Source organism: Paralcaligenes ureilyticus (genome assembly GCF_004346225.1).
GTDB lineage: Bacteria > Pseudomonadota > Gammaproteobacteria > Burkholderiales > Burkholderiaceae_B > Paralcaligenes > Paralcaligenes ureilyticus.
Window position 1 is genome coordinate 55,524 of sequence record NZ_SMAJ01000008.1, and the last position, 97,745, is coordinate 153,268.

100 protein-coding genes (1 of these 100 only partly in view) are annotated in these 97,745 nt (G+C 57.3%); 66 read left to right on the top strand and 34 right to left on the bottom strand.

Features of this window, described 5'->3' with window-relative positions; translation table 11 throughout:
- The 4 genes from EDC26_RS11875 to EDC26_RS11890 form a co-directional block, all read left to right on the top strand.
- Positions 1-355: the 3' end of an ABC transporter ATP-binding protein gene (locus EDC26_RS11875; RefSeq protein WP_243700895.1), read on the top strand. It extends 470 nt beyond the left edge of the window; only the last 355 of its 825 coding nucleotides appear in the window; the start codon falls outside the window, past its left edge; the stop codon is at positions 353-355.
- Complete coding sequence (locus tag EDC26_RS11880; RefSeq protein WP_132582840.1) at positions 352-1,242, top strand: ABC transporter permease; 891 nt, start codon at positions 352-354, stop codon at positions 1,240-1,242. The genes EDC26_RS11875 and EDC26_RS11880 overlap by 4 nt, the downstream gene beginning before the upstream one ends.
- Positions 1,239-2,279 carry an ABC transporter substrate-binding protein gene (locus EDC26_RS11885; protein ID WP_132582842.1) on the top strand — a complete coding sequence of 347 codons (1,041 nt, stop codon included), beginning with the start codon at positions 1,239-1,241 and terminating at the stop codon, positions 2,277-2,279. The genes EDC26_RS11880 and EDC26_RS11885 overlap by 4 nt, the downstream gene beginning before the upstream one ends.
- 138 nt (positions 2,280-2,417) lie before the next feature.
- Complete coding sequence (locus EDC26_RS11890; RefSeq protein ID WP_243700896.1) at positions 2,418-3,656, top strand: MFS transporter; 1,239 nt, start codon at positions 2,418-2,420, stop codon at positions 3,654-3,656.
- A gap of 107 nt (positions 3,657-3,763) precedes the next feature.
- Here the strand turns inward: EDC26_RS11890 and EDC26_RS11895 are convergent, their stop codons facing one another.
- Positions 3,764-4,732, bottom strand: coding sequence for a LysR family transcriptional regulator (locus EDC26_RS11895; RefSeq protein ID WP_165931014.1), 969 nt, complete (start codon positions 4,730-4,732; stop codon positions 3,764-3,766).
- A 100-nt stretch (positions 4,733-4,832) separates the two neighbouring features.
- Between EDC26_RS11895 and EDC26_RS11900 the strand changes: the two genes are divergently transcribed.
- From EDC26_RS11900 to EDC26_RS11925, 6 genes are all read left to right on the top strand, one after another.
- Positions 4,833-6,092: a CaiB/BaiF CoA transferase family protein gene (locus EDC26_RS11900; protein WP_132582848.1), complete on the top strand. Its 1,260-nt coding sequence runs from the start codon at positions 4,833-4,835 to the stop codon at positions 6,090-6,092.
- 40 nt (positions 6,093-6,132) lie between these two features.
- Positions 6,133-7,188, top strand: a complete 1,056-nt coding sequence (locus EDC26_RS11905; protein WP_165931015.1) for an ABC transporter substrate-binding protein — start codon at positions 6,133-6,135, stop codon at positions 7,186-7,188.
- Positions 7,189-7,191: 3 nt separating this feature from the next.
- Positions 7,192-7,977: an ABC transporter ATP-binding protein gene (locus EDC26_RS11910; RefSeq protein ID WP_243700897.1), complete on the top strand. Its 786-nt coding sequence runs from the start codon at positions 7,192-7,194 to the stop codon at positions 7,975-7,977.
- 206 nt (positions 7,978-8,183) lie between these two features.
- Positions 8,184-8,834 (top strand): ABC transporter permease, encoded by a 651-nt coding sequence (locus EDC26_RS11915; protein ID WP_165931016.1) that lies wholly within the window; start codon positions 8,184-8,186, stop codon positions 8,832-8,834.
- Between the two features lie 3 nt (positions 8,835-8,837).
- Positions 8,838-9,836 (top strand): asparaginase, encoded by a 999-nt coding sequence (locus tag EDC26_RS11920; RefSeq protein ID WP_132582854.1) that lies wholly within the window; start codon positions 8,838-8,840, stop codon positions 9,834-9,836.
- A 90-nt stretch (positions 9,837-9,926) separates the two neighbouring features.
- A complete protein-coding gene (locus EDC26_RS11925; protein ID WP_132582856.1) occupies positions 9,927-10,976 on the top strand; it encodes a carbon-nitrogen hydrolase family protein in 1,050 nt (349 codons plus the stop codon).
- A 53-nt stretch (positions 10,977-11,029) separates the two neighbouring features.
- Here EDC26_RS11925 and EDC26_RS11930 read toward each other — a convergent pair whose 3' ends face one another.
- The 5 genes from EDC26_RS11930 to EDC26_RS11950 all read right to left on the bottom strand — a co-directional run bounded on the left by EDC26_RS11930 (position 11,030) and on the right by EDC26_RS11950 (position 15,686).
- The gene (locus EDC26_RS11930; RefSeq protein ID WP_165931018.1) at positions 11,030-12,172 is read right to left on the bottom strand and encodes a pyridoxal phosphate-dependent aminotransferase; all 1,143 of its coding nucleotides are present in this window, start codon (positions 12,170-12,172) and stop codon (positions 11,030-11,032) included.
- Positions 12,173-12,288: 116 nt separating this feature from the next.
- Positions 12,289-13,098 (bottom strand): amino acid ABC transporter ATP-binding protein, encoded by an 810-nt coding sequence (locus EDC26_RS11935; protein WP_207915114.1) that lies wholly within the window; start codon positions 13,096-13,098, stop codon positions 12,289-12,291.
- Positions 13,055-13,993: an amino acid ABC transporter permease gene (locus EDC26_RS11940; protein WP_243700898.1), complete on the bottom strand. Its 939-nt coding sequence runs from the start codon at positions 13,991-13,993 to the stop codon at positions 13,055-13,057. Before EDC26_RS11940 ends, EDC26_RS11935 begins: the two co-directional genes overlap by 44 nt.
- Positions 13,990-14,922 (bottom strand): ABC transporter substrate-binding protein, encoded by a 933-nt coding sequence (locus EDC26_RS11945; RefSeq protein ID WP_132582862.1) that lies wholly within the window; start codon positions 14,920-14,922, stop codon positions 13,990-13,992. The genes EDC26_RS11940 and EDC26_RS11945 overlap by 4 nt, the downstream gene beginning before the upstream one ends.
- An 86-nt stretch (positions 14,923-15,008) precedes the next feature.
- Positions 15,009-15,686 carry an RraA family protein gene (locus tag EDC26_RS11950; protein WP_132582864.1) on the bottom strand — a complete coding sequence of 226 codons (678 nt, stop codon included), beginning with the start codon at positions 15,684-15,686 and terminating at the stop codon, positions 15,009-15,011.
- A 209-nt stretch (positions 15,687-15,895) separates the two neighbouring features.
- On the opposite strand from EDC26_RS11950, the gene EDC26_RS11955 reads away from it, so the two are divergent.
- A complete protein-coding gene (locus EDC26_RS11955; protein WP_132582866.1) occupies positions 15,896-16,804 on the top strand; it encodes a LysR family transcriptional regulator in 909 nt (302 codons plus the stop codon).
- A gap of 82 nt (positions 16,805-16,886) precedes the next feature.
- Here EDC26_RS11955 and EDC26_RS11960 read toward each other — a convergent pair whose 3' ends face one another.
- Positions 16,887-17,261: a SpoIIAA family protein gene (locus EDC26_RS11960; protein WP_165931019.1), complete on the bottom strand. Its 375-nt coding sequence runs from the start codon at positions 17,259-17,261 to the stop codon at positions 16,887-16,889.
- Positions 17,262-17,920: 659 nt separating this feature from the next.
- Between EDC26_RS11960 and EDC26_RS11965 the strand changes: the two genes are divergently transcribed.
- The gene (locus EDC26_RS11965) at positions 17,921-18,259 is read left to right on the top strand and encodes a hypothetical protein (protein ID WP_207915116.1); all 339 of its coding nucleotides are present in this window, start codon (positions 17,921-17,923) and stop codon (positions 18,257-18,259) included.
- A gap of 5 nt (positions 18,260-18,264) precedes the next feature.
- The gene (locus EDC26_RS11970) at positions 18,265-18,672 is read left to right on the top strand and encodes a DUF2231 domain-containing protein (RefSeq protein ID WP_132582872.1); all 408 of its coding nucleotides are present in this window, start codon (positions 18,265-18,267) and stop codon (positions 18,670-18,672) included.
- Between the two features lie 47 nt (positions 18,673-18,719).
- Here EDC26_RS11970 and EDC26_RS11975 read toward each other — a convergent pair whose 3' ends face one another.
- The 3 genes from EDC26_RS11975 to EDC26_RS11985 form a co-directional block, all read right to left on the bottom strand.
- Positions 18,720-19,442, bottom strand: coding sequence for an RNA polymerase sigma factor (locus EDC26_RS11975; protein ID WP_132582874.1), 723 nt, complete (start codon positions 19,440-19,442; stop codon positions 18,720-18,722).
- A 262-nt stretch (positions 19,443-19,704) separates the two neighbouring features.
- The gene (locus tag EDC26_RS11980; RefSeq protein WP_132582876.1) at positions 19,705-19,959 is read right to left on the bottom strand and encodes a DUF4148 domain-containing protein; all 255 of its coding nucleotides are present in this window, start codon (positions 19,957-19,959) and stop codon (positions 19,705-19,707) included.
- Between the two features lie 145 nt (positions 19,960-20,104).
- Complete coding sequence (locus tag EDC26_RS11985; RefSeq protein ID WP_132582878.1) at positions 20,105-21,520, bottom strand: MFS transporter; 1,416 nt, start codon at positions 21,518-21,520, stop codon at positions 20,105-20,107.
- A gap of 98 nt (positions 21,521-21,618) precedes the next feature.
- Here EDC26_RS11985 and EDC26_RS11990 point away from each other — a divergent pair, with 98 nt between their 5' ends.
- Entirely contained in the window at positions 21,619-22,500 is an 882-nt protein-coding gene (locus tag EDC26_RS11990) for a LysR family transcriptional regulator (RefSeq protein ID WP_132583024.1), read from the top strand.
- Between the two features lie 44 nt (positions 22,501-22,544).
- On the opposite strand, the gene EDC26_RS11995 is transcribed toward EDC26_RS11990, so the two are convergent.
- Complete coding sequence (locus tag EDC26_RS11995) at positions 22,545-22,808, bottom strand: PhzF family phenazine biosynthesis protein (RefSeq protein WP_132582880.1); 264 nt, start codon at positions 22,806-22,808, stop codon at positions 22,545-22,547.
- Between EDC26_RS11995 and EDC26_RS12000 the strand changes: the two genes are divergently transcribed.
- From EDC26_RS12000 to EDC26_RS12010, 3 genes are all read left to right on the top strand, one after another.
- Positions 22,767-23,225 carry an Lrp/AsnC family transcriptional regulator gene (locus tag EDC26_RS12000; protein ID WP_132582882.1) on the top strand — a complete coding sequence of 153 codons (459 nt, stop codon included), beginning with the start codon at positions 22,767-22,769 and terminating at the stop codon, positions 23,223-23,225. The two genes, EDC26_RS11995 and EDC26_RS12000, sit on opposite strands and share 42 nt — an antisense overlap.
- Positions 23,226-23,445: 220 nt before the next feature.
- Complete coding sequence (locus EDC26_RS12005) at positions 23,446-23,694, top strand: type II toxin-antitoxin system Phd/YefM family antitoxin (protein WP_132582884.1); 249 nt, start codon at positions 23,446-23,448, stop codon at positions 23,692-23,694.
- Entirely contained in the window at positions 23,691-24,113 is a 423-nt protein-coding gene (locus EDC26_RS12010; protein ID WP_132582886.1) for a type II toxin-antitoxin system VapC family toxin, read from the top strand. The genes EDC26_RS12005 and EDC26_RS12010 overlap by 4 nt, the downstream gene beginning before the upstream one ends.
- Before the next feature lie 71 nt (positions 24,114-24,184).
- Here the strand turns inward: EDC26_RS12010 and EDC26_RS12015 are convergent, their stop codons facing one another.
- Positions 24,185-25,339, bottom strand: a complete 1,155-nt coding sequence (locus EDC26_RS12015) for a winged helix-turn-helix domain-containing protein (protein ID WP_132582888.1) — start codon at positions 25,337-25,339, stop codon at positions 24,185-24,187.
- Positions 25,340-25,535: 196 nt separating this feature from the next.
- Here EDC26_RS12015 and EDC26_RS12020 point away from each other — a divergent pair, with 196 nt between their 5' ends.
- From EDC26_RS12020 to EDC26_RS12040, 5 genes are all read left to right on the top strand, one after another.
- Positions 25,536-26,663, top strand: a complete 1,128-nt coding sequence (locus tag EDC26_RS12020; RefSeq protein WP_132582890.1) for an aminotransferase class V-fold PLP-dependent enzyme — start codon at positions 25,536-25,538, stop codon at positions 26,661-26,663.
- 107 nt (positions 26,664-26,770) lie between these two features.
- On the top strand, positions 26,771-28,120 hold the full coding sequence (locus tag EDC26_RS12025; protein WP_165931020.1) for an MFS transporter: 1,350 nt from the start codon (positions 26,771-26,773) through the stop codon (positions 28,118-28,120).
- A gap of 150 nt (positions 28,121-28,270) precedes the next feature.
- Positions 28,271-28,501: a type II toxin-antitoxin system VapB family antitoxin gene (gene vapB, locus EDC26_RS12030; RefSeq protein WP_132582894.1), complete on the top strand. Its 231-nt coding sequence runs from the start codon at positions 28,271-28,273 to the stop codon at positions 28,499-28,501.
- 11 nt (positions 28,502-28,512) lie between these two features.
- On the top strand, positions 28,513-28,899 hold the full coding sequence (gene vapC / locus EDC26_RS12035; protein WP_341802616.1) for a type II toxin-antitoxin system tRNA(fMet)-specific endonuclease VapC: 387 nt from the start codon (positions 28,513-28,515) through the stop codon (positions 28,897-28,899).
- A gap of 49 nt (positions 28,900-28,948) precedes the next feature.
- Positions 28,949-29,068, top strand: coding sequence for a DinB family protein (locus EDC26_RS12040; RefSeq protein ID WP_243700906.1), 120 nt, complete (start codon positions 28,949-28,951; stop codon positions 29,066-29,068).
- On the opposite strand, the gene EDC26_RS12045 is transcribed toward EDC26_RS12040, so the two are convergent.
- Positions 29,043-29,405 carry an IclR family transcriptional regulator gene (locus tag EDC26_RS12045; protein ID WP_132582898.1) on the bottom strand — a complete coding sequence of 121 codons (363 nt, stop codon included), beginning with the start codon at positions 29,403-29,405 and terminating at the stop codon, positions 29,043-29,045. The genes EDC26_RS12040 and EDC26_RS12045 overlap by 26 nt on opposite strands.
- 107 nt (positions 29,406-29,512) lie before the next feature.
- Positions 29,513-30,475, bottom strand: a complete 963-nt coding sequence (locus tag EDC26_RS12050; protein WP_132582900.1) for a LysR family transcriptional regulator — start codon at positions 30,473-30,475, stop codon at positions 29,513-29,515.
- On the opposite strand from EDC26_RS12050, the gene EDC26_RS12055 reads away from it, so the two are divergent.
- The 3 genes from EDC26_RS12055 (at position 30,475) to EDC26_RS12065 (ending at position 34,349) form a co-directional block, all read left to right on the top strand.
- Entirely contained in the window at positions 30,475-31,656 is a 1,182-nt protein-coding gene (locus EDC26_RS12055; protein ID WP_243700899.1) for a TauD/TfdA family dioxygenase, read from the top strand. The two genes, EDC26_RS12050 and EDC26_RS12055, sit on opposite strands and share 1 nt — an antisense overlap.
- 121 nt (positions 31,657-31,777) lie before the next feature.
- On the top strand, positions 31,778-32,812 hold the full coding sequence (locus EDC26_RS12060; RefSeq protein ID WP_132582902.1) for an ABC transporter substrate-binding protein: 1,035 nt from the start codon (positions 31,778-31,780) through the stop codon (positions 32,810-32,812).
- A 55-nt stretch (positions 32,813-32,867) separates the two neighbouring features.
- Positions 32,868-34,349, top strand: coding sequence for an aldehyde dehydrogenase (locus EDC26_RS12065; RefSeq protein ID WP_132583028.1), 1,482 nt, complete (start codon positions 32,868-32,870; stop codon positions 34,347-34,349).
- A gap of 69 nt (positions 34,350-34,418) precedes the next feature.
- Here the strand turns inward: EDC26_RS12065 and EDC26_RS12070 are convergent, their stop codons facing one another.
- Entirely contained in the window at positions 34,419-35,090 is a 672-nt protein-coding gene (locus EDC26_RS12070; protein WP_132582904.1) for a Vgb family protein, read from the bottom strand.
- Between the two features lie 9 nt (positions 35,091-35,099).
- Positions 35,100-36,320 carry a helix-turn-helix domain-containing protein gene (locus tag EDC26_RS12075; RefSeq protein WP_132582906.1) on the bottom strand — a complete coding sequence of 407 codons (1,221 nt, stop codon included), beginning with the start codon at positions 36,318-36,320 and terminating at the stop codon, positions 35,100-35,102.
- Positions 36,321-36,448: 128 nt separating this feature from the next.
- Here EDC26_RS12075 and EDC26_RS12080 point away from each other — a divergent pair, with 128 nt between their 5' ends.
- From EDC26_RS12080 to EDC26_RS12130, 9 genes are all read left to right on the top strand, one after another.
- Positions 36,449-37,216: a DUF899 domain-containing protein gene (locus tag EDC26_RS12080; protein ID WP_132583030.1), complete on the top strand. Its 768-nt coding sequence runs from the start codon at positions 36,449-36,451 to the stop codon at positions 37,214-37,216.
- Positions 37,217-37,237: 21 nt separating this feature from the next.
- Complete coding sequence (locus EDC26_RS12085) at positions 37,238-37,882, top strand: DUF2182 domain-containing protein (protein ID WP_243700900.1); 645 nt, start codon at positions 37,238-37,240, stop codon at positions 37,880-37,882.
- A 337-nt stretch (positions 37,883-38,219) separates the two neighbouring features.
- A complete protein-coding gene (locus tag EDC26_RS12090; RefSeq protein WP_132582910.1) occupies positions 38,220-39,425 on the top strand; it encodes an MFS transporter in 1,206 nt (401 codons plus the stop codon).
- A gap of 182 nt (positions 39,426-39,607) precedes the next feature.
- Positions 39,608-40,123: a peptide-methionine (S)-S-oxide reductase MsrA gene (msrA, locus tag EDC26_RS12100; protein WP_132582912.1), complete on the top strand. Its 516-nt coding sequence runs from the start codon at positions 39,608-39,610 to the stop codon at positions 40,121-40,123.
- Between the two features lie 44 nt (positions 40,124-40,167).
- A complete protein-coding gene (locus tag EDC26_RS12105; protein WP_132582914.1) occupies positions 40,168-40,995 on the top strand; it encodes an isocitrate lyase/PEP mutase family protein in 828 nt (275 codons plus the stop codon).
- A gap of 36 nt (positions 40,996-41,031) precedes the next feature.
- On the top strand, positions 41,032-41,889 hold the full coding sequence (locus EDC26_RS12110; RefSeq protein WP_132582916.1) for a PhzF family phenazine biosynthesis protein: 858 nt from the start codon (positions 41,032-41,034) through the stop codon (positions 41,887-41,889).
- Between the two features lie 534 nt (positions 41,890-42,423).
- The gene (locus EDC26_RS12120; protein ID WP_165931021.1) at positions 42,424-43,362 is read left to right on the top strand and encodes a trypsin-like peptidase domain-containing protein; all 939 of its coding nucleotides are present in this window, start codon (positions 42,424-42,426) and stop codon (positions 43,360-43,362) included.
- A 369-nt stretch (positions 43,363-43,731) separates the two neighbouring features.
- A complete protein-coding gene (locus EDC26_RS12125) occupies positions 43,732-44,397 on the top strand; it encodes a hypothetical protein (RefSeq protein WP_132582920.1) in 666 nt (221 codons plus the stop codon).
- A 102-nt stretch (positions 44,398-44,499) separates the two neighbouring features.
- Positions 44,500-45,006 carry a hypothetical protein gene (locus tag EDC26_RS12130; RefSeq protein ID WP_132582922.1) on the top strand — a complete coding sequence of 169 codons (507 nt, stop codon included), beginning with the start codon at positions 44,500-44,502 and terminating at the stop codon, positions 45,004-45,006.
- A 322-nt stretch (positions 45,007-45,328) separates the two neighbouring features.
- Here the strand turns inward: EDC26_RS12130 and gph are convergent, their stop codons facing one another.
- The 3 genes from gph to EDC26_RS12150 all read right to left on the bottom strand — a co-directional run bounded on the left by gph (position 45,329) and on the right by EDC26_RS12150 (position 47,902).
- Positions 45,329-46,054 (bottom strand): phosphoglycolate phosphatase, encoded by a 726-nt coding sequence (gene gph / locus EDC26_RS12135; RefSeq protein WP_132582924.1) that lies wholly within the window; start codon positions 46,052-46,054, stop codon positions 45,329-45,331.
- A 205-nt stretch (positions 46,055-46,259) separates the two neighbouring features.
- The gene (locus EDC26_RS12140; protein ID WP_132582926.1) at positions 46,260-47,054 is read right to left on the bottom strand and encodes an SDR family NAD(P)-dependent oxidoreductase; all 795 of its coding nucleotides are present in this window, start codon (positions 47,052-47,054) and stop codon (positions 46,260-46,262) included.
- Between the two features lie 245 nt (positions 47,055-47,299).
- On the bottom strand, positions 47,300-47,902 hold the full coding sequence (locus EDC26_RS12150; protein WP_132582928.1) for an NADPH-dependent F420 reductase: 603 nt from the start codon (positions 47,900-47,902) through the stop codon (positions 47,300-47,302).
- A gap of 161 nt (positions 47,903-48,063) precedes the next feature.
- Between EDC26_RS12150 and EDC26_RS12155 the strand changes: the two genes are divergently transcribed.
- Both EDC26_RS12155 and EDC26_RS12160 read left to right on the top strand, forming a co-directional pair.
- Entirely contained in the window at positions 48,064-48,984 is a 921-nt protein-coding gene (locus EDC26_RS12155; protein WP_132582930.1) for a LysR family transcriptional regulator, read from the top strand.
- Between the two features lie 32 nt (positions 48,985-49,016).
- The gene (locus EDC26_RS12160; protein ID WP_207915118.1) at positions 49,017-49,199 is read left to right on the top strand and encodes a hypothetical protein; all 183 of its coding nucleotides are present in this window, start codon (positions 49,017-49,019) and stop codon (positions 49,197-49,199) included.
- Here the strand turns inward: EDC26_RS12160 and EDC26_RS12165 are convergent.
- On the bottom strand, positions 49,194-50,036 hold the full coding sequence (locus EDC26_RS12165) for a metallophosphoesterase (protein WP_132582932.1): 843 nt from the start codon (positions 50,034-50,036) through the stop codon (positions 49,194-49,196). The two genes, EDC26_RS12160 and EDC26_RS12165, sit on opposite strands and share 6 nt — an antisense overlap.
- 188 nt (positions 50,037-50,224) lie before the next feature.
- Between EDC26_RS12165 and EDC26_RS12170 the strand changes: the two genes are divergently transcribed.
- The gene (locus EDC26_RS12170) at positions 50,225-50,686 is read left to right on the top strand and encodes an SRPBCC family protein (RefSeq protein ID WP_132582934.1); all 462 of its coding nucleotides are present in this window, start codon (positions 50,225-50,227) and stop codon (positions 50,684-50,686) included.
- On the top strand, positions 50,670-51,020 hold the full coding sequence (locus EDC26_RS12175) for an ArsR/SmtB family transcription factor (RefSeq protein WP_132582936.1): 351 nt from the start codon (positions 50,670-50,672) through the stop codon (positions 51,018-51,020). Before EDC26_RS12170 ends, EDC26_RS12175 begins: the two co-directional genes overlap by 17 nt.
- A 33-nt stretch (positions 51,021-51,053) precedes the next feature.
- Here the strand turns inward: EDC26_RS12175 and EDC26_RS12180 are convergent, their stop codons facing one another.
- Entirely contained in the window at positions 51,054-52,034 is a 981-nt protein-coding gene (locus EDC26_RS12180) for a lysozyme inhibitor LprI family protein (protein WP_132582938.1), read from the bottom strand.
- Between the two features lie 200 nt (positions 52,035-52,234).
- On the opposite strand from EDC26_RS12180, the gene EDC26_RS12185 reads away from it, so the two are divergent.
- Positions 52,235-52,516 (top strand): peptidylprolyl isomerase, encoded by a 282-nt coding sequence (locus EDC26_RS12185; protein ID WP_132582940.1) that lies wholly within the window; start codon positions 52,235-52,237, stop codon positions 52,514-52,516.
- Here the strand turns inward: EDC26_RS12185 and EDC26_RS12190 are convergent.
- Positions 52,497-53,195 (bottom strand): GntR family transcriptional regulator, encoded by a 699-nt coding sequence (locus tag EDC26_RS12190; protein WP_132582942.1) that lies wholly within the window; start codon positions 53,193-53,195, stop codon positions 52,497-52,499. The genes EDC26_RS12185 and EDC26_RS12190 overlap by 20 nt on opposite strands.
- Positions 53,196-53,309: 114 nt before the next feature.
- Here EDC26_RS12190 and EDC26_RS12195 point away from each other — a divergent pair, with 114 nt between their 5' ends.
- From EDC26_RS12195 to EDC26_RS12225, 7 genes are read left to right on the top strand one after another with little or no spacing between them, the layout of a single operon-like run.
- Positions 53,310-54,272, top strand: a complete 963-nt coding sequence (locus EDC26_RS12195; RefSeq protein ID WP_132583032.1) for an ABC transporter permease — start codon at positions 53,310-53,312, stop codon at positions 54,270-54,272.
- The gene (locus EDC26_RS12200; RefSeq protein WP_132582944.1) at positions 54,269-55,120 is read left to right on the top strand and encodes an ABC transporter permease; all 852 of its coding nucleotides are present in this window, start codon (positions 54,269-54,271) and stop codon (positions 55,118-55,120) included. Before EDC26_RS12195 ends, EDC26_RS12200 begins: the two co-directional genes overlap by 4 nt.
- 1 nt (position 55,121) lies before the next feature.
- Entirely contained in the window at positions 55,122-56,078 is a 957-nt protein-coding gene (locus tag EDC26_RS12205; protein ID WP_207915120.1) for an ABC transporter ATP-binding protein, read from the top strand.
- Between the two features lie 8 nt (positions 56,079-56,086).
- A complete protein-coding gene (locus EDC26_RS12210) occupies positions 56,087-57,061 on the top strand; it encodes an oligopeptide/dipeptide ABC transporter ATP-binding protein (RefSeq protein WP_165931022.1) in 975 nt (324 codons plus the stop codon).
- 31 nt (positions 57,062-57,092) lie between these two features.
- On the top strand, positions 57,093-58,928 hold the full coding sequence (locus EDC26_RS12215) for a CocE/NonD family hydrolase (protein ID WP_132582950.1): 1,836 nt from the start codon (positions 57,093-57,095) through the stop codon (positions 58,926-58,928).
- Positions 58,929-58,953: 25 nt separating this feature from the next.
- Positions 58,954-60,435 carry an ABC transporter substrate-binding protein gene (locus EDC26_RS12220; RefSeq protein ID WP_165931023.1) on the top strand — a complete coding sequence of 494 codons (1,482 nt, stop codon included), beginning with the start codon at positions 58,954-58,956 and terminating at the stop codon, positions 60,433-60,435.
- 24 nt (positions 60,436-60,459) lie between these two features.
- Positions 60,460-60,948 (top strand): GNAT family N-acetyltransferase, encoded by a 489-nt coding sequence (locus EDC26_RS12225; protein WP_132582954.1) that lies wholly within the window; start codon positions 60,460-60,462, stop codon positions 60,946-60,948.
- Positions 60,949-60,993: 45 nt separating this feature from the next.
- Here the strand turns inward: EDC26_RS12225 and EDC26_RS12230 are convergent, their stop codons facing one another.
- Together EDC26_RS12230 and EDC26_RS12235 are read right to left on the bottom strand one after the other, a co-directional pair.
- Positions 60,994-61,731 (bottom strand): enoyl-CoA hydratase/isomerase family protein, encoded by a 738-nt coding sequence (locus EDC26_RS12230; protein WP_132582956.1) that lies wholly within the window; start codon positions 61,729-61,731, stop codon positions 60,994-60,996.
- A 288-nt stretch (positions 61,732-62,019) separates the two neighbouring features.
- Positions 62,020-62,751, bottom strand: coding sequence for a nucleoside deaminase (locus EDC26_RS12235; RefSeq protein WP_207915122.1), 732 nt, complete (start codon positions 62,749-62,751; stop codon positions 62,020-62,022).
- A 252-nt stretch (positions 62,752-63,003) separates the two neighbouring features.
- Between EDC26_RS12235 and EDC26_RS12240 the strand changes: the two genes are divergently transcribed.
- Complete coding sequence (locus EDC26_RS12240; protein WP_243700902.1) at positions 63,004-63,969, top strand: hypothetical protein; 966 nt, start codon at positions 63,004-63,006, stop codon at positions 63,967-63,969.
- Between the two features lie 17 nt (positions 63,970-63,986).
- On the opposite strand, the gene EDC26_RS12245 is transcribed toward EDC26_RS12240, so the two are convergent.
- Positions 63,987-64,859 (bottom strand): phosphonopyruvate hydrolase, encoded by an 873-nt coding sequence (locus EDC26_RS12245; protein ID WP_132582958.1) that lies wholly within the window; start codon positions 64,857-64,859, stop codon positions 63,987-63,989.
- A gap of 247 nt (positions 64,860-65,106) precedes the next feature.
- Between EDC26_RS12245 and EDC26_RS12250 the strand changes: the two genes are divergently transcribed.
- Positions 65,107-66,156, top strand: a complete 1,050-nt coding sequence (locus EDC26_RS12250) for an aldo/keto reductase (RefSeq protein ID WP_132582960.1) — start codon at positions 65,107-65,109, stop codon at positions 66,154-66,156.
- A gap of 183 nt (positions 66,157-66,339) precedes the next feature.
- On the opposite strand, the gene EDC26_RS12255 is transcribed toward EDC26_RS12250, so the two are convergent.
- Positions 66,340-67,236 (bottom strand): LysR family transcriptional regulator, encoded by an 897-nt coding sequence (locus EDC26_RS12255; RefSeq protein ID WP_132582962.1) that lies wholly within the window; start codon positions 67,234-67,236, stop codon positions 66,340-66,342.
- A gap of 142 nt (positions 67,237-67,378) precedes the next feature.
- Here EDC26_RS12255 and EDC26_RS12260 point away from each other — a divergent pair, with 142 nt between their 5' ends.
- The 9 genes from EDC26_RS12260 to EDC26_RS12300 all read left to right on the top strand — a co-directional run bounded on the left by EDC26_RS12260 (position 67,379) and on the right by EDC26_RS12300 (position 74,997).
- Positions 67,379-68,641 carry a 3-isopropylmalate dehydratase large subunit gene (locus tag EDC26_RS12260; protein ID WP_132582964.1) on the top strand — a complete coding sequence of 421 codons (1,263 nt, stop codon included), beginning with the start codon at positions 67,379-67,381 and terminating at the stop codon, positions 68,639-68,641.
- Entirely contained in the window at positions 68,638-69,159 is a 522-nt protein-coding gene (locus EDC26_RS12265) for a LeuD/DmdB family oxidoreductase small subunit (protein ID WP_132582966.1), read from the top strand. The genes EDC26_RS12260 and EDC26_RS12265 overlap by 4 nt, the downstream gene beginning before the upstream one ends.
- 25 nt (positions 69,160-69,184) lie before the next feature.
- The gene (locus tag EDC26_RS12270; protein WP_132582968.1) at positions 69,185-70,093 is read left to right on the top strand and encodes a transporter substrate-binding domain-containing protein; all 909 of its coding nucleotides are present in this window, start codon (positions 69,185-69,187) and stop codon (positions 70,091-70,093) included.
- Positions 70,094-70,179: 86 nt separating this feature from the next.
- Complete coding sequence (locus EDC26_RS12275; protein ID WP_132582970.1) at positions 70,180-71,385, top strand: pyridoxal phosphate-dependent aminotransferase; 1,206 nt, start codon at positions 70,180-70,182, stop codon at positions 71,383-71,385.
- Between the two features lie 58 nt (positions 71,386-71,443).
- Positions 71,444-72,181, top strand: coding sequence for an amino acid ABC transporter permease (locus EDC26_RS12280; protein WP_132582972.1), 738 nt, complete (start codon positions 71,444-71,446; stop codon positions 72,179-72,181).
- A 2-nt stretch (positions 72,182-72,183) separates the two neighbouring features.
- Positions 72,184-72,900, top strand: coding sequence for an ABC transporter permease subunit (locus EDC26_RS12285; RefSeq protein WP_132582974.1), 717 nt, complete (start codon positions 72,184-72,186; stop codon positions 72,898-72,900).
- Positions 72,890-73,588 (top strand): RraA family protein, encoded by a 699-nt coding sequence (locus EDC26_RS12290; protein ID WP_132582976.1) that lies wholly within the window; start codon positions 72,890-72,892, stop codon positions 73,586-73,588. The genes EDC26_RS12285 and EDC26_RS12290 overlap by 11 nt, the downstream gene beginning before the upstream one ends.
- A gap of 198 nt (positions 73,589-73,786) precedes the next feature.
- Positions 73,787-74,491 carry a glutathione S-transferase N-terminal domain-containing protein gene (locus EDC26_RS12295; RefSeq protein WP_132582978.1) on the top strand — a complete coding sequence of 235 codons (705 nt, stop codon included), beginning with the start codon at positions 73,787-73,789 and terminating at the stop codon, positions 74,489-74,491.
- Positions 74,492-74,535: 44 nt separating this feature from the next.
- Positions 74,536-74,997 (top strand): GNAT family N-acetyltransferase, encoded by a 462-nt coding sequence (locus EDC26_RS12300; protein WP_132582980.1) that lies wholly within the window; start codon positions 74,536-74,538, stop codon positions 74,995-74,997.
- A 156-nt stretch (positions 74,998-75,153) separates the two neighbouring features.
- Here the strand turns inward: EDC26_RS12300 and EDC26_RS12305 are convergent, their stop codons facing one another.
- Positions 75,154-76,563, bottom strand: a complete 1,410-nt coding sequence (locus EDC26_RS12305) for an NAD(P)/FAD-dependent oxidoreductase (protein WP_132582982.1) — start codon at positions 76,561-76,563, stop codon at positions 75,154-75,156.
- Between the two features lie 377 nt (positions 76,564-76,940).
- Here EDC26_RS12305 and EDC26_RS12310 point away from each other — a divergent pair, with 377 nt between their 5' ends.
- From EDC26_RS12310 to EDC26_RS12325, 4 genes are all read left to right on the top strand, one after another.
- Positions 76,941-78,002 carry an ABC transporter substrate-binding protein gene (locus tag EDC26_RS12310; RefSeq protein WP_132582984.1) on the top strand — a complete coding sequence of 354 codons (1,062 nt, stop codon included), beginning with the start codon at positions 76,941-76,943 and terminating at the stop codon, positions 78,000-78,002.
- A gap of 97 nt (positions 78,003-78,099) precedes the next feature.
- Positions 78,100-79,176 carry an ABC transporter ATP-binding protein gene (locus EDC26_RS12315; protein WP_132583038.1) on the top strand — a complete coding sequence of 359 codons (1,077 nt, stop codon included), beginning with the start codon at positions 78,100-78,102 and terminating at the stop codon, positions 79,174-79,176.
- A gap of 5 nt (positions 79,177-79,181) precedes the next feature.
- Positions 79,182-80,114 (top strand): ABC transporter permease, encoded by a 933-nt coding sequence (locus tag EDC26_RS12320; RefSeq protein WP_243700904.1) that lies wholly within the window; start codon positions 79,182-79,184, stop codon positions 80,112-80,114.
- On the top strand, positions 80,111-80,932 hold the full coding sequence (locus EDC26_RS12325; protein WP_132582986.1) for an ABC transporter permease: 822 nt from the start codon (positions 80,111-80,113) through the stop codon (positions 80,930-80,932). The genes EDC26_RS12320 and EDC26_RS12325 overlap by 4 nt, the downstream gene beginning before the upstream one ends.
- 124 nt (positions 80,933-81,056) lie before the next feature.
- Here the strand turns inward: EDC26_RS12325 and pdxR are convergent, their stop codons facing one another.
- A complete protein-coding gene (pdxR, locus tag EDC26_RS12330; protein ID WP_207915124.1) occupies positions 81,057-82,481 on the bottom strand; it encodes a MocR-like pyridoxine biosynthesis transcription factor PdxR in 1,425 nt (474 codons plus the stop codon).
- A gap of 264 nt (positions 82,482-82,745) precedes the next feature.
- Here pdxR and EDC26_RS12335 point away from each other — a divergent pair, with 264 nt between their 5' ends.
- The 4 genes from EDC26_RS12335 to EDC26_RS12350 all read left to right on the top strand — a co-directional run bounded on the left by EDC26_RS12335 (position 82,746) and on the right by EDC26_RS12350 (position 88,651).
- Positions 82,746-83,855, top strand: a complete 1,110-nt coding sequence (locus EDC26_RS12335; protein WP_132582990.1) for a mandelate racemase/muconate lactonizing enzyme family protein — start codon at positions 82,746-82,748, stop codon at positions 83,853-83,855.
- A gap of 62 nt (positions 83,856-83,917) precedes the next feature.
- Entirely contained in the window at positions 83,918-85,411 is a 1,494-nt protein-coding gene (locus EDC26_RS12340) for an aldehyde dehydrogenase family protein (protein WP_132582992.1), read from the top strand.
- Positions 85,412-85,429: 18 nt separating this feature from the next.
- Entirely contained in the window at positions 85,430-87,055 is a 1,626-nt protein-coding gene (locus EDC26_RS12345; RefSeq protein ID WP_132582994.1) for a GMC family oxidoreductase, read from the top strand.
- A 153-nt stretch (positions 87,056-87,208) separates the two neighbouring features.
- Positions 87,209-88,651, top strand: coding sequence for a DHA2 family efflux MFS transporter permease subunit (locus tag EDC26_RS12350; protein ID WP_132582996.1), 1,443 nt, complete (start codon positions 87,209-87,211; stop codon positions 88,649-88,651).
- A 512-nt stretch (positions 88,652-89,163) separates the two neighbouring features.
- Here the strand turns inward: EDC26_RS12350 and EDC26_RS12355 are convergent.
- From EDC26_RS12355 to EDC26_RS12380, 6 genes are all read right to left on the bottom strand, one after another.
- Complete coding sequence (locus EDC26_RS12355) at positions 89,164-90,792, bottom strand: S10 family peptidase (protein WP_132582998.1); 1,629 nt, start codon at positions 90,790-90,792, stop codon at positions 89,164-89,166.
- 29 nt (positions 90,793-90,821) lie between these two features.
- Entirely contained in the window at positions 90,822-92,384 is a 1,563-nt protein-coding gene (locus EDC26_RS12360; protein ID WP_207915131.1) for a S53 family peptidase, read from the bottom strand.
- Positions 92,385-92,505: 121 nt separating this feature from the next.
- Complete coding sequence (locus EDC26_RS12365) at positions 92,506-93,546, bottom strand: trans-3-hydroxy-L-proline dehydratase (protein WP_132583002.1); 1,041 nt, start codon at positions 93,544-93,546, stop codon at positions 92,506-92,508.
- A 24-nt stretch (positions 93,547-93,570) separates the two neighbouring features.
- Complete coding sequence (locus EDC26_RS12370; RefSeq protein ID WP_132583004.1) at positions 93,571-94,575, bottom strand: 4-hydroxyproline epimerase; 1,005 nt, start codon at positions 94,573-94,575, stop codon at positions 93,571-93,573.
- Between the two features lie 10 nt (positions 94,576-94,585).
- Positions 94,586-95,833 carry an NAD(P)/FAD-dependent oxidoreductase gene (locus EDC26_RS12375; protein WP_132583006.1) on the bottom strand — a complete coding sequence of 416 codons (1,248 nt, stop codon included), beginning with the start codon at positions 95,831-95,833 and terminating at the stop codon, positions 94,586-94,588.
- Positions 95,834-95,874: 41 nt separating this feature from the next.
- Entirely contained in the window at positions 95,875-96,783 is a 909-nt protein-coding gene (locus EDC26_RS12380; RefSeq protein WP_132583008.1) for a dihydrodipicolinate synthase family protein, read from the bottom strand.
- 159 nt (positions 96,784-96,942) lie between these two features.
- Here EDC26_RS12380 and EDC26_RS12385 point away from each other — a divergent pair, with 159 nt between their 5' ends.
- Positions 96,943-97,620: a GntR family transcriptional regulator gene (locus EDC26_RS12385; protein ID WP_132583010.1), complete on the top strand. Its 678-nt coding sequence runs from the start codon at positions 96,943-96,945 to the stop codon at positions 97,618-97,620.
- Positions 97,621-97,745 lie beyond the last annotated feature (125 nt).

Here is a 97,745-nt window from a genome sequence, read left to right on the forward strand (position 1 = left end):
CCTGGAAGTGCCGTATCTGATTATGGACGAGCCCTTCGGTGCGCTCGACGCGCAGACGAAAGTGGCGCTTGGCGGTGTGCTGATGCAGGTCTGGGAGAAGCACGCCGACAGAACCGTTATGTTCGTCACTCACGACCTTTCCGAGGCGATTGCGCTTTCCGATAGGGTCATCGTACTATCGCGCCGGCCCGGCAGGATCATCGCCGACATCCGCATCGAACTGGACAGGCCGAGGCAGGCGGATTCCCTTCAGCAGTCCGCTGAATTCCACGCGATCTACTCCGAGCTCTGGGGGCTTCTCCGCAAGGAGGTCTCGGCCGCACCCGCAATGACCCGGACGGAGGTGTTGACATGAGCTTCGTTTCCAAAGCCAACCCCACCCTTGGCGGCGCCGTCGTCAGTGTTAAGTCGGGCGCCGGAAAGACGCGCCCCGCGCGTCGCCGACGCGGCCGATCGCCCGGCAGCATGATTCGGCTTTTGGTGCTGCAGATCTCTTTTGGCCTCGTCATCGTTGCGTTCTGGGAGTTGGCCGTACGGCTGCAATGGTTGAATCCATTGCTTTTCAGCAGTCCTCAGGAAGTTGCCGTTTCCGGAATGAAATTGATTGCATCACCGGCACAGTGGCTGCAGTTCGGGCACACGATCTCGGCATCGATTCTTGCCTTCCTGCTGTCGGGAATTGCCGGGGTCGCGGTGGGAATGGTCTTCGCGATCTGGCCGCTGTTCCGAGCCGTATCCGACCCGTATCTCACGATACTCAATGCGATCCCGCGTTTCGCTCTCGGGCCTGTGTTCATCGCGTGGCTGGGAATCGGCGCCTCGTCGAAGATCGCTCTCTCGGCGAGCCTGGTCTTCTTTGTGGTGCTCTCCAACGTTCTGGCCGGCGTCGATTCGGCCGATCGAGACTGGCACAGACTGATGGAATCGCTCGGCGCGACACGTTCGCAGATATTCAGGAAGATCACGCTGCCGGCCTCTGTGCCGGGAGTCTTCGCGGGACTTCGCCTGGGAATGATCTTCAGCGTGCTTGGCGTAATCGTCTCGGAAATGATCTCCTCCGAAAACGGTGTCGGCCAGCAGATCGTGCTCTACAGCAACACCTTCCAGATGGCGAAGGTCTACGCGCTCCTACTCATCCTCGCGGTCATCACGACCGCGCTGGCCCAGAGCATCACGCTCATCCAACGTCGTGTTTCGTCGTGGTCTTACAACTCATCAACAGGAACGGAGTTAGCAAAATGAAACGAATCTTCACAGGAAAGATGAAGTCCCGCCTTGCCGCGATATTGGCGTTGGGCGTGGCTGTTGCTGCCGGACTCGGCTACGGGACGGCCAACGCGGCGAGCCCCACGCTACAGACCATTCGTGTGCAATATTATCCAGGTGTGGCCTTTCAGCAGACGCTGCAAGTGGCAAAGGACAAGGACTTCTTCGCCAGAGCGAACGTCGATGTGAAGCTCATCAACACAAATAGTGGACCCGAGGGCCTGGCGGCCGTGATATCGGGGAGCCTTGATCTCGCCTCGACGAATATTGATACCTTTCTCGCTGCGGCCGCTCGTGGCGCGGGCGTTCAAGCCGTGGCCGCCACGACCGGACCCTATTTCTCGGTACTCCTGCAAAGCGATCTGAAGCGCAATCATCAGGGTGAGGACTGGATCGGGGTCATGAAGGACCTCGTCGGTAAGCGGCTCGGAGTGACGGCGCGCGGCGCCGGCACGGAGACCTTCTACCGGGCTCTGTTCTCGAGCGCGGGGCTGGATCCGGCATCGGCAACGTACGTTGCGATCGGCCAGGGGGCCACCGCGTTGAGCGCCTTCCAGGCAAAGCGGGTCGACAGTATCATGGCCTATCAACCGCTTACCGAGCGCCTGCTTGCCTCCGGGGCCGTCATGGGAATCGACATCACGAACGGCAAGGGGCCAAAGGAGATCGCCGGACTCGGAGCGACTGTCGTCTACTTTGGCATGAAGAAGAACCTGGACTCCAAGCGTGAGGCCATCAAGAGCTTCGTGAAGGGGCTAAACGATGCGGCGGACTGGAGCAAGAAGCCGGCCAATCTCGACGACCTCGCGGCTGTGATGAAGCCGCACATTCCGATGAACAAGGTGGACAACCCGGAAGCGATGCTCAAGAAGATGATCGAGCGCGGTCTTAACGCCACCACCCTCACCGCGGTCAGCACGCAGGACCTGACACGTTGGGTCTTGCTGCTCGACAAGCACGCCAACATGGATTTGCCGAAAGAGGCCGCGTTCGTTAAACCATTGGTCTGGTGATCGAAGTGCCGAAGGGCGCCTCCGCCAGTGTGCTTGGGCCGAGCCCATTGTGCCGCGGGAGTGGCGAATTACCGCCATTGATGCGGTCTGGCGCTCGCCCAGCCTGACGCGCCAGTCGAGCACCTAGGGGAGAAGAATTTGCGAGGCGTTTCTGTTCCCGCGGCGACGCCTGGTGATGTCAAGTGGCGGGCCATTGCGATCCTTGTCCTTTGCGAATGTTGCGTCATGGCGGTGTGGTTCTCTGCTTCCGCGGTGGTGCCGGTCATGCGGACAGAGTTCCCGATGTCTGGGCTGATGGTCTCGCTCCTTTCCAGCAGCGTGCAGATCGGTTTCGTGGTGGGAACGATTGTCAGCGCTACTCTGTCGCTGGCCGATCGGATCGAGCCCCGGCGCTTCTTTATGCTGGCGGCTCTCGCCGCGGCGATTGCCACTGGTCTCATTCCCTTACTCTGGCCGGGAACAGTCTGGACCATCTTGCTCCGATTCGTGACGGGCGCCTGCATGGCAGGCGTCTATCCCGTAGGAATGAAAATCGCCAGCACTTGGGCTCAGCGTGACATGGGCTTGCTCGTTGGTTTGATCGTGGGCGCGCTGACTCTGGGCACGGCGCTGCCGCATGCATTCAGTTTTTTGGGCGGCGTGGACTGGCGTCTGACATTGTGGATCGCCGCGGCATCGGCCGTTGTCGGCGGGCTACTCGTGACACGCGTTTCGCTGGGCCGGCCGCTGCCCCCCGCGCCGCCTCTCAGCCTCCGAAATGCGGGCATCAACTTTCAGTACGCTCCTCTGCGGCTGACCAACTTCGGATATCTCGGCCACATGTGGGAGTTGTATGCCATGTGGGCGTGGATCGGCGCATTCTTTCAAGCAAGTTTTTCAGCGCGCTTCAATGTGGGTTTCTTTGCGGGAGGAGCCGAACTGCTGGCATTTGCGACAATCGGAGCCGGTGCCGTCGGCAGCGTGTTGGCCGGGTTGCTTGCGGACCGCATCGGCAGGACACTAACGACGATTGCCGCGATGCTCGCCAGCGGTTCTTGCGCGCTATCGATCGGCTTTCTCTTCAATGGGCCGCTGCCGCTGCTCGCGGGGGTCGCGCTTCTATGGGGCATAACCATCGTCGCTGACTCAGCGCAATTTTCGGCGAGCGTGGCCGAGCTTTCACCGCCGGAGCTACTGGGTACCGCGTTGACAGTGCAAGTCTGCGCGGGCTTTTTACTGACGACTCTCTCCATACACCTCGTGCCGGTCTTCGTCCAATGGTGGGGCTGGAAGTACGCATTCGCGCCGCTGGCCGCGGGGCCAATTATCGGGATCGCCGCAATGGCCCTTTTGAGACGCCATCCCGACGCAACGAGATTGGCCGGCGGACGGCGATGATCGCTCAAGGGCGATTCTAGCCAAAGCGGGAGGGGCCGAACTCGACCCTGAGCGGAAGTTCCACATCTCTGTAAGTCAATAACAGCTTCGCAGCGAGAGCCGACCTGTCACTGCATACCGTTCACAACAAGGTGATTGATGCTGGCGAGAAATCCCCGAATCATCGAGATCGCGGGGTTCAGGTCGGATGCCCGATAAACCAATGCTACGGGGCTGTTGGGGAGAGCGGGTTCCACATGAAGCTCGGCCACCAGGCTTCGCATGACATCATTGATCGTTGAGCTGGGCACACAGCTGATACCCACGCCAGCCGCCACCATGCGCACGTGAGTCACTGGGTTATTGGATTCGACGATGGGTGTCGGCGGAGAGGCGCCTGCCCGTTGGAACGCGGCAGTCAATGCTGAACGCAGAAGGGAGGTTTCCGAAGGCATCGTCCAGCGATCATGGAGGAGCTGCTTCAGGCCGACTCTTTTTTTATTGGCCAGGGGGTGATCGAGTGGTGCGATGAACGAAAAACGGCACTCGAACAAGAGGTCGTACGAGAGTTCACACGCGGGAGATTCCGGCATGATGCCGGCATAAGTTGTGATAAGCCCGTCCACCCTGCCGTCAACGAGCGCCGAAAATAATTCATGTACGGGGCCTTCCATGATCTCAACGCGTACCGGCGCTTCTTCCTGGATGAGATTGCTCATCAGCAGCGGCATGTACCCATAGGCGACGAAGGGCGGCATTCCTAATCGGACTATTGGCCGGACAGACGCGTTGGCCTTGATCTCTACTTGTGTCAGCGCCAGCAAGTCCAGCATCTCGCGCGCGCGCCGGATCGCCAGCACTCCCTGTGAAGTGGGTGTGACTCCCCGCTGGCTGCGTGTGAAGAGTTGCGCCTTGAAGATTTCCTCGATTTCCCTAAGAGATTTGCTTAGCGCCGGCTGTGTGAGGTTCATCTCCAGAGCCGCTGACCGCAGGCTTGCCCCGCTTTCGAGCGCGAGTAGCAACTGAAGATCTCGCATCCGTAGCTTGCTAATCAGACGGTAAGCCGTTGCGGAGTCGTCTGGAGAGTGATAACTCATTGTGATCGCATACTGAAAAAATATCACTATTATATATCGTGCCTTTTTCCTAAGATAGTTATCACATTGGCACGTGCTTAACAAACCGCTAGGTGAAGTAATGATCAAAGCGCTCGAAGGCTTGCGTATTCTCGACATGTCTCATGTCATTGCAGGCCCAATGGCCTCGTATTTTTTAGCGCAACTTGGCGCCGAGGTGATCAAAATCGAGCGTCCCGGCGGCGGCGAGATTATGCGGGCCCGAAAATCCGATACCCCTGGCGAAATGCCGACGGATTTCGTTTCGTTGAATGCCGGGAAGCTCTCGCTTGCCATTGATATCAAGCACCCTGAAGGGGCCCGGCTCATACGATTGCTGGCAGAGACGTCCGACATTTTCATTGAGAATTTTCGCCCGGGCGCGATTGCAAAATATGGGCTGGATTACGAGTCTCTGAAGGCTGTCAAGCCGGGCCTCATTTATTGCTCCATATCCGGCTATGGCCAGAATGGCGAATGGTCTGGTCGCGGTGGATACGACAGCGTCATTCAGGCGCTCACGGGCATGGCGATGGTATCCGGTGATTCGGGCGAGACAAAGCCCATGAAAATCGGCTTTCCAGTCGTGGATATCGCGACGGGGATGCTGGGCGCGCTTTCGATACTGGCCGCATTCATTCAGAAATTGCTGACAGGCAAAGGCGCTCACATCGATGCTTCAATGGTTCAGGCTGCCCTGCTGCTTATGTACCCACATGTGACCAATTACCTCACCAGTGGAAAAATGGTGGAGCGTACCGGGAATCGCGGATACAGTAATAGCCCCACGTCGGACACATTCGCATGTGCGGATGGCTGGCTTGCCATTGCGGCAAATACACCCGACCAGTTCAAGACCACCGCCAGAATCCTGGGGCTTGATGAATTGTGCACGAATGACCAGTTGCTGGACCTCTCCATTCTCAATGCTCCGGAGGATGCCTTTGTGGTGGCAAGGGATCTGGATGCCGTGCAGCAGCAATTCCGGGACGCCTTTCAAATGAGGCCTGTTCTTGAGCTTGAGGTGGAACTGAACGCATTGGGCGTGCCTGCTTCTAGGGTATGCACGGTAGAGGAATTTCTTGATATTGCACTGAATAAGGAACAACTGGATATTCCGTTTATGACTCTGGCGCGGGGTGCTTCCGGGGTGAAAACCGCGGGCCTGGGCTTTTCATTCAACGAAAAGGCCGCATCGCATAAACAGAATACGTCAGAACTCGGCGGCGATGCGGAAGCGATTTTGAAAGATATTGGTGTCAGTGACGAAGCGTTAACGAGCCTGATAGGCCGGGGAATCGTCCGCATTCCAGAGAAAATAGCGGTCAATGTGGATGAATAAGAAAATGGTTTGCAAAAAATTTACTAATGGAGATAAGACAATGATCATCAATAATATGAGAGCTGCCATCCGCAGGGTTTCGATAGGAATGCTGGGGGCAATGGCATTGGCAGCCTCAAGCGCCCCGATCGCACAGGAGACGCAAAAAGCGGCGATTGGCTATTATCCGGGCGCAATGCTCTCCTTCCCGGCCTTCATAGCGAAGGACAAAGGGTTCTACCAGAGAAATGGCCTGGATGCGCGGTTGGTCCCTGTGCCCAGCGGCGCTGCCATGACCGCCGCGTTGGCCAGTGGAAGCATAGATTTTGCCAATAATTCCTACGACAACCTGACGACAGCTGTTTCTCGCAAATTGCCCATTAAAGCCATCATAGGCGCGGCGGTGCGTCCTCCCCTGGCGCTGATCGTCAGGAAGGGCGTTGATCTCCCCAACAAGGCGGCCGGATACCCTGCATCCATGCGCGATCTGAAAGGCACGAGGCTCGGTGTAATTGGCCTGGGCATTTCCGTTCACTTCATGACCGAGATTCTGGCGAAAGAAGCTGGGCTGAAACCGTCCGACTACACGATTCTCGCTGTCGGCCTTCCCAGTTCCGCCCGAGCCGCCTTGAAGAACAAGAGTATTGACGCATATTTGAGTCTGTGGCCACTGCCGGCAATCATGGAGGCAACCGGAGAGGGAACGGTACTGATTGATCTAATCAAGGATCAGGGGGCAAAGGAGCTGCGGGGCTTGGCCTATCAAGCATGGTGGGCGACAGAAAAAAACATCAAAACAAAACCAGAGTTGATAAAGCGGTTTATTCGTTCGTCGCAAGAGGCGTATTGCTGGTACAGCAACCCGGATAACTTTGATGAAGTCGTGGCTATTCTCAAGAAAAATGTGCCTGTTCCTGAACTGAACGAGAAACAGTACAACGATATGGTTCACGCCATGTTGCCGGCGTATGCGACCAATATTCCCGTGTCCTCGATAGAAACATGGCAAAAGATACTCATCGACCAGGGGATCATTACTTCCGCGCTGAGTGTCGACAAGCTGGTGACACCCGAAGCCCTGCGCAAGTTCGAGTGCCCGGCGGCATCAAAAGGATAAGACATGGGCCAACGTTCTATGGCTGCGGCTCGGGAATCGGGAATATCTGTCTCGAATCTCGCTATCGCTTTTGGAAAAATGCCGCCGATATTCGCCAATCTGGATTTGCGGATTGCGCCGGGCGAATTTGTCGCGCTGGTGGGGGCAAGTGGCTGCGGGAAGACGACGTTGATGAATGCCATTGCCGGCCTGGTGCGCGTGGAGGAAGGAAATATTCAGGTCAATAGTCTTCCTCCTGCCGCCGGGCGGCCTGATATTGCCTATGTATTGGCGCGAGATGCACTGTTGCCCTGGCGAACCGTGAGAGAGAATGTCGAGTATGCGCTCATGTTGTCAGGCGTCCCGAAAGCGGAATGGAAATCTATTGCGCTGGACTACATTGCGCGAGTCGACCTGACCGCGCATGCTGATTTTCTTCCCGCCCGGCTTTCGCATGGCCAGCGTCAGCGCGTTGCGCTGGCGCGCGCCTTTGCGGTCAATCGTTCAGTGTATATGCTTGACGAGCCGTTCAGCGCGCTCGATGCGCAAACCAAATTGGTGTTGCACGATCAGTTGCTTGCGCTGTGGGAGCAGAGTAGAAAAACCGTTATCTTTGTGACCCATGATATTGGGGAAGCTGTTACGCTCGCCGATCGGGTTGTGGTGATGGGCACAAAGGGAAGGGGCATCGTGGATGAAATCCGTGTGCCGTTGCCCAGGCCCAGATCAGCCGGAGATTTACAGGAAAACGAGGCGTTTCATGAAATTTTCCGCCAGGCCTGGCACGCACTCAGGAAGGGTATGTCATGAGCCACACTAGCACCCAGGCGTTATCCGCTACCGGACCAACGCACACGCCAGCCGAAAAGCAACCCACGGCGATGGACTATTGCCGAAAAAAGGGAGCACTTCTGGCAAAACGGATACTGCTCTTTGCGGTATTTATAGCCCTGTGGGATATGGCTGTGCGTACAGGAATGGCTGACGCTGCATTCATCAGCACGCCGCTCATGGTATTGAATGCATTCATGAAGTTGGTAACTGATGCTGCTTTTTGGCCTCATCTGTATACCTCTTTCATAGAAGTTGGCGCGGCCTTTGCATTGTCGGTTGTGTTTGGTGTGCTGGCGGCGATATTACTGGACAGGAATGAAGCGGTGAATGAGGTTGTGGCGCCGTATATTGCTGCCTTCAATAGCATGCCCAGAATCGCGCTGGGCCCGATCTTCATTCTATGGTTTGGTATCGGCATCAGCTCAAAAATCGTGCTTGCCACGTCGCTGGGGTTTTTTATCATTCTCATGAGCACATACGCCGGCTTGCGCAACGTCGATCGGGATATGCTCCTTATGTCCCGGCTTTACGGCGCATCGAACGCAAAGCTGTTCTGGTTTGTAAGATTGCCGTGGGCGTTGCCAAGCGTTTTTGCGGGGCTGAAGCTGACACTGATTTATTGCATGTCAGGTGCAGTCATCGGCGAGATGATCGCCGCCCAGAGCGGGTTGGGCCTGTTGCTGCAAACCTATAGTGGACAATTCGATATTGCAAGTGTCCTGGCCGTCATGCTTATTTTAATTATCGTCGTGGTTATTCTCACCGCAATCATTGATGCGGCTGAGCGCAGGCTTCTGAGTTGGTCCAAAGGCAGCACCAACATCCCGGGATAAGCCATGGAGCAGCTTGTGCGTACAAATAACATTGTGCTTCTCGCTACGGGAGGCACAATCTCTATGAAAACAGATGACTCTGGTGCAGCATATAAGGCATTGGGTGCCGCGAGCCTGGGCGAGAATTTGTCAGGGATACCGAATGTTTCCATCGAGGCAGTCGATTTTGCCTACGATATCGGCTATAGCGTTACGCATCAGATGATGTTGGCCTTGGCTCACCAGATTACGCAGCTTTGCGAACGCGGCGATATCGATGCGGTGGTTGTTTGTCATGGCACGGATGTCATGGAAGAGGTTGCCACATTCGTGGATCTGACCGTTGCAAGCAGAAAGCCGATCGTGTTTACGGGGGCTATGCGTAATGCATCCATGCCCGGGTACGACGGAGCGCACAATCTGCGGTCTGCCGTTCAGGTTGCGATGAGCGAACACGCGATGGGCCGCGGCGTGCTCGTATGCATGGATGACACGGTGCATATAGCGCGTGCGATCACCAAGACGCACACTTCCCGAACGTCGACTTTTGATAGCCCGAATTTTGGAGCCGTAGGGTTTCTCAATAATGACGTTGTGGACTTTAAGGGAACGCCACCGTCATTTAGAAAATATGCCTTGCCCACCCACTTTGTGGATGTGCCTCTGATCTGGGTATATGCCGGCCAGGACACCTCGTTTCTGTCCCTCGCCTGTTCGCAATCCAAGGGCATTGTGATTGCAGCAAAGGGTATTGGGCATGTTCCTGCCTGGTGGATGCCTGTGATTCGGCAGGCGATCGCTCAAGACGTGATCGTGGTTGTTGCATCGCAGTGCGGATCGGGCTCAACCAGCTTGCAGTATGGGGGCGTTGGCAGCGACCGTGACTTATTGGATGCCGGCGTTATTTTCGCTGGCTATCGTCGGCCGCTGCAGGCGCGCATCGAACTGATGTGTGCGATCTCATGCGGTCTGGCGCCGGCGGAGATCCGCCGTGCCTTCGCGTCGCCTTTTGGCCTGGAATAAGGTGCTCGCGCCCGGAAGGGGAGCAACAGGCGGTTCTGGTAAAAAATGGATTGTTGTCAATCAGATACTGAATAACATGGGAGAATTTGGATGGCAAAGTATGTCAGAGTCGCCGCGGCGCAATTGGCGCCGAAGTTTATGGATCTGGAAGGCAGCCTGGCAGTTGCCGAGTCTGCCATTGCCGAGGCGGGTCGCAACGGCGCCCAGCTTATCGCTTTTCCGGAAACCTGGCTGCCCGGCTTTCCCCTTTGGATTTTCCAGGAGACGGGTTGGAGAGATGAGCGTCACAAGCGCGCCTATGCGCATTTGCTGGCCAATTCCATAGAGCTCGGCGGTCCGGCGTTGAACCGGCTGTGTCGTGCGGCGCGAAATGCCGGAGTCACTGTGGTAATGGGCGCCAACGAACGCGACAGCCAGGCGTCCCGCGAGACGCTGTACAACTCGCTGATCTACATATCTTCCGACGGCGAAATTCTGGGCGTACGCCGCAAGCTGAAACCTACGCACGTTGAGCGGGTAATCTGGGGTCAAGGTGACGGTAGTGGCATCCGCGTCTATGAAACGAGCGCGGGGCGCGTTGGCGGTTCGATTTGCTGGGAGCACTGGATGCCGCTCAACCGGTTTGCAATGCACGCACTCGGAGAGCAGATTCACGTTGGCGTCTGGCCAGACGTTGCCGAACACAATGAGATCGCGGCACGGCACTACGCATTTGAAGGAAGATGTTTCGTTATTGCCATGGGAACAATTCTTCGTCGCACCGATGTTCAGGTCGATTTCGGTGTGCCGATCGAGACGCTTCGCAGTACGTCGGGCATGAGCCAGCGTGATGACTTCATACTTGCCGGCGGCACAGGCATCATCGGGCCCGACGGCAAGTGGGTCGTCGAGCCAGTGACGTACGAGGAAAAAATCATCTACGCCGATCTGGACCTGGACCGGGTGACCGAAGAGAAGCTATCTCTGGATACGGCAGGCCATTACAACCGCCCCGACATTTTCCAGCTCATCGTTGATGACCGTCCGAAAGAACAGATCTATTGGGCATCGAAAAGGGCGCCTGGCCCGTATGAGGATGGCGTGAAACAGGAGGGCATCAAGCCGGGCTTTGTTGACCCTCAGAATGCCAAGGGTGGCTAATAGCCACGGCTCCATGAAGTGGCGCGAATGCCTGGTTGCAGCTGAAAGTCCAATTAACAGCCCTTGAACGCTGACAGGAATCGACGGCACCCCTCGACGATACACTCGCGATCGGGGGCAAACGAGAGCCGAATCCGGTACTTCCCACCTGGCCCGAACTCACTGCCCGGACGCACATGCACCCCCTTGGACAGGCACTTGTCGGCCATTTCCTGGGAATCACCGAACTTCTCGGGATATCCTACCCATAGGTAGAACGCTCCAGAGGGGATGGCAAACTGCAGCGGCCCTTTGTCTTGCAGGCACGACACCATCAATGCCCGGCGTTCCTGAAACTCTACCCGCATGGCCTCGGCGTCTTGCGATGCTTGTTCAAGCGCCACGGCCGCGGCGCGCTGATTGGCGGTATTGACTGCGCCGTTGAAGGTTCGATGGACAGTAGACGCCGCAGCAATGAGCTCGGCCGTACCCACCAGGTATCCCACGCGCCAGCCCGTCATGGCGTACTTCTTGGAGAATGTGCGGCACACGATCAGGCGGTCGGCAAGTTCGGGAACGGACAAAGCCGATACGAACTCGCAGCCATCAAACACGATGCCGTCATAGGCTTCATCGCTCAGTACGATAAGGTCGGACTCGCGCGCGACCTGCGCCAATTTCCGCCACTCGGCGGCACTGAGAATTGTCCCGGCGGGGTTGGATGGCTGGCACACGATGATCATCTTCGCAGCAGGTGCAAGCGACCGAATTTCCTCGAAGTCCAGGCCGCCGTCAGAGTGTCTGCCGAAGCTTTTCACCACGCCACCGGCCAGTCGGATGGCGTCGGCATACAGCGAATACGTTGGATTCTCGATAAGTACCACATCGCCAGGGTTGACAAGCCCCAGGATGCTGCACGATAGCCCGGCAGTTCCGCCGTGAGTAATCAGTATATTGTTCGAGCCAGCTAGCGAGGACTGCTCGGGCACAACATGTTTCAGGATGGCTTTCACCAGCAGCGGGTCGCCGGTCTGCGCCGCGTAATGCGTCAGCCCTTGCGCCAGCGCGTATGCCTGTGCTTGCACGATGCAGCCGGGCGTGACGAACCCGGGCTCCCCGATGGCAAGCGATACCGCCGACTTGCCACTCCCTGCGAGCAATTTTCCCCGCAGGGAGTTCTTGCGAATCTCTACTACCCTGTTTGCGCTGACATTCATTTCTTGGGTATCCAAATTATCAGAAATTAACCAAATCGCCGAGTCATGAGCAAGCATCCTCGCCTCGGTGGGGGGATGCCTACTACCCTACGTTGCGCGATAGGGTGCTGGTAAAGTCATGCTCTTGCATTGAATCGCCCCAGGAAGAGGCGCGTACGTTCCGCCTGAGGATTATCCAGCACGTCGCGCGGTGTTCCCTCTTCTACGAGGCCTCCATCGGCCATGAAGACCACGCGGTCGCAGACGTCGTGCGCAAACTGAATCTCGTGGGTGACGACAATCATTGTCATTCCCGATTCTGCGATCTCGCGCATGACTGTCAGCACTTCACCTACCAGCTCGGGGTCAAGTGCCGACGTGGGTTCGTCGAACAACATCACATCGGGGTCGGTGGCCAGTGCGCGGGCAATGGCAACACGCTGCTGTTGTCCACCCGAGAGCTGAGCGGGATAGGCATCGGCGCGCTCGGCCAAGCCAACGCGCCCCAACAGTACGCGTGCGCGCGCCTTTGCCGTTTCGACGTCCACGCCTTTGACGTGAATCGGGCTTTCAATAATGTTTTCTAAAGCGGTTTTGTGCGCGTACAGATTGAAATGCTGGAAAACCATGCCTGTGTGAGCGCGCTGCCGGGCCAGATCCTTGCCGCCGATCCCGCGAAGGACATTACCCTTGCGGCGATAGCCGATATATTCGCCGCAGACTTTTATGGTGCCGCCCGTGGGTTTTTCCAGATGATTGATACAGCGCAAAAGCGTGGACTTTCCCGAGCCGGAAGGCCCGATGATCGCCAGCACCTCGCCTGATGGCACGTTTAGTGAAATATCATTCAATACAACGTTCTCGCCAAACGCCTTGACCAGGTTGCTGATCTCGACCGGGTACTTATAAGGCTTCGGGTTCGACTGGTTTTGCATGGCCGAATTCATCAGGTTGATTTCCTTTTTGCTTGCGTACGGTGGAGCTTCCATACCCTTTACCGACCGCTCGCTCCAGATAGGTCTGGCCAATCGTTGCAATCGTCACGATGGCCAAATACCATAGACTCGCCACCACCAGCAGAGGTATTACGGCAAAATTTACGGAGTAGATGTCAGTGACGTTACTGAGCAAATCGCCTCCCGATATGAAGGCTACCAGCGAGGTTGCCTTCAACAGGTTGATCCCCTGGTTACCCGTGGGAGGAATAATGACGCGCATGGCCTGTGGCAATATGATGCGCGACATGGCCTGTGCTTCGGTCATGCCGGTAGACAAAGCCGCCTCTTTCTGGCCCGAGCTGACCGAAAGAATGCCGGCGCGCACGATCTCTGCCATATAGGCGGATTCATGCAACGAAAAGCCAAGAATGGCTGCAGTAAACCCGGAAATCAGAGTATTGGTTGAAAGGACCTGATAGTAATCAGTAAACGGTATCCCCAATACAAGGTGGGGGAAGAGGGCGGCAATGTTGTACCAGAATATCAACTGCACCAGAAGCGGTGTTCCACGGAAGAACCACAAGTATCCCACCGCCATGGGAACCATCACGCGGCTGCCCGACAGCCTCATGACCGCAACGATTGTCCCGATGATGACGGCCAGAATCTGGCATAGAACGGTCAGCCCCAGCGTGACCACAACACCATGCAACACGTGCGGATTGAACAAGTATCCAATCACGACGTTCCACTGCATGTTCTTGTTGTTTAGCAGGCTGTTCCCGATGAAAATCAGGAAGGCCAGCACCACCAGCCCGATGACAAGCTGCACCGGGTGGCGGCGGGGCGCATACACCAAAGGGCTGGTGTCTGCGGATGTTGCGTTTTCTATGGAAGGTGTCACTTTTGCGCCGCCGTGGCATTGATTCCAGGGCCTGTCATTAGCATCTGAGAGACCCCCCATTTGGCCAGGATCTTCTCGGCGGCGCCCTGTTCATAGATGCTTTGGAAAGCTTTCAGCAGTGCATCACGCAGTTGCGGGTTGTCTTTCGGCAAAGCGGCTCCGTGAAAGCCTTTGGCAAAAAGTTCGCCTGCCAGTTCCAACTTACCGTTTGAAGCTTTGACCTGGTGCGCGGCAATCGCATAGTCGATCCCGGAGGTATCCACACGGCCGTTCCCGAGTGCCAGATACGTATCGGCGCCGCTCGGGTATTTCTTCACATCGACTGCCTTCTTGCCCTCGGTCAAGCATGTCGCAGACTGCTGCTCCGCGAGCTGCACCGAGAGGCTTCCGGTTGGTCCAGCCGCAATGTGGCCGCACAAATCCGCCAAAGAGTGAATCTTCAGCGGATTGCCCTTGGCCACGACGAGCATCTGGCCGGTTTTCGTGTAATCAACGAAGTCCACCTGTTCTTCGCGTGCAACGGTATCGGAGAAGTCGGACATGGCCACATCCACGCGCCCCGACAACAGCCCGATGATCATGGAGCTGAACCCGGTATTGATCACATTGATCTTGACATCCAGCACCTTTTCCAGCGCCTGCATGAAATCGGCTTCAATTCCGGTGATCTTTCCATCTTGCCGGAACAAGTAGGGTGCCAGCGTTGTCTCACCGCCTATTGTCAGAACCTTCTTGTTCCTGATCTTTTCGGGTAGCGCTTTGATGGCGCCTTGATCAGGCTTGAGGGTAGAGAGAAAATCCGTCGTCAGAAATTCTGTGGTTTGTGCGCCATTGGCCGGAGCATCAGCGGCATAAACGCTCTGGAAAGCGAGGCAACCGAGCGACAAAGATACGGTTGCGACAGAAGTGAATAATTTTTTGGTAAGCATTGTCTCTCTCTTTTAGTAGTGTGATAAAGCAGCTTGGAGCCATCAGCCTGGGAGCAGGAAAACTGGGCAGGGCCGCCCCTGGTACTTCAATCCACAAAAACGTAGCCCAACTCTTTAAATCGTTCGTCCACCCAAGAGCGGTCTGATTGTTGGTTCATATATTCTTGCAACTGCTTTTCTTCGCTTTCATGCTTTGCTTTGGAGGCGGCATACACGTCCTCTGCGATTGCCCTTGGCACACATACAAGGCCATCCTCGTCGCCCAATATCAGATCGCCCGGCTCTATAACCATGCCCTCTATGGCAATCGGCACATTAATTTCCCCTGGCCCGTCTTTATAGGGCCCACGATGTGTCACCCCGGCGGCAAATACCGGGAAGTCACCTTGATGTATGCTCGCGTAATCGCGAATTGCGCCGTTGATTACGACACCGGCGAGATGCCGTGCCTTGGCAAGCGCGGCCATCATTTCGCCGAAGAGCGAATTCGTTAAATCACCACCGGCGTCCATGACGACGACATCACCCGGCTCCGCCAGATCGAGGGCCTTGTGCAGGATGAGATTGTCGCCCGGGCGGCCCTTTACCGTAAAAGCGGGGCCAGCCAGTACACCCTTTGCATGGAATGGGCGGATTTTGCTGCCGGCTGCCGTGATGCGCAGCATGTTGTCGCTCACATTCGCCGTAGGTATCGCCTTGAAGCGATCCACTAAATCACGACTTACCCTTTCAAAATGGGTCAATACCCTGATGGCAACTGGCATCAATCATCCCTCCAAACTATGGATTACCGTAAGTGTGCGCTAGCACTGATATAGCGTATTACGCCTTACTCGGTATCATGCACACGAGTCGCGCTGTTACGAAAGCGAAAAGAATTCGAACCGATCCATCACTTTTCGGAATATATTTCTAATATTAGATAGGCCCTACCTTACTCAAGATACCCGACGTTAAGTAATGACTTGGAAAAATGGTTACGTTCAAACAGATCGAGGCGCTGTACTGGATTTCGAAACTTGGCAGTTTCAATGCGGCAGCCACGCAACTTCACACCACGCAATCGGCGGTTTCAAAGCGCATACAGGAGCTCGAGGGTCGTTTTGATGTAGAGATTTTCGACCGCAGCAGGCGTTCGGCATGCCTGACTCCGAAAGGCGAAGAAGTTCTGCGTTCGGCACAGCTGTTGCTGGATACGCGCAATACGTTGCTGGCACAGTTGGGTGCGCGGGAAGTCATGTTCCGCCGGCTGAGGCTCGGCGTGACTGAATTGACCGCACTGACGTGGCTGCCTATTTTGATATCCAGCCTAAGGAAGCAGTTTCCGCAATTGGAGATCGAACCAGAAGTGGGATTGAGCCAAGCGTTGTATGAGCGGCTTGTCGACAATACCATCGACCTCATCATCGTGCCGGATACGTTTGGCGATACGCGCTTCATGATGACACCCCTTGGCAAGATAGAGAATGCCTGGATGTTCGCTTCCGGCGTCATGCAGGCCGAGCGCAGCTATACGTTATCGGAAATTGCCGAACAGACCGTGATTGCACAGGGCAAAGATTCGGGTATGGGGATTGTATATAGTCAGTGGTTTCTCGCGAACGGTGTTGAAACGCCGAAGGTGATCGTGTGCAGCAATCTCGTGGCGCAGATTGGCTTGACGGTGTCCGGCCTTGGCGTGAGCTACCTTCCAAAAGAGTGCCTGTCGCATCTCGTCAAGAAGAAGATTTTACGAATTGCCAAAACGTCGCCCCGGCTTCCGATAATGAACTACGTCGCTATGTATCGGCCCGCCCAGCCCATTGACTTTCACGGCGAAGTCGCACGCATGTGCCAGGAATGCTGTGATTTCTCACGGTTGGTTCTGCAGGCCCCAAATTGATTGGGTTGTGGGAATACACGGCGATGCGGTCGAAACTTGTTCTTCGTGATCGAGGACTGTCCCGTTAAGCGATCGGATTCATCTATGTCTTGCCGGTTTGAGTGAGCCAGTCCAACGCGGCATCCTCGTGCACGAAATCGAAGTGCTGCACCTGTGCATGGACGAAATGGTTTGCAATGTACGGCATGATGTTCGCTAAAACGCCATCCGCGACGACAGCAACTTTCTCGATCCTCTGAATATGCTCCTTGAGGAACTTCAAATGAGCAAGCATCGCGGCGAAGTTTTTCCAGCCGGGAAATGATTTTGCATGTATCAAGACTCCATGCAGCTTCCCGTGTCCCGCCAGATAAGTATCGACTTGGCTTGCTATCGAAATGAAATCTGCCGCTTCAAGCGGCCCTTCAGGATGCAGCACGAGTATGCCTTTGTCGTGTTGCAATTCGTAGTTAATCATCAGATATCCTCCATTAGATTGTGGCGCTACTATTACTCGCGCGGCTAACATACATAATGCGCCTTTAGCCATATAAAAACGATGCCGGCTTCAGATGGGTATGTCTGTTCGTTACTGCTCATAGGGTGTATGGGTTTGACCGGACTTGTCCAGCCCCATGGCATTGATGGAACTGAGCAAACGAGAGCGCCCAACAGCGGGGGGTCGCGACCGGCAGGATTTGGCCAATCTCAGCCCACTCTAGATAATATTGGCGCATTACCGGTCGCCTAGTTGCCCGATCAGTATAGGGGGCTAGATAATTCTTATTATTACGTTCGTAGCACAAGAACAAAATTCCAAATTGAATGACGCGTCGGTACTAAATTGAAATACGTATTTTAGTTAACCCATTGGTTTATCAAGGGATGTTATTTCAATTCGAATCAACTTCGACAAGTATCCCAAGCTCCGGGAATTTCGGTCTTTTTAGCCATGTTTATAAACCCAGCCGATTGAAATCCATCCGTAGACCAGCGGCACCCATCAGCATCACCCCCTCAGGTGGAACTAAATTGTGTAACAGTTGAAACGGAAGAGGCCTTGCATGCATCTATTGCAGTAGTCCCGTGCGTGGCACAGGGCCTTAAACATACTAAATTTTGCCTGGAGAGGAAAACATGCTTACTTTTGCGTTATTGGTCTTTGCCGTGGGTGCGATCGGCGGGCTTGTGCTTGCTTCGCATGTCTTGCGTGGCAAATTTGCCCCTTGGGCCCTGTCTTTGATCCATGCATTGCTTGGCGCTGTCGGCCTGATTCTTTTGATCGTGGTTCTGGTGCACGGGGCGGCCACCCACCAAGTAACAATCAGCTTTATTCTTTTCCTTATCGCGGCGCTGGGAGGATTTGTCCTGGCATCGTTCCATTTGCGCAAACGCCTGCCACCCAAGGCGGCTGTTATCGGGCACGCGGGCCTGGCGATTGTTGGCTTTCTGGTCTTGCTTGCTGCGGTGATCTAACAGCCATGCGCCATCCCCTTCATCCTGCTTTGGTTCACTTTCCCATCGCCTGTTGGTCGTTGGCTGTCGTTTCTGACTTCGCCAGCCTGTGGGTGGGGGAGTCGGCCTGGCGCTGGTCAGGCGGCTTGCTGGCTGTAGGCTGCGTGGTGGCACTGGCAGCCATGCTGGCCGGGCTAATGGAGTTCTCACGCATACCCGAAGGGCCTGCCATGCGTGACGCCTATCTTCACATGACGGCGATGCTCGTCGCTTTTTCCTTCTTTGCCGCGCGCCTGTTGCTGCGGGTGGATCACCTTCAGCCTCAACCGCCGGATGCTTTGTCACTGCTGCTTGATGTGGGCGGTTTTCTTGCCTTGCTCATCGGAGGCTGGCTGGGCAGCCGGTTAGTGTACGGCCACGGCGTGGGGCGTTGAAGAAAGGATAGTCGATAGGGACGGATCTCAGTCGAATCGGTTCGCTGTCAGGGTTTGAGGGCCTGCGCTGCTTTCATGCGTGCGTGGACGTTTGCCAGAATACGGTCACAGCGTGCGCCGGCAAATGAGAAGGCGTCCTTGGCGCGCTGGTCGATATCGTGCCGCAGCGCCTCCTGAAGCAGTCGGCGGGCGCGCATGAAGCGCACGCGAACTGTGGCTTCCGGCAAATCCAGCACCACAGCCACTTCATTGGCGGACATTTCTTCCACCCCTCGCAGCATGAAGACTGAGCGATATATATCAGGCAGGGAGTCGATTCGTTTCTCAATCAAGCTGCGCAATTCTGAACGCCAGGCCTGCTGGTCCGGCTGCGATGTGGCGGGTAACGCCTGTGAGAGTTCGGCCTGTGAGAATTCGTCCATGGGCATGGTGTCCTGTGTTTGTTGGTCCTGATACATGGGTTGGATGACCGCTTCACGAGTTTTGTTTCGCCGTCGGTGCATCAGAGCCTCGTTAATAGCGATACGGGTTAGCCAGGTCGCAGGTTTAGCCTCGGAACGAAAGTCCTTCAAGTGATTGTAGGCCTTCCACCAGGCTTCTTGAACCGCTTCTTCCGCGTCCGCTTCATCGTGGAGAACACTACGGGCCACACGGTAGAGTCGTTGGTTGTGGCGGCGCATCAAAGTATCGAAAGCGGTTGTGTCGCCCGAAGCCGCCCGGTTGATTAATTCCGAGTCCTCGATAAAAACAGAGTCGGCCATCGTGCCCATGTGAACCTCCAAAAATCTTTTTGCTCTATGAGCCTTGTGATGCATTCTATTGCAGTAATTTGACTAGAGGGACTGTAGATTAAACAGCGGACATTTAGGTTTTTATTGCGCTATGGCCCCGCTCAAGCCTGATGGCATTGGCAAAGAAGAACGTGGGCTGGGCTGTGGCGTTCATTGCGTCCGCGACAGCGCGCCAGAGCGGGGGGCCGCTCTGGCGCGCATCTCAACGAGTGATGAGGCCTCATTTCGGCCAGATACGTTGTTAGTGCTCGACGGGCTGATGAGGATGCTGCCCTTTGTACTGCTCAAGCTGCGCGAGCACGGCGCTGCGCGAGACATTACTCGGCACATTGGTGCTAATCGGATAGGGCTGGTTTTCACCCGTGTAGAGTTGGCCGGCGGCACGGGCTTGTTGCAATTGTTCAACCACTTGAGCACGAGTCAACGAAGCGGCACTGGCAGAGCCAGCGAGAAGGGCCAAGGCAGCAACTGCTACCGTCAGGGAAGTCTTGATCATCACAATTCTCCAAATTGCGCGGCGCGAATCGTCACGTTTCAACAATTGGATGCGGCGACGATGCGGCGCGTTTCAGGAGTTGGTATTAAATTTGGAAGCAGCGTTTGAGCTTGACGAATAACGGCCCTTTGATCTGAGGTAAAGCTCAAGGCTGTTCGTCGACAGTGCGAATAAACCGTTGCACAAGAAAACCAGCGGCAAGGTAGCCGAAGGCCAGAATGCCGAACGCTACGGGCAGCACGCTGTGCCAATCGGCAATCTGATGCAGGACAACACCCATGATGGCCACGCCTATCAAGGCGCCGATCTGGCGGTTGGCATTGAGCGAGGCCGCAGCGATGTTTGCGTGGTTCTGTCCAGCTACCTGCATGACCGTTACCGTCATGGCGGGGATGGCGATGCCTACACCCAGATTAATCACAACGATGGCTGCGGCAAGCACAATGTAGGGCAGATCATGGCTCCAGAGCGCGATACTGCTCGACAATGCCGCAGCAACAATCAACCCTCCCAGCATAGGAAGGCGCGTACCCCATCGGGTGCTTAGTCGACCGGACACCAGGTTGCCTACTGTGAATGTGGACATCAAAGGCAACAAATTCATGCCGGTGTGCCAGGCATCCATGCCGCCCACTTGCTGTAGATACAGACTAATCAGGAACAATTGCCCAAAGGCAGCCAGATTGATGAAAAAACCAATGCCGTTTGCAGCGGCAAACTGTGCGTCATGGAATAGGTCGCGTGGCATGATGGGCGTTGTGCTGTAGCGTTCACGCGCGACAAAGGCGACGATGCCGGCGAAACCTAGTGCCATGGCGCCCAGAATGGGTGCCGATGTCCAGCCAAAGGTTGAATTCTCTATCATGGCGAACGCAATCCCTGCCAGCCCGATCATGGCGTACACATGACCAAGCGGGTTCAGCGCTTGCGCTTGACGCGGCGAGACGGCGATGTGGCGGAAAGTCAGCGTTATTCCAACGATGCCGATCGGAACATTCAGCCAGAATATCCCGCGCCAGCCAATGATTGCAATGACGGCGCCGCCGACCACCGGGCCTAGCACGACGGCTATCGAGATGATGGCCGACCAGATTGACAGCACCTTGATGCGCACATTTGCGTCGGCATAAGACTGCGTCATCAGGCTAAGAGACGCGGGCATGAATAATGCGGCTCCCACACCTTGCAGTAGTCGGGCCGCTATCAGCGTGGCGCCACTTGGGGCGAGGCCGCACAAGGCCGATGCAACAATAAAGACCACCAGGCCGCACAGATAAATGGCGCGGGCACCGTATCGGTTGGCCAGGGCGCCGCAGGCCAAAAGCAGGGCGGCGAACGATAGGGTGTACCCGTCGATCACCCAGACGAGACCCGACAGGCCGATAGCGAGGCCATTTTGTATATGAGTCGACGCCACATTGACGACGGTAACGTCGAGCATCGCCATGACGAATCCCAGCGCCACCGCGATCAGCGGCCAGGCGTTATAGCTGGGCGATGTCACGTTAGCGAGGCGTGGCGGATTTGTAGCGCATTCATTAGGGCAAGTTGTTGTGGTCATGTTCATCTCTTGAAAGGGCATGACCGAATGCTAACGATTTCTATTGATGCGGAAAAGACATATAATTTCAGCATCGCAATGCAAATATGCATCACTATATGGATTGGGACAACGCCCGATTTTTTTTGGCAATCTATCAGCAAGGCACACTACGTGCGGCAGCCAGCCAACTACAGGTTGATCAGGCCACGGTTGGCCGGCGTCTGGCTGCTCTGGAGCAATCGCTTGGTGCCCGCTTGTTTTTGCGGACGCCAACAGGCTATGTGCCAACGCCCGCAGGCGAGCTGGCGCGGCAGGCGGCAGACCGCATGGAGCAGGCGGCGCTTCAACTGCAACGGCAGATGCAAGGCGTCGACGAACGCTTTTCAGGCACGGTGAGTGTGGCCTGTACAGATACTACCGCTGTGCATGCCATGTTCATGGTGTTGCAAAAGCTGCACGATGCCCACCCCGACATACGCGTTATCCTCACCGTTGCCACGCAATTTACCAACCTTTCCCGGCGCGAGGCTGACATTGCCGTGCGCACGGTCAGGCCGGCTAACCCGGATCTGATTACCCGTCATCTGGCGCGCTGCCAAGTGGGTCTTTTTGCTGCCAAATCCTATCTTGCCGCCCGCGGTGCGCCCGAACCCAACACCGCGATGGCTGGACAGGACGTGGTCATTTATCAGCGGTCGGTTGTGCGCTACCAAAAGGATGCCTTATGTGACGAGCCCATTGCCAATGCGCGTGTCGTACTGGAGGTCAACTCGGGGCTGATGATGCTACAGGGCGTTCGCGCGGGCCTTGGCATAGCAGAGCTACCCGTACACTTGGCCGAAAACGATCCTCTCTTGCAACGTGTCTGGCCGCGCGTTTCCCGTCCCTACGATATGTGGCTGGTGTTGCACAGCGACCTGAACCGCACCGCGCGGGTCAGGTCGGTCGTCAATACGATTGTTCAGGTGTACGAAGAACTGTTTCCCACTGTTCTGTAAAAGGGCACTTAATTCGATTCAGTACTGAAATCATCCTTGCGCCGTCACATGGGCGCCGAGGCGCCTCCCACGCTCACCGCCGAGCCTGGGACGGCTGAAAAAGACACATCGATTTTTGAGGGACGGCCCATGTCCTCGCCTTGGTAGATGGTCAGGTCACCGTCGGTGAGCAGCCGGTGATCACGTAGCATGCCGGCCAGTGCGGCGGCCGCAGCGCCTGTGGCCGGGTCTTCCAGAACTCCGCCGGACGCAAAAGCGTTGCGAGCGTGGAATACGCGCGGCGCCTCGCGCCAGACGATGTCGCAGATCGCAAGATTCTACGAGCGCTGGCACTGGACTCACGCATCAGCCTGCGCGATCTTGGCGTGCAGGTGGGCCTTTCCGCTCCGGCGGTCCGAGAGCGAATTAACCGGATGGAGGACGAAGGGGTAATCGAAGGGTTTAGCATCCGGATCGACCCGGCCGCGCTGGGCTATACCCTGGAGGCATTTGTGCGGATTGAACCTCTGCCAGGCAAGCTGAAACAGATCGAGAAGGCGCTACAGAACATTCCTGAAGTTACTGAATGCTCCGTCGTGACCGGTGAGGATTGCTTTGTGGCCCGTGTTGTCTTGCGTGAGATCAATGATCTGAACCGTTTGCTGGATCCTTTGCATGACAAGGCGCGCACGAATACCAGTATCGTGAAAAGCATGCCCGTCCGGCGGCGCTTGCCTCCGCTATAAGGCATTGGCGGTCCTCAAGGTATTTGATCAACAGGGGTTGGCGATGATTTGCCCCATTTGCGAAGGGTATCTGCCGTTAGAGCGTCGGGAGTTTCGCTATCAGCAGTGTACAGACGCATTAGGTCACGAATAATTTGTGCGGTTGGGCTAGCTATTATTGGAATCTGAACTGAGCCCAGGCTACAATCAGACCATAATAGTCAGATTTATGGAGACGGTTATGCCCCGTTGGCAAATACAGGAAGCAAAGGCTCGGATGTCCGAGCTCATCAAGCGCGCGCAGGAGCGACCCCAAGACATTACCTCGCACGGTAAATCCGTTGCGGTGGTAATGTCGCGCGCAGCATTTGATCGCCTCTCCCAAAGGGATGGATCGCTCGTAGATCTCATGCGCCGCTCGCCGTTTTATGGAGCGGACGACCTCGATCTTGAGCGGGACAAGAGCCTTACACGCGAGATTTCGCTTTGAGTTATCTCTTGGACACCAATGTACTTTCGGAACTGCGCCGCAAGGCACCAAACCCGGCCGTGCTTCAGTGGTTCACACATAGACCGGCCTCAACGCTTTATCTGAGCGTTTTGACGCTTGGAGAAATTCGCAAAGGGGTCGAAGCTATCTCGAAGGTTGATCGCCGACAGTTACTGGTGGATTGGCTCGAGACTGAACTCTCGGCCTTCTTCATAGGGCGTATTCTGTCTGTGGATGTCGCCGTAGCCGATCGATGGGGCCGGTTGGTTGCTGCGGCAGGCCGGCCCTTGCCTGCAATAGATAGTCTGCTGGCGGCAACCGCGCTCGAGCACGATCTGGTGCTTGTCACGCGCAATACCAAAGACTTTGAGAGCCTGGGTGTCTCACTGATCAACCCTTGGGATACCAGCCCGGGTTGATCGGCTGGACAACACCGAGAGCCGCCGCTGGCCGTCGCCAGGCCCAACGTGTCTTTTCCACGCGTTTGCGCTTAGCGCGCAAACTGAAACTGCTCAAACTGATGGAGCTTTTCCTCGATCCGCCTTTTATGCCGGGAAGCCTTGCCCTGGCCCACCCAGCTCCATTGCTGCAGCAGCAGCTTGCGGCGTTCACGGTCGGCTTTCAGATCAACGACGGCAACGATTTCGCCGTCGACCAGCACGGGCAGACCCATATACCCGTAGATACGTTTTTCCTTGGGCACATAAGCCTCGAACACATGCTTGTAGCCGAAGAATAGTTCGAGCCTTTTGCGCTGGATGATCAGCGGGTCGAAGGGCGAAAGCACATGTACGCCTTCAGCGGTGTCTGGGACATCGGCCAGCAATTCAGGGCAAGCCCAGTGTTCCAGCTTGCCTGCGCCATCGATGGACACGGGAACCAGCAGCCCCCGGCGAGTACGGGTTTCGATGGCGCGGCGGACGAGCGGTTTTCGTTTCGCGTTCAAATGGCAGATCGAGTCCAGGCTGATAAGCCCTTGCGATCGAAGCGCCCTGTCGAGCAGATATTCGGTGGTTTGGCTCTCGGAAGCGCTTTTGGGCGGGGTGTCCCACTGAAAGTGCCGGTTCATGAGTTCGTACGTCTTCAACATGCCGGTACGCTCGCTGACGGCCAGCTTGCCCGCATAGAAAGCAAACTGCAAAGCACGTTTCGAAGGCTTGCGGCTTGCCCACGCGTGGTCTTTTTCCACCAACGTATCGTCACTGATATCGCGTATGGACAGCGCGCCGTCGTTCCGTATGCGAGTGAGAACTTTACGCAGGTCGCTCTGAGTCACCGAATCGAACCAGCTTTTGGGCGATTTTTGATGGCGCCTCATGTCGGCCATGAAGAACTTCAGGTCGCGTGTTGGGACATAGGACAAGGCGTGCGTCCAGTACTCGAAAACAGTCTTGTCTATAGTCTGCGCCTGGTGCAGGTGACTGCGCTGATATGACGGGATTCGTGTCCAGAGAATATGGTGATGGCTGCGCTCGATCACGTTGATGGTGTCGATCTGCACATAACCCAAATGCTCGATCGCCGCGAGCACGGCTTTCGCATCGTCGCCGAATGGCGCCACCGTATCCAGCCTCTGAGCGCGCAGCCAGATATGACGTGCCTGCAATGGAGTCAACGAAGCGGGGGAGGTGGGATGCTGTGCCATACGAACCTGACATTGCCGAATTTGTTTAGAGGAAAATTATACGGTCAGGCACTGGTCGCCTGTCATTCGACGATAAAGGTCTAAAATCAGGCCAGAAATACACTCGGGTCGACATTGCTTCGATAGAGCGAGATGCTCCCGGTCTTTCATCTTGAACTGACCGTGCCGATTCGATTCTTTCCTTCAGGAGAAGAACTTGCCTAGCCTACTGCCCAATGTCGATCCAGACGGACTTCTGGAATATTCCGTGGTCTATACCGACCGTGCAATAAATCACATGTCGAACGTTTTTCAAGGCGTAATGAAAGACATTTCCAAAACATTAAAACAAGTCTACAACGCGCGATCCGCTATTGTGGTGCCCGGCAGCGGCACCTTTGGCATGGAAGCGGTGGCGCGGCAATTTGCAACAAACAAGCGATGCCTGATCATTCGCACCGGGTGGTTCAGTTTCCGCTGGAGCCAGATTTTCGATATGGGTGGCATTCCTTCGGCCACGACTGTACTTAAGGCGCGCCCAGTCGAAAGCGGCAGCCAAGCGGGCTTCGCGCCGCCTCCTATCGAAGAAGTGCTTGCCGCGATAAAGGCAAACAAGCCCGATCTCGTGTTTGCCCCTCATGTAGAAACCGCCTCTGGAATATTGCTGCCCGACGCCTATATGCGTAAAGTCGCCGACGCCGTTCATGCCGAGGGAGGGCTCTTTGTACTGGACTGCATCGCGTCCGGTGCCCTCTGGGTCGACATGCGGGCGATCGGGGTGGATGTGCTGATCAGCGCGCCGCAAAAAGGCTGGAGCGCCTCGGCGTGTTGCGCCCTGGTCATGCTAAGCCCCTTGGCGCGAGAAAAAATCGACGCCACCGTCAGCACCAGCTTTGCCTGCGATTTACGCAAATGGATGCAGATCATGGAGGCCTACGAACAAGGCGGCTTTGCCTACCACGCCACCATGCCTACCGATGCTCTCACTGTCTTGCGCAACGTCATGGCCGAGACAGAAACGTATGGCTTCGATAAGGTTCGCGCGGAACAGCAGAAACTGGGTGACGCCGTGCGCGCGCTGCTAGCCGAAAGAGGTTTCAAGAGCGTCGCGGCAAAAGGCTTTGAAGCGCCTGGTGTCGTCGTCAGCTATACCGATGACGAAGGCATACACTCCGCCAAAAAATTCACGCAGGCGGGTTTGCAGGCCGCCGCTGGCGTGCCGCTGCAATGCGACGAACCGGCGGATTTCAAGACGTTTCGCATTGGCCTCTTCGGCCTGGACAAGCTGCACAATATCGAGCGCACCACAGGGCGCCTGGCAAAGGCACTGGACGAGATCGTTTAGGGCTTTTGTTGAAATTGCCAAACGCAAGTAGTACGGGCGTCCGGCGTGATGCCGGCACGGCCGGTGGGTTTTTGGGCCCAACTGGGGAAAGCCGGCCTGTCCGCCGTATGCTGGTGTTCACAACCATCGCGCTCGCGTTGTTGATGATGTCGATCGACTTGACGATTGTGGCGACGGCGTTGCGCTCTTTGCAACATGGGCTGCACACGTCAATCAACTGGGCCGGATGGACCATTACGGCGTACTCGTTCGGTTTCGTGTTGATGCTGCCGATCAGTGGCAAGCTCAGCGAGCGGTATGGTCGCCGCCGGGTGTTCCTCGGTTCGACCATCGCGTTCACTGTGGCCTCGCTGTGCTGCGGGCTGGCCGACAACATCTTCGTGCTCATCGCGTTACGCGCGGTGCAGGCGGCCGGCGGGGCGGGCTTCACGCCGTCGGCAACCGGGATCGTCGTCGACTATTTTGGCGACGAGCGTGATCGGGTAGTTAGCCTGTTTGGCAGCATCTTTCCGGTCGGTGCAATGATCGGACCCATATTCGGTGGGCTGTTTGTGTCTTATTGGACTTGGCGCGGCGTGTTCTTCGTCAATGTGCCGATCGGGATCGTGGTTATCGTGCTGGCGTTGCGCTACATCCCACGCGACCCGCCGCGGGCCAAGCAGCGCCGTCATGGGATGGACGCCACCGGGATGGTGTTGCTTGGTGGCGGCCTGCTCCTGGGCATGCTTGCTGTCAGTACCCTTGGCGAAAAGAACGCACATGTGTGGTCACTCGCATTTGCGGTACTGTTGGCCATCTCGATCATCTGCGTGTGTCTATTTGTGCGCCACATAAACCACGCTGCGCACCCATTTATCGCCCCTCGCCTGGTCTACGGGCCGGGCTTTGGCACGGTCAACCTCGTCAACATGATTTACGGCGGTGTCACCAACGGGGCGGTGGCGCTCATACCGCTGTATGCGGCCAACCGCTACGGTATGGATGCTCTCGACTCCGGCACATTGCTGATCGCGCAAGGGGTCGCTGCTATTTTGCTGTCTGTCATGGCTGCCCTGGCGCTACGGCGCACCGGTCACCGGCGGCCGCTGTACGCCGGTGGCATTACTATCGCGCTCGGGATGCTGCTGCTCGCTCTTAGCCCGGTCGCGGGTGTGTCACCGTACGTGTGGTTGGCCGGCTCCGCCTTTCTTGTCGGCGCCGGCGGTGGGGCGCTCAACCCAGCCAGTCGCAACGCCGGGCTGCAGCTGGCGCCTGAGCATTCGTCGACCCTCGCCGCATTACGCTCCGGATCCCTCCAGATCGGGTCGATCACCACCGTCTCGATAGCCACTGCGATCCTCACCAGTTCCGGTGACCCCGGCGGCGTCCAGGCCTGGGTCTATGTCGTGGTGGCTTTGCTGCTCATTGCTCTTTTACCCTTGATCACCCGCGTGCCGGAGCACCATGGTTCGTGGTAAGCCGACAATATCGGCAAAACATTGAGTTATCTCTTGGGCGCTACTGAACTTTCAGCCTTTGTTATAGCCTTATGTATATCCCATTGACATATCCCATTTTTCTTGACACAATGACCTTATCGCATGCAGCCATATTAAGGGGGAGTAGCCATGACCCAGAGCACACTTTTCATGAACAACCGAAGTCAATCCGTGCGCTTGCCAAAAGCGGTAGCGTTCCCTGCAACCGTCAAACAGGTCGAGGTCATTGTGGTGAATGGCGCGCGCATTATCACCCCTGCTGGCGGCGGTTGGGATAGTTGGTTCGATGGCCCGAGTGTTACATCCGACTTTATGAGCGAACGCGATCAGCCTAAAGATCAAACACGAGAGTCGCTTTGATGTTGAGGTACATGCTTGATACCAATATCTGCATTTTCATCATTAAGAATAGACCTGTTCAGGTACGCGAACGCTTCGCCAGACACCCTGCGCAGTTGTGCATCAGCACGATTACACTGATGGAATTGATCTATGGGGCTGAAAAATCGGTCAACGCAGCCGCCAACTTATCGGTAGTTGAGGGTTTTACAGCCCGGCTCGATGTGCTCGACTTCAGCTTTGACGCAGCGGCGCATGCGGGTCAGGTTCGAGCAGAGCTTGCCAAACTCGGCACACCCATCGGCCCATATGATTCGCAAATAGCCGGCCATGCTCGTGCGCTTGGCCTTGTTCTGGTGACCAATAACACGCGAGAATTTGAGCGGGTTCCTGGTTTGCGAGTTGAAGATTGGATTTAGCCGCTTCGACTTAATGGGAATCAATACTGGGACAATGACCCGCGGCGGCATGTTTCTCCATATCGTCAACCACAAGACCTATCATCGCGGCTGGGTTAGCCAGATGTTCTTTGATGTCGGTATGAAACCGCCGCAGACAGACCTTAGTGTCTACCTTTGTGAGGTATGAAATCCGGCGCCGCACGTATCCTCTCCGCCAACACCAGCAACGGTCCGCGAAGCCTGGCAACCGCTCCTTCAATCGGCTCGTCAGTCGTAACGCTCACGTTCAACGCGTACCCTCCATCGCCGCCAAGAACAACCGGGGTCGCCAGTGCGACAACATTGGGTAGCCATGAAGCAGCGCAGTAGCCAAGCGTGTGCACGCCGGCGATCGCCGAATCGATTTCTTCTTTTATTGCGTCCCAATGCCGAGGGTGCCTGAGTCGAAAAAGCTCAAACAACGATGCCCGCTGCTCAACCGACAGTGTGGACAGCCAGGCCCGGCCCAAAGAGGTTGAATCCATCGGTATTCTTTGCCCCGGCATCACCGTGCGGACCGACGTCCTGCTGCCAAGCCTGACCGACGCCAAATAAACCATCTCGTCCCTGTCCGCTAAGGCAATAAATACCGTTAAATACCGCAAAATGCCCGAACCTCATCGTGGGTAAAAACAACGTCGACCGTTGAATCCGGCGCCATATTTTCCATTGCGTCGATCATTGCGCGAAACAGGGTAACGGCCGCGGGGGATAGGCTCCTGCCTTTCTTTTTCACTACATGAAGCTGGCGCCGGATATTGGGACGCGTCAGTGGCTGGAAGCGCAGGCCATCCACCACCAAGGACTTGGCCGCCAAGGCCGGCAGGGCGCTATATCCGAACCCTTGGCTCAGCAATGCCTGAAGAGACGCGACGCCGCTCACTTCATAAGCCGTACTTTTGAATAGGCCTGCCACTTTCGGTTCCATATCAAGTAGTGTACGTATACCGTTTGCCTTGTTTAGCCGCACCATTGTGTGGCGTGACAGTTTGTTCCATGTCAATGGTGCCGTCTCTTCGGATAGGGGGTGCGTCTTGTTGCAAACCGCCCCATAGGCATCCGTGAGAAGAAGCGCCGTATCGAGCTCCGGGATCGGCTGGAACAGTGTGGTGACGCCGAAGTCGGCTTCGCCCGACAATATCATTTGGGCGACGCTTTGAGTGGTGCCTTCCGTCAACCGTGTGTGTATGCCCGGGTAATGCGAAGCCATTTGTATCAGCGCCGGTGTCAATACATAGGTAATGAATGATCCCGCTGCGCATACGGCGACGGAGCCGCGTTCGCGAGCGGCCACCATCTGCAGGTTCTCCAGAGCGTCTTCCAGGTCGCGCAGCAGTCGCTGCGCGGCAGGCAGAAACAGCGCTCCTTGCGTTGTCAGCACAACGGCTCTTGTGGATCGGTCGAACATTTGCATGCCGATTTCTTCTTCCAGTGCCTTGATCGATGAAGTAAGCGTGGACTGGGTGACATGGAGGCTATTGGCGGCCTGCGTAAAGCTACATTCAGCCGCTATGGCTACAAATGCCCGTATTTGCTTGAGAGTGACGTTATTCATTGAATAAACCAATTAATAGATCGAAATTATTCGTTTGTGCTGGCATAAATCGCAGTTTAGAGTCTTATGCAATGTTTGTGATCTTTATCAAGGAAAAAAATGCCATGGGCGCAGTGAAAAACGTACTTTCCGCCGATATTCCCGTCAAAATAGAAGGGCCGGCGGCATGGAAGGGTGCGGAAATGGTCGGTAATTCGGAATGGATCCATACGTTGGATGCGTCCGATATCGAAGAAATCGATCGGGCTCTGCGTGCCTTTCATGCCGGAGGGCTGTCGATGGGAGACATCAATCCCCAGACTTTTCCGTTGCCCAGCTTTTCAAATCGCCTCAAGCAGATCCTGAGTGAAATACTCGAGGGAAGAGGCTTCGTCCTGCTGCGTGGCCTGCCCGTTGAACGGTACGGCAAGGAAGATTCAGCCATTGCCTACCTCGGGATCGGTTCGCATCTTGGCGGCTTCCGCTCACAGAACGCGAAGGGGCATTTACTGGGCCATGTGCGGGATATGGGCGCCGATATTTCCCAGGCAAAGACTCGGTATTATCAAACCAACCGCGGGTTGGAGTATCACACCGATTCCTGCGATATCGTCGGCCTGCTGTGCCTGCGAACAGCCAAAGCCGGTGGGGAGAGCCGGATTGCCAGTTCGGTAACAATCTATAACGCAATGATGGCGCGAAGGCCGGATCTTGCCGCCCAGCTATTCCATGCTTTTCCCACCGACCGCAGGGGGGAAATCCCTGAAGGGATGAAACCTTGGTTCGAGGTGCCGGTTTTCAACTGGTATGCCGGTTATCTGACGACGATTTATTCCGGCCAGTACATTCGTAGCGCCCAGAAGAATTTTCCACAGGCCAGGCGACTGACCGAGCTGGAAACAGAGGCGCTGGAAATGTTGGATAACCTTACCAACGATCCCCGCCTGAACCTGCAGATGGAGTTCAGGGTGGGGGATATGCAATTTCTTCACAATCAGCAGATATTGCATTCCCGGGCCGACTTCGAAGATTGGCCGGAGCCGGAACGCCGCAGGCATTTACTCAGGTTGTGGCTGGCGCCCAAGAATGCGCGCCCGCTGCCCGAAAGCTTTGCGGCAAGATACGGTTCGCTGGAGCCAGGAAACCGCGGAGGCATTGTGGTGAAGGATACTCGCCTGACATTTTCGCTGGAGGACCTCTAGGTATCGATGATCAGGCGTGTCTTGGTACATGAACACGCAACACCATTATGTGCACGCACCGGGTGCTGACTTATAGAGGGCCGGAAAACTTCAAATCGAAAATATAACGGAGACAACTATCATGAAAGCAAAATGGTTTGCAGCGAGCGTGGTGATGGCCATATCGGCGGGTGCTTATATGCCGCAGGCTTATGCCGAGGCAAAGGAGATTCGCATAGCGAAGCAATATGGCATCGGGTACTTGCCGTTAGCCATCATGGAACATGATCATTTGGTGGAAAAACACGCCAAGGCGGCGGGTATTGAAAAGCTCGACGTTACATGGGCGTCTTTTGCCGGCGCCAATGTCATGAATGATGCCTTGTTGTCCAATTCACTGGACTTTGCCGCGGTGGGAACAACGTCGTTGCCCATTATGTGGAGCAAGACAGAAGGAAGCAGGCAAGAAGTAAAGGGGGCCTGTGCCATCGTATCGTCGCCCCTGTTTTTGAATACCCGCAATCCTAAGGTGAAATCAATACGCGACCTTACCGACCAGGACAAGATCGCCTTGCCGGCCGTAAAGGTATCCATCCAGGCCATGATCCTGCAAATGGCCGCCGCTCAGGCGTTTGGCGAGGCTCAGGTGAACAAGCTGGATCGCCTGACGATTAGCCGCTCACACCCCGACGCCATGGCTGCGCTATTGTCCGGCACAGGAGAGATTAATGGCCATTTCACCTGGGCGCCGTTCCAATATCGTGAGCTGAAAAATCCGGCTGTGCATACCATACTCAATTCGTTCGACGTGCTGGGTGGGTCCGCCACGACCGTGGTCATGCTTACGACGAAGCGATTTCATGATGAAAACCCCAAGCTTTACCAGGCGTTCCTGGGGGCTGTGGCCGAGGCAACCGAAATCATCAATAACGACAAGCGTCATGCCGCGCAGGTTTATCTCGATACAACGAAAGATAAAGACACCGTCGAAAATATCGTAAAGATGCTTGGAGATCCCCAGGTGAAATACACCACCATGCCAGAGAACATTTTCCGGTTTACGGATTTCATGCATCGTATGGGCACCATCAAGAAAGTGCCGGCGTCATGGCAGGACATGTTTTTTCCCGAGGTGTTCAGCATGAACAAGGCCTCCGCTGCGTCGACACCCAAGTGACAGGTTGTCCGGTGGTATAAAGACAAATTGAACCGGCATGGCGGAGACAAAGATAGTGGAAATCTTCAATCATTTCATTGACGGCCAATATGTGGAGCCGGTAAGCGGGTTGTGGGTGGACAGCATCGACCCCTATCTGGGCCAGCCGTGGGCGAAGATTCCTCGCGGCTGCGAAAAAGACGTGGATCGCGCCGTGCGGGCTGCCGCCCGCTCCATGCGGGAGGGGCCCTGGGCCACGATGACCGCGACCGAGCGCGGCCGACTGATGCTGCGCCTGGCCGACCTGGTGGAGTCCAATACGGAGCGGCTGGCGGAAATCGAGGTGCGCGACAACGGAAAGCTGTACGCCGAAATGTATGGGCAACTGAAGTATCACCCCAACTGGTGGCGTTATTTCGCGGGCTTGGCGGACAAGATTGAAGGCCGCGTCATGCCGATCGACAAGCCCGAGCACTTTGCCTTTACGCGCAAAGAGCCCATAGGCGTCGTCGGCGCCATCACTGCCTGGAACTCCCCATTGCTGTTCGTCGCCTGGAAATGCGCCGCGGCGATTGCGGCCGGTTGTTCCGTTGTGCTCAAACCGTCGGAATATGCGTCGGTATCGACGCTCGCGTTTGCCGATCTGACCCGTGAAGCCGGATTTCCGGACGGCGTATTCAACGTCGTGGCCGGCTACGGTCATGAAGTGGGGTCCGCGCTTGTGGACCACCCGCTGGTAGCGAAGATTACCTTTACGGGGTCGGATTCGACGGGTGCGAAAATCTACGCGCAAGCGGCAAAGAGCCTCAAGCGCGTCACTCTCGAGCTGGGTGGCAAATCGCCCAACATCGTCTTCGACGATTGCAACCAGAAGGCCGCGGCGTCGGGCGTCGTGTCGGGCATTTTCGCCGCGGCGGGACAAACCTGTATCGCAGGCTCGAGATTGCTCGTGCAGAACTCGATCAAAGAAGCATTTTGCGAGCGATTGGTGGAACTGGGCCGCACCGCAAAAAAAGGAAATCCGATGTCTCCCGACACGAACATCGGCCCAATCACTACACCGGCCCAATACCAAAAGGTGCTTGACTATATCGGCATCGCCAAGGGGGAGGGCGCGCGTTGCCTGCTGGGCGGCGGCCCGGCAACTTCCCCTGATTTGCCCGGCGGGCAGTTTGTGGAACCCACTATCTTCACGGACGTCAAGCCCGATATGCGAATCGCCCGGGAAGAGGTGTTTGGCCCCGTGCTATCGGTCATCGGTTTCGATGACGAGGCAGAGGCCATTCGCCTGGCCAATGACACCATCTACGGCCTGGCTGCGGGTTTATGGACCAAGGACATGGGCCGGGCCATGCGAGTGTCCGCCGCCATCCGGGCCGGAACCGTGTGGGTGAATACATACCGCGCGGTCAGCTACATGATGCCTTTTGGCGGCATGAAGCAGTCGGGCATCGGACGTGAAAGCGGCATCGAATCGATCGAGGGGTTTCTCGAGACAAAAAGCACCTGGATTTCCTATAGCGAGCAGGTTCCGGAAAATCCGTTTGTGCTTCGCTGAGATCCGCAGGTGCTTGCGTCAACCGGAGCCGTGCTTCTTCGGCGACGCTCACCTGTAAGGTTGTTTCGATTACTCGCTCATGGCGTCGGCAGGGACCTCGGCGCTTCGCTTGGGTCGGCGGACGGCTCTTACCTTTCCGCTGTTGCCGCCTCCGCAGAAGAACTGATCGCCGCCATCGGACTCGAGTCCCGACACGCCGACCCCTGGCGGCATTTCGAGCACCTCCAGGACCTCTCCCGATCGAGGATCGACCCGCCTTAATTCGCTCGCGTCATCCTCCCAGGTGCCGTGCCAGAGGTCCCCGTCAACCCAGGTGACCCCGGTGACGTGGCGGTTGGATTCGATGGTGCGAAGAATCGCCCCCGTTTGCGGGTCGATCTGGCGGATCTTCCGGTCCCGATGCTGGCCCACCCAGAGCGTCCCTTCGGCCCAGGCTAGCCCGGAGTCGCCGCCTGCACCCGCGGGTGCGGGGATCGAGGCGAGCACGCGGCCGGTCTTCAGGTCGATCTTCTGGATGCGATCGTCGGCGATCTGAAACAGGTGCTGGCCGTCGAAGGCTGTGCCTGCCTGTGCGGCGACATCGATCGAGCGCAGCGTTTTCCCGCTTGCCGGATCGAGGGCATTTAGTTTGTCGCCGACGGCGAGCCAGACGTGCTGGCCGTCGTACGTGACGCCGCCCACATTGTTGACGCCCGGAAAGGGTCCATACTCGCGGATGATTTTGGCTGCTGACTTATTCATGGTTCCATCCTAATCGTTTGGTAGTGGAACAGGGAGTAACAAAGTGGTCGTGAATCCCGGAACGGGCGGGGCCACCCAGCAGCGAGCTCGCCCGCGACCGAACGATTGCACCTTGCCGGTTGTTGCAAGCAAGTCGAGTGCCCGCTGTACGGTGCGCTGGCTGGCTCCAAGCGCAAGGGCCAGGGCCGAGCTGGACCACGACTCGCCGTCGGCGAGAAAGGCGAGCACCGCTGCATGTTTTTCCTCGACCGGCCGCGTCAGTATGACGACCTCGCGGGCGTGGTGCGGCACCAGCACAAATCCTCGCTGGGTGGCGCTTACATCGGCCAGCGGCAGAAGCGCCTTGCGCAGCCGCCCGATTTCGACTCGCAGCCTCGCGCGATACGATTCATCGGCGTGCTTTGCCCGGAAGGCCCGTGCGACGAGGGTATCCCTTGACACGTCTGCCGGCCATGCTTCGCCCAGCACGCGCGCTAGCGCGAACAGCACTGGGCGCCTCGCGAGCGTGACCGCCGTGCGTGGCGCCCGCACGGCGTGGCGGCACGCGTCCACGACGAGCGTCTCTGACACCAGTAACGCTTCAACCTCCTCGAGCAGGAGGAGCCGCTCTTCGCCACGCGCAATCAAACGCGCCGCGGGCGTATTCAAGACAAGGGATGCGCTTTCGACCTCCGCCGTCAGCGCGGGGATGCCTGCGTGGCGTGCGGCGTGCCCGGCCCGGATCAGAGCTGCGCGCGCCGTCTTCGTTTGCAGGCGCCGCATGGCGATTCCGGCCGCGACCAGCTCATGGGCGGCCCTCGACGCGGGCGGGAGGAGGGCGGGGTCGAGTTTGGCGAGCATACCCTCGGCCTCGTCGAGGCGCCCGATCAGGAGAAGGCGCCGGGCCTCAAGATACCGCGCATGTGCGGCATTGACCCGGTCGCCATGCTCTTCGAGCGTTGCCCGCGCCGCATCGAGCGCTTTTGCGGACCAGCCCAGGTCGCGCGAGGCGAGGGCGATCTCGGCCTGGGCGACGACGCACCTTGCGCGGGCCATCGCCTCTTTCGGGCCGAAGGCGCGCGCCGCTCTGCGCACGAGAGCCTTCGCCCGGACGAAATCGCCCAGCTGCGCCATCGCGATGCCTCGCAGCGCAAGCGCGGGCGCGTCGTCGCGCAGGGCGACCCGGTTCAATGCGCCCAGGGGGTCACCCGCCGCGAGCGCGCGGGCCGCGGCCGTGATCAGCAAGTCCATTTGAATCCCGCCACACTTGTCACTCCCACCTTCCGATGCCCGATATTAATCTATCACACAAGCACCCACCACTACGCCGTATCGGCCATGGGGCAAACGGCGTAGAACACTCGAAGGAGAGAAAAATGATGACGACCACACACATGACCGGAACACGCCAAGAGTGGCTGGCCTCGCGGCTCGAGTTGCTCAAGGCCGAGAAGGAACTGACGCGGCGCAGCGACGAGCTGGCGCGGCAGCGCCAGGCGCTGCCGTGGGTCCGGGTCGACAAGATGTACCGGTTCGACACCGATGAAGGGAGCGCCTCGCTGGCCGATCTTTTCAGAGGGCGTTCGCAACTTCTTGTCTACCATTTCATGTTCGGACCCGATTACAAGGCGGGGTGTCCGTCCTGCTCGGCGATCGCGGACGGGTTCGACGGCTTTGCCGTTCATCTGGCGAATCACGACGTGACGCTTTCGGCGGTGTCGCGTGCGCCTCTGGCGAAGCTGCAGGCGTACAAGCGGCGGATGGGGTGGACGTTTCCCTGGGCGTCTTCGGCCGGCGGCGAATTCAACTTCGACTTCAACGTTTCGTTCACTGAAGAGCAACAACGCGAAGGAGCCATTGAATACAACTACGAGCGCGGCGGCCACGCCATGGACGCTGTACAGGTTCCGGAAATCGTTGTCCAGATCGCGGCCGGATGCGGAACCGACCCGGCCACGTTCTCGCGCGACAGGCCGGGCTTGAGCGCGTTCGTGCTCGAAGACGGCGTCGTCTACCACACCTATTCCACTTATGCACGCGGGCTGGACGGCCTTTGGGGCATGTACCAGTGGCTCGACCGCGCCCCCAAGGGGCGCAACGAGACAGGCATCTGGTGGAGCCGCCACGACGAATACGCCAAGGGCTGACGGGTCATGGATACCGCCGCGATGTCGATGATGTGGATGCGGATGCCCGGGCAGACGTGGCCCGGCGCCGCGGCGTCGTTCCTGGGCCTGTGGGTCGTGATGATGGCAGCGATGATGCTGCCATCCCTCGCGCCCATGCTTTGGCGCTACCGCCAGGCCGTGGGCGGAACAGGCCTGGCGCGTCTGGCCTGGCTGATGGCGCTGGTGGGCGCGGGGTATTTCCTCGTGTGGGCCGCATTCGGATTGGTCGCCTTTGTGCTGGGCGTTGCTCTGGCAGGGGCCCAGAGGCGGTTGCCGGCGTTGGCGCACGCTGTTCCGATTGCGGCCGGTGTGGTCGTTTTGTTTGCCGGCGCGCTCCAGTTCACCGCGTGGAAGGCGCAACACCTTGCCTGCTGCCGAGAAGCGCCTGGGCGGGGCCATGCGTTGCCGGCGGACGCCGGCACGGCCTGGAGACACGGCCTGCGCCTTGGCCTGCACTGCGGCTACTGTTGCGCCGGCCTGATGGCGATCCTTCTTGTCATAGGCCTGATGGACCTGCGCGCGATGGTGGTCGTGACGGCGGCCATCACCGCCGAACGTCTCGCCCCGGCAGGCGAGCGCGTCGCACGGGTTATCGGGGTTGTAGCCGCCGAGGCGGGGTTGTGGCTGATCGTCAACGCTTTGTAGCGGCACCCCTTCGTTTTGTGGCGGTACTCTTTTCGTTTTGTAGCGGCACCCCTTGTGGGTGCCATCTACGCAATAACCTGTACCCTGTTTATTGAAAAATGGCAGCCACAAGGGCTGCCGCTACATGATTCACGGCTACGTCCTTGCCCCGGCGCTCGCAGGCCACACGAGGGGGCTTCCGTACGGGATCGGTTACGATGAAGGCCGTATCGATCACCTGCCCAGATCCGGAGCCCCCTGAACGTGCAATCCCCTTTCCCTCCGCTCGCGCATCAACCCCAGTATGTCCTGGTCGCCGAGCCCCTGAAGTGCCCGCCCGGGCAGCGTTGGGTGAAGGATGCGTAGTTTGCTGTTTCCACTGGCCGTGACGCTCGCGGTCCAGGTTCTCGTGTCGATGGCGGTGGTGACGGTGCCTGTGCTTGCACCGGCCGTGGCGGCTGAGACCGGCGCTTCAGCCAGCCATGTGGGTATCTTCATTGCCATGGTGTATGGCGCCAGTATGGCTGCGAGCCTCGTGTCCGGCCCGCTGGTGCAGCGTTTCGGGGCCATCCGCCTAAGCCAGGCCTGCCTGGTGGCCTGCGCGGTCGGGCTGGCCTGTGTGGCTACGGGGGTGCCCGCCCTGTTTGTCGTTGGTGCCCTGTTTCTTGGCATGGGCTACGGCCCGGTCACCCCGGCCAGTTCGCATATCCTCGCCAAGAGTACGCCGCCGGAGAAGATGTCGTTTATTTTTTCGCTCAAGCAGACCGGCGTTCCGATCGGCGGTGCGCTGGCCGGTGCGCTGGTGCCGGCGCTTGTGCTGTGGGGCGGCTGGCGCGTAGCCGCGCTCGCGGTCGCCGGGGCTTGTTTGGCCACCTTCATCTCCGCCCAACCCATGCGAGAGGCGCTTGACGCCGACCGTATTCCTGATCGGCCGCTGGTGTTTTCCAGCCTCGCGGGGCCGCTGCGCTACACGCTGGGCGACCCGGTGCTGCGGCGCCTGGCCTTCTGCTCGTTCTTCTTCGCGGCGCTGCAACTGTGCCTCATCACCTTCCTCGTGACGTACCTCACACTGAACGTCGGCATCTCGCTGGTCGCGGCAGGACTCATGCTCGCTGCCGCGCAAGCCGGCGGCGTGATCGGGCGCATCGGGTGGGGGATGATCGCGGATCGCTGGGGCCGGCCCATGTATGTGCTGGGCCTCCTGGCCATTGCCATGGGGGCGGCTGCGGTTGCGACAGGGCGTTTCACGCCGCAGTGGTCGGTTGTTTCCGTTGCCCTCGTGTGCGCGGCCTTCGGCGCCACTGCAATCGGTTGGAACGGCGTCTACCTTGCGCAGGTGGCACGCCTTGCCCCTCCTGGAAAGGCCGGTGACGCCACCGGCGGAGCCCTGGTATTTACCTACGGCGGCGTCCTCTTCGGCCCGCCGGCGTTCACGTTTCTCATCGAAGGGGGCGTGAGCTATGCGTGGGCGTTCGTAGTGCTCGCCGCGCCGGCAGTTGCCTGCGGGCTGTGGCTGTTCGGTCGCAAAACCTCTGCAGTGCGGGCCTTGGACAACACGCGATAAAAGAGGATGTGGTTCCGATGCGCCACCAGCTCGCGCACGAAGACGGGCAAGCCTGGCCGGTCGCCAGCAGAAAGAGTCGAGCTTTTTGCCGATAGGGCGAATGAGGACTAGACTTAAAATCTGACAAAAGGCATTACAGTGCTGTGGCGATCTTTCCTCTCGCCCAAACAGGAGAAATGAGTATGACTATAACGACTGAACGCGCCATCCTTGCCGGCGGCTGCTTCTGGGGCATGCAGGATTTGCTGCGCCGCTATCCGGGCGTAGTTTCCACGCAGGTCGGCTATACGGGCGGCGACGTAGCCAATGCAACTTACCGGAACCACGGAACCCATGCCGAAGCGATAGAGATTGTCTTTGATCCTCAGGCAATCAGTTACCGGCGGTTACTGGAGTTCTTCTTTCAGATCCACGACCCGACCACGCAGAACCGCCAGGGGAACGATATGGGCACCAGCTATCGTTCGGCCATCTTCTATGCGAACGACGAGCAGAAGCGAATCGCGGAAGACACCATTGCCGACGTCAATGCATCAGGGCTTTGGCCGGGCAAAGTGGTGACCGAAGTGGCTCCGGCCGGGGCTTTCTGGACTGCGGAACCGGAGCATCAGGATTACCTGGAACGCATTCCGAACGGCTACACCTGCCATTTCATCCGGACCGGCTGGAGGCTGCCGAGCCGGGAGAAAGCGGCCTGAAGAGCTTGCTTCCAACGATAGGCCCGCAAAACGATGAGGATTTCATGATCTACACTACCGCCCAGAAACGCACCATCTTTCGTGCTCTCCACGAGCAAGGTTGTTTCGCGCTGCCCAATCCCTGGGATGCCGGCAGTGCACGTTACCTTCAGGGGCTGGGCTTCAAAGCGCTAGCCACGACGAGCTCGGGCTTCGCCTGGTCGCGTGGCCATCCGGATGGAGCGCTTTCGCGAGAGATCGTTCTTGCCCATTTGCGCGACATCGTTGCGGCCACTGACCTGCCCGTGAATGCAGACTTCGAAAGCGGGTTTGGTTCCGATGAGCAAGGCGTTGCGGAAAGCGTGCGGCTGGCCGTCGAGACCGGCGTGGCGGGGCTGTCAATCGAGGACTCTACGGGCGACTCGGCGAATCCGCTTTATGACATTGACACCGCCGTTGCCAGGATACGCGCTGCACGCAGCGCCATCGACGCGGCAGGCGGGGATACTCTTTTGGTGGGCCGGGCCGAGAATTTTTTCGTGGGGCGGCCAGACCTCGACGATGCGATCGCCAGGCTCAAGGCCTATGCGGAAGCCGGCGCCGACTGCCTGTATGCGCCGGGCATTCGCACGCGTGAACAGATTGCAGCCGTGGTCGCGGCCGTTGCGCCAAAGCCGGTCAATCTGCTCGTCGGATCGGCCAGCGAACTCACCCTGAAGGACATTGCCGAGCTTGGTGTGAGACGCGTCAGCGTTGGCGGCGGGCTTGCGCGTTCGGCCTGGGGCGGATTCATGCGCGCCGCCCGTACCCTCGCCGAACAAGGCCGCTTCGATGGGTTTGCGGATGCCGCGTCGGGTGCAGACCTCAATGCGCTCTTTCGCTTGCCCGAGTAGACGGCATGCTACGGCCCTCTTATTCTCGGACGAGCAATGACTGATCCCAAGATCGACTATATTCGCGTGTTTCCTGCGGACGAGCTTGGGGGTAACCCCGCTGCTATCGTCCTGGAGGCCGACGGCCTTTCGCTTCTTGAAATGCAAGGCATTGCCGCCGACTATGGCCACGAAAGCGGGTTTGTCGTCCACCCGTCCACTCCGGGCACGGATTTTCGCTTCCGGTTTTTCGTACCGAACCACGAGATGGAAATGTGTGGGCACGCCACGTTGGGTGCGCTGTGGCTTCTGAGGCGGGCAGGGCGGTGGCGCACCGACTTTGCCAAGGTCGAGACGTTAAGCGGCGTAGTCATTGGCGAGTTTCAGGCCAAGACCGGGTTGATTCGGATTAGCCAGCCGGCCGGCCGTGTCGTCCCGATCGCGCATGGCGGTGTGATTGACCAGATACTCGAGACGCTTGGCTTGAGTGCCGACGAGTTGATGCCCGTCGGGATAGTCAATGCAACGACCAGCCGGACAAAAACGCTGATTCCGCTTCGGTCAGTCGAGCGTCTTAATAAGCTAACACCCAAACTGTCTCAGATAAAAGCTGTCTGTGACGCACTTGGCTCGACCGGGCTCTACCCATTCGCCGCGGGGAGCACTGAAAAAAATGCGTTCCAGGCACGGCAGTTCCCACGCTCATCGGGCTATCCGGAGGATGCGGCAACCGGCATCGCTGCCGCGGCCCTTCTCTACGGAGCGTTGCGTTATGGTCTCGTCACGTTGTCAAACGATGTGGTGAAGATCAGGCAAGGCGTTGCGATGGGGCGGGCGTCGGAGATTTTCGTGCAGTTTCAAGCCCCGGGCGATGCGAGCAAGGGGTGTTGGGTTAGCGGTGCCGTCGACTGTTAAGTGAAGCTTATGGATGCAAGATGCGCTACAGTTGAATGCGATCTTGTGCTGATGCCGGATAGGAAGGCTCATCTTCGGGAATTTGTGGAAGTCAGAATGAGTAATCTCATGTCATATCCGTAATGTGTTGAGGGAGGAGAGCTGGGGCGGGGCTCAGTAGTTGCAAAAAATTCAACAACTGCGTCCGATGGCAAAACTTACCAAGACGATTATTTCAACCTTGGTGATCCGGCTGATTGAGCACTTTATCCTGCTGGGGAAGCCTGGCGGGGATAAGGGTAAGGATCGATAGCAATCCACGTGCTGGATAGGCCAATCAAGTCCTGATGTCGCCGGCAATTAGTGGGTCAAATTCGATTGCTGCTGACACTGATCATGGCATGTGCTGTTAGATGCGTTAGAGTGTTGCTTGTAACCGCAGCTCTCGGCCAAAGGCGGTCACCGGCTAGCGGAAGTCGCTGTATTCTCAATGCGAACAGTGTTAATAGGAATGATGCGATGCTCTTCAGGCCATATCCGGGAACGCGCAAGGACTTGGATCTTCTCACGGGAATTGCTCCTGTATTTCGGATCGATGCGGGTACCAATGAGGCGCATTTAATAGGGACGGGGTTCTGGGTCACCGACGTGGGCCACTTGGTGACTGCGTGGCATGTCATTCAGGAAAATATCGGCGAAGATGGCGTGGATCGCGGCCCGATATTCGCCATTCAAACGTTTCCCGATGGGAGTCTCGTTGTCCGCTCTTTCAAGAAATCGGATAAACATCCTCGGTTTGACTTGGCATTGAGTGAGACGGTGACGACTCCACCACGTGCTGATCGACCAACAATGCCAATAGCAATGTCACTTGATGAATTGAGCATTGGCGACCCAGTGTTCAGCTTTGCAGTGTTGGCAGATGATCAGATTTTCGAAAATGAAAAGTTGCCAGGCCATACCATCTATAAGTTCAATGGCGATATATCGGGAGATTTCTTGCCCAGACCAGCTTCAGTAAAATTCGCAGTTCGACTGAGTTTTGGTCACGTTTCGATGATCTTCGAACAAATGAGAGATCGTGTCATGCTGCCGTTCCCGTGTATCCAGACGGATGTCCCGATATACGGAGGAAACAGCGGAGGACCATTGTTCGACGTGCGCGGTCGTATCAGCGCAGCCCATTGCACTAGCTTCGGGGGTAATGATATTGCTTTCCACGTTCCGATACTGGGGGTACTTCGTCTTCAGGCGCGGGCGCAATCCTTTGGCATTAAGGACTCAGCGAGGACGCAACGCTCCATTCTCGAGCTGGCCATCATGCAGAAGGTTTCATTTGACCCTCCAATGCTGGATGCAGATAGACTCGTGCGATCAGTCTTGCTGTGGCTCTGGTATGCGACGAAGTGTCTCGCCAGAAGAGAACGTCCTTCGATGAACGTTCATTTTTCTACCACTAGGTCTATGATGGAATCGGAGAAATCGGCCCAATAATTCGTGAATTTATGGGATGGCATCATGCACTATAGCGAGGGCCTTAATACTAAGCCTGCCCGCGGCTTTAGTTCCACGATGCTCGTCTTTAATCGAAACGAACTACTTGGCTCTGAGGGAATGCCGTTTGTTTTTGATCGGGTACGGTCGATCATTGATAGTCAAGAGTCGGCCATAACCAGCCATTGAGGATTTATCTCGATAGCGGGCATTCCAGCCGGAATCCTGGCGTCCGTACTGTTGGAGTTGTTATACGGACCTAGCCGAGGTCCTTTCCTTGTCCGGCGGGTGATTCCGACTGCATAATGGGCGCATCAATATCAATTCGTATATGGAATCAGCGGGTCCGTTTAATAACAGTAGGGAGCAATGGAGCATTTCGAGATATCGCAACGGGAATCGGGCCTTCACATTGAGGGATTTCCTGACGCAGTGAAGGTAATTGCTATTGAAGGCCCGCGCTCTAAACGCTTGGCTGATCTAGCCCTCCATAAGGATGACCTAGAGTTTGCCGATGGTTGCCTAGATGCCATAAACCTCTCACCTGAAGGGCCATACGTCATTCGAGAGGCACTCTGGCGATCCGCTATCGTGCATTTCATGAAGTGCTTCGGTGACTCAGGCGCGCGTTTCCAGCTCTCATCAGCCAAGATACTGAAGGGAGAACGGCCCGAGGCCTCAATAGCCTTTAAGTATTTTAAGCACCTTAGAAACAAGCATTTCGTTCATGACGAGAACTCATATGCTCAGAGCCTCCCCGGCGCAATCCTGAATAGCGAGACGAAGAGCTACAAGATAGAGAAGATCGTCTGCTTCGCTGCAATAGCGGGAACTCTAGCGCAAGAAAATTACAGCAACCTCAAATTGTTAATCCAGAAGTCGCGCTCGTGGGTCATCTCGGAATTCGATCAGCTGTGCAGCACGCTTACAGCCGAGTTGGAACGCGAACCATACGAGAGACTACTTAAGAAGGAATCGCTGGCGTTTCGCGCACCAATCATTGGTGAGATTCATAAGAACCGAAATGTGCCCTAACCCGTCACTCAAGCGGTACGCCCGCAAGCTGCATTTGCCGGTTCCCTCCGCTCTTCGGGCTCCGGCGGCCGGATACCTTAAACGTAATGCATCGAAAGCCTAATGAAGGACTACGTTGCTGTTGTCGCTGCCATAATTGCCGGAATCTTCGCGGTCGTGTCAGCATTTATCGCATGGAGGCTAAAGAATTCCAGCGATGATCGTGCCCGAAAGGTTTCTCTGGAGAAGGAGCGCCGAGACGAGATCAAAGGGCTGTACGAAAACACCTTCGTCTTGTTCGAGCAAGCCATTCGCCAGGTGCAACATAGGGAACAGTTCACGTTGGCGCGCGAGTTCAGCCAAACAAACGCAAAGATTCATTTGCTGGCTCCGCAAGAAATTACAGACCGATACCTGAAGGTTGCTTGCCTGTTGGAAGACTGGTCTCAGCTTCACGCTAAGGCATCGCCGCGCCAGCTTGATCTAAACGGTCAAACGGTCACACTCATTCAATCTCCCGATTCCACCGCCGCATTCAAAGAGCCCGCTAGGGCTGCCTACGAGTCGTTAATTACCGAGCTACGGAGCCTCACCAAGGCAATGCGCGAGGGGTTAATCGCCGATGCATAACCTCTCAGTCGAGTGGGCCTGCGCGAAAAGCTGTACAGGCCGCTCACTTCTGCATTTCTGACGGCCCGCTTTCCAAAACTGGCTACTTCTACTTTGGGTCGAGGCTGTGTGAAAACGTTAAAAATCTGAGGGTCTGGAAAATCGACCTTTCGGATCGATCGCTATTCAATTATTTTCGCCTTGGGAAGGGCCTCCCTACCCACGTGTTTTCACGAAATTTGAGTTTTCAGGCAGCCTCGGTCGATTTGAGACACTGGTGATACGCTTCAATCGGCCCATAGTGGGCATGGGGGTCTCGTTCCTCGGTCACATCACCGCTGTGCTAGGTCGTAGTTTCATAGAGCGGATTAACAGAACGCGGCCCATTGAGCAGGGCGGCGCAGGCGCCCACCAAGTCATCGAAGTGATGCAGCAGGATATCCGGCGCAAGTTCGACAGCCGGGATTTCGGTGTAGCCGAAGTCAACCAGTATCAACGGCGTCCCGGCAGCTCTCGCGGCTCCGGCGTCGGTGCCAGCATCGCCAACCATGATAGTGCGAGCCAGATCGCCGCCCACAGCTTCCACGGCTTCGATCAGGTGAGCCGCGCTGGGCTTGGCCGCTGTGACGGAGTCAATGCCCACCACACCCTCGAACAGTCCCGCCATGTCTAGCTTGGTCAATAAGCTACGTGATAGATCGGTGGGCTTATTGGTGCAGACTACCAGCTTAGCGCCTGCCGCCTTTAGGACTTTCAGAGCGTCGATCACACCCGGAAACGGCAGGCTTTCATCGGCGATATGGTCGCTATAGTAATTAATGAAACGACCGAAAAGGGCAGCGGTGCGTGCGGCTGGGTCTTGCTCTCCAGCGATCTCAAGGCCCCACTGCAGCAGCCATCGGGCTCCACGACTGATGAAGGGTCGACCCTCGTCGTAGGCCAGAGGTTTGAAGCCTTCTGTGATCAGGATTGCGTTCACGGCTCCGATCAGGTCGGGGGCCGATTCGACCAGGGTTCCATCGAGGTCGAAGGCGATAGTCGCCCCGTTAAGGGCGATGAGGTTGGTCACAGTGCGGGGCTCCTCTTTGGGCCAAAGAATTCAGCCAAATTATATACGCCATGGCTTAGCGTTCGCGATGCTTAACGATGATCCTGAATATCGAAGCGCGTGGGCACCATATCTGCTGGCCATTTGATTGCTTCAAACATACTTTTTTTCCTTGGTTGTTGGGGACTGCCGGCTGGCCGTTCCGTCAGTGCGCAGATCGCGAAGCTCAGGGGATCGAGCGAATGACGCCGCCGTCGACGCGCAGTGCGGCGCCGCTCGTACCGGAAGCCTGCTCCGAGCAGACGTAAATCACCATGTTTGCGACTTCCTCGGTCGTCGTGAACCGGTTGATCAGCGTCGTCGGGCGCATCGTCTTAAGGAAGTTTTGCTCCGCGTCCTGCTGCGTGATGCCCTGTTCCTCAGCGGTTGCCTTCATCCAGTTACCCAGGATCTCGGATCGGGTCGGCCCGGGCAAAACCGCATTGACGGTGACGCCAGTCCCACCGACCAGCTCTGCAAGCCCCCTCGATACGGCGAGCTGTGCGGTCTTTGTCATGCCGTAGTCGATCATTTCCTTGGGAATCGCTACCCCAGACTCGCTGCTGATAAACACGACGCGTCCCCAACCGCGCCTCACCATGCCAGGTACATAGTGCCGTGCGGCGCGCACGCCGCTCATGACATTGAGCTGGAACAGGTCAAGCCACTCGCTGTCCTTCTGTTCGAAGAAGCCATTGAGGTGGGCCGTACCGAGGTTGTTGACGAGAATGTCGGCATCCTTCACCTGAGCCACGAGGGCTGCTGATCCCTCAGCCGTTGAGAGGTCGGCGGCCACGCCCGTAAGGTCCGCCTCGGGCAACAGCGCACGCAGCTCTTGCAGCGCTGCTGCGACCCGCTGTTCTCCGCGCCCGTTGATGACGACCGATGCGCCCGCGCGTGCAAGGCCCTCGGCGATCGCGCGGCCAATGCCTGCCGTCGATCCGGTAACGATGGCCTTGCGGCCTTTAAGTTCGATTTTCATGCTGTTTTTCTCCAATAGTGTGTGAGTTAAGTGATCCATCCGCTGCGCGGGCAAGACGTTCGACCCAGTCCTGGTGATAGCGGTAAAGTCCACCGGGATGCTTGTGTCCGAGCACGTCGAGGAACCAGGGACCCTGTTGCGTCTCCTCCGTCAGCACGTGACAACCTTCGTCAGTAGGAGTGATGACCCAGCCGTGGTAGGCGCTCGAACCGGTCTCGTCGCCGTCGACTGTCGTGGCCCATCGCTCACTTCTCTTTCTTGAATAGGTCTTGAAAAATTAGCGGCGCCCAGCTCTTGTCCCGGGCCTGCACGAGCTGACCGCCTTGCGCGATCTTGCCGAGACTGACCGGCGCGTAGCCGAGTTTCTCGACCAGGGCGGCGACCGTCGCGGTCGCGCCTTCGTCGTCGCTCGATAGAAAGATCACTCGACGGCCTCCGGCGGTGGCAGGATCCTGTGCGAGCACCCCCGCGGGCAGATGGTTGAATGCCTTCACGAGGTGCGCGCCAGGCAGTGCTTTCGCCACAATCGCTGAGGAAGGCAGATTGTCGAGGTCGGACAGCGGCACGCCGTAGGCATTGGTGGCGTCGATGACGACCTTGCCCTGCCAAGTTGGGGCGGCCTTGGCAACGTCGCGGTGCGCCCAGAATGGAACCGCCAGGATGATCACGTCGGCCTTGAGTGCTTCCTGAAGCGTCAGCGGAACCACTTTGTTGCCGTATTCCTGCGCCATCGATGCGATGGATTCTGGTCCGCGCGTATTGGCGACGCCGATGGCGGTGCCGCTACGAGCGAATTGCCGGGCTAGGGCTTTACCGATGTTGCCGGTTCCGATGATGGAGTAAGTCATGTTGAATTCCTTGAATGAACGTTTGTGAATTTCGGGACCATCGTGGATTCGTTCACTTCAGATTGCCCCGCACTGTTCGAATGATGGCGGTCAATATGTATTTTGAAAAGAGAGTATATTTAGATGGAATCCATCTATTTTTGAGATGGAAGGACACGTGAATGCTTGATGGCGTCTCTTTGGACCAACTTAGAACCTTCATCGCCGCCGTGGATGAGGGCAGCTTCTCGGCCGCAGCTCGAAAGCTCAACCGCGTTCAATCGGCAGTGAGCGGCTGGGTCGGGGGTCTGGAAGACCAAATCGGGGTCAAGCTGTTTGACCGCTCGGGTCGGTTCCCCAAGCTCACGCCGGAGGGCGTGCTGTTGCTCGCAGACGCTCGAAACATCGTGTCAGGGGTCGATACGCTGAAGGCTCGTGCCAAGCTCATGAATTCAGGCGTAGAGGCTGAACTTTCCGTGGTAGTCGATGTGTTCTTTCCGGCCACCGTTGTCAGCGCCGTTGCGAAAGCGTTCGCGCGCCAGTTTCCGTTGACGCCGCTGCGCCTCTTCGTGGAGGGCTTGGGCGCTGCCTATCTGCCCGTTCTGGACGGCCGATGCAGCCTGGGCATACTGACTCCGTTGCCCCAGACATTTCCGTCATTGGTGAGTGAGCGACTGGGCGAATTGCCCTTGGTCGCGGTCGCTTCAGCATGTCATCCACTCGCGAACTTTAGCCATCGGATACCACGGCGTGAGTTGGCGAAACATGTACAACTTGTGCTCACCGACAGGTCCGACCTCACGGTCGGCCGGGACTTCGGCGTCGCATCGCCGTCGACTTGGCGTCTGGCGGATTTGTCAACCAAATATGCGTTTCTCAAAGACTGCGTGGGGTGGGGAGGGATGCCCTTGCACATGGTTGCGAAAGACATCGCTGCAGGCACGTTGGTCGTTCTAGATGTGGATGAAATGCCGCGCACAGGTTTCATGCTGACGATGTCCGCATTTCACCAGCCTTCGCAACCGCCTGGACCCGCAGGCAAATGGTTCGTTGACCATCTGAAGACCTTGTGGGAGCAAGACGATGTCGTTCAGGTGCCGTAGGTAGATGGCCTGCCGCCCGGAGCAGTCGCATCGTGCTTACGAAGGCCGTGCAGGAACGCATGCCCGGGGCCATCATGACCTTGTTCCAAGGAAATCGCGAGGCAATGATTGGATTCACGCATGCGGAAGCGGTACAACTCGTTGACCTGCTTACACGACTGATCCGTAACCTCGATCAAATGGCGAGCGCCGAAACCCCGTTGCGCAATTCATAACGCCAACCACGTGCGAACATCTTTATGATCAAGTACCAACAAACATGTATTAGGCTCCCTCGTATAAGCCCCACGGTCGATAAACAGATGCGAGTCGTGCAATACCATGTGCTTGATCGGCGTATGCCCCACATAGGTCAAGGACAACCCGGGATGCATGGGTTGCTGGCTCACGAGCACCTTTCCGGCAGGCGTGTCGATTTCTGTAGACTGCTTCATATTCACCTTGCCCACCAGCCGGCGGCCCCACGTGAGGGGCTCGATCATCCCTGATAAGATCTCGTCGGTCAGCCGTTCATCGGTCAAGACCTGCTTGGGTGTCTGATCCACAGGCAAACCGGCCAGCGTGGACCAGGAGCTTTCCTCCTCGACACTTCCGGTCATGAGCTCCGCATGCGCCACATGAAATTGACTCTCTCCCTCGCCGACAGTCATGACATAGGGAAGGGCGGCGACACGGGGCAGCAGGTCTTGCGCCAATTCCGCTTCGGCCTGGTCGTTCAATTCACGGACCCAACCGCCGCCGTTGCGAAAGAACATTGACGCTGCGTTACTGGATGAATGCGGCATCATGGCTTGATGGTGGTAATCAAGCAGCATGTCTTCGTGGTTGCCGCGCACGGCGTAAAACCATGACTCGCGTAAAAGACGCAGGCATCCCATGGAGTCGGGACCCCGATCGGCCAGGTCCCCGACTGAAAACAGCCGGTCCCGGGCCGCATTGAACCCGATGCGGGTTAATTCCGCCTGCAACAGATCCAGGCAGCCGTGCAGGTCGCCGACAATAAAATCACGTCCCGCCTGATTGACGGGGAGCCGTCGGTGAAAAGTCGCCATAATCGTTCCTCCGCTTCAGTTCAGTATAGACAGGCTGGCCGGTTTTTGGGGGGCCAGTTGGCCGGGCGGAAACATCGGCTACAAGTGTGAAAACGGTACTTTTACAAGATAATTATCCGCTTATCACGCAACTAAATAGTTGCATTTATGATTCGTTCGTTTTATCCTGCATCCAGGAGGTTGCACATATGAACGCATCAACAGATCGTATTGAAAGAGAGATTCTGCTCAAGGCCACTCGCTCGCGGGTCTGGCAGGCGCTTTCCGATGCCGAGGCATTCGGCGACTGGTTCGGGGTGGCGCTCAAGGGGCAGCGTTTTGTGGCGGGCCAGCGTGCGCGAGGGCACATCACCTATCCGGGATATGAACATGTTATGTGGGACGTGCTGGTCGAGCGAGTCGAGCCCGAGCGGCTGCTGTCCTTTCGCTGGCATCCCTATGCGGTAGACCCGGCGGTCGACTATACCGAAGAGCCCACCACGCTTGTGGTGTTCGAACTGGAGGACGCGGGCGAGGGTACCTTGCTGCGTCTTGTCGAATCGGGCTTCGACAATATCCCGCTCGCACGTCGCCCGGAGGCGTTTCGCATGAATAGCGGAGGGTGGGACGAACAGATGACGAACATCCAGAAGTATGTCGCCACGCGCTAATCCGGCTTCCCGACGCACGTCGTTGCGGGGCTCCGCCCCGATTTTTGCGGCACTGGGCGACGAGACGCGCCTGTATCTCATTGCCGTTCTGTGCTCCAAAGGGGCGATGTCCATTGCGCAGCTCACCGCCGGTACGGCTATCACTCGCCAGGCGGTTACGAAACACCTGCAAGTGCTTGCGCACACAGGGCTGGTCCGCGATGTCAAACTCGGGCGCGAACGCCTTTGGGAGTTCGAACCTGCGCAATTGGAAGAAGCGCGGCGTTCTCTGGACGTCATTGCGCGACAATGGGATTGCGCGCTTGCAAAGTTGAAGTCGGTCGTGGAACGTTGATGGGCGGCTTGATGCCGGTGCTGTTTCAGCCCGTCAACGCGGTATCGGCGCGTTGGGTGAAAGAAAGGGATGCAAATCGCTCCAGGATAGGGTGACTTCCAGGATGCCCGAGGCCATGGCTCCCGCCTCGCCGGGATTGAACGAAATAAGAAGCCCCGGTTTGGTGAACGACCATGCTGCCGGGTCACTTATGCCCTTGTTGATACCGTCGTTAAAAACGATGGCGTCGTCGGTGCCCAGGGCCTGCGTGGCGCGTTTGCTCAGAAAGGCCTCCCAGCCGCTATCCGGCTTGAACAGGTCCGCCGCCTTAAGGCGAGGCAGGCCTGGCTTCAGCCAATAGGAGAGGTTGTGCGTGTCTTCGGAACCTGCTCCGCCGCCGCATTGCTCATAGTGCCGCATTTTGACGTTGATGAAATCGGATGTCGCCGATTCGACCGTGAAATTGACAAACTGTTCGGCGGACGTCTCTGCATCTCCGAAGCACCAGCTCGTTCTCGCGTCCGCTGCCCATTGCACCATCGCCGCATTCCATTGTTCTGCCAGAGGAGAAAGCGGATGATCGATTCTTGGCAGGCCCGTATGCTGTTCCAAAGGTATTCCGGTAAGCGCTTGTTTCCCCATTGATGCGTAATGGTCGTCGCGGCTGAACACGAAGGGGCCCATCGATACGGCCGCGCTGCGCAGATCGCTAAGCCGATCTGCGTACTGTCGTTGCAGACAGGCTGTGGAACCTTCTTTCCTCTTGTTATCAAGACATAGGACTTGCACCGTTTTGAGCCATTGCTTCTGGCCTGTGCGCAGAATCGCCTGGCCTGGGGCGGAAAGTAGCGGCAGAGCCGTGTTGTAGCGCTGCGCCATCGCCATGTCCTGGGCGGATAGTTTCGGGTCCGCGCAAACCGTTTTCTCGAATGGGGTCCTGGCCTTGCCGCAGTCAAAACTGGCGGCTGGCGCGATGGACGGCACTAGGCATACGAACAATATGCTGATGGTCAGCAAACCGTATTTATGGGCCATGAAGTGATTGTTCGCATTGGTGTGTTCGGGGGGAGATGAAAGTGTATGCCGATTGCCGATGAGCCGGTAAAAAGTCGTTACGTTTTCCGGTGCTCAGCCTGGAATGTCTGGAAACACGGAAAATCCTCGTTTGAGGTATTCTTTTGGACTTTAAACGGTTTGGCGGCCACAAGGGCTGCCGCTACGAAGGAGTAATACCCATGGCCCAAGCCACTGCTCGTCATATCCTGGTTTCCACCGAAGCGAAGTGCAACGAACTCAAAACCGCCATTGAAGGCGGCGCTGATTTCGCGCAAGTTGCGAAAGACAATTCCAGCTGCCCGTCCAGCCGCGACGGCGGCAACCTGGGTTCGTTCGGCCCCGGTCAAATGGTCAAGGAATTCGACGCTGTCGTGTTCAGCGCGCCCATCAACGTCGTGCAAGGCCCTGTGAAGACCCAGTTCGGCTATCACCTGCTTGAAGTTACGAGCCGTCAGGACTGATTCCGGTCGTCTTATCGGCGGCCGGCGCGCCTGTTTGCAGCCGCTGGATCGTATTTCGGATGTGTTGTCTGGCTATTGTCTCAGCGCCCGCGCGATCTCCCCGCGCGATCACTTTGGCTATTTCAATGTGCTCCGCAATGGCGCTGACAGCGCGGCTGCGGTCCATCAGCATGCGCGGAGTGAAAACCTGCGATGTCATATGGACTATTGGCAGTTGCCTGGACAGAAATGCGTTATTGGCGACCGCAATAATCGCCGCATGAAACTCGACATTGGTCCTGGTGTAGTCGTCAGGCATCCACGGGTCCAGTGAGCGCTTCTGACGTTCGATGATTTCGAGCAACCGGGCGCCCGCAGCCGGGTCGGCCCGTTGCGAGGCTTCGCTGGCCGCCATGCCATCGATGAATTCGCGCATGGTGTAGGCGTCCATGAGCTGCTGGAAGTCGATGTCGACAACGGTGGCGCCATTGCCTTTTTTAGTGCTCACCAGGCCTTCGCGTTCCAGCAGGCGCAGCGCCTCTCGCAGGGGCGTGCGGCTGATTTTGAGGTCGGCGGCAATTTGCTCCTGACGCAACGGATCGCCGGGCAGGTAGCGTCTGGAATAGATCCGGTTCCGTAGAACCTCGGCCACTTCGTGCACCAGTCGAATCCGGTTTTCCCGCTCAAATGTCTCGGCCATGGTTGCTTCCTTTTTGATAGGGTTACTTGACATCATTTGAGTTGCCAGTATGATTGATATTGTATTCTGGATCCAGGATACTTTTTGGTAAAGCCAGAGACACCGGAGAGCTTTCTGTCCCTACAACTTTTCAAGAAGCTGTGCAGTTTCCTGCTCACGATGCTCGCCGCCATGGTGCTCATCTTTCTTGTGCTGCAGGTGCTGCCTGGCGACCCGGCGCTGGTCATGCTGGGCCCAGATGCGCAACCCGACACCTTGGCCGCTCTGCACACGCAGCTTGGGCTGGATCAGCCTTTGGTCCAGCGATTTGCCTCTTGGGTCTGGGAAATGGCTCATGGCGATCTGGGCATCAGCTATGCCTACAGGGTGCCCGTGTCCGGCATGGTGCTTGAGCGTCTGGCGGTCACGTTGCCGTTGGCGCTGATGGCCATTGTGATTACGATTGTGGTGTCGCTCGCGCTGGGGGTTTATGCGGCGACCAACAACCATCGGCTGCGCGGCCAGGCGATCATGGCCCTTACTCAGTTCGGCATTGCGGTTCCCAACTTCTGGTTCGGCTTGCTCCTGATCCTGTTTTTCTCAATTTACCTTGGATGGTTTCCGGCGGGGGGATTTCCCGGCTGGTCGGCCGGGGTGGGCCCCGCTCTCCAGGCGCTGTTGCTGCCCGCATGCGCTTTGGCACTGGTGCAGGCGGCCATTCTGACGCGGGTTACGCGCGCGGCGTTGCTTGAAGTGCTTCATGACGATTTCATTCGCACTGCGCGTTCCACGGGCTTGTCGCGGCGGCAGGTGTTGTGGCGCCATGCTCTGCAAAATGCGATGGTTCCTGTCGCGACGGTGATGGGCCTGCAGTTCGCATCCTTGATCGCCGGTACTATCGTCATAGAGAACGTTTTCGCCCTGCCGGGGCTGGGCCGGTTGATCTTTCAGGCGGTTGAACAGCGCGATCTCATCGTCGTCAGGACCATGGTTGTTCTATTGGTGGGCGTGGTGGTCGCGATGAATTACCTGGTCGATATCGCTTATTTGTTCATTGATCCGCGGTTGCGTGTGCGTCCTTCTGGAGACAGCCAATGAGGGCCTGGTTTAGCGGTTTTCGGCGGGTATCCAAGTCGGCCGGCTTGAATCTATGGATAGGCGGCGCTATTACCGGCGCGTTGCTGCTCGTTGCAATAATCTCTTTTTATTGGACGCCCCATTCGCTCACCCGCATGAATTTGCGAATGCGGCTTCAGCCGCCGTCGCATGAATTCCTGCTCGGCACCGATCAGTTCGGCCGGGACGTGCTCTCGCAACTCATGGCGGGGGCGCAGAGCGCCCTGACTATCGGCGTCATGGCGGTGCTGCTTGGCCTGGTCGTGGGTGTCACGCTGGGGCTGCTCGCGGCAGCGCGTGGCGGCTGGATCGAAGAATTGACGATGCGAGCCTCCGACCTGTTATTTGCCTTTCCCGTCGTGCTGCTGGCGATTATGTTCGCCGCCGCCATGGGAGCGGGGACCACCAATAGCATGATCGCCATCGGGATCCATAACATCCCCATTTTTGCGCGCCTGACTCGCGGTGCCGCCAAATCGATCTGGACGCGCGACTTCGTCATGGCCGCGCGCGTCGGCGGACGCGGCACCTGGGATATCTCGTTGCGCCATGTTCTGCCCAATGTGCTGAACATTCTGGTGGTGCAGGCAACCATCTCTTTTGCCATCGCGATTCTGGCCGATGCCGCGCTCAGCTACCTGGGCCTGGGCACACAGCCTCCTACGCCCACGTGGGGCCGCATGCTCAAGGACGCACAGACTTTCATGAGCCAGAATCCCTATCTGGCGATTTTCCCCGGGCTTACGATCGCAGTGACCGTGCTGGGTTTGAACTTGTTCGGCGATGCGTTGCGCGACATGCTCGACCCGCGCTTTGCCCGGAGTCGCTGACATGGCGCTGCTTGAAGTCGAAAAGCTTACCGTCTCGCTGCCGTCGGCCGCAGGCTGGGTTCGCCCGGTGGATCAAGTTTCGTTCGAATTGAACCGCGGCGAGGTGACGTGTATTGTCGGCGAATCAGGCTGCGGGAAATCGACGACTGCCCTGGCGCTTATCCGGCTTCTGGACGATAGGGCAAATATTTCCGGCAGCATGCGCTTTGATGGGCAGGAGATACTGGGTTTGAGCGAAGCGCAGATGTGCGCGATTCGCGGAAACCGCATGTCCATGGTGTTCCAGGAGCCGATGACGGCGTTAAACCCGGTCAAGACGATTGGGGCTCAGGTCATGGGGCCTTTGCTGCTGCATACCGGCATGAATTCCGCCCAGGCGCATATGGAAGCCGAGCGCCTGCTCGCCCGTGTGGGCATCGACCAGGCCGCCAGGCGGATGAGCGCCTATCCGCATCAATTATCCGGCGGTCAGCGTCAGCGCGTCGTCATTGCCATGGCGCTTGCCTGTAAGCCCGATCTGATCATCGCCGATGAGCCGACCACCGCGCTGGACACAACCGTCCAGCGCCAGATACTGGACCTGCTGCTAAGCCTGGTTGATGAATCCTCCATCGCGCTTCTGTTGATCACCCATAACCTTGCGATTGTGTCCGAAATTGCCGATAAAGTACTGGTCATGTATGGCGGGCAGGTGGTCGAGGCAGGGCCCGCAGAGAAGGTATTGAGCTGTCCGCGGCATCCCTATACGCGCGGCTTGATGAACGCGCTTCCCCGTCCGGATGCGCCCGAGGGCCTGCGTTTGATTCCCATTGCCGGAACGGTGCCGAATCTGTCGCATATGCCGATTGGATGCGCTTTCGCCGATCGCTGCGACATGGCGATCGATGCGTGCCGCAGCGGCCGTCCGCCCATGCGGGTGATTGAAAGTGGGCACGCCGTTGCGTGTATTCGGGCATGAAACCGCAAGTGGCTGTATCTCCCGCCATTGTCCTGTCGGTCGAGGATTTAAGTATCCGATACCGGCTGCCCAGCCAGCAACTGTTAAAGCCGCCTGCCTCGATGACCGCTGTCGACCGGGTTAGCTTCAAGGTCCGTGCCGGTGCCACGCTTGGCCTGGTGGGCGAGTCCGGTTCCGGCAAATCATCGACCGCGCGCGCTGTGATGGCGTTGGAGCGGCCGAGCTCCGGGCGTGTTCGGCTCTTCGATCGAGACCTTGCAACCCTTTCGCGCGGGGAACTCAAGCAGCTTCGACAGAGCTTTCAAATGATTTTCCAGGATCCCTACGGATCCCTGGATCCCAGGTATTCGATCGAGAGAATCATCGTCGAGCCGATTCACGGCATTGCCCGATCCGAGGCTCGGCAGCGCGCTGCGCACGCGCTTGAAGAGGTAGGGCTGCGCGCCGACGACCTTCGAAAATACCCCAACCAGTTTTCAGGCGGCCAGCGGCAGCGGATCGCCATTGCCCGGGCTCTTGTCACCCGGCCGGCCCTGATCGTGGCCGACGAGGCCGTGTCGGCGCTCGACGTGTCGGTGCAGGCGCAGGTGCTCAACCTGATGAAGGACTTGCAGGCTGAACACAATATGGCCTATTTGTTCATCAGCCACGATCTTGCTGTCGTCAGGTATCTGTGTGAAGAAATCATCGTGCTGTTTCGCGGGGCCATTGTCGAATCGGGCAACACGCTCGAGGTATTGCAGTCGCCGGCTCATCCGTACACCCGTGAGCTGATCGACGCCATGCCGCGTCTGGGCGTGCGCCGACGGGTGGCGCGGATCGTTCCCGGTTCGCCTGGCGGCACTCCATCGGCAGAGGTCGGGCTTTTGCAGGGTGGTTGCCCATACCGGACGAGGTGCGCGCGTGCTGCCGCGGTTTGCCAAGAGGCGCCCGAATTGCGAGAGCGCGGCGATGGGCGGCAAGTCGCGTGCCATTTCGGCTGAACTACATAAATAAGTGATTGAGGAGAAGCAAATGCAGGGATACGAGGGATCAAGCCATCAATACGATCATGTTCTGGACCGGAAAATAGCGGTCCGGATGAGGGATGGAGTGACGCTCTATCTCGACGTCTATCGGCCGGCCCTGAAGGGCCATGCCCTCGAAGGCGCATGGCCGGTCGTCGTGGAGCGCACGCCTTACGACAAGGATCGGCAATCGTATTCGATTACCGGCCGCTATTTCGCGCAGCGCGGCTATATCTTCGTCGTGCAGGACGTGCGCGGCCGCGGAGCGTCGGAAGGGGAGTTCGAGTTTCTACGCAATGAAGCCGATGACGGTTTCGACACCATGAAATGGATTTCGGAGCAAACATGGTGCGGCGAAAAAGTCGGCACCATGGGTATCTCGTACACCACCGCGACGCAACAGGCGCTGGCCGTGCGCAATCCTCCGCGCCTGGCCACGCAAGTGCTGTTCGATGGTCCCTACAACTACCATAGCCAGACGATGCGCCACGGCGGCGCCTGCGAATACGGTATTGCCTTCCAGTACGTTGTCCGGATGGCGCGCACGGGCAAGGAGGCGGAAGCGGATCCCCGCATCCGCCGTCAGTTGGACACAATGTGGACGGAACTGACTCGCTGGATGATCCACCTTCCCCTGCGTCAGGGCGAGTCGCCGCTGCGGGCGACGCCCAATTATGAGCAGTGGTTCTTCGACATGCTTACGAAGTCCGACTATCAGGACTACTGGAAGACGCCTGGCCTGGCGATCGAAGAATATTACGACGATTACCCCGATATCCCTCTTTTGCTGGAGACCTCCTGGTACGGACATCACATTACTGCGACGCTGGCCAAGTTCGCTGAATTGAAAAAACGCCATCGCACGCCCAAGAAGCTGTTGATTGGAACCTGGCTTCATGGCGGCGATATGTTTACGCAGACGTTTGCGGGCGATGTGGAGTTCGGCGGAGATGCGGCCATGCCGGACAACAACAGTTTGCGCCTGCGTTGGTGTGATGAATACTTGAAGGGGCTCAAGACCGGCCTGGGCGATGAGGCGCCTGTGCGGCTCTTCGTCATGGGCGGAGGCAGCGGCAGGCGTGACCTGCAGGGCCGGATGGTTCATGGGGGAAAATGGCGCGATGAGCAGGAGTGGCCGCTGGCGCGCGCCTGCTACACCTCGTTCTATATGCAGCCCGGCGGCCGTCTGTTGACCGATCGCGCGCCCGCCGGCGGGGTCCCGAGCCGTTACGATTTCGATCCGGCGAACCCGGTGCCGACGGTCGGCGGAAACTTCACCAATTACGGTACCACCGGCTTTCTTGAAGGAGGCGGCTATGATCAGAAGAGTGGGACGATGTCGGGCGACAATAGTCCCAGCCTGCCATTGGCTTTGCGTCGCGACGTGCTGGTGTTCCGCACCCCGCCGCTTGAAGCAGGCGTGGAGGTTACGGGCGTTGTCACGTGCCGGCTTTGGGTCAGCTCGAGCGCGGTGGATACCGACTTCACTGTCAAGCTGATCGATGAATACCCATCGAGCAACGACTATCCCAACGGCTATGCGCTCAATCTGGGCGATTCGATCTTGCGCATGCGCTACCGCGAGGGTCGCGACAAGGCGGTACTGATGGAGCCCGGTGAGGTATATGAAATTGTCATAAAGCTGCAGGCGACGAGCAACTGGTTCGCGCCGGGGCATTGCATCCGCCTCGATGTTTCAAGCAGCAACTTCCCACATTACGATATCAACCCCAATACCGGCGAACCATTGGGGCTGAACCGTTGCACACAGGCGGCTCGGCAAACCCTCTACCATGACGCCGTACGAGCCACCTGCGTTGAACTGCCGATCATCCCCGCTTGAATTATCACCATACTGGAGACAAAAAATGAGATTCCAATCCGTTCTGATAGGCATGGCGCTGCTGTGCATACCCCTGCAGTCGATGTCCGCACAGGCCGACAACAAGGTTGTGATCGCGATTCCGGCCGAACCGCCAGGCCTGGACCCGGCGATGCAGGCATCCGCCGCGGTCAGTGAAGTTGTCTGGCAAAACATCTTCGAAGGCCTCACGCGGTTCGACCCCACGGGCAAGATTGTGCCGGGGCTCGCCGTCAGCTGGAGCCGGGAAGGGGCCAATGTCTATGTATTCAAGCTTCGTCCGGGCGTGAAATTCCATGATGGCAGTGCGATGACCTCGGCCGATGTGAAGTTCAGCTTCGAACGTAATGCGGCGGCGGACAGCACCAACAAGCGCAAGCGCGTATTTATCAATTTCGCGAAAATCGAGACGCCTGATCCGCTAACGGTAAAAATCACGACTAAAGAGCCGACAGCCTTGCTGCCGTTTTTCCTGGCCGAAGGTACGGCTGCCATTGAATCGGCCGCAACCGCGGCGACCAACCGTTCTGCGCCGGTGGGCACCGGCCCTTATAAGTTCGTGAAATGGGTGCGCGGCGACTCGATCCAGATGGAACGTTTCGCCGACTACAACGGGCCGGTGCAGCCGCACATCCAGACCGCTGTCTTCCGCTTTATGCCCGACGAAAATTCGCAGGTGCTTGCCCTGCGTTCGGGACAGGTCGACTATTTGCCGTATATCGCCGCAGTCGAGGCCATCAACAGCCTTAAATCGGAAGGGAAGTTCAAGATTACACAGGGGCAGACACAGGGTGTTCTCTTCCTTGGCATGAACAACAAAAAGACGCCTTTCAATGATGTTCGCGTCCGCCGTGCCATGTACTATGCCGTCGATGCGCAAATGGTCAACGAAGGCACGCACGGCGGTTTCGGCAAAAAAGGTGGAGCGCAGACCAATGAGCTGAACCCATACTTTGTCGACGTGCTCGGCGCGCCGAAGTACAACGTCAAGACGGCCAAGAAAATGCTTGCCGATGCGGGGTATCCGAACGGGTTCTCTGTCAATTTGAAAGTGCTGTCGAATCCTTCGACACGCCGCACCGCCGAAATATTGGTGGCGCAGTTGGCGGAAGTGGGCATCAAGGTGAAGCTCGAGGTTCTTGAGACGGCGCAATGGCTGGACATTGTGTTCCGCCATAAGAACTATGACATGACGATTATCTCGCATCCGGAGCCATGGGCGATTCTTAACTACACCGATCCAAACTACTTCTATCAGTACGATGGCGAGAAGTTTCGTGCGCTCATGAAAAAGGCCGAGGCAAGTACTGATGAGGCAACGTTGAAAGAGACGCTTGCACAGGCCCAGCACCAGCTGTACGATGATGCGCCCTCGGTGTGGATGTATGCGATGCCTCAGGTTGGAGTCGTCAGCAAGGGGTTGTCCGGCACGCGGGTTGATCTTCCAGTGCCTGCTTATCCGGTGGCTGAAATGTCGTGGGGCAAGTGACTATAGCGTTGACGGAGCTGGGTGATGGCGCAAATTTACGAGGCCCGATTTCCTGAAGACCTTGATGTCGTGCGGGCCATGTTTCGCGAATATGCCGAAAGCCTGGCTATCGATCTGAGCTTTCAGGATTTTGAATCGGAAGTCGCAAACTTGCCCGGCAAGTTTGCGGCGCCCCATGGCCGGGTGCTTCTTGCCCGGAACAATGGGCAAGTGATTGGCTGTATAGCCATGCGCCCGTTGGGTGGCACGGCCTGCGAAATGAAACGCCTTTACATACGTCCCTCCGGACGCGGCCAGCAAGTCGGAAAGCAATTGGCGACGATGATTTGTCAAATTGCAAAAGAGGCGGGATATGCCTGCATCCGCCTCGATACGCTTCCCAGCATGCAGGCGGCGCAACGGCTTTATGCGTCACTTGGTTTCAAGCCTATTGCGGCTTACGCTTTCAACCCCGTCGCGGGAGCGATATTCATGGAGCGTGATCTGACCGGGCCGGATGATCAAGCCGCATAGCGGCGTGGCGTGTGAATTTATCTTGTCGCTATCCCTGTCGACGCTCTATCGCTTCTTGTTATTGATGACCGCAAGGCGCGCTTTCAGTTCGGGTGAGTTGAGTGATTCCGTGTAGTGGGCGCGCAGGACCTTGGGATCGGCATGGCCGTACGCGGTAGCCATTAAATCGGTCTTTACGGTGGCCAGCACCTTGGGTTCGCAAGCCAGGATATGTTCGATGTAGCTGTGTACAACGGCATCCAGTTCGCGGGCATCGACCCGTTCGGTTAAAAAGCCGATGCGCAGCATCTCGGTATCGTCGATGGCTTGCGCCGTTAAAAACAGTTTTTTTGCCGCGGCCAGCCCCAGTATGCCTACATAGCGCCGGATGCCGCCCGGATAATAATGCAGGCCGATGCGCGATGCAGGCATGAACATTTTGCTTCCCGTCACGCCCAGCCGAAAGTCGCAACAGAGCGCCAGGTCGGTTCCGCCGCCATAAACGCTGCCGTTTATTGCACAGATCGTGGGCAGGGGGAATTGTTCGATGGCGTCGAGCATGTCTTCGAATCGGTTATCCAGTTGGTCCTGGATGGCACCCAGGGTATAGCCGGAGCTGAAGGTTTGGGTTCCAGTGCCTGTGATGACCAGTACGCGAACATCCGGGTTGCGGGCAAGCCGGGATAACTGCCCGCTGATGACGGAGCAGTCATCCGGAGCAATCCGGTTGTGCTGGCTGGGCCTTTGCAGCGTAATCGTCGCTACGCTGTCATGGATGCTTAATCCGGGTGCCTGGTCTTCCATGGTGTATCCGTTTCTGCTCTGGCGTTTTTGAATTTCACCACGTTGACATGCGGGTTGAGTCCGGAGAAACAAAACATTACTGTACACCGAGTTACTCGTGGCGCACAGATGGGGCGATATGTCGAACCTTCACCGAGCAACTCCCGTCCTATCTTGTATATTCCACTCGGCTTCGGTATGGTTACGCCACATTTTTTGTCGAAGACGCGGAAGCGCTCGTGGGCTTTCTTGTGAGGGGTGCGCACTGAATTTATTCCTCATGCGGTTTATTCCCCATGCGGATCGGCCTTAATAAGGATGGCGGTCTTTTTTCGCCATCCAGGCCTCATAGGCTTTCAACCCGATGTCCCGTTCAAAGTTCGGCGTGACGGCGATGCGCCTTTTTTCCCACGGCTTGGCGAAGTCTTCGTACTGGAAGGCGTCGTCGAACCCTATTTTGCTGGTATCTTTCAGGCTGGCCGCAAAATAGACGTGGTCGATGCGAGCCCAATAGATGGCGCTCATGCACATCGGGCAGGGTGCGCCGTTGATGTAGATGTCGCAGCCTTTGAGCATGCGCGCGCGTTCGGGCACGGGGTCGGGCGATCCGGCTTCCCGCGGGATCATTTCAAGAATGGTTCCCGCACCGTATTCGCTGCCAAGCAGCGCCTTGGGGTTAAGCCTTGCCGACGCGTCCATGATGGCCGTGATCTCGGCATGAAATACGGGGATGCCCGTCAGGAGTACTCGGTTCTGGCCTCGCCCGATGATTTCGCCGTTTTTCACGATGACGGCTCCAAACGGGCCGCCCCAGCCTTTTTCGACAGACTCGATCGCCAGGCGCGTGGCCTCTTCCATAAACTTGCGCTTGCCTGTGCCTGTGCCTGTGCCTGTCGTGGCCTTGGCAGGCGACTTGGATTGCGTTGCGCTAGCTACATCGCTGGTAACGGCCGCCGCAGCGGCCAGGGTGCCGGCTAACGTGCGTGTAAGGAATTTGCGCCGATCAACGTGTTGGGAGCAATTGCAGTCCGCTGGAAACATACGTCACCTCTTTTAGAATTTTTTGTCGCGAGATGCGACAGAAAATGCTAATGGAGATTTGCCCGCCGACAAACAGTGTTTACCCTTAGGTGTGGTGACCGTGACTGAAGCAATACCCTTATCGATGATCGCTTTTCGAGTACAGCACCACCGCAGGAAGTCCTTGGAAAGTACTAAGGGGGTAACGTGTATGATCACGAAAAGTCACCCCGAAAGTCGCGTTGATCTCAAACAGGTCCAGGTGTTCATCCAATGCGTTCCATGAAAAATTCCGCTTTCTCTTTATTGAAGAGCCTGCTGCTTTGCCTGGCCCTCTGCTCGACTCCTGTAGCGCCCGCTGGCGCGGCCACCACCACCGTGCATTCGCTGGATCAGGTGCGCGGGGCGACCAAGAGTACTGAAGGCCGTGCTGTTTTTGATCAGCAGATGAATGGTGCGCCGCAGCCCGATGGTTTCGGCACGCATCTGCCCGATGGCTTTACGAAAGAATGGCTGGCCGCGCAGCTTGCGCCGGGGCAAGATATAAAGCGCCTGACGCTGGCGGGCGCGAAGCCTTGGCCGCAACAGCCCAACAAGTTTGTCGCGGTTGTCTGTTTGGCCCGGTCGGTCAAGCAGGCTGCCAGTGAATTGAAAGGTGTCACGAGCTCCTGTGCCGGGTTTAACGATCCTGATCATGACGTCTGGTTCGGTGTGTTCGGGCGTGACGCCGGTGGCTCACCAAAATTGGTCGCCCGGACTGAGGCCGCGGTTGACGTTCCTGTTCGCTGGAACGATACCGATCTTGAGGTGCCGCAAAGCGTGGGTTCTGATGCAAGCGGCGGTAATAGCGCATCCGGCATGCCCGAAAGCTGGTTGCGCTTTGACCTGGCGCCCTACCAATTGCATGCCGGCGACCCGGCATTCGGGGTGCGCGTGGGTTGGTCGGAAGGCTATTCCGGCGGCGGCGCTTCGTACGAAGCACTCTACCTTTTCCAGATCGATGGCGCCAAACTGCGGGTCGTTTTTGCGCAGCCCATGATGTTCACCAAAGACCTGGCCGGCGACTGGCATAAAGATGGAACACGTGACCACGAAGTATCCGAAGGCAGCAACGTGTTGGCTGTCCTGGCCAGAACGAGCGACGGCTTTCATGATTTGCGGCTGCGTGAGCGGCGCGGCAAGTGGAGCCGGACCTTTCGATGGTCTGCGCCCGAGCAGCGCTACATAGTGGTCAAGTAAACGCGGTCGGCTGGCACTTATCGCAGGAATTTACGTTCCAGGCCGCGCATATGCTCATCGCCTTGCAAGGCAATGATGTCCTTGACGGAAGGAATGGTGTTTTCCACCCCCTGGATGCCGCCGTCACTGCGAATTTGCGCGAAAACTTTTCGCATCGCGCCCACTGCCGCGCGGATGGCATGGTTGCCGTAGATCACGATACGCACCTTGCCTCGCGCCGCAATATCGGCTTCGGTGAGTTGCGGGTAGGCCGTGGGCACCAGCACCAAAGGAATGTGGCCCGGCCATGCGTCAATGAAGGCCAGTATCTCGTCGGGCGTCTTCTGTTTTGAATGAATCAGGATCGCATCGGCGCCCGCTTCTTCGTAGGCCAGGCCTCGCTTGAGCGCCTCTTCCTGGCCGAGGCCGGCGATCAGCGCTTCGACGCGTGCGATCACCACAAAATCCTTGTCCTTTCTGGCCTCGGCGGCAGCGGCGATTTTCCCCTGGAATTCTTCGATACGCACCAATTCCTGGCGCCCCTGCGCACGCAGGCTGGTGTCTTTCGGAAAGGTCTTGTCTTCCATGACGATAGCCGACGCGCCGGCCGCCTCGAATTGCGGGACGATGTAGCCGACGCTTACCGCATTGCCAAAGCCTGTATCGATGTCCGCAATAAGGGGAATCGAAACCACCGAGGATATGGCGCGCATCATCTCCAAATGCGTGCTCATGGAAAGAATGCTGGCATCGGGCAGGGCATAGCTGGCCGAAAGCTCGAAGCCACTACCCCAGATGCCGCTGAAGCCGGCCTCGTCAGCCAGCTTTGCCGCCAGCGGATTGTGCGCGGCCATCGCCGTAAAAAGCCTGTCGCCCGATAGGGCGGCGCGCAGGGTCTGGTTCTTGGTCATCGCGGTATTTCCTGTGTATGGTGATGGTGCGTTTCTGTAGGGGTCTTGGCCGCCAACGATTTGGCAGCCACAAGGGCTGCCGCTACATGATTCACGGGTATGTCTTTGTAAAGCCGCCAGTGTAGCGGCAGCCCTTGTGGCTGCCATGTACGCATTACCTTCTGGCCGTTCCCAAAGGCCACTATACTTCAATGGTCTCGTCCCTTTCCATGTCGCTGAAAGGGCCACATCTTAAGGAGTCCGCACTATGCGTTACAAGAAACTGGGTAGTACCGGCCTGTTCGTTTCCGAACTCTGCCTCGGAACGATGACCTTTGGCGGCGATGAGGGAATCTGGAGTCATATCGGCAATTTGCAACAGGCCGAGGCCAATCAGCTCGTTGCCCGTTCGCTTGAAGCGGGCATCAACTTTATCGATACCGCCGACATATACTCCGGCGGACGTTCGGAAATCATCACCGGCCAGGCGCTGAAAGACTTGCAGGTGCCGCGTGAAAACGTGGTGATCGCCACCAAGGTGTTTGGCGAAACCGGCACGAAAAACGCGAATTCGCGCGGCATGTCGCGCTACCACATCATGGGCGGCCTCAAGGCGAGCTTAAAACGTTTGCAACTCGATCACATCGATCTTTACCAGATCCATGGCTTTGACCCGGCGACCCCGATCGAAGAGGCCGTGCGAGCGTTGGACAACCTTGTCCAGCAGGGTCATGTTCGTTACGTCGGCGTATCGAATTGGGCGGCGTGGCAGATCATGAAGGCGCTCGGTATTTCGGAACGGCTGGGGCTTGCGCGGTTCGAGTCATTGCAAGCCTATTACACCATCGCCGGCCGCGATCTCGAGCGCGAGGTGATTCCGCTTTTGAATAGCGAAGGTGTCGGCCTGCTGGTTTGGAGCCCACTTGCGGGTGGGCTGCTTAGCGGCAAGTACGGCCGCGATATTAAAACGGAAGAAGGCAGCCGCCGGACCACGTTTGATTTCCCGCCGGTCAATCTTGAGCGTGCCTACGACTGCATCGATGTGATGCGCCCTATCGCGCAGGCAAAGGGCGTTTCTGTTGCACGGATTGCGCTCGCGTGGCTGTTGCATCAAAAGACGGTAACGAGCGTAATTGTCGGCGCGAAGCGCCTGGCACAACTCGACGACAACATTGCGGCGACCGACATCGTATTGAACGGCGAGGAGCTGGCCGCGCTCGATAAAGTCGGTGCATTGCCGTCCGAATATCCGGGCTGGATGCTTGAGCGCCTGGGTGAGTACCGGCGCGGGCAAATGGCTGGGTCCGCAGGCGTCTGACGGTGCGTGGCTTAGAAATTTGAATGGCACCCACAAGGGGTGCCGCTACAGAACGTGTCCTTCATTAATGTAGCGGCAGCCCTTGTGGCTGCCAATCTTGTGTCTGCCAAAATCCTTAACGGGATGGCAATAATCCCGGTTGTATTTTCTTCGGATCACCTCTCATCCGAAATAATTCCGGCGCTAGCTCTGTTTGGAGAAATCGCACAGGTCTTCGCACATGCGGATAATGCTTTGGTCGAAGCTTGTGCTGCTAGCTTCGCTATGGACCACAATATTGTATTGAATGTCCGGAATGGGTTGCTCGGTGGTAATGATTTTTAAAGTGCCATTTTCAACCAGATCTGAAAAATAGAGTTTGGGAAGATAGCTGATTCCCAGCCCTGATACGGTCAATGAGGCCAGAGTCATGAGGCTGTTCCCGGCAAAAAGCTTCTTGCCCGAGACTCCGGCCGATTTAAGCCATGTGTCGCACACTGCGTCGACTCCCGAGCGTCCGTTTTGAGTCAGTATCGGGTAGCGCATTAAATCTTTCAACGAAACATGGTCTCTTCCCTTGAAGAGCGTGGGGCTGGACATCCATTCAAGCTTCATTTTTTGAAGAGGCCTGGAAGTGACCTCCGGATCTTGCATCACAAGGGGCACGACAATCAGGTCCAGGCCGCCCGCCAGCAATTTATCCACCAGAGCGGTACTGACATCGATTTCGGGCTCGAACGTTACCTCCGGGTAATGGCCTTTTAAGTCGGCCAGCAGTTGCGGCAGCCAGGTCAGCCCCACCAGCTCGGTGACGCCGATTCTGTAGCGATGTACTAATGCTTCCGATCTATTTAACTGTTCCATGTAGTCGTCGCACAGGACGATGATTTTTTCCGCAACGATGGCCAGATTGAGGCCGTCTCGGGTAAGCCGGCTGTGCCGAGCCTGGCGATCCAGCAAGTCAACCCCGACCAGCGATTCGATTTCGTTGATTCTTTTCGAAATCGTCGATTCGCTGATGTGCAATTTTTTTGCCGCGGCCGAGTATGTGCCCAGCTTGGATATCCAATAGATGGCTTGAAGTTGTTTAAGACTGAACATGACACTTTTTATGGCAGGGTGAATGGTTGAAAAATTTTCCTGCAATCGCCGGAATATTTATCGCTTTAGCTTTAAGGAACGCCAGGTTACATTCAGCCGTACATACTTTATAGCAAGAATTTCCAATAAGCTCGGAGACGGCATGAGGGGGCAGACAATTGCTGAAAAAATACTGTCTAGGGCAGCGGTCAAGGAAGTATACGCAGGCGACATCGTAAATTGCCAGCCCGATCTGGCGATGGCCACAGATGGCTCTTTCCCGATGGCCATCGATTATTTGGCCCAAATGGAACCGGGCACGATGCGGCCGATGTTTCCGCAGCGAATAATATTGGCTTTGGATCACTATGACAACAGCTCGGGGCCCAAGGCGCTCGCCTTGCAAGGCAAGGCCAGGGCATATGCCAGGGAATTCGGCCTTACCTTGTTCGACGCGGGTGAGGGCGTAGGGCATCAGTTGATGCTGGAGTCGGGCCGGATTCGCCCCGGCATGCTGGTGGTGGGCGCCGATTCCCATTCCACGACATATAGTGCGTTAAATTGTTTTGCCACCGGTATCGGGTCGTCGGATTTGGCCGGCATCCTGTTGTGCGGTGCATTATGGCTTCGCGTCCCGGAAACGATAAAGGTCGAGTTCAGCGGGTTATTGAACAAAGGGGTGTCGGGCAAGGACATTGCCCTTTGTCTGGCCAAACGCTTCGAAAATGGCGGGGCGAATTATTTCGCCCTGGAATTTCATGGGGGCGGGCTGGCGCAATTACCCATGAATGATCGCATTGTGATCTCGAACATGGCGGTCGAGTATGGTGCGAAAGCAGCCATGTTTCAGTTTGACGAAATCACCGGCGCCTGGTTGCGGGCCAACAAAACCTATGATTGCCAGGCGGTGACGCCGGATGGGGACGCGCGCTATTCAAAAACGATAACTGTCGATTTGAGCGGCATTGTGCCCCAGCTTGCGTGCCCGCACAGTGTCGATAACGTGGTGCCGGCGGACGAAGTCGATACTCTTAGAGTGGATACGGTGTACATCGGTACCTGCACGGCCGGGCGCTACGAAGATTTCTATGATGTCTTCAAAATTCTGAAAGAAAATGGGGGGCCGAGCCCTCACGTTCAGTTGATCGTAACGCCTGCGTCGCAAATGGTTTATGAACAATTGAAAGCAAGCGGTGTTTTAGACGAGTTTGTACGATATGGCGCGCTGTTGCAGCCGCCTGGCTGCGGCTCGTGTTGCGGGACGGCGGGATACAGGCCCAGAGACGGCGAAGTCATCATTTCGACGGCTAACCGCAATTTCAAAGGCCGGATGGGCAACGCCAATTGTTTTATTTATTTGGCCTCTCCCCAGACGTGTGCACAGGTTGCATGCACGGGCTTTATAAATAAAGGGGCGCTTCAATGAACCCGTTCGAACTCAATCGGATCGAGTGTCGCGTAAGGCGATTTCCGGATAGCGTCAGCACAGACTACATCATTGCGTCGAGCAGGAAGAAAGAAACGATCGACACCGATGAATTGAAAAAATATGTTTTTGAGGATATTAATCCTGGGTTTTTTTACAGCATAAAGCCGGGAGACATCGTTGTCGGTGGGACCAATTTTGGTTGCGGCTCCGCCATGGAGATCGCTGTAACGGTGTTATTGGCAGCAGGAATCCGGATTGTCATAGCGGAAAGCTTTGCCCGCACATTTCTTCGTAACGCTCTGAATAATGGGCTCATTGCGCTAACGACGGGTACAGGCGCCCTCAAGGAAGGCGACAAGATCAGGTTATCGGGGATGAGTACGGGAACCGTAAAGGTCGAATTGGCCGACGGAGATGCCCTTGTGTGCGACACGATTCCTCCTTTCATGCTCGATATCCTGGAAAGGGGAGGCCTCGTGCCTTATTTGAAAGCTAACAAGCGATTTGTAGATTAATCACCATTGACCAGAGGAGACATGCATGAACACGAAAGGCTTTACCATTAAAGCGGCCGTATTGGCGCTGACGCTGGGTCTTGCAGCAGGCGCAACGGCGGCCGAGCTAAGCGGTACGCTTGCCAAGATCAAAGACAATAATCTGATTGTCCTGGGCTATCGAGAGTCGTCGATACCTTTGTCGTATGTTGACGCCGGCACGAATCAGGTGGTTGGGTATTCCCACGAAATCGCCCTGAAGGTTGTCGACGCCATCAAGGCCGATTTGAAGCTGCCGAATCTGAAAGTCAGAGAAATCCCGATTACCGCGCAAAACAGAATCTCCCTGATGCAAAACGGGACTATCGATCTAGGCTGCAACGGAACGACTAATAACGAAGCGCGACGCCGTCAGGTGGCTTTTTCGAACACGATTGCCATTACGGAAACACAATTGCTCACGAAGAAAACCAGCGGTATTCACGATATTGCCGATTTGAAAGGGAAGTCGGTCGCGGTAACGGCAGGCAGCACTTCAGAAAAATTCATGCGCAATTATGTGCATGAAAAAAACATGGACACCGTCGTGGTAAGCGCTAAAGATCATGCCCAGGCTTTCCTGATGGTTCAAACCAATCGAGCCGCCGCGTTTTTCATGGATACAGACGTGCTGTCTTCGCTCATTGGCCAGTCGCCTCATCCGGCCGACTACATCATTACCGGCGAGCCGCAAACCCGTGAAGCGCTTGCTTGCATGTTTAGAAAAGACGACCCTCAGTTCAAGGCGGTTGTCGATAAAACGATACATGACATGCAGGTTTCAGGCGCTGCCGAAAAGCTTTACAACAAATGGTTCATGAGCCCGATTCCGCCAGACAATAAATCGTTGAATGTGCCATTGAGTGCCGATATGAAGGCGCTGTTTTCTCATCCGAACGATCGTTCCTACAACTGATTAATTACTTACTTGGAAGCTGCCGGGAGGCAAGCAATGTCTGTTTGCCCTCCACCTTTCGCTACTCTCGATTATCCAGGCGTTTTATGATCACCATTTCCAGCCGATTACAGCGTATCAAACCTTCTCCCAGCTCCATGGCCGGCCAGCGAGCCAGGGAGCTGCGGGAGCAGGGCAAAGATGTGGTGGGACTGACCTCCGGAGAGCCCGATTTCGACACCCCGGAAAATATCAGGGAGGCGGCGTATCAAGCCATGGAGGATGGCAAAACCAAATACACGGACGTCGGCGGCACACCCGCCTTGAGAGAGGCGATTGCGGATAAATTCCGCAAGGAAAATTCGCTTGAATACAGCAAGGAGCAAGTCATTGTTTGCACCGGCGCCAAGCAAGTTATCTTCAATGCCTTCATGAGCACCATCAATCCGGGCGATGAAGTGATTGTTCCCGTACCCTACTGGGTTTCCTATCCCGATATTGCCTTGCTGGCCGAAGGCCGGCCTGTCTTTGTCCAGAGCACGGTTGAGAATCGCTTCAAAATGCGGCCGCAAGACCTGGAGGAGGCCATCACGGATAAAACGCGCTGGGTCGTGCTGAATTACCCCAACAACCCCAGCGGCGCGGTTTATTCGCGCGAAGAACTGGCAGCGTTGGCCGCTGTGCTGTTGAGGCATCCGCACGTTATGGTGTTGACCGATGATATCTACGAGCACATCATTTACGATAATAAGAAGTACGCAACCATTGCCGAGGTGGAACCAGGATTGAAAGACCGGACGCTGACAGTCAATGGCGTTTCGAAATCGTATGCGATGACCGGCTGGCGCCTGGGCTATGCGGCAGGTCCGCGGGAATTGATCAGATCCATGGTCAAGCTTCAATCGCAAAGTACCTCGAATGCCTCATCCATATCGCAGGCGGCTGCGCTGGAGGCGTTGACCGGGCCTCAGCATCTCGTCGGGGAGCGGTTGAAAATTTACGCCGGGCGCCGGGATTACGTCACGTCACGGATAAATAAAATTCCTGGTCTGCACTGCCACGTCCCCGAGGGCGCTTTCTATGTTTTCCCGCTGTGCCAGGGTTTGTTCGGCGCCCGAACCCGGGCCGGACAGACCATAGAAAACGGCGACGATTTTGTACGTCACCTGCTTGATTCCGAAATGTTGGTGGCTTTGCAAGGCGCCGCTTACGGTATGCCGGCGCATTTCCGGATTTCCTTTGCGACGTCGATGGAAAGGCTGGCTGAAGGATGCGATAGGCTGGAGCGCGCTTGTCTGGGCCTGGAAAAATAAATTTTCAATGGCAGGGGTACATTGATTTGCTCTAACGGATCGTAGACGAGAAGAAGGCATGCATTATCACTGGGATTGGTCGATATTTTTTACGCAGGCATTTCCAGGACAGACCTACTTGGACTGGATACTCCAGGGGTTCTACATGACAGTCGGCGTCGGCCTGGTGTCGTGGGTCATTGCACTGATCCTGGGGACGGTATTGGGGGTCGTGAGAACCCTTCCAGAGCGTGTGCTCAATACGGCTGCGATCATTTATGTAGAGGTGTTTCGGAGCCTCCCTCTGCTTGTCCAGCTGTTTATCTGGTATTACGTGATACCGGAGATATTGCCGTTCGGTTGGGGCGATCATATTAAAAGCCTGAACCCGATAGCGCAGCAGGTGGTTGCGGTGGTGATGTGCCTGAGCATCTATACCTCGGTCAGGATATGCGAACAGGTGAGAGCCGGGATTTTGTCTCTGCCCAAAGGCCAGACGCATGCATCTCTTGCGTTGGGCCTGACCCGGTATCAAACCTACCGGTTCATCTTGCTGCCCATTTCGGCCCGCGTGCTGATGCCGCCGCTCACTTCCGAGTTCCTGACTATTTTCAAGAACTCGGCGGTTGCGTCGCTTATCGGCTTGCTGGATTTGGCCGCGCAAGGCCGCCAACTGGTTGACTACACATCGCAGCCCTACGAATCATTTATCGTGGTAACGGCGCTTTATCTAGCGATTAATATGCTGGCGCTGGGCGTTATGAGCATCATAGAAAAGAAAATACGTATCCCCAGTACATCGCAAGAAGCCAAATAACAATGCCTTATCAGTTCGATCTTAGCTTCCTTAGCCGGAATGACATCTTTTTCCTGATGAAAGGCATGGCCGTTTCATTGGAAATCACGGCGGCGGCCTTTTTTGCAGGCCTTCTGTGGGGCACCTTCCTGGCCCTGATGAGAATGTCGAAAATTGGTGTGCTCAGGTTTTTCGCAACTTGGTACATCAATTTATTTCGCTCCGTTCCACTCATTATGGTGCTGCTGTGGTTTTTCCTGATCGTGCCGCAATTGCTTCAGAGTGCCTTGAATGTTCCCCCAACGATAGACATGCGTTTTGTCTCGGCATTGGTGGCCTACTCGTTGTTCGAGGCCGCTTATTACGCGGAAATTATCCGCTCGGGAGTCAGCAGCGTTTCCCCGGGCCAGCTTTTTGCTGCCAAGGCATTGGGGATGACCAACTGGTCAGCGATGCGTTTAATTGTCTTGCCTCAGGCGTTTCGCAACATGATGCCCGTCATATTGACGCAGGGAATTATCCTGTTCCAGGATACGGCGTTGGTCTATGTGATTGCCTTGGCTGATTTTTTCGGCGAGGCGTACGGGATCGGCGTCAGGAACGTCCGTATTGTCGAGATGATTCTGCTGGCGGGCTTTGTTTACCTGGTGATTTGTTCGTCGGCCTCGATATTCGTCAATATCTATTTTCGAAGAAAGGGCGACGATGTGCGTAACAAGAGGATGAAAAATGAATACTGAAAATCGGCTTCAATGGCCGGCCGGCTACAAAATAAATCCGCGAATTGGTGCCTTGCCTGATGAGTTGATTGAAAAATATCGCTCGGCGCCCGTGGCGGTGGTGGGCGATTGCATGGGTCGCAGTATCGGGGCCATGGGCTTGAAACCTTATCATGGCGATATTCGGATATCTGCGTGTGGTCCGGCGATAACGGTTCGGGTGCGGCCCGGCGACAATCTGATGATACACAAGGCGATGCTGATGGCACAGCCGGGCGACGTCATTGTCGTCGACAGCAGTGGCGATCTGACTCAGGCGCTTGTGGGCGGTTTGATGAGAACCACCGCCATACAGCGTCGGTTAGGCGGGTTTATTATTGATGGTGCCATTCGGGACCTGGTTGAATGGCTTGATGGGGCAATGCCTGTGTTCGCCAAGGGGCATACTCACCGGGGTCCCAGTAAAGAGGGGCCGGGAGAAATCAACGTCCCCGTGTCTTGCGCGGGCCTGGTGGTCAACCCGGGAGACCTGGTAATTGCCGACGCCGATGGCGTGATTGCCGTGCCTCCACAGGAGGCCGAAAGCATTTATGTCAAAGTGGCTGCCCATTTAAAACGGGAAGAATCCATCCGCGCGGCTAATGCGGCAGGGACCTCGGACCCGGAGCGATTCAACGCTATCCTCAGGGCGAAAGGCTTGCCGGTATAAAGTTGCGGATGCGGGGTGCCGCTAACCAACGCGCCCGTCGTTAATGTAGTGGCAGCCCTTGTGGCTGCCAAATCCGGCCAATCCGAACTGCACCATCCCGCGCAAGACAAATCGAACTGCTTTATATTAACGACCTATTCGTTGAACGATACGGGCAGGAAACGCGGCAGCGTTTTTGAGCTTGCCCAAAGGATACCCATGATTGATCTCTCCGCTTTTCCCATCACCAAAAAATGGCCCGCGCAGCATCCCGACTGGATTCAGCTTTATTCCCTGCCCACGCCCAACGGCGTCAAAGTGTCGATCATGCTTGAGGAAACGGGTCTTCCGTATGAGCCTCATCGCGTCGGTTTCGATACTCGCGATCAGATGTCGCCGGAATTCCTGTCGCTGAGTCCCAACAACAAGATTCCCGCCATTCTCGACCCCGACGGGCCCGATGGGCGGCCGCTCCCATTATTCGAGTCCGGCGCAATCCTGATTTATCTTGCCGACAAGGCTGGACAGTTCATGCCGCAGGATATGGCCGGCCGCTACGAGACTATTCAGTGGCTGATGTTCCAGATGGGCGGCATCGGCCCCATGTTCGGCCAGCTTGGCTTCTTCAACAAGTTCGCTGGCAAAGATTACGAAGACAAGCGTCCGCGCGATCGCTATGTGGCCGAATCCAAGCGCCTGCTTGGCGTTCTCGACCAACGCTTGGCCAGGCGCGCCTGGATCATGGGCGACGCCTACACCATCGCCGATATGGCGACCTTTCCTTGGGTGCGTAACCTGATCGGCTTCTACGAAGCGGGTGATCTGGTGGGGATTGCGAATTTCTCCAACGTCATGCGCGTGCTCGATACCTTTCTTGCGCGGCCTGCGGTGGCAAGAGGCCTTGATATCCCGAAGCGGGTCTGATCCATGCGGCCTGCCATTCCAAACATGAAACCGAAGGTGCATGCATGACTGAGCCGATCACAATACGACCCGTGTTGAAAGAGGATTTCGCCGGTTGGAAGGCGCTATGGGATGGCTACAACGCCTTCTATGGCCGAAAGGGCCCATCCGCCTTGCCTGCCGAGATTACACAAATGACCTGGTCGCGGTTTTTTGATGCGTATGAGCCCGTGCACGCCTTGGTGGCGGAAAGTTCGGGCCAATTGCTGGGCCTGGCGCATTTCCTCTTTCATCGCAGCACCACCAGTATTGGACCCAACTGCTACTTGCAGGATTTGTTTACGGTCGAAGCGGCAAGGGGCAAAGGCGTTGGCCGCGCGCTTGTCGATCAGGTTTATTGTGCCGCGGCGGGGGCCGGGGCGCAGCGCGTCTATTGGCAAACCCACGAGACCAATACGCAGGCCATGCGTCTGTACGACAAGATCGCCGAGAAGTCCGGATTTGTGGTGTATCGGAAAATTTTTTGACGGAAGTTCACGAACCATTTTGTCTTGCGATTTGGCAGCCACAAGGGCTGCCGCTACAAAACCATTGGCCGCAAAGACGGTATCTGCAAACGCCTATCCGTGAATCATGTAGCGGCAGCCCTCGTGGCTGCCATCCATGCAAGATACCGCCTCCCGCTATCTCAACAGCGCCGATAAGGTGTTGCTGATGAACCCCGCCAGGGCCTTGCGCGGGCCGGGCGCTTCGGATGCGCGATTCAGTGCTTCTTCCCACGAATAGGCGGCAAGAACGGCTTTATATGTCAGCCAGGGAATGGGTTCGGGTTCCCATTTTTGCAGGGCCCGCTTGGGCGCGACCCCTTTCATGACCCAGGGCATTTGCGTCAGTTCCGTGTCGCGTTCCAGAATCAGGTCGGCCAGCGTTCGGCCAAACAGATTGGAGGCTCCAACGCCGCCGCCGCCATAGCCGCCCGCCAGCGCGATTCCCGAGCGCGCGTCGAACAGCGCGTGGGGCGCGAACCGTCGCGACATACCCATGGAGCCGCCCCAGCCGTGGGTGACCTGGACTCCTTGCAATGCCGGAAACAGGTCGGTCATCAATCTTTCGCGTATTCTGAACTCCGGGTCTTTCAATGAAAATTCGCTGCGCGGCCTGGCACCGAACTGGTAGGCGCCTCGCGCGCCAAAAATCAGGCGATCGTCTGCGGATCTTTGCCCGTAGGTGATCAGGCGCCCGCTGTCGCTGAAGGCGGGGCGGTTCTGTAGGCCGACCTCGTCCCATTGCGCACTGGAGAGCGGTTCGGTGGCGATGATCAGGCTTTGCACGGGCAGTATATATTTTCCATAATCGCGGACTGTGCTGGAGTACCCTTCCAGTGCCGGAACAATGATCTGCGCCCGCACTTCTCCGTGCGCCGTTACGACCGATCGCGGGTGGATTTCCAGTACCGGGGATTCTTCGTAGATGGCCACGCCTTTGCGCTCAACGGCCATTCCCAGGCCGCGAACCAGTTGAGCCGGGTTAATCACGGCGCAGTGGGGTGAAAAAATGGCGCCATAGGGTTTGTGCATGCGCACCTGTTGCGTCAGCTCGCCGGCATCGAGCCACCGGTAGTCTTCTTCTGTATGGCCTGCCTGATAAAGCTGCTTAAGGTGCCTGCGCTGGGATTGGAGCTGCTCGGGGTAGCGTGCCGCGGCGAATATCACCCCGCCTTTGTGAAAGCCGCAGTGGATGCCTTCCCGGTTCATTATCTCGTGAACGTGATCGACGATGCCGTGAAGCAGCCTGTAGCCTGTGCTTTTTTGTTCTGCCGGTAGCCTTGCCAGATACTTGTCTTCCCCCGCGATGCTTCCCTTTAGCCAGCCGCCGTTGCGCCCGGATGCGCCAAAGCCTGTGGTTTGAGCCTCCAATATCGTGACGGATAGATCGGGGGCGATGCATTTCAGGTAATAGGCCGTCCACAGCCCGGTGTAGCCGGCGCCGATAATGACGACATCTGCGTTCTTGATGCCATCCAACGGCGGCCTGGGCTGGATGTCTTCGTTTAACGTGTCAAACCAGAGACTTGCGTTGCGGTAGTTAGGCATGGATGTTCGTGTGATCCCGAGGCTTCTATCATAGAGGCTTGGGTGAGCCGCTGTTAACGTCCATTTTAGAAAAACTGACATACCAATTTATGGCTGATATTCGCGTTAAGACACTGTGCAGCCAGTCCACCAACGCTGCCGGTGTTTGACGAAATACGAGCGCGGGCCGGAGCCAGGTTGGGGATATTGGTATCTTCAATATTTTATAATGGACCTTTTAGCTCGCCCATTGTCGCTGTTTAATACATTCGAGTTCGGTCAAATCAGGCAGGGGTTTCGCGTTACGCGGCAGTCGCCCGTTTAGAACCTGATCGGTATAGCCAAGCCATCGAACCCGACGTTAAAAATTATAGAAACATAACGATAGGAGCAGAGACATGTCCCGTATTCCGAAAGCCAAAGTGGTCCTGGCGGTTACTACGGTGGCTAGCGCCATCGCGTTTTTCAGTGCGAGTGCCGCGGCCAGCGATCTAACCATTGCCTCCTGGGGAGGCTCCTACCAGAAGGCGCAAAGCGACGCGCTCTTCGAGCCGGCCGCGAAAGCCCTTGGCATACAGATCAAGCAAGTCACCTACAGCGGTATGTCCGAAGTGCGTCTTCAGGTAAAAACGGGCGCAGTCACCCTGGATATCGTGGCCGCAGGTTCAGGTAGCTGCGCCCACGCTGCCGAAGAGGGGCTGCTCGAGCCGCTGGATTACAAGCAGATCGATGTTTCGCACTTCTACCCAACCATGCATACCCCCTACTGCATAGGCGGGGATGTTTTTTCCAACGTTATGGCGTGGAATACCAAAACCTACGGCGAAAAGGGTCCGCATACCTGGGCCGATTTCTGGAATGTCAAAAAATTTCCCGGCAAACGGTCCTATCGGGCCGAGGTGGCCGGCGCGCTGGAGCCGGCACTGATGGCCGACGGCGTGCCGCCCGACCAGGTGTATAAAGTCCTGTCCAGCCCGGGGGGCATCAAACGCGCGCTCGACAAGATTCGCCAACTCAAACCCAATATCTCGGTATGGTGGAAGTCGGGCGCCCAGCAGGCGCAGTTGATGAAAGACGGCGAAGTCGACATGATCGTCGGTTGGAACGGCCGCTTCGACGCTGCCGCCAAGGACGGCGCCAAGGTCATGTACACCTTCAATCAGGGGCTTCTGGATTACGATGCCTTTGCCATACCCAAGGGTGCGCCGCATAAGGCCGAAGCCATGAAATTCCTGGCCGAGATCAGTAAGGCCAAGTATCAGGCCAATCTGCCCAAGTACATCACTTACGGGCCGACCAACAAGCAGGCGTATGAAATCGGCAAAATAAGCGCCGAGGTTGCCAAGACGCTACCCTCGTCTCCGGCCAATGCCGCGATGCAGCTGCCGCTGGACTTGAACTGGTACGCAAAGAACGAGAAAAAGGCTTCGGCCATGTATCAGGACATGCTTCTGGAATAATGCCCTTTCACGCACAACACGAACGAGGCCGTGTTGTGCCATGATTGATGTGGAAATGGAATAACCCGACCAAGGGAGATCAGGTGTGACCGAGCCGATGAAAAAAGCAGCCTCGTTGCCCATCACTATTCAGGGCTTGACCAAACGCTACGGAGGCAGCTTCGCGCTGGATCACGTTGATCTGAATGTGTGCAGCGGCGAGTTCCTGACCTTGCTCGGGCCTTCGGGGTCGGGCAAGACGACGCTCCTGATGGCTATCGCCGGCTTTACCCGGCCCGATAGCGGCAGCTTGCGATTTGGCGACACCGAAACCATCCGCACCCCTCCTCATAAACGCGATCTGGGCATGGTGTTTCAAAGCTATGCCTTGTTCCCGCACATGACCGTGGCGGCCAATGTCGCTTTTTCGCTGAAGCTGCGAAAAATTCCCCAGAATGAAATCAGACAGCGTGTCGAGAACGCACTGGAAACCGTTCAACTGGGCGGCTACGGCGAACGCGGCATCACCCAGTTGTCGGGGGGGCAGCGGCAGCGCGTCGCGCTGGCCCGCGCTATCGTTTTCGAACCGCGGATCCTGCTCATGGATGAGCCTCTTTCGGCCCTGGACAAAAAGCTGCGCGAACACATGCAGATAGAACTTCGCCGCCTGCACGAAAAACTGGGTATTACAACGGTCTATGTCACTCACGACCAGCGCGAAGCGCTGACCATGTCGGATCGGATTGCCGTCATCAACAAGGGACGCGTGATGCAGATTGACGGGCCGCGGGAAATTTATGAGCGCCCGGCCAATAAATTCGTGGCCGATTTTATCGGCGACTCTACCTTCCTGCCTGTGACGATCTCCGGCGGCGATGCCTTGTATGGGCAAACCGTGCTCAAGCTCGAAGCCGGCCCGCGCAATGCACGCAATAACCTTTTAATGCTGCGGCCCGAACGGCTTCAAATCGTTGCAGGTCAGGCCTGCGACGACTTGAATATATTTACCGGCACGGTCAAAGGCGTTATTTATCAAGGGGACAGCTATCTGTTGCACGTGGCGCTTGCAGGCGGAGTCGAGGTCTGCGTTCGGGGCGCCAATCAGCGCGACGCCATGGTGGTCATTCCCCAATCCGGCATGGCGATCTCCCTCGGCCTGCACCGCGAAGACACTGTCCTGATCTGCGACGAATGACGGCGATGAATCACGTCACTTACGTTAATTCGAGCGGCACGCCAATGGCCCGGGGGCCGGCTTTGGACAATGCCCTGGAACTGAAGCGCGACGGCGCCAAAGAGCGGCTGGGGCTGCTCGGCCTTTGCTCGCCGGCGCTGCTGCTCGTCCTGGTCATCATGATCATTCCCGTAGCCTGGCTGTTCTGGCTATCGTTTATTGGCGAGGACGGCGGCTTTTCACTTGAAAACTATCAGCGCATGATAGACAGCACGTCTTATCTGCAGATATTCAAGATCACGTTTGAAGTCAGCGCGCTGACAACCCTCATCTGCGTGCTGGCGGGCTATCCGCTGGCCTATTTTTTATCGCAACTGCCTAATCGTGCTGCCAATTTGTGCATGATCGCCGTGCTCGTGCCGTTTTGGACTTCCCTCCTGGTGCGCACCTACGCATGGCTGGTGCTTTTGCAGCGTACGGGGTTGATCAATACCTGGGGCATTGAACTGGGCTTATGGCACGAGCCGATCACTATCGTGCACAACTTGACCGGCACGCTGATCGGCATGGTGCATATTATGCTGCCTTTCCTGATCCTGCCGGTCTATGGTTCGATGAGAGCCATCAACGGCGACTACCTGAAGGCGGCGGCCAATTTGGGGGCCGGGCCCATCCTGGTGTTCTGGAAGGTCTTTTTTCCGCTGTCTTTGCCGGGGCTGTTTGCCGGCATTTTGATCGTATTCATCCTGTGTCTGGGCTTTTACGTTACACCGGCCATTCTGGGCGGTGGAAGAGTCGTCATGGTGTCCATGAGCATCGCCTCCAATATTGAATTGTTCGTGAATTGGGGGGCGTCCAGCGCGCTGGGCGTGGTGCTGTTGATATTGACCTTGCTGATCCTGTATCTGGCATCGCGCGTGGTGCGTCTGGATCGGGTTTTCGGAGGGCATGGCCAATGATGCGCTGGTTGAACAGTCCCGCGTCCGAGACCCAGATCACACACAAGCGGCGCTTGTGGCTGTATGTCCTGTCGGGTCTGGTGATGGCGTTTCTGGTCATTCCCACCTTGATCGTGATCCCCATGTCGTTTTCGGACTCGCAATATCTGCAGTTCCCGCCCTCCCACTGGTCGCTGCGCTGGTATCGGCACTATTTTGAGTCTGCCGAATGGCTGCAAGCGACCGCCACGTCGCTGGAAGCGGCTTTTTTCACTGCGCTCATCGCGACCCCCATAGGCGTCATGGCGGCTTATGGGCTCTTTGTATCGGGGATGCGGCTTGCCAAACTCATTTACCTTGCGCTCATCACACCGATAATCGTACCGGTCATACTGATTGCCATCGGGGCCTTTTATGTTTACGTCAAGCTCCACCTGCTCAATACCATCCTCGGGCTGGTGCTGGCCGATACGGTGCTGGCTATTCCCCTGGTCCTGATCGTGGTCAGTTCAGGCCTGAAAAGTTATGACATGAGCCAGGAGATGGCGGCGCGCAGCCTGGGCGCGTCGCGCCTGAAAGCGTTCATGCTGGTCACCTTGCCGCAAATCCGCTTTTCGGTCATCACCGGCGCTTTGCTGGCGTTTCTGACCTCATTCGATGAAGTCGTCATTGCCCTGTTCATTTCGGGCGGCGATCACACGACCATTACCAAAAAAATGTTCATCTCCTTGCGGGACCAGATCGATCCGACCATTACGTCGATTTCCACCCTCATGATCCTGGTTTCAACCGGCCTGCTGATCGCCGCCCAGCTTTATGGGAAACCCAGGAATACGTAATTTCATTTCTAAATCGTATTGGTGGCACCCACAAGGGGTGCCGCTACCAGCGACCGGTACGTTTTTGTAGCGGCACCCCTTGTGGGTGCCATCCCTGCAAACCAAAATTGATTCAGATACGAAATCAGGGTTTCAGCTCTTCGAGAACCTGGGCCAGGGCTTCGACGCCGGCCTTGATCTCGGGCGCCTTGATGGTACTGAAACCCAGCACCAGGCCTTTCATCGAGACGGGCTCGATGCAGTATCGTCCGATAGGAGAAACCGAAATCCCTTTTGCGGCGGCGGCCGCGCTAACCTGCTGCTCTGAATATCCTTGCGCCAGGCGGCCTATGGTATGAAATCCGGTATCGGTCGGAATGACTTCCAGCAGTCCTTGCAGCCGCTGTCTGGAAGCCTCGATCAAGATGTTGTGCCGGGCTGCATAGATTTTGCACATGCGGCGGATGTGGGTGGCAAAGTGCCCTTCGTCGATAAAGTCGGCCACAACGGCCTGGAGATTGGACGGGGCTCCCTGCAGGAAAGCGCCGGACACTTTCTGGAACGTATCGACGAGTATGGGCGGGGCTACGAAATAGCCCAGCCGCAATGCCGGGAAAAGCGATTTGCTGAAGGTGCCTACATAAATAACGCGCTCTGTGGTGTCCAGGCTTTGCAGGGTCGGCAGCGGGCTGCTCTGGTAGCGGAATTCGCCGTCATAGTCATCCTCGAGAATCCACGCATCGCTCTGTTCGGCAGCCTGCAATAATTCGATCCGGCGCGCCAGGCTGAGCGTCACCCCTATGGGTTGCTGGTGCGATGGCGTGACGAACGCAAGACGAAAATAGGGGGCGCGCCGCAAGCCTTCTTCGACAATGATTCCTTCGCGATCGATAGGGATGGGGTAGAGGTCCATGCCGCAGGCGCTCAGGCTGTTGCGCGCCCCGATGGCGCCGGGGTTTTCGAACCAGACCTTGTCCCCCGGGTTGAGCAGTACGCTGCAGATCAGGTTAAAGGCCTGCTGGGCGCCGCTGACGATAAAAATTTGTTCCGGCTCGCAAGAAAGCCCGCGATTTCCCCTCAGATGATTGGCGATGGCCTTGCGCAGCGGCAGAAACCCCTCGGGGTCGCCATATCCCATGACGATGTCGCGTTTGCTCCGATAATGTTTGGACACCAGACGCGACCACTGGGCCAGCGGAAACACGTCAAACGCGGGTATTCCTGTTGTGAACGCCTTGGATTCATGCGGAATCCGTTTGCTGAACTGACCAATGGCCTGTTCGAGGCACCGTGCCAGCCTGAGGTTATCGCGGCGCTTGCCTATCATCTCGGCCGAAGGCGTGGGCAGTTTAGGTAGATGAGTGCTTAAGGTTTCGCCGATGAAGGACCCGGCGCCGGTTTTCGAATCGATCAGGCCTTCTTCGGTCAAACGATCGAAAACGTTGATGATGGTGGTCCGCGAAACGCCCAGCTCCTGGGCGAGCGTGCGGCTCGATGGCAGGCGCTCTCCGGCCGTCAGCGCCCCGGACAGAATCATTTTTCGTATAGCCGCGCAAATCTGGGTGCTCATCGTTTTCGCCGATTCGCGGTCGATGGTGATGGACGCTAACAACGCACCTCTGGCTATTTTTACCATCGGAATGTCCTTGTGTAGTGGCAACCCGTTCATGTAGTGGCAGCCCTTGTGGCTGCCATCGCCCTTCAGCACCACCGTCAGGTTAATCAAACACGAAAAAATTGGTACGGCAATTGATCCAAAATGGATATTACCGTAAAGCCGCTTTATTCATATCATGCTAATAAGCGTAAGGCTGGAATAAGGTGCGTGTATTTCATGAAGATCAAAAGTATAGAGACGTTCACGACCAGGGATGTGGGGCTGGTTCGTTTGCGCACCGACGACGGATCCGAGGGATGGGGGCAGGTGTCTACCTATCATTCCGATATTTCCGCGACGGTCCTGCATCGCCAGGTGGCCATTCATGCCCTGGGCGAAGACATTTCGGATCTTGGTCAACTGGGGGATCTGCTCGACAGAATTTGTGAAAAGGAATCCAAGTTTCCGGGATCTTATTTGTGCCGGGCGCTGGGCGGGCTGGATACCGCCATATGGGATCTTCACGGCAAACAGCAAGGTAAAAGTGTGTGCGAGCTGCTGGGCGGCGTGCCGCGGCCGGTACGTGTGTATGCGTCAAGCATGAAACGCGATATCACTCCAGCGGACGAGGCCACGCGCTTCCTGCGCCTGCGCGATGCCTGCGGCTATGACGCTTTCAAGTTCCGGGTGGGTGCGGAATGCGGCCGCAACCGTGACGAATGGCCAGGCCGCACAGAGGAAATCGTTCCGGCCGTTCGCAAGGCGCTGGGTGACAGCGCGACCTTGCTGGTCGACGGCAATAGCTGCTATCGCCCCGAAACCGCGATCGAAGTGGGACATCTGCTCGAAGATAATGGGGTCTGTCATTTTGAAGAGCCGTGTCCCTATTGGAACCTTGAGTGGACTAAACAAGTCAGGGATACGCTGAGCATCGATATAACGGGCGGCGAGCAAGATAATAATCTTGCCTTGTGGAAGCATATGATCGACTCGCGGGTGGTGGATGTCGTGCAACCCGATGTGTGCTATCTGGGGGGCATTGAACGCACATTGCGCGTGGCTCGCATGGCGCAAGAGGCCGGCCTGCCCTGCACGCCGCATTCGGCCAACCTGTCCCTGGTGACTATCTTTACACTGCACCTGATGGGCGCTATTGAAAATGCCGGCCCTTATGTTGAGTTTTCAATCGAAGAAGCCGATTACTACCCCTGGCAATATGGCATCTATACCGAATTTCCGGTGGCTCGCGACGGCAAGGTTCAAATTCCCCAAGGGCCGGGCTGGGGCGTCGAGATCAATCCGCAATGGTTGAACCAGGCCGACTATAAAATAAGCAGGCTGGATTAAGCCCGGCTGCCATCGCCATTAAGGCTGCGGGCAGGGCGCCCATCTGTTTTGGAGAAGTATGGATGTCGCAGCAAATAGAAGCGTGTGTGGATGAGGCGTTGCGTACCGGGACATTGTCCGGCCTGCCCGATCAGGTGTATATCGATGGCCGGTGGCGCGATTCCGACTCTGGCAAGAAAATGGAAACGCTCGACCCGGGGACTGAAAAGCCCTTTGCGCGGTTTGCCGCGGGCAACGCGGCCGACGTCGATGCGGCGGTGGTTTCTTCGGAACGAGCCTTCAAGGAAGTATGGCGCAAGGTCGATCCGGCGCAACGCGCCAACCTGTTGAGAAGAGCAGCGACGCTGGTGCGAGCCAATGAAGGGCGGCTGGCTGTGGCCGAGACCCTGGATTCCGGCAAGCCACTGGCGGAGTCGCGTATCGACGTGGACGCCATCGCCCGCTTCCTGGACTACTACGGCGGCGCGGCCGATAAATTGCAAGGCGAAACCATCCCGTTGGGCCGGGACTTCGTTTCTTATAATGTACTGGAGCCAGTGGGGGTTACGGCGCATATTCTCCCCTGGAATTTTCCCATGTTTGCAATGGTGCGCGGTGCGGCCCCCGCTCTCGCGGCAGGGTGTACCGTGATTGTGAAACCGGCCGAAACCACGCCGGTTACTGCGCTGATGCTGATGGATATCTTCACTGAGGCCGGTTTTCCCGCAGGGGTATGCAATGTAGTCACGGGGACCGGTCAGGCCGTTGGCGAGCCGCTTTGCGCCCACAAGAAGGTTCGGCATGTGACGTTCACCGGCTCGGTCGCCACGGGAAGCCGTGTGATGCAAAACGCTGCCCGCCACATTACCAGCGTGACCCTGGAATTGGGCGGGAAATCGCCCGCTGTCGTGCTGGCCGATTGCGACCTGGATCATGCTGTTGAAGATATGCTGGAGGCTATTTACTTTAATGCCGGCCAAGTGTGTTCCGCGGGCTCCCGGCTTGTGATCGAGCGCCGTATCCATGATGAATTCGTCGAAAAATTTGCAGCGCGAGCCAGTGCGCTGACGATAGGCCATGGGCTTAAAAACCCTGTCATCGGAGCCATCAACTCGCGCCAGCAGCTTGAGAAAATTGCTCGCATCGTCGATGATGCCAGAGCGCGTGGCGTCAATGTTGTTGCAGGAGGCCGATGTACGGTGGATCCCGATAGCGGAGCCGGTTGGTTTTTCCAGCCCACAATGCTTGACGATGTCCGGCCCGACGACCGCGTCGTACAAGAAGAGATCTTCGGACCGGTTCTTTCCGTTCAGATAGTCGATGGCATTGAAGAAGCCCTGTCTGTTGCCAACGGCACCGATTATGGCCTGGCCGCATGCATCTACACGAAGGACATTAAAAAGGCGCTGGGCCTGGCCAGGGATATCGACGCGGGCCAGGTGACGGTCAATCAGTATTATGCAGGGGGCATTTACACCCCCTTTGGCGGCAACAAGCTGTCGGGCTTTGGCCGGGAGAAGGGGTTGGAGGCACTGCGTAATTATTGCCGGACCAAAAATGTGACGGTCAGAATCTAGGCCTTGCGGGAAGAACATATGGCCGATTTCGATTACATCATCATCGGGGCCGGGTCTTCGGGCTGTGTGCTGGCCAATCGTTTGAGCGAAAACGGAAAACACAGGATATTGCTGCTGGAGGCAGGCGGCAGCGACAAGCGATTCTGGGTGCAGGTGCCCATCGGCTACGGTAAAACCTATTACCAGAAGGCCGTCAACTGGATGTACATGACCGAAGAGGTCCCGGGCCTGAACAATAAGCCCAGTTATTGGCCGCGCGGCAAGGTGCTGGGTGGGTCGAGCTCCATCAATGCCATGGTTTACATCCGCGGGAATGCCAGGGATTACGATGACTGGGCGGCCGCTGGAAATCCGGGATGGGCTTATCAGGATGTGCTGCCTTACTTTATAAAGTCGGAAGCCAACCAAATGGGGGCGGGCCGCTATCACGGCGACGATGGCCCTCTGTACGTATCGGATGTTTCAAAAGAGTTGCATCCCTTATGTCAGGACTATATTCAAGCGGGCCGGCAAGCCGGATTGGACTTCAATCCGGATTTCAACGGTGCCAGGCAAGACGGAGTGGGGCCGTATCAGATCACGGTCCGTCATGGTTTGCGCATGTCTGCGGCCAAGGCGTTTTTGCACCCCGCGATGAAACGGGCCAATTTGACAGTGCAAACGTATGCGTACGCGACGCGCCTGCTGTTTGAAGGGAAACGAGTTATTGGCGTCGAGTATGAACGTGGCGGCCGCCGCTGCAAGGCTTTTGCCGCAAGGGAAGTCATACTTTGCGGCGGCACGATCAACTCGCCGCAACTACTGCAGCTGTCGGGCATCGGCCCTCGGGACGTGCTCGAGCCCTTGGGGATCGACGTAATCCACGACAGTCCCGCGGTGGGGCGCAACCTGCAGGATCATGTCGGCGTCGATTATCTTTTCAAGTGCAATAAAAAGACCTTGAACAACGAGCTCAATCCCTGGTGGGGCAAGCTCTGGGCCGGCCTCAGGTATATCTTCGCGCGTAGCGGCCCATTGGGTTTGAGCATTAATCAGGCGGGTGGTTTTTTCAAAACCGCTCCAGACTTGTACCAACCCGATATGCAGTTGTATTTTTCTCCGGTCAGCTATACCAGGGCCCCGCCCAAAACACGTCCCTTGATGAATCCGGATCCCTTTGCCGCCTTTCTGCTGGGGGTCTCCAACTGTCGTCCTTCATCCAGGGGGTACTTGAAAATACGCTCGTGCGATCCCCACAAGGCGCCCGAAATACAGCCGGATTATTTGTCGACGGACGACGATATACAAAGGATGCTTCGCGGGGTTCGCTTTATTCGCGAGCTGGCCGGGACGGCAGCACTCAAAGAAATTATTACCGAAGAGCTTCGTCCCGGGGCCGCCTGTGCGAGTGACGAGGCGTTGGTACAAGATATTCGCGACAACGCGTGGAGCGTTTTTCATGCATGCTCTACCTGCCGCATGGGGCCGGACCCGCAGGCTGATGTGGTGGATCATTGCCTGCGTGTGTATGGGGTGGAAAGCCTGCGGATTGCCGATGCGTCCATCTTCCCTTCTTTGGTTTCCGGCAATACGAATGCAGCCGCGATTATGGTGGGTGAGAAGGCGGCTGATCTGATTTTGAGCGACACCGCCTTGGGGCGATGATGTCATTGCATTGAATGGCAGCCACAAGGGCTGCCGCTACAAATGCGTGGCCTTGGATTGTGTAGCGGCACCCCTTGTGGGTGCCATTTCCGCAGCGCCCGGTTATGATGCCGTGAAGCCCGTGGACCTGCCTGGGGCCGCAAACCCGTGACCATGACTTATCGCACCCATCAACAGAAGCGCTGGCTGGCGCTCATTGTCCTGTGCCTTGGCGTTTTGATGATCGTCCTGGACACAACCATTGTGAACGTTGCCCTGCCATCCATCCAGGCGGACCTGGGCTTTTCCGAAACGTCGCTGGTCTGGGTTGTCAATGCATACATGATCACCTTCGGCGGGTTTTTGCTGCTCGGCGGTCGGCTGGGCGATCTCTTTGGGAACCGAAGGGTGTTTCTGTTCGGAATCGTGCTTTTCACGCTGGCATCGCTCGCCTGCGGGTTGGCCGGTTCGCAGGGACTGCTGATAGGGGCGAGGGCGGTTCAGGGATTTGGCGGCGCCATTGTTTCGGCGGTTTCATTGTCCATGATCATGAGCCTGTTCAGCGAGCCCGCAGAGCGGGCGCAAGCGATGGGCGTCTATGGCTTTGTATGCGCCGGCGGCGGCAGCATCGGCGTACTGCTGGGCGGCGTCCTGACCAGTACTCTTAGCTGGCACTGGATTTTTCTTGTCAATCTGCCGGTAGGTATTGCGGTATGTGCGCTCTGTGTGGCTTTGCTACAGGGTGGGCCAGGACAGGCTGCTTCTTCCGGCCGCCTTGACGTTGCAGGCGCCGCGGCCGTCAGCGCATCGCTGATGCTGGCGGTTTATGCCATTGTCAATGGCAACCAGGCAGGGTGGGCTTCCGCCCAGACCTTGGCCATGTTGGTGTGCGCAATTATGCTGCTCGCCGTTTTTGTAGGCATCGAGGCGCGTGTGCGTAATCCATTGATGCCGCTCGGCCTTTTTCGCTTGCGCAATGTGGCCATTGCCAACGTCGTTGGCGTCTTGTGGGCCGCGGCCATGTTTGCCTGGTTCTTTATTTCGGCGTTATACCTTCAGCGTGTGCTGGGCTATACCGCGTTGCAAGTGGGCTTGGCCTTCCTGCCTGCGAACCTTATCATGGCGGCCTTCTCGCTGGGGCTGTCGGCCAGAATGGTCATGCGTTTGGGCATCAGGCCTACATTGTCTATTGGTCTGTTGCTGGCGGCTATAGGCTTCGCCCTGTTCTCGCGCGTGCCGATCGATGGTGTCTTTGCGCTGGATGTACTGCCTGTAATGGTTCTCCTTGGAGCGGGCGCCGGCATGGCGTTCAACCCCTTGCTGCTGGCGGCCATGAGTGATGTGCATCCAGGCGAATCGGGCCTTGCCTCCGGTGTCGTCAATACCTCGTTCATGATGGGTGGGGCGCTGGGCCTGGCCATTCTTGCAAGCCTGGCCGCCGCGCGTACCGGCGGCCTCCTGAGGTTCGGCGCGGAGTCCCTTGCCGCGCTTGCGGGCGGCTATCGGCTTGCCTTTATTTCCGGCGCCGTTCTGGCGGCCGCGGCCGCACTGATCGGCGGCGCGTACCTTCGCGCTGCGGATTCATTGGCGACGGATCCCGAGGTGCCTCGGTCCTAGAGTATTTTCGATTGAAGCGTTTACGGAACTGAACGCGTTTCGTGTCGCTGGTTTTTTGAGCCGTTTTGGGTGAGATCATTCTATTAACACGCCGCAGGGCGAGGGGTGGGTACCGTCCGGTCCGTCCAGCGGTCGTGGCGCTACGCGCCCCGACTGCCCGGGTCTGCCTCGTCCAGGCGGGCGTCGGGCGAACTCACTGCGCCTCGCAAAAAGCGCGAGGCTCCGTTCAGACAGCGCCCGCCGACAGCCCCCGCCTTCCCTTCGTCAGCACCCGGCGCTGGCCGAATGACCGGACGGTACCCACCCCTCGCCCTGCGGCTGCGGTGATGAAATGCACCGGGGGATGCGGAGGGACGGCAGGCGCTTGGTCGAGCGAGGTCCACGGGCGGCGTGATAGAGACAGGCTGCGGGCCAGTGAATTCTTGGCCTCCCTAGACGGCGTCTTCAGATACCAATACGTCCAGCCAAATACCCAAGCATCCCATGCCGTATACCGTTTGACTAAAAATGCTCTAGGCCGGCCCGGTACGCTGGGTTTGTCTATGCGCCTGCAATGCCCTGATTCGCATTATTGCTTGATGGTCGGAGGTTGCCGCATCGACCATTTGCGCCAAATCGGCCTTCAGCGCTGTTCGCGATCCGGCATCGAGATAGACCATGTGCCCCGAAGGGTAGAACCGCACGCCGAGATTTTTGCGCACGCCTGAGTCGGCCAGCGGCATCGCCTCCAGATCCATGACGGTCTGATAAAACGGCGTGACAAAATCGTAATAGCCGTTGGCCGACAATACTTTCAGGTCGACGTTCAGACTCATCGTTGCCGCGAGATCGCCCGCCGTGTAAAGGATAATATTGCCGTTCTCGTCGATGCCTTTTTGCGCACCGGTCGGGTCGATGTGGCTGAAGTCCCAGTTCTGGAACGCCTGGTCGTTAAGGTCCGTAAACGACGAGGTCGAGGTGAACTTCAATCCGTCATTGAGGTAGTTGTTCCACATGGCGGTATAGACTCCGGAAACGGCCGTCATGGTGGGATCGTTGCCGCCTGAATTGGGTGAAATATGTTTGGCTATGCCCGTGTCGATGCCGGTCACGCGGCCGTCATAGGCGCCCAGTGCCAGGCCTTTGTCCTGCAGCAGGCCGAGAAGAAAGAGCGAATTCCCAACGGAATCACGTGCGGCAATATCAAGGTTCCAGGCGGCCAGCGTGGTTTTATCGATGCCCGTGTAATCGCTTAGCGTTTGCGTTGTCGTCGATGCGGCCTTTGGGTGTTTCCGCAATGCTTTCGCATAGTCGCCTCGCGCAAATGACGTTGCCGCATCCATGAATGTCGACAGGTTGGTGGGGGGCGGGTCTACATGGACCTTCTTGTGGTACCACGCGTCGGCGGCCGCTGTGGGCAGGGCGCCCACGGGGTTGCCCGCCTGGGAATAGTCGAGAATCGACGATTGAATCGTGATGCCGTTTAGTTCAACGCCGTCTTCGTGCAATACGTACGACAGTACTGCGCTGCGCGCTGTGCCGTACGACTCGCCAAACAGGAATTTCGGCGAATTCCAGCGATCGTTTGCGGTGAGATAGCGTTTGATGAATTGCGCAATCGAATGGGCGTCCTGGTCGACTCCCCAAAAGTCCTTGTTTTTGTAGGGTGCAATGGCGGTCGAATAGCCGGTGCCCACGGGGTTGATAAAGACCAGGTCGCTTTTGTCGAGCAGACTGTCGGGGTTGTCTTCGAGCGTATAGGGTGCGGGTGGCGTAAAGCCCGGCATCGATGTTTTGATGCGCTTGGGCGCGAACGACCCCAGCAGTACGAAAACCGAGGAAGATCCCGGGCCGCCGTTGTAGAAGAACGTGACCGGGCGTTTTTCCGGTGTTTGGCCGTCGGTGGTGAAGGCAACATAGAACATTTTCGCGCTTGGCTTTGAACTGCTCGGATCGACGACTGCCAGGTGTCCGGCTTTTGCCGTATATGCAAAAGCATGGGCGCCAAGCTTGATCTGATGGTGCGTGATCGCGGCATTTTCCGTTGCGTCGGCGACGGAATCACCGGGCCCGTTGCCATACGCGGTCGGGTCGAAACAGAGCTGATCCTTGCCGCTGGCTGCCGCAGTCGATTTGGGCGATGGTGTTTTATGACTTGCCATGGTTTCGCTCCTTGAGCCGGCGCCGCGGCTTAAAGCATTTGCGCCAATTTCTGTCCGTTCGGGCTGCCCAGACCGGTACAGGCGTCCCATCCGGGTGATGCCGCGAAGCTGCCGTTGTTGCCTTGCGTAATATCGTTCAGTGCGGTCGGCTGCCGATACAGCTTTGCGTTGATGAATCCGACCGTGCTTGCCTTGTCTGTATTGATCCGCGCAATCAGTGCCGCCCATAAGGGTGCTACGGCGCTGGTGCCTCCCACTACCTCGTCGGATCCATCGATCAGCACCCGGTATCCGGTTAGCGGATCGGCATTGCCGGCAACATCGGGAACGCCGCGTTTGCGAAGTGCGGCGGAGCGGCCGTCTTGCGTGTTTAGACTTAGCTTTTTTTGCCACGCGGGCAATTCGAAAATCGTACTGACGCCGCCACCGCCCGCACCGCCTTGCGTGCCGTCATTCCACACGACTTCACTTTGGATGGCATGGCCCGAAGCGTGCAGGCTTGTGCCGCCGCACGCCAGGACATAAGGGCTCGATGCGGGAAAATCGACGTGGTTGGCGCCATCCGCAATGCCGTCGCTCGCGCCATTGTCTCCCGATGCGGCGCACACCGTTACTCCCATTGCGGCAGCCGCCTGCAGCGCATCATTGAATGCCTGCATCGATTGTGGCGTCCACATTGGTTCCGGACCGCCCCAGCTTATCGAAATGACTGATGGCTTGTTAATGCTATCGTGCACCGCCTGGCTAAGCGCGCTGATGAAACCAGCGTCGCTGTTGGTCGAGAAATAAACGGCGATATGCGCCTCGGGTGCAATCGCGCCGGCAATCTCGATATCCAGGGTGACTTCCCCATCCGGCCCGTTGGGATTGCCGGTAGCTTGATTAGTGGCCCCGTTTACCGAGACGGCTGTCACGGTGGGGGAGGCTACATTCAACTTTGAAAAGTAGGCCTGCAGGTCGCTTTCGATATAGCCGCCGCCCAGTTCGATGAGGCCTATGCATTGTCCCTTTCCCGCATTGTCGGGGAAGTTATAGAGGGATGCGATCTGGATGGGCGAGAAGGCGGAGCGGGCGGTTCGTGGCGCTACCCGAAAGGGCGGATGAAGGCGAAAATGCGACCGTGCCTGCGGACGGTTGTCCAGGCCGACGACGGCCGTGACAATATCTTTAAGATATTCCGGAATGTGAAGCGGGCCGATTCGCCCGCGATAGTTGCCAAGCCGGTGTTCGTAGCTTTGCAAGTCGACATCGAATGCCACGTTGAACTGCGCCACGGTCCCTGCCACGGTGACGCTGCTGCCGGCGATATCTTCGCGCAATATCCTGAGCCCGTATTGGTTGGCGAAGTCGATGACTTTGGCGATATCTTGCCGCGCGGCGCCAAACTTTTTCGCGAACTCCGCACGGGATAGATGAGCGGCCCGATGATCGCCGATGGCGAGTTTGTCGACGATGTTGCGTAAATCGTTGTTCGCATGGCGGCGCACGATGATGATCGCCTCCAGCTCCTGGGCCGGATCGGCGGGCCCGACGCACCGTGCGTCGGCAAGCGGCGCGCGTTCACTGCCACGAAGAGGACATTTTGCCATGATGCTGACCCCCCATTGTTGGGAAGCGCCTACTCAATAAATTGGCGGCTAACTTGTGTCTTGTTTCGATTAAATAACACGATTATCGACATGTACAAGTGCTTGCATCATGCTCTTACACACTTTAACGACCAGACCCGTATGCTGGCCATGTGTCTGACAGGCGATATCCTTCCGGCCATGGATCGGACGGATCCAGCATATGCTGATGGGTTCCGGTTATCCATCCGCGCCCTGAAATACTCGGCACGATCGCGGCCTTGCCGCCGATTTGGCTTAGGGATTCGATCCGGCAGTCAAAGCGCGAGTTGATAATGGATAGCCCTGTGTAGCGGTCGCCGACCTGCAGCAGACCTCTGGCGTGAAGCACGGCCATGCGTGCCGAGCAGCCCGTCCCGCAAGGGGAGCGATCAAGCTTTCCGGGCTCGATCGCCACTGCGCTGAGCCCGGTCGCAATGCCTTGTTCCAGTGTGATGGGCGCGGTGAATTGGCAGAATGAAATATGCGTCCAGTCAGGATTTTCGGGGTGTGTGAAACCCAGTTGCTCGTTGGCGGCCCGGGTAATTTTCATGCCCATGGCCGCGAGGTCATGGGCTTCGTCGGCGGCCAGCGTAAAGCCCAAGTCGGCGGCCTTCACCAACACAAAGCTGTCGCCGCCATAGGCGGTATCGACCCGCACTGTGCCTACCCCTTCGATTTCAAGCGCCGCGTCCAGCTTGTCGGCAAACGATGGGTGGTTGAATACTCGGACAGATTCTGCCTTTCCGTTCCGGCACTGGGCCACGACCTCGATCAATCCGCCTGGCGCTTCCAGGGTGAATCGGGTTTCGGGCTCGGTCATGGGCAGGATGCCGCTATCGAGCAACACGGTCGAGACACAGAGCGAGTTCGATCCGGACATGGGCGGCGTATGCACGGGCTCCATGATTAGCCATCCCATGACGGCGCGCGGGTTTTTGGGCGGCAGCAGCAGGTTGACATGGCGGAAGACGCCGCCGCGCGGCTCGTTAAGCATGAAGTTGCGCAGCGTCTGGTCTTTGTGAATCCAGCGCGCCTGCTCCCAAAGGGTATCGCCCGGGGGCGGCAGCACACCACCCACGATCACATCGCCCACTTCGCCTTCGGCATGGCAGCTGACTACGTGTATTACTTTGTTGGTACGCATATTTTGATTGGCAGGCCGTGTATGTTAATGCGCAAGCTGGAAGCCATGCGCGTAGGGATCGCGATCATCGATGAAAATGGTGTTAAGCCCCGTTACGCGGGCCCAACCCGCAATGGAAGGGATGATGGCGGGTAGGTCGCCCACTGTTGTCAGGGCTTCGACACGTCCTTTGAACATTGAGCCGATGATGCTCTCATGGATGAAATCGTCGCCCGGCTTCAGCCGGCCCAAGGCGGCCCAATGCGCCATGCGCGCCGAGGTCCCCGTGCCGCAGGGCGAACGATCGATGGCGTTGTCGCCATAAAAGACGGCATTGCGCGCAGTGGCCTCTGCCTGAGTAGGCTTGCCTGCCCAGAGGATATGACTTAATCCCTTTATTTCAGGTTTCTCGGGATGCTGAAAAGTATATTTTTCGTTCAAGGCCTGGCGTAGGCGCGGGCTCCATCCCAGCAGGTCGGATACGCTCACATCCGCAATGTCGGTAAACGCTTTCTGAGGTTCGACGATGGCATAGAAATTGCCGCCATAAGCCACATCCACGGTAACGCTTCCCAAGCCCGGAACTTCGGCGCTAAGTCCTCGTGAATGCACAAACGATGCGACGTTGGTCAGGCGCACTTCTTCTACATAAGGCCCTGCCTGGCGGTATTGGGCCACGACCACTCCGGCGGGCGTGTCCAGTCGCAATGTTCCGGGTGTCTTGGGGCTCACCAGGCCATGCTCGATCATCGTTGTGACGGTGCCGATGGTGCCGTGGCCGCACATGGGCAGGCAGCCGGACGTTTCGATAAAAAGAATGGCGATGTCGCAATCTTCACGCGTGGATGGGTAAAGGATCGACCCGGACATCATGTCGTGGCCGCGTGGTTCGAACATTAGTCCCTTGCGTATCCAGTCGAACTCGGCCAGGAAATGAGCGCGCTTATCCAGCATGGTCTTGCCTTGCAGCGTGGGTCCGCCGCCCGCAACGACTCTGACCGGATTGCCGCAGGTATGTCCATCAATACAGAAAAAGGTGTGTCTTGCCACAATGGTGCTCCTAGAATCGGTCGGGCCGGAAGGGATGAAGTGAAAGGGCAGGCGGGCGATCCAGCAGCATATCGCGCACCAGCCGGCCGGTCGCCGCCGACTGCGTCAACCCAAGATGACCATGTCCAAAGGCATAGATAAGATTGCGCGTGTGCGGCGAGCGGCCGATGACGGGCAGGGTATCGGGCAGGCTGGGGCGAAAGCCCATCCATTGCTTGCCGCCCTCGGTCTTGAGCGCGGGCAGGAATTGCTTGGCCTTGGCCAGCATCATTTCAGAGCGGCGGAAATCGGGCTTGCGCGTCAGCCCGCCCAGCTCTACCGCACCGCCCACGCGGATGCCGGCAGATAGCGGAGTGACGACAAAGCCGTGTCCGCCAAAGGTCAGCTGGCGCCGCAGGTCGAACGCATTGGCGGGTAGGGTCGTGTTGTATCCGCGCTCGGTTTCCAGCGGGATAGAGTCCCCCGATTGGCGTGCCAGCTTGCGCGACCAGGCTCCGCAGGCCAGGACGACATGCCGCGCATGCAGGGTATCGCCGTTTGTCAGCGTAATACCCAGGCCCTCTGTTTCGGAAGTCAGACGGTTTGCCTCAGCCACCATAAACTGCGCGCCTTTTAGCATGGCCGCGTGACCGATGCCTTGGGCCAATTCATAAGGGTCAGCCACCGTTTTCCAGCTTGGCACGAACATGGCGTGTGTGAACCGGGGTGACAAGCCTGGTTGTAGCTCTTCGAGGGCCGATCCGCTTACCATGCGGGATGCGATGCCATGGTCTTCGCGCAATTTCCAGCCGGGTAAAGAGGCGTTGAATTCGGACAGGCCTTCGTAAAGATGCAGAACGCCGTCGGATCGGACCATCCCGTCCAGGCCTGCTCGAGCCAGCATCGCCGAAGACTCTTGCCGGGCAAGATCCATCAATGCCGCTTGCGCATGCACGCTGGCTGCATAACGGTCGTTCCAGCTGGCTCGCCAGAGCCGGATCAGCCATGGGGCAATGCTGGGCAGATAGGCCGGTGGTATCGAAAGCGGCCCAAGCGGGTCAGCTAACCATTTGAAGGCCTTTCGCACAATACCAGGGGAGGCCATGGGCAGGATATCGGAGAATGCCAGCGCCCCGGCATTTCCGTAGCTTGCTTCAAGCGCCATGCCTTTGCGGTCGATTACAACAACCCGCAAGCCTGCTTCGACTAGGTAGAACGCCACTGACAAGCCAATGACGCCGGCGCCGATGACGACAACGTCATGAATATCTTGTGTCAAACCCGTGCTCCGTCAAGCGGCCCGATGGCTTCTGTATACGTTCATGCTGCCAGCGTTGACAGATCGGGAAGCACGGGCCGCGTAGCGATGGCGTGGCGCACAATGCGCTCCACTTCGGCGCGGCGTGCTCCTTGCAGAGGCATGCGTGGTGCGCGTACGCGCTCGTTCGATTGAATGGCCAACGCTTCGGCCAATTTTATATTCTGCACCAGATATGTGCTGACATCCAGGTCCAGCACAGGACGGAACCAGCGATATATCTCCAGCGCCTCGGCGCTGCGGCCGGCTTGCATGAGCCGATAGACGGCAACGGTTTCACGGGGAAAGGCCACCACCAGGCCTGCTACCCAGCCCACCGCGCCCACGGACAGAGCCTCGAAGGCCAGATTATCCACACCGGTGAGCACGTTGTAGCGATTGCCGAGCCGGTTGAAAATTTCGATACTGCGTCGAATGTCGTCGGAAGATTCCTTGATGGCCACGAATCGTTTGTCGTCGGCCAGGTTTTCCATAATGTCGGGTGTGACATCGACCCGGTAAGCCACCCGGTTGGAGTAGATCATGATGGGCAGGTCGCCAGCGGCGGCCACGGCGCGCAGCGACGCCTCGGTTTCTTGTTCGTTCGTATGGTACATGGGGCTGGGAACGACCATCAAGCCGGAGGCGCCGGCGCGAGCGGCTTTCTTGGCCATATCGCAGGCTTCTGCTGTCGACGCGGCGGAAATGGTCATCAGCACGGGCAGACGGCCTGCCGCGTCTTGTGCGATTTTAAGGACTTCGATACGTTCTTCGGGGCGAAGCATCGGGCCTTCACCCAAAGACCCGGCGACGATCAGGCCATTGCACCCGGCTTCAATCATCAGGCCAAAGCAACGCTGCATTTCAGCATGATCAAGCTCACCTGCTTGCGTGAACTTGGTCGTCACAGCGGGAATTACGCCTTTCCACATTTAGCTTCTCCTATGTATTTACGCTGAAATTATCGCATTATTGGATCCAATATACAATTTAATCTATGCGAAGTAATTTATTGTTTAACGTCGAGACGGGAACGGGTCTTTGATATCATTCGTTGCTGGACTTAGTCGTACGGCAGCTAGGGGTGTAATTTGGATTACTGGTCGAAGATAAGCGCTGTCGATCTCGGGAAGACAGCCTCCACGGCGGATGTGATCTACAACGCGTTGCGCGATGCGATCATTCGCGGCGATATGCCCGAAGGCGAAACCCTGCGGCAGGATAATATCGCCCAAATTTTCAACGTCAGCCGGATCCCGGTGCGCGAGGCGCTCAAGCGGCTTGAAGCGCAAGGCCTGGCTACGTCGGTGCGCTACAAAGGGGTGGTGGTGGCATCCATGTCCACGAGCGAAATCTCCGAAATTTTTGAATTCCGCGCCCTGGTCGAGCCCAAGGTGATAGAGCTGGCGGTGCCGCTCATGAGCAAAGAATCCCTCGAAAAAGCGCAGGCCTACTGCGACGAATTCGCGGCCGAAACCGAGCCCGCCCGCTGGGGCGACATCAACCGGCTTTTCCATACGGCGCTTTATGCGGATTCGGGCCGGCCGTATTATTTATCGGTGATCGATAAAACCAACGACCGGGTCGAGCGCTATATACGCGCGCAACTCGACTTGACTCATGGCATGGAGCGGGCTCGCGCCGACCATCAGCAAATCATGGACGCCTGTTTTAGGCGCGATGCAAAAGCTGCGGCGCGCGCAACGCGCGAGCATATCGTCAATGCCGGAAAATCGCTGGTCGCCTTCTTGCGGAAGCGGGCTGACTAGAGCATTTTTGGTCAAACGGTATACGGCACTGGACGTTTGGGTATTTGAAGACGCCGTCTATGGGGGCCGGGGCGGGGCCGGCACGGCGTGCTTGATCCGGATCTGCCTCGTCCAGGCGGGCGTCG

Coding starts and splice junctions, on each gene's coding strand:
- EDC26_RS12070 (WP_132582904.1), bottom strand. CDS start 35,090: ATGAATAAGTCAGCAGCCAAAATCATCCGCGAGTATGGACCCTTTCCG.
- EDC26_RS12045 (WP_132582898.1), bottom strand. CDS start 29,405: ATGGATTCAACCTCTTTGGGCCGGGCCTGGCTGTCCACACTGTCGGTT.
- EDC26_RS12255 (WP_132582962.1), bottom strand. CDS start 67,236: ATGTTCAGTCTTAAACAACTTCAAGCCATCTATTGGATATCCAAGCTG.
- EDC26_RS12105 (WP_132582914.1), top strand. CDS start 40,168: ATGATCTACACTACCGCCCAGAAACGCACCATCTTTCGTGCTCTCCAC.
- EDC26_RS12090 (WP_132582910.1), top strand. CDS start 38,220: ATGCGTAGTTTGCTGTTTCCACTGGCCGTGACGCTCGCGGTCCAGGTT.
- EDC26_RS11950 (WP_132582864.1), bottom strand. CDS start 15,686: ATGCCAGTTGCCATCAGGGTATTGACCCATTTTGAAAGGGTAAGTCGT.
- EDC26_RS12180 (WP_132582938.1), bottom strand. CDS start 52,034: ATGGCCCATAAATACGGTTTGCTGACCATCAGCATATTGTTCGTATGC.
- EDC26_RS12350 (WP_132582996.1), top strand. CDS start 87,209: ATGACTTATCGCACCCATCAACAGAAGCGCTGGCTGGCGCTCATTGTC.
- vapC (WP_341802616.1), top strand. CDS start 28,513: ATGCTTGATACCAATATCTGCATTTTCATCATTAAGAATAGACCTGTT.
- EDC26_RS12380 (WP_132583008.1), bottom strand. CDS start 96,783: ATGTGGAAAGGCGTAATTCCCGCTGTGACGACCAAGTTCACGCAAGCA.
- EDC26_RS12300 (WP_132582980.1), top strand. CDS start 74,536: ATGACTGAGCCGATCACAATACGACCCGTGTTGAAAGAGGATTTCGCC.
- EDC26_RS11985 (WP_132582878.1), bottom strand. CDS start 21,520: ATGACCACAACAACTTGCCCTAATGAATGCGCTACAAATCCGCCACGC.
- EDC26_RS12165 (WP_132582932.1), bottom strand. CDS start 50,036: ATGGCGACTTTTCACCGACGGCTCCCCGTCAATCAGGCGGGACGTGAT.
- EDC26_RS12060 (WP_132582902.1), top strand. CDS start 31,778: ATGAAAGCAAAATGGTTTGCAGCGAGCGTGGTGATGGCCATATCGGCG.
- EDC26_RS12050 (WP_132582900.1), bottom strand. CDS start 30,475: ATGAATAACGTCACTCTCAAGCAAATACGGGCATTTGTAGCCATAGCG.
- EDC26_RS12215 (WP_132582950.1), top strand. CDS start 57,093: ATGCAGGGATACGAGGGATCAAGCCATCAATACGATCATGTTCTGGAC.
- EDC26_RS12245 (WP_132582958.1), bottom strand. CDS start 64,859: ATGACCAAGAACCAGACCCTGCGCGCCGCCCTATCGGGCGACAGGCTT.
- EDC26_RS12125 (WP_132582920.1), top strand. CDS start 43,732: ATGGAGCATTTCGAGATATCGCAACGGGAATCGGGCCTTCACATTGAG.
- EDC26_RS11905 (WP_165931015.1), top strand. CDS start 6,133: ATGATCATCAATAATATGAGAGCTGCCATCCGCAGGGTTTCGATAGGA.
- EDC26_RS12185 (WP_132582940.1), top strand. CDS start 52,235: ATGGCCCAAGCCACTGCTCGTCATATCCTGGTTTCCACCGAAGCGAAG.
- EDC26_RS11975 (WP_132582874.1), bottom strand. CDS start 19,442: ATGGGCACGATGGCCGACTCTGTTTTTATCGAGGACTCGGAATTAATC.
- EDC26_RS11925 (WP_132582856.1), top strand. CDS start 9,927: ATGGCAAAGTATGTCAGAGTCGCCGCGGCGCAATTGGCGCCGAAGTTT.
- EDC26_RS11960 (WP_165931019.1), bottom strand. CDS start 17,261: ATGATTAACTACGAATTGCAACACGACAAAGGCATACTCGTGCTGCAT.
- EDC26_RS12340 (WP_132582992.1), top strand. CDS start 83,918: ATGTCGCAGCAAATAGAAGCGTGTGTGGATGAGGCGTTGCGTACCGGG.
- EDC26_RS12335 (WP_132582990.1), top strand. CDS start 82,746: ATGAAGATCAAAAGTATAGAGACGTTCACGACCAGGGATGTGGGGCTG.
- EDC26_RS11980 (WP_132582876.1), bottom strand. CDS start 19,959: ATGATCAAGACTTCCCTGACGGTAGCAGTTGCTGCCTTGGCCCTTCTC.
- EDC26_RS12170 (WP_132582934.1), top strand. CDS start 50,225: ATGAACGCATCAACAGATCGTATTGAAAGAGAGATTCTGCTCAAGGCC.
- EDC26_RS12325 (WP_132582986.1), top strand. CDS start 80,111: ATGATGCGCTGGTTGAACAGTCCCGCGTCCGAGACCCAGATCACACAC.
- EDC26_RS12220 (WP_165931023.1), top strand. CDS start 58,954: ATGAGATTCCAATCCGTTCTGATAGGCATGGCGCTGCTGTGCATACCC.
- EDC26_RS12155 (WP_132582930.1), top strand. CDS start 48,064: ATGCTTGATGGCGTCTCTTTGGACCAACTTAGAACCTTCATCGCCGCC.
- EDC26_RS12225 (WP_132582954.1), top strand. CDS start 60,460: ATGGCGCAAATTTACGAGGCCCGATTTCCTGAAGACCTTGATGTCGTG.
- EDC26_RS12315 (WP_132583038.1), top strand. CDS start 78,100: ATGAAAAAAGCAGCCTCGTTGCCCATCACTATTCAGGGCTTGACCAAA.
- EDC26_RS12230 (WP_132582956.1), bottom strand. CDS start 61,731: ATGGAAGACCAGGCACCCGGATTAAGCATCCATGACAGCGTAGCGACG.
- EDC26_RS11970 (WP_132582872.1), top strand. CDS start 18,265: ATGCGCCATCCCCTTCATCCTGCTTTGGTTCACTTTCCCATCGCCTGT.
- EDC26_RS12005 (WP_132582884.1), top strand. CDS start 23,446: ATGCCCCGTTGGCAAATACAGGAAGCAAAGGCTCGGATGTCCGAGCTC.
- EDC26_RS12365 (WP_132583002.1), bottom strand. CDS start 93,546: ATGCGTACCAACAAAGTAATACACGTAGTCAGCTGCCATGCCGAAGGC.
- EDC26_RS12190 (WP_132582942.1), bottom strand. CDS start 53,195: ATGGCCGAGACATTTGAGCGGGAAAACCGGATTCGACTGGTGCACGAA.
- EDC26_RS12080 (WP_132583030.1), top strand. CDS start 36,449: ATGACGACCACACACATGACCGGAACACGCCAAGAGTGGCTGGCCTCG.
- EDC26_RS12240 (WP_243700902.1), top strand. CDS start 63,004: ATGCGTTCCATGAAAAATTCCGCTTTCTCTTTATTGAAGAGCCTGCTG.
- EDC26_RS11900 (WP_132582848.1), top strand. CDS start 4,833: ATGATCAAAGCGCTCGAAGGCTTGCGTATTCTCGACATGTCTCATGTC.
- EDC26_RS11880 (WP_132582840.1), top strand. CDS start 352: ATGAGCTTCGTTTCCAAAGCCAACCCCACCCTTGGCGGCGCCGTCGTC.
- EDC26_RS11965 (WP_207915116.1), top strand. CDS start 17,921: ATGCTTACTTTTGCGTTATTGGTCTTTGCCGTGGGTGCGATCGGCGGG.
- EDC26_RS12085 (WP_243700900.1), top strand. CDS start 37,238: ATGTCGATGATGTGGATGCGGATGCCCGGGCAGACGTGGCCCGGCGCC.
- EDC26_RS11910 (WP_243700897.1), top strand. CDS start 7,192: ATGGGCCAACGTTCTATGGCTGCGGCTCGGGAATCGGGAATATCTGTC.
- EDC26_RS12025 (WP_165931020.1), top strand. CDS start 26,771: ATGCTGGTGTTCACAACCATCGCGCTCGCGTTGTTGATGATGTCGATC.
- EDC26_RS12280 (WP_132582972.1), top strand. CDS start 71,444: ATGCATTATCACTGGGATTGGTCGATATTTTTTACGCAGGCATTTCCA.
- EDC26_RS11935 (WP_207915114.1), bottom strand. CDS start 13,098: ATGAATTCGGCCATGCAAAACCAGTCGAACCCGAAGCCTTATAAGTAC.
- EDC26_RS12200 (WP_132582944.1), top strand. CDS start 54,269: ATGAGGGCCTGGTTTAGCGGTTTTCGGCGGGTATCCAAGTCGGCCGGC.
- EDC26_RS12260 (WP_132582964.1), top strand. CDS start 67,379: ATGAGGGGGCAGACAATTGCTGAAAAAATACTGTCTAGGGCAGCGGTC.
- EDC26_RS11955 (WP_132582866.1), top strand. CDS start 15,896: ATGGTTACGTTCAAACAGATCGAGGCGCTGTACTGGATTTCGAAACTT.
- vapB (WP_132582894.1), top strand. CDS start 28,271: ATGACCCAGAGCACACTTTTCATGAACAACCGAAGTCAATCCGTGCGC.
- msrA (WP_132582912.1), top strand. CDS start 39,608: ATGACTATAACGACTGAACGCGCCATCCTTGCCGGCGGCTGCTTCTGG.
- EDC26_RS12175 (WP_132582936.1), top strand. CDS start 50,670: ATGTCGCCACGCGCTAATCCGGCTTCCCGACGCACGTCGTTGCGGGGC.
- EDC26_RS12265 (WP_132582966.1), top strand. CDS start 68,638: ATGAACCCGTTCGAACTCAATCGGATCGAGTGTCGCGTAAGGCGATTT.
- EDC26_RS12310 (WP_132582984.1), top strand. CDS start 76,941: ATGTCCCGTATTCCGAAAGCCAAAGTGGTCCTGGCGGTTACTACGGTG.
- EDC26_RS11945 (WP_132582862.1), bottom strand. CDS start 14,922: ATGCTTACCAAAAAATTATTCACTTCTGTCGCAACCGTATCTTTGTCG.
- EDC26_RS12320 (WP_243700904.1), top strand. CDS start 79,182: ATGAATCACGTCACTTACGTTAATTCGAGCGGCACGCCAATGGCCCGG.
- EDC26_RS12075 (WP_132582906.1), bottom strand. CDS start 36,320: ATGGACTTGCTGATCACGGCCGCGGCCCGCGCGCTCGCGGCGGGTGAC.
- EDC26_RS12275 (WP_132582970.1), top strand. CDS start 70,180: ATGATCACCATTTCCAGCCGATTACAGCGTATCAAACCTTCTCCCAGC.
- EDC26_RS12150 (WP_132582928.1), bottom strand. CDS start 47,902: ATGACTTACTCCATCATCGGAACCGGCAACATCGGTAAAGCCCTAGCC.
- EDC26_RS11930 (WP_165931018.1), bottom strand. CDS start 12,172: ATGAATGTCAGCGCAAACAGGGTAGTAGAGATTCGCAAGAACTCCCTG.
- EDC26_RS12270 (WP_132582968.1), top strand. CDS start 69,185: ATGAACACGAAAGGCTTTACCATTAAAGCGGCCGTATTGGCGCTGACG.
- EDC26_RS12205 (WP_207915120.1), top strand. CDS start 55,122: ATGGCGCTGCTTGAAGTCGAAAAGCTTACCGTCTCGCTGCCGTCGGCC.
- EDC26_RS12015 (WP_132582888.1), bottom strand. CDS start 25,339: ATGGCACAGCATCCCACCTCCCCCGCTTCGTTGACTCCATTGCAGGCA.
- EDC26_RS12140 (WP_132582926.1), bottom strand. CDS start 47,054: ATGAAAATCGAACTTAAAGGCCGCAAGGCCATCGTTACCGGATCGACG.
- EDC26_RS11990 (WP_132583024.1), top strand. CDS start 21,619: ATGGATTGGGACAACGCCCGATTTTTTTTGGCAATCTATCAGCAAGGC.
- EDC26_RS12040 (WP_243700906.1), top strand. CDS start 28,949: ATGTTTCTCCATATCGTCAACCACAAGACCTATCATCGCGGCTGGGTT.
- EDC26_RS12305 (WP_132582982.1), bottom strand. CDS start 76,563: ATGCCTAACTACCGCAACGCAAGTCTCTGGTTTGACACGTTAAACGAA.
- pdxR (WP_207915124.1), bottom strand. CDS start 82,481: ATGAGCACCCAGATTTGCGCGGCTATACGAAAAATGATTCTGTCCGGG.
- EDC26_RS11885 (WP_132582842.1), top strand. CDS start 1,239: ATGAAACGAATCTTCACAGGAAAGATGAAGTCCCGCCTTGCCGCGATA.
- EDC26_RS12290 (WP_132582976.1), top strand. CDS start 72,890: ATGAATACTGAAAATCGGCTTCAATGGCCGGCCGGCTACAAAATAAAT.
- EDC26_RS12355 (WP_132582998.1), bottom strand. CDS start 90,792: ATGGCAAGTCATAAAACACCATCGCCCAAATCGACTGCGGCAGCCAGC.
- EDC26_RS11920 (WP_132582854.1), top strand. CDS start 8,838: ATGGAGCAGCTTGTGCGTACAAATAACATTGTGCTTCTCGCTACGGGA.
- EDC26_RS12130 (WP_132582922.1), top strand. CDS start 44,500: ATGAAGGACTACGTTGCTGTTGTCGCTGCCATAATTGCCGGAATCTTC.
- EDC26_RS11895 (WP_165931014.1), bottom strand. CDS start 4,732: ATGAGTTATCACTCTCCAGACGACTCCGCAACGGCTTACCGTCTGATT.
- EDC26_RS12110 (WP_132582916.1), top strand. CDS start 41,032: ATGACTGATCCCAAGATCGACTATATTCGCGTGTTTCCTGCGGACGAG.
- EDC26_RS12235 (WP_207915122.1), bottom strand. CDS start 62,751: ATGTTTCCAGCGGACTGCAATTGCTCCCAACACGTTGATCGGCGCAAA.
- EDC26_RS12285 (WP_132582974.1), top strand. CDS start 72,184: ATGCCTTATCAGTTCGATCTTAGCTTCCTTAGCCGGAATGACATCTTT.
- EDC26_RS12250 (WP_132582960.1), top strand. CDS start 65,107: ATGCGTTACAAGAAACTGGGTAGTACCGGCCTGTTCGTTTCCGAACTC.
- EDC26_RS12295 (WP_132582978.1), top strand. CDS start 73,787: ATGATTGATCTCTCCGCTTTTCCCATCACCAAAAAATGGCCCGCGCAG.
- EDC26_RS12345 (WP_132582994.1), top strand. CDS start 85,430: ATGGCCGATTTCGATTACATCATCATCGGGGCCGGGTCTTCGGGCTGT.